General features: G+C 37.2%; 89 protein-coding genes, 1 riboswitch and 2 other annotated features (1 of these 92 only partly in view). Of the genes, 22 read left to right on the top strand and 67 right to left on the bottom strand.

Going from position 1 to position 87,279, the window contains the following annotated elements; translation table 11 throughout:
- Window positions 1-112: 112 nt before the first annotated feature.
- From KVT27_RS14870 to comGA, 28 genes are all read right to left on the bottom strand, one after another.
- Entirely contained in the window at window positions 113-1,642 is a 1,530-nt protein-coding gene (locus KVT27_RS14870; protein WP_217581515.1) for a contractile injection system protein, VgrG/Pvc8 family, read from the bottom strand.
- Window positions 1,643-1,675: 33 nt separating this feature from the next.
- On the bottom strand, window positions 1,676-2,083 hold the full coding sequence (locus KVT27_RS14865; protein WP_008180110.1) for a DUF4280 domain-containing protein: 408 nt from the start codon (window positions 2,081-2,083) through the stop codon (window positions 1,676-1,678).
- Between the two features lie 105 nt (window positions 2,084-2,188).
- Window positions 2,189-2,746: a hypothetical protein gene (locus KVT27_RS14860; RefSeq protein ID WP_036149035.1), complete on the bottom strand. Its 558-nt coding sequence runs from the start codon at window positions 2,744-2,746 to the stop codon at window positions 2,189-2,191.
- Between the two features lie 24 nt (window positions 2,747-2,770).
- Window positions 2,771-3,901 carry a pentapeptide repeat-containing protein gene (locus tag KVT27_RS14855; RefSeq protein WP_217581514.1) on the bottom strand — a complete coding sequence of 377 codons (1,131 nt, stop codon included), beginning with the start codon at window positions 3,899-3,901 and terminating at the stop codon, window positions 2,771-2,773.
- Between the two features lie 31 nt (window positions 3,902-3,932).
- Complete coding sequence (locus tag KVT27_RS14850) at window positions 3,933-5,357, bottom strand: hypothetical protein (RefSeq protein WP_217581513.1); 1,425 nt, start codon at window positions 5,355-5,357, stop codon at window positions 3,933-3,935.
- Window positions 5,354-6,031: a hypothetical protein gene (locus tag KVT27_RS14845; protein WP_254636151.1), complete on the bottom strand. Its 678-nt coding sequence runs from the start codon at window positions 6,029-6,031 to the stop codon at window positions 5,354-5,356. The genes KVT27_RS14850 and KVT27_RS14845 overlap by 4 nt, the downstream gene beginning before the upstream one ends.
- A gap of 49 nt (window positions 6,032-6,080) precedes the next feature.
- Window positions 6,081-6,866, bottom strand: coding sequence for a hypothetical protein (locus tag KVT27_RS14840; protein ID WP_036221542.1), 786 nt, complete (start codon window positions 6,864-6,866; stop codon window positions 6,081-6,083).
- Between the two features lie 38 nt (window positions 6,867-6,904).
- Window positions 6,905-9,493 carry an acetate and sugar kinases/Hsc70/actin family protein gene (locus KVT27_RS14835; RefSeq protein WP_217581532.1) on the bottom strand — a complete coding sequence of 863 codons (2,589 nt, stop codon included), beginning with the start codon at window positions 9,491-9,493 and terminating at the stop codon, window positions 6,905-6,907.
- An 82-nt stretch (window positions 9,494-9,575) separates the two neighbouring features.
- A complete protein-coding gene (locus KVT27_RS14830) occupies window positions 9,576-10,271 on the bottom strand; it encodes an iron-dependent peroxidase (protein WP_217581511.1) in 696 nt (231 codons plus the stop codon).
- Window positions 10,262-11,539: a normocyte-binding protein gene (locus KVT27_RS14825; RefSeq protein ID WP_254636150.1), complete on the bottom strand. Its 1,278-nt coding sequence runs from the start codon at window positions 11,537-11,539 to the stop codon at window positions 10,262-10,264. The genes KVT27_RS14830 and KVT27_RS14825 overlap by 10 nt, the downstream gene beginning before the upstream one ends.
- 37 nt (window positions 11,540-11,576) lie before the next feature.
- Window positions 11,577-13,187 carry a serine/threonine protein phosphatase gene (locus KVT27_RS14820; RefSeq protein ID WP_254636149.1) on the bottom strand — a complete coding sequence of 537 codons (1,611 nt, stop codon included), beginning with the start codon at window positions 13,185-13,187 and terminating at the stop codon, window positions 11,577-11,579.
- A gap of 26 nt (window positions 13,188-13,213) precedes the next feature.
- The gene (locus KVT27_RS14815; RefSeq protein ID WP_208705670.1) at window positions 13,214-14,053 is read right to left on the bottom strand and encodes a PP2C family protein-serine/threonine phosphatase; all 840 of its coding nucleotides are present in this window, start codon (window positions 14,051-14,053) and stop codon (window positions 13,214-13,216) included.
- 6 nt (window positions 14,054-14,059) lie between these two features.
- Window positions 14,060-14,587 carry an FHA domain-containing protein gene (locus KVT27_RS14810; RefSeq protein WP_036127052.1) on the bottom strand — a complete coding sequence of 176 codons (528 nt, stop codon included), beginning with the start codon at window positions 14,585-14,587 and terminating at the stop codon, window positions 14,060-14,062.
- A 35-nt stretch (window positions 14,588-14,622) separates the two neighbouring features.
- Window positions 14,623-15,198 (bottom strand): FHA domain-containing protein, encoded by a 576-nt coding sequence (locus tag KVT27_RS14805; protein WP_008181065.1) that lies wholly within the window; start codon window positions 15,196-15,198, stop codon window positions 14,623-14,625.
- A 32-nt stretch (window positions 15,199-15,230) separates the two neighbouring features.
- Window positions 15,231-15,665 carry a DnaJ domain-containing protein gene (locus KVT27_RS14800; protein ID WP_217581510.1) on the bottom strand — a complete coding sequence of 145 codons (435 nt, stop codon included), beginning with the start codon at window positions 15,663-15,665 and terminating at the stop codon, window positions 15,231-15,233.
- Between the two features lie 91 nt (window positions 15,666-15,756).
- Window positions 15,757-16,182 carry a hypothetical protein gene (locus tag KVT27_RS14795; RefSeq protein ID WP_008181062.1) on the bottom strand — a complete coding sequence of 142 codons (426 nt, stop codon included), beginning with the start codon at window positions 16,180-16,182 and terminating at the stop codon, window positions 15,757-15,759.
- Window positions 16,183-16,409: 227 nt separating this feature from the next.
- Window positions 16,410-18,578: a hypothetical protein gene (locus tag KVT27_RS14790; RefSeq protein ID WP_036127056.1), complete on the bottom strand. Its 2,169-nt coding sequence runs from the start codon at window positions 18,576-18,578 to the stop codon at window positions 16,410-16,412.
- Window positions 18,579-19,153: 575 nt separating this feature from the next.
- Window positions 19,154-20,077 (bottom strand): serine/threonine protein kinase, encoded by a 924-nt coding sequence (locus KVT27_RS14785; protein ID WP_217581509.1) that lies wholly within the window; start codon window positions 20,075-20,077, stop codon window positions 19,154-19,156.
- A gap of 93 nt (window positions 20,078-20,170) precedes the next feature.
- Window positions 20,171-21,634, bottom strand: coding sequence for an aminomethyl-transferring glycine dehydrogenase subunit GcvPB (gene gcvPB / locus KVT27_RS14780; RefSeq protein ID WP_036149047.1), 1,464 nt, complete (start codon window positions 21,632-21,634; stop codon window positions 20,171-20,173).
- Window positions 21,627-22,973, bottom strand: coding sequence for an aminomethyl-transferring glycine dehydrogenase subunit GcvPA (gcvPA, locus tag KVT27_RS14775; RefSeq protein ID WP_150907159.1), 1,347 nt, complete (start codon window positions 22,971-22,973; stop codon window positions 21,627-21,629). The genes gcvPB and gcvPA overlap by 8 nt, the downstream gene beginning before the upstream one ends.
- 25 nt (window positions 22,974-22,998) lie before the next feature.
- Window positions 22,999-24,102, bottom strand: a complete 1,104-nt coding sequence (gcvT, locus tag KVT27_RS14770) for a glycine cleavage system aminomethyltransferase GcvT (protein ID WP_217581508.1) — start codon at window positions 24,100-24,102, stop codon at window positions 22,999-23,001.
- 265 nt (window positions 24,103-24,367) lie between these two features.
- Window positions 24,368-24,461, bottom strand: a riboswitch (glycine riboswitch).
- A gap of 144 nt (window positions 24,462-24,605) precedes the next feature.
- Window positions 24,606-25,121 (bottom strand): shikimate kinase, encoded by a 516-nt coding sequence (locus KVT27_RS14765; protein WP_025116055.1) that lies wholly within the window; start codon window positions 25,119-25,121, stop codon window positions 24,606-24,608.
- A gap of 198 nt (window positions 25,122-25,319) precedes the next feature.
- On the bottom strand, window positions 25,320-25,748 hold the full coding sequence (gene comGF / locus KVT27_RS14760; RefSeq protein WP_150907158.1) for a competence type IV pilus minor pilin ComGF: 429 nt from the start codon (window positions 25,746-25,748) through the stop codon (window positions 25,320-25,322).
- Window positions 25,741-26,058 (bottom strand): hypothetical protein, encoded by a 318-nt coding sequence (locus KVT27_RS14755; RefSeq protein ID WP_036127066.1) that lies wholly within the window; start codon window positions 26,056-26,058, stop codon window positions 25,741-25,743. Before KVT27_RS14755 ends, comGF begins: the two co-directional genes overlap by 8 nt.
- Window positions 26,051-26,491, bottom strand: a complete 441-nt coding sequence (gene comGD, locus KVT27_RS14750; protein WP_036127068.1) for a competence type IV pilus minor pilin ComGD — start codon at window positions 26,489-26,491, stop codon at window positions 26,051-26,053. The genes KVT27_RS14755 and comGD overlap by 8 nt, the downstream gene beginning before the upstream one ends.
- Entirely contained in the window at window positions 26,491-26,823 is a 333-nt protein-coding gene (gene comGC / locus KVT27_RS14745; RefSeq protein ID WP_008181040.1) for a competence type IV pilus major pilin ComGC, read from the bottom strand. Before comGC ends, comGD begins: the two co-directional genes overlap by 1 nt.
- 1 nt (window position 26,824) lies before the next feature.
- Entirely contained in the window at window positions 26,825-27,907 is a 1,083-nt protein-coding gene (gene comGB / locus KVT27_RS14740) for a competence type IV pilus assembly protein ComGB (protein WP_036127072.1), read from the bottom strand.
- Window positions 27,882-28,901, bottom strand: coding sequence for a competence type IV pilus ATPase ComGA (gene comGA / locus KVT27_RS14735; RefSeq protein ID WP_036149075.1), 1,020 nt, complete (start codon window positions 28,899-28,901; stop codon window positions 27,882-27,884). The genes comGB and comGA overlap by 26 nt, the downstream gene beginning before the upstream one ends.
- A 324-nt stretch (window positions 28,902-29,225) precedes the next feature.
- Between comGA and KVT27_RS14730 the strand changes: the two genes are divergently transcribed.
- The gene (locus KVT27_RS14730; RefSeq protein WP_036127077.1) at window positions 29,226-29,936 is read left to right on the top strand and encodes a helix-turn-helix transcriptional regulator; all 711 of its coding nucleotides are present in this window, start codon (window positions 29,226-29,228) and stop codon (window positions 29,934-29,936) included.
- A 117-nt stretch (window positions 29,937-30,053) separates the two neighbouring features.
- A complete protein-coding gene (locus KVT27_RS14725; RefSeq protein WP_004231035.1) occupies window positions 30,054-30,296 on the top strand; it encodes a DUF2626 family protein in 243 nt (80 codons plus the stop codon).
- Window positions 30,297-30,342: 46 nt separating this feature from the next.
- On the opposite strand, the gene KVT27_RS14720 is transcribed toward KVT27_RS14725, so the two are convergent.
- On the bottom strand, window positions 30,343-30,987 hold the full coding sequence (locus tag KVT27_RS14720) for an MBL fold metallo-hydrolase (RefSeq protein WP_217581507.1): 645 nt from the start codon (window positions 30,985-30,987) through the stop codon (window positions 30,343-30,345).
- Between the two features lie 169 nt (window positions 30,988-31,156).
- On the opposite strand from KVT27_RS14720, the gene KVT27_RS14715 reads away from it, so the two are divergent.
- Window positions 31,157-31,336, top strand: coding sequence for a DUF2759 domain-containing protein (locus KVT27_RS14715; protein WP_008181026.1), 180 nt, complete (start codon window positions 31,157-31,159; stop codon window positions 31,334-31,336).
- A gap of 66 nt (window positions 31,337-31,402) precedes the next feature.
- Here KVT27_RS14715 and tyrS read toward each other — a convergent pair whose 3' ends face one another.
- From tyrS to rpmG, 5 genes are all read right to left on the bottom strand, one after another.
- Window positions 31,403-32,617, bottom strand: a complete 1,215-nt coding sequence (tyrS, locus tag KVT27_RS14710; RefSeq protein ID WP_217581506.1) for a tyrosine--tRNA ligase — start codon at window positions 32,615-32,617, stop codon at window positions 31,403-31,405.
- A 126-nt stretch (window positions 32,618-32,743) separates the two neighbouring features.
- Window positions 32,744-32,985 (bottom strand) — a binding site (T-box leader).
- Window positions 32,986-33,113: 128 nt separating this feature from the next.
- On the bottom strand, window positions 33,114-35,009 hold the full coding sequence (locus KVT27_RS14705; protein WP_036128121.1) for an LTA synthase family protein: 1,896 nt from the start codon (window positions 35,007-35,009) through the stop codon (window positions 33,114-33,116).
- A gap of 279 nt (window positions 35,010-35,288) precedes the next feature.
- Window positions 35,289-35,498: a YqgQ family protein gene (locus KVT27_RS14700; RefSeq protein ID WP_036127081.1), complete on the bottom strand. Its 210-nt coding sequence runs from the start codon at window positions 35,496-35,498 to the stop codon at window positions 35,289-35,291.
- Entirely contained in the window at window positions 35,491-36,084 is a 594-nt protein-coding gene (locus tag KVT27_RS14695) for a 5-formyltetrahydrofolate cyclo-ligase (protein WP_036127083.1), read from the bottom strand. The genes KVT27_RS14700 and KVT27_RS14695 overlap by 8 nt, the downstream gene beginning before the upstream one ends.
- Before the next feature lie 87 nt (window positions 36,085-36,171).
- Entirely contained in the window at window positions 36,172-36,321 is a 150-nt protein-coding gene (gene rpmG, locus KVT27_RS14690; RefSeq protein ID WP_008408521.1) for a 50S ribosomal protein L33, read from the bottom strand.
- Window positions 36,322-36,479: 158 nt separating this feature from the next.
- On the opposite strand from rpmG, the gene KVT27_RS14685 reads away from it, so the two are divergent.
- Window positions 36,480-36,923 (top strand): hypothetical protein, encoded by a 444-nt coding sequence (locus KVT27_RS14685; RefSeq protein WP_217581505.1) that lies wholly within the window; start codon window positions 36,480-36,482, stop codon window positions 36,921-36,923.
- Window positions 36,924-36,926: 3 nt separating this feature from the next.
- Window positions 36,927-37,403 (top strand): hypothetical protein, encoded by a 477-nt coding sequence (locus KVT27_RS14680; RefSeq protein ID WP_036149079.1) that lies wholly within the window; start codon window positions 36,927-36,929, stop codon window positions 37,401-37,403.
- Between the two features lie 47 nt (window positions 37,404-37,450).
- Here KVT27_RS14680 and KVT27_RS14675 read toward each other — a convergent pair whose 3' ends face one another.
- From KVT27_RS14675 to KVT27_RS14635, 9 genes are all read right to left on the bottom strand, one after another.
- On the bottom strand, window positions 37,451-38,023 hold the full coding sequence (locus KVT27_RS14675; RefSeq protein ID WP_036127089.1) for an anthranilate synthase component II: 573 nt from the start codon (window positions 38,021-38,023) through the stop codon (window positions 37,451-37,453).
- Entirely contained in the window at window positions 38,020-39,405 is a 1,386-nt protein-coding gene (trpE, locus tag KVT27_RS14670) for an anthranilate synthase component I (protein ID WP_036149081.1), read from the bottom strand. The genes KVT27_RS14675 and trpE overlap by 4 nt, the downstream gene beginning before the upstream one ends.
- Window positions 39,406-39,471: 66 nt before the next feature.
- Window positions 39,472-39,680: a binding site (T-box leader), on the bottom strand.
- A gap of 39 nt (window positions 39,681-39,719) precedes the next feature.
- Entirely contained in the window at window positions 39,720-40,790 is a 1,071-nt protein-coding gene (locus KVT27_RS14665; protein WP_036127092.1) for a mechanosensitive ion channel family protein, read from the bottom strand.
- A gap of 74 nt (window positions 40,791-40,864) precedes the next feature.
- Window positions 40,865-41,737, bottom strand: a complete 873-nt coding sequence (locus KVT27_RS14660; RefSeq protein WP_036149082.1) for a vWA domain-containing protein — start codon at window positions 41,735-41,737, stop codon at window positions 40,865-40,867.
- A gap of 173 nt (window positions 41,738-41,910) precedes the next feature.
- On the bottom strand, window positions 41,911-42,570 hold the full coding sequence (gene phoU, locus KVT27_RS14655; protein ID WP_036127094.1) for a phosphate signaling complex protein PhoU: 660 nt from the start codon (window positions 42,568-42,570) through the stop codon (window positions 41,911-41,913).
- A 13-nt stretch (window positions 42,571-42,583) separates the two neighbouring features.
- The gene (gene pstB, locus KVT27_RS14650) at window positions 42,584-43,417 is read right to left on the bottom strand and encodes a phosphate ABC transporter ATP-binding protein PstB (RefSeq protein WP_008178335.1); all 834 of its coding nucleotides are present in this window, start codon (window positions 43,415-43,417) and stop codon (window positions 42,584-42,586) included.
- A 12-nt stretch (window positions 43,418-43,429) separates the two neighbouring features.
- Entirely contained in the window at window positions 43,430-44,308 is an 879-nt protein-coding gene (pstA, locus tag KVT27_RS14645) for a phosphate ABC transporter permease PstA (protein WP_036127097.1), read from the bottom strand.
- On the bottom strand, window positions 44,309-45,256 hold the full coding sequence (gene pstC, locus KVT27_RS14640) for a phosphate ABC transporter permease subunit PstC (RefSeq protein ID WP_008178337.1): 948 nt from the start codon (window positions 45,254-45,256) through the stop codon (window positions 44,309-44,311).
- Window positions 45,257-45,320: 64 nt separating this feature from the next.
- Entirely contained in the window at window positions 45,321-46,295 is a 975-nt protein-coding gene (locus KVT27_RS14635; RefSeq protein WP_031416968.1) for a PstS family phosphate ABC transporter substrate-binding protein, read from the bottom strand.
- A 532-nt stretch (window positions 46,296-46,827) separates the two neighbouring features.
- On the opposite strand from KVT27_RS14635, the gene KVT27_RS14630 reads away from it, so the two are divergent.
- On the top strand, window positions 46,828-47,019 hold the full coding sequence (locus KVT27_RS14630) for a hypothetical protein (RefSeq protein ID WP_036127099.1): 192 nt from the start codon (window positions 46,828-46,830) through the stop codon (window positions 47,017-47,019).
- Between the two features lie 57 nt (window positions 47,020-47,076).
- On the opposite strand, the gene KVT27_RS14625 is transcribed toward KVT27_RS14630, so the two are convergent.
- The 4 genes from KVT27_RS14625 to KVT27_RS14610 form a co-directional block, all read right to left on the bottom strand.
- Complete coding sequence (locus KVT27_RS14625) at window positions 47,077-49,281, bottom strand: peptidoglycan D,D-transpeptidase FtsI family protein (protein WP_036149083.1); 2,205 nt, start codon at window positions 49,279-49,281, stop codon at window positions 47,077-47,079.
- A gap of 239 nt (window positions 49,282-49,520) precedes the next feature.
- A complete protein-coding gene (locus KVT27_RS14620) occupies window positions 49,521-50,126 on the bottom strand; it encodes a superoxide dismutase (protein ID WP_008178341.1) in 606 nt (201 codons plus the stop codon).
- Window positions 50,127-50,300: 174 nt separating this feature from the next.
- Entirely contained in the window at window positions 50,301-50,780 is a 480-nt protein-coding gene (locus KVT27_RS14615) for a DUF456 domain-containing protein (protein WP_217581504.1), read from the bottom strand.
- A 66-nt stretch (window positions 50,781-50,846) separates the two neighbouring features.
- Window positions 50,847-52,478 (bottom strand): Na/Pi cotransporter family protein, encoded by a 1,632-nt coding sequence (locus KVT27_RS14610; protein WP_036127105.1) that lies wholly within the window; start codon window positions 52,476-52,478, stop codon window positions 50,847-50,849.
- Between the two features lie 193 nt (window positions 52,479-52,671).
- On the opposite strand from KVT27_RS14610, the gene KVT27_RS14605 reads away from it, so the two are divergent.
- From KVT27_RS14605 to KVT27_RS14590, 4 genes are all read left to right on the top strand, one after another.
- On the top strand, window positions 52,672-53,190 hold the full coding sequence (locus tag KVT27_RS14605) for a DUF1189 family protein (RefSeq protein ID WP_008178344.1): 519 nt from the start codon (window positions 52,672-52,674) through the stop codon (window positions 53,188-53,190).
- A gap of 52 nt (window positions 53,191-53,242) precedes the next feature.
- Window positions 53,243-53,584, top strand: a complete 342-nt coding sequence (locus KVT27_RS14600) for a hypothetical protein (protein WP_036127107.1) — start codon at window positions 53,243-53,245, stop codon at window positions 53,582-53,584.
- 96 nt (window positions 53,585-53,680) lie between these two features.
- Complete coding sequence (gene ispG, locus KVT27_RS14595; RefSeq protein ID WP_008178346.1) at window positions 53,681-54,796, top strand: flavodoxin-dependent (E)-4-hydroxy-3-methylbut-2-enyl-diphosphate synthase; 1,116 nt, start codon at window positions 53,681-53,683, stop codon at window positions 54,794-54,796.
- A gap of 12 nt (window positions 54,797-54,808) precedes the next feature.
- The gene (locus KVT27_RS14590; protein ID WP_036149084.1) at window positions 54,809-55,381 is read left to right on the top strand and encodes a 5' nucleotidase, NT5C type; all 573 of its coding nucleotides are present in this window, start codon (window positions 54,809-54,811) and stop codon (window positions 55,379-55,381) included.
- 124 nt (window positions 55,382-55,505) lie between these two features.
- On the opposite strand, the gene KVT27_RS27085 is transcribed toward KVT27_RS14590, so the two are convergent.
- The gene (locus KVT27_RS27085; RefSeq protein WP_008178349.1) at window positions 55,506-55,634 is read right to left on the bottom strand and encodes a hypothetical protein; all 129 of its coding nucleotides are present in this window, start codon (window positions 55,632-55,634) and stop codon (window positions 55,506-55,508) included.
- Between the two features lie 197 nt (window positions 55,635-55,831).
- Between KVT27_RS27085 and KVT27_RS14585 the strand changes: the two genes are divergently transcribed.
- The 6 genes from KVT27_RS14585 to KVT27_RS14560 all read left to right on the top strand — a co-directional run bounded on the left by KVT27_RS14585 (window position 55,832) and on the right by KVT27_RS14560 (window position 60,327).
- Window positions 55,832-56,323 carry a hypothetical protein gene (locus KVT27_RS14585; RefSeq protein ID WP_233301485.1) on the top strand — a complete coding sequence of 164 codons (492 nt, stop codon included), beginning with the start codon at window positions 55,832-55,834 and terminating at the stop codon, window positions 56,321-56,323.
- A 141-nt stretch (window positions 56,324-56,464) separates the two neighbouring features.
- Window positions 56,465-56,869, top strand: coding sequence for a MerR family transcriptional regulator (locus tag KVT27_RS14580; RefSeq protein ID WP_225316177.1), 405 nt, complete (start codon window positions 56,465-56,467; stop codon window positions 56,867-56,869).
- Window positions 56,870-56,901: 32 nt separating this feature from the next.
- A complete protein-coding gene (locus KVT27_RS14575; protein ID WP_036127115.1) occupies window positions 56,902-58,242 on the top strand; it encodes a hemolysin family protein in 1,341 nt (446 codons plus the stop codon).
- Between the two features lie 96 nt (window positions 58,243-58,338).
- Window positions 58,339-58,743, top strand: coding sequence for a hypothetical protein (locus KVT27_RS14570; RefSeq protein ID WP_036127117.1), 405 nt, complete (start codon window positions 58,339-58,341; stop codon window positions 58,741-58,743).
- Between the two features lie 129 nt (window positions 58,744-58,872).
- The gene (locus KVT27_RS14565; RefSeq protein ID WP_025116018.1) at window positions 58,873-59,322 is read left to right on the top strand and encodes a helix-turn-helix transcriptional regulator; all 450 of its coding nucleotides are present in this window, start codon (window positions 58,873-58,875) and stop codon (window positions 59,320-59,322) included.
- A gap of 270 nt (window positions 59,323-59,592) precedes the next feature.
- Window positions 59,593-60,327, top strand: coding sequence for a metallophosphoesterase (locus tag KVT27_RS14560; RefSeq protein WP_036127119.1), 735 nt, complete (start codon window positions 59,593-59,595; stop codon window positions 60,325-60,327).
- A 16-nt stretch (window positions 60,328-60,343) separates the two neighbouring features.
- Here KVT27_RS14560 and cyoE read toward each other — a convergent pair whose 3' ends face one another.
- From cyoE to KVT27_RS14535, 5 genes are all read right to left on the bottom strand, one after another.
- Complete coding sequence (gene cyoE, locus KVT27_RS14555; protein ID WP_036127120.1) at window positions 60,344-61,294, bottom strand: heme o synthase; 951 nt, start codon at window positions 61,292-61,294, stop codon at window positions 60,344-60,346.
- A 278-nt stretch (window positions 61,295-61,572) separates the two neighbouring features.
- Entirely contained in the window at window positions 61,573-62,226 is a 654-nt protein-coding gene (locus KVT27_RS14550) for an alpha/beta hydrolase (RefSeq protein WP_036127121.1), read from the bottom strand.
- 39 nt (window positions 62,227-62,265) lie between these two features.
- Window positions 62,266-62,823, bottom strand: coding sequence for a hypothetical protein (locus tag KVT27_RS14545; protein WP_036127123.1), 558 nt, complete (start codon window positions 62,821-62,823; stop codon window positions 62,266-62,268).
- A 140-nt stretch (window positions 62,824-62,963) separates the two neighbouring features.
- Window positions 62,964-63,665, bottom strand: coding sequence for a tetratricopeptide repeat protein (locus KVT27_RS14540; protein WP_036149086.1), 702 nt, complete (start codon window positions 63,663-63,665; stop codon window positions 62,964-62,966).
- Between the two features lie 97 nt (window positions 63,666-63,762).
- The gene (locus tag KVT27_RS14535; RefSeq protein WP_025116012.1) at window positions 63,763-64,242 is read right to left on the bottom strand and encodes a thioredoxin family protein; all 480 of its coding nucleotides are present in this window, start codon (window positions 64,240-64,242) and stop codon (window positions 63,763-63,765) included.
- Window positions 64,243-64,435: 193 nt separating this feature from the next.
- Here KVT27_RS14535 and KVT27_RS14530 point away from each other — a divergent pair, with 193 nt between their 5' ends.
- The gene (locus KVT27_RS14530) at window positions 64,436-66,730 is read left to right on the top strand and encodes a YhgE/Pip domain-containing protein (RefSeq protein ID WP_208705639.1); all 2,295 of its coding nucleotides are present in this window, start codon (window positions 64,436-64,438) and stop codon (window positions 66,728-66,730) included.
- Between the two features lie 80 nt (window positions 66,731-66,810).
- Window positions 66,811-67,323, top strand: coding sequence for a PCYCGC domain-containing protein (locus KVT27_RS14525; RefSeq protein ID WP_217581503.1), 513 nt, complete (start codon window positions 66,811-66,813; stop codon window positions 67,321-67,323).
- Between the two features lie 177 nt (window positions 67,324-67,500).
- Here KVT27_RS14525 and KVT27_RS14520 read toward each other — a convergent pair whose 3' ends face one another.
- The 6 genes from KVT27_RS14520 to KVT27_RS14495 form a co-directional block, all read right to left on the bottom strand.
- Window positions 67,501-69,543 (bottom strand): cellulose biosynthesis cyclic di-GMP-binding regulatory protein BcsB, encoded by a 2,043-nt coding sequence (locus KVT27_RS14520; RefSeq protein ID WP_217581502.1) that lies wholly within the window; start codon window positions 69,541-69,543, stop codon window positions 67,501-67,503.
- Window positions 69,543-70,814: a glycosyltransferase family 2 protein gene (locus tag KVT27_RS14515; RefSeq protein ID WP_036127130.1), complete on the bottom strand. Its 1,272-nt coding sequence runs from the start codon at window positions 70,812-70,814 to the stop codon at window positions 69,543-69,545. Before KVT27_RS14515 ends, KVT27_RS14520 begins: the two co-directional genes overlap by 1 nt.
- Window positions 70,807-72,213 (bottom strand): polysaccharide deacetylase family protein, encoded by a 1,407-nt coding sequence (locus KVT27_RS14510; protein ID WP_036149608.1) that lies wholly within the window; start codon window positions 72,211-72,213, stop codon window positions 70,807-70,809. The genes KVT27_RS14515 and KVT27_RS14510 overlap by 8 nt, the downstream gene beginning before the upstream one ends.
- A gap of 25 nt (window positions 72,214-72,238) precedes the next feature.
- Window positions 72,239-73,096 carry a diguanylate cyclase domain-containing protein gene (locus KVT27_RS14505; protein ID WP_150907144.1) on the bottom strand — a complete coding sequence of 286 codons (858 nt, stop codon included), beginning with the start codon at window positions 73,094-73,096 and terminating at the stop codon, window positions 72,239-72,241.
- Window positions 73,077-74,138, bottom strand: coding sequence for a glycosyl hydrolase family 8 (locus KVT27_RS14500; RefSeq protein ID WP_225316133.1), 1,062 nt, complete (start codon window positions 74,136-74,138; stop codon window positions 73,077-73,079). Before KVT27_RS14500 ends, KVT27_RS14505 begins: the two co-directional genes overlap by 20 nt.
- A gap of 271 nt (window positions 74,139-74,409) precedes the next feature.
- Window positions 74,410-74,946 (bottom strand): isochorismatase family protein, encoded by a 537-nt coding sequence (locus KVT27_RS14495; RefSeq protein ID WP_217581501.1) that lies wholly within the window; start codon window positions 74,944-74,946, stop codon window positions 74,410-74,412.
- 522 nt (window positions 74,947-75,468) lie between these two features.
- On the opposite strand from KVT27_RS14495, the gene serC reads away from it, so the two are divergent.
- Both serC and KVT27_RS14485 read left to right on the top strand, forming a co-directional pair.
- A complete protein-coding gene (serC, locus tag KVT27_RS14490; RefSeq protein WP_217581500.1) occupies window positions 75,469-76,557 on the top strand; it encodes a 3-phosphoserine/phosphohydroxythreonine transaminase in 1,089 nt (362 codons plus the stop codon).
- Between the two features lie 266 nt (window positions 76,558-76,823).
- Window positions 76,824-77,183, top strand: a complete 360-nt coding sequence (locus KVT27_RS14485; protein WP_008178390.1) for a hypothetical protein — start codon at window positions 76,824-76,826, stop codon at window positions 77,181-77,183.
- 69 nt (window positions 77,184-77,252) lie between these two features.
- Here the strand turns inward: KVT27_RS14485 and KVT27_RS14480 are convergent, their stop codons facing one another.
- The 3 genes from KVT27_RS14480 to KVT27_RS14470 are packed head-to-tail and all read right to left on the bottom strand — an operon-like array spanning window position 77,253 to window position 79,302.
- Entirely contained in the window at window positions 77,253-77,681 is a 429-nt protein-coding gene (locus KVT27_RS14480) for a Fur family transcriptional regulator (protein WP_008178397.1), read from the bottom strand.
- Window positions 77,678-78,541 (bottom strand): metal ABC transporter permease, encoded by an 864-nt coding sequence (locus KVT27_RS14475; protein ID WP_025116000.1) that lies wholly within the window; start codon window positions 78,539-78,541, stop codon window positions 77,678-77,680. The genes KVT27_RS14480 and KVT27_RS14475 overlap by 4 nt, the downstream gene beginning before the upstream one ends.
- 14 nt (window positions 78,542-78,555) lie before the next feature.
- On the bottom strand, window positions 78,556-79,302 hold the full coding sequence (locus KVT27_RS14470) for a metal ABC transporter ATP-binding protein (RefSeq protein WP_012295214.1): 747 nt from the start codon (window positions 79,300-79,302) through the stop codon (window positions 78,556-78,558).
- 160 nt (window positions 79,303-79,462) lie between these two features.
- Between KVT27_RS14470 and KVT27_RS14465 the strand changes: the two genes are divergently transcribed.
- Window positions 79,463-79,699, top strand: a complete 237-nt coding sequence (locus KVT27_RS14465; RefSeq protein ID WP_012295215.1) for a Nif11 family protein — start codon at window positions 79,463-79,465, stop codon at window positions 79,697-79,699.
- Window positions 79,700-79,748: 49 nt separating this feature from the next.
- Here the strand turns inward: KVT27_RS14465 and KVT27_RS14460 are convergent, their stop codons facing one another.
- Together KVT27_RS14460 and KVT27_RS14455 are read right to left on the bottom strand one after the other, a co-directional pair.
- On the bottom strand, window positions 79,749-80,642 hold the full coding sequence (locus KVT27_RS14460; protein WP_031417006.1) for a deoxyribonuclease IV: 894 nt from the start codon (window positions 80,640-80,642) through the stop codon (window positions 79,749-79,751).
- A gap of 13 nt (window positions 80,643-80,655) precedes the next feature.
- Window positions 80,656-81,957 (bottom strand): DEAD/DEAH box helicase, encoded by a 1,302-nt coding sequence (locus tag KVT27_RS14455; RefSeq protein ID WP_036127139.1) that lies wholly within the window; start codon window positions 81,955-81,957, stop codon window positions 80,656-80,658.
- Window positions 81,958-82,250: 293 nt separating this feature from the next.
- On the opposite strand from KVT27_RS14455, the gene KVT27_RS14450 reads away from it, so the two are divergent.
- Entirely contained in the window at window positions 82,251-83,306 is a 1,056-nt protein-coding gene (locus tag KVT27_RS14450) for a 2,3-butanediol dehydrogenase (RefSeq protein WP_036149099.1), read from the top strand.
- Between the two features lie 39 nt (window positions 83,307-83,345).
- Here the strand turns inward: KVT27_RS14450 and kdpC are convergent, their stop codons facing one another.
- The 3 genes in view from kdpC to kdpA are tightly spaced (at most 15 nt apart) and all read right to left on the bottom strand, a layout consistent with a single transcriptional unit that may run on beyond the window.
- On the bottom strand, window positions 83,346-83,990 hold the full coding sequence (gene kdpC / locus KVT27_RS14445) for a K(+)-transporting ATPase subunit C (protein WP_036149100.1): 645 nt from the start codon (window positions 83,988-83,990) through the stop codon (window positions 83,346-83,348).
- A 12-nt stretch (window positions 83,991-84,002) separates the two neighbouring features.
- Window positions 84,003-86,066: a potassium-transporting ATPase subunit KdpB gene (kdpB, locus tag KVT27_RS14440; RefSeq protein WP_217581499.1), complete on the bottom strand. Its 2,064-nt coding sequence runs from the start codon at window positions 86,064-86,066 to the stop codon at window positions 84,003-84,005.
- Between the two features lie 15 nt (window positions 86,067-86,081).
- On the bottom strand, window positions 86,082-87,279 hold the 3' portion of the coding sequence (gene kdpA, locus KVT27_RS14435) for a potassium-transporting ATPase subunit KdpA (protein ID WP_217581498.1). 497 nt of this gene lie beyond the right edge of the window; 1,198 of the gene's 1,695 nt are visible here — the last part of the coding sequence; the start codon falls outside the window, past its right edge; its stop codon occupies window positions 86,082-86,084.

The raw sequence follows: 87,279 nt of genomic DNA, 5'->3' as shown, positions 1-87,279 counted from the left end.
TTTTTTGAGCTCTTCCCTTTCGATCCTCCGCTCTTGCCTTTTTTCGCTCCACTTGGGGAGCCTACTTTCGGAATCATTCCCAGTAAGCTTCCTGCTAATCCTAATAGACCCATTAGGCATCACCCCCACCAACAGGGATCATACCCATCATGTCTAGGGCGGAATCGAGGTCTGCTTCCTCTTCCTGTGAAGCGACTGACACAGGGGCTTTGATGGACCCTTCCATCGTGACCGCCTGTCCCTGGATATCCGTAATGCCGTCAAACACTATACTACTGGAGCCGCAGGTGAATCGCATGGATTCGGCTGCACTCATGGACACTCGCTTCCCTGCGAAGGTGATCGTATCATTCGCTTTGACTAGCAGGGAGGGCTTACTATGCACAGTGATGCCGCTGTCCTGATGAAGCTGAAGAAAAACAGCTCCCTCCTTGGCCGTAAATGTCACGGATTGTGGATCTAGCTTCATGTCCTTCCCTTTTGGCGTACCCCAGTAAGACGTTTTCGGATCAGCCGTTTTTGGGTTGGCCTCGCCACCTTTTCGTACACTGTGGCGAACAATCGCAGCTTCCTCTCGATGTGTCGGGAAGGCAAGATGAACATGATCGCCCTCCTCTGGCGGACTGTAAAAACCACTATGTCCTTCTGCTGTATATGGCGTAGCCAGTGGGAACCAGGTAGCTTCTTCCTTTTTTTGCGCCTCATCTATGCTGAGATGGAGTCGTAACTGATCCTTTTTGACCTCTAATACCTTTCCTTCAATCGCAGTACCTGGTAGGAACGGAATACTTCGTCTATCTTGACGTATGCCTTTTTTGAACAGCAAATGATACTCATAGGTAAGAATGCCTTGCTTCATGTGGGCGATGGATTTGGCTACCACCAGCTCCTTACCTTGGAGCTGCACACGATCACCTAGCTTCAAAGTCTTTTTAGACTCGATCACATAGGCGACGGTATCCCGCTCCTCTATTGGCTGATCGATGTCATTGTGCTTACTATGTAAAAACTTAGAGCGATCCTTTAAAATCTCATAATTTGCCACTGATAGCTTTTCCATTCGTCCTTCAGGTAGCCCAAACCAGAATTTCGGCTTATCCGCATCCACTGCAGGGATTAGCACTGTCCGAAAATGGGACGCCATACGTTGTAAAAATTGCCAATCCGTCTCTTTATATTGTAATATAAACTGCTTGAGAGGAGTAGCCTTCGACACGGTATCAATGACATCTGCACCTGCATAGTCTTTTAAAACCTTTTTTATCATTGCCTGATAAGTCATTTTATTATGCTGAAAGGAACGGTATTTTTGTTTACAGTCTAGGGTGAACGTAGATGATACAGCCTCTAGTTCAATTTGATATACTCCCCTCACCATACGTACAGCCATTTCTGTAACCTGACCTTTAAAAAGTGTGCGTATTCGTTGCCCTTTATTTTTTTGAAATAGCTCTATTCGATCTGACGTACTAGCATGTCGCATACAACTGTCTTTCTTTTCAGCAGGGATGAATCCCTTTATAGTTAACCTTGCGTGGTCATTCACTGTTTGGGTCAACATAAGATGATGCAACGTCTGGACTTCATAGGGGGATACGAGTTCAAGCTCACCGTATCCGATTACTTCCTCGTATGTGTTCACATGAATTCCCTTCTTTCCTCAAGGGACAATGGATTATTCTTGTCCATCATCTTCTACTTTTATCGTTCCACAATACATACACATATTAATAGATTGACTAATTAACGCTGGATGATTTTCAATTAATTGATCATTCTTGCCATTAATCCAGGGCATCGTGATGACAGGTGTACAGGGCATTGGCTTTAAAACACCATTATTGTCAGCAGTGGCTGCCGCAACTATTGGATTTGCTAATGTTTGGCATAAGCCAAATGGTTGAATATTGTCATGAGGCTTATAATCCATCGTATTCATCTGTGCCTTATTTTTCGTATAAACCCCATGGCTGACTGGCATTTTTAATATACTTGTTTGATCACCTTGTGAGCAGGATAATTTGGCACCAGCTACCACATAGCTCCGTTGGTCGCCGCCCTTTGTCTGTAATTCTTCTGACATCAAAAAACCATCCTTTCTATACGTAAGCTGTTGTAACTTTTACTAAACATAGTTGACGATGATTAGAAAATAATTATTTCCTTTTCGCTTCTTGCCCTTTTCAAACTATTTTCCTACTGCCAGAATATCGTTCCATCTTCCTTCGGTCTGTATTTTCCGTAATCGTATTCCCCTAAAATCTCTGCGCAGAATGCTCTCTGCTAATTCAATATTAACTACTATATAGTTTTCTTTAATTCCCTCAATTTGAAAGATGGGATAAAGGGCTGCTAAATGCTCGTCTATTACTAGCTTTTTTAATGTTCCATCCAGATGAAATTCAGTTTGAGCAGAGAGACAAGGAACTTTTGGAGGAATAACTAGCCAATATAATGTTTGCATTACTTTAGGCATATCCATGAGAACAACCGCTTTGAATGGCATTTGTGGTTCGTATTTTTCCACTAATTGTTTAACAGCATCAGAAAAGAGCATGATTGGCTTTTCAATCAAATCTGTATACACCATCTCGCCTTTCTCTAATACAGGAAATTGGCGTTCGAGCTCCTCTAATTCTTCCATTCTTTCAATTGTTAGTAGCTCTTTTTTTATTACTTGGGCTATACCAACAGGCTCGACAGCATTTGAGATGCGTTCATCCTGAGATAGAATAAAATAGTTCATTTCTCTTCTCCTTTTTCACCATGTCTACTTCCAAATGACACTTGCTGACTGGAATGGATCTAGCTTTAAATATGGCTGAGCCTCCTTAGAAAACATGGCCTTTTCTAAATTGGCCCCTGCAAAATTCGTATTCCTTACATTTGCTCCAATAAAGCTGGCCCCTCGTAAATTTGCTAGCTCAAAATTAGCGCCTTCTAAATTCGCATTTGTAAAACGAAGCGGTAAATAGCCTGGTGATGCCCATTTCTGGCGATCTAGCAAGCCACTCGCTCCCTGTACCTGTTGAAGATTGGCTCCCTGTAACTGACTATTGCTAAAATCCGCCTCATGAATGGCGCTGAAACTCAAATCTGTGTCCATTAGCTGACTTTCCCGAAAATTGGCGCCTATCAACAGACATTCACGCATTTGACAGTTGGTTAAATTGGTTTTCTGAAAAAAGGCATAGCGCATATCCAAGCCCTCATACGTTCCGTCAGCTAAGCGTAATTGATTAAATACCTCATATGGATATTCATCCTCTAGCTTTTCTTCTAGCCAAGCCTTTATTTCATCACTATCCTTCGATGAAAAGTCCTCGCTATAAACTACTTCGTTCATATCCATAAACTCACCAATACGTATTTCGACAGCTACATCCCGCTCCAGTGCTAAATACTCTGGGCATCTGATGATGTCTGGAAGCGCATATCTAGCAAGACTTATTAAATATTGATGAAAATGGCTGGCGTCCTGAAGTCTAATGCGCTCAATATCTGCTTGCGTAATTGCCCCCATAAATGTTTTACTATACAAACTTAGCTCTTGGATGTATTGCTCTAAATAATGATGCACCCAGCTAGCATCATAGGTAGTTAAAAGAGGTTGTAGGTCAAAGAACCATTCGTCATCCGTAGCCTCTACTAAATAGTGTGGATTTCTCTCCAATAGCTCTGTGCGTAGCATCGAAAATGTAATATGGGCAATTGGTCCTTTCTGGTGAAACGATTGCTGCTGGGCTAGTTGCTGACATACCTTTTGAAAGGACGACCTAAAATCCTCGGCTAGTTGATCTTTGAAGGCTTGGAAAAAATCCTCGAGCAGCAAAAGATAGTTCAACCTTCTTTTTTCTACTTCTGTGTCATAAAAATGCTGTAAAATTTCCTGTGCCTGCATTTGTGACTCCTTCTTTCTCTTTTGTTCATCTTTAATTGGCTTTTACTTCTTTTCCAAAAATTTGCACACTGCCATTCATAGTAATTTTACTTTCTTTGCATTGTAATGAAATTTCCTCTTCTGCAGACAAAAGAATTTTTTTGCTAGCATTCACTGTAATATCTGCTTCGGATATAAGCTTAATCTCTTTTTTGCTATAAATTTCAATACCGCTTGCTTCATTTAAACGAATAAAAATATCGCCATCCTGTGCGGTAATGAGAATTTCTGTTGGACTTAATTTAATCTCTTTACCAAAGGCTGTCCGGTAATATTTCGTCGAAGGATCGTCTAGCTTATTAGTGGCCGTTGTATCCAAGTTTTTTCGTACGGAGGTACTAGCAATCGCCTCTTCCTCACGGTGAGAAGGAAAATAGATGTGGACAAAATCATTGATTTCCGGCATACAATACCAGCCACTATGTCCCTCAGCTGTATAGCCTGTTGAGTAAAGGAACCAATGTGCCTTGCCCTTATCCTGCTTGTCATCAATGGCTAAATGTACCTTAATATGATCCTTGGCGACTTCTAACACTTTTCCTTCTAAGGACAAGCCGGAAATAGTAGTGTTAAATAGCTCACTTTTTCTCATGCCATTTTTCGTTGACAGTGTATAGTAATGCTTCAGCAAGCCATCCTTCATGGTCGTATTTGCTTCATATATATAGAGAGTTTGTTTATTAAATGTAACGTAATCTCCTATCTGAAGGACCTTGTCACTTTCCACCTCATAGTAAAGGAAATCATGCTCTCCCATACCTTCATTACCATTCTCTGTATATACAAGATAGTCTGCTAATTTTTTTCTGGTCGTGTAATGATAATCTTCTAGCTTTCCTTTAGCACTTCCAGCTGGAACACCAAAATGGAACTTTGGCTTGTCAAAGGTAGCGGCAGGAACGAGCCCTGTATTAAAACGAGAGGCCAGTCTTTTTAAAAATTCCCAATCAGTCTCGTAATATTGAAGGGTAAACTTTTCTAATTTAGCACCCTTTGTAGCTTCATCAATAATGTCTAGACCCGGGTAAAAAGGATTTAACAGTTTGAATAATGCCTTATAGGTCATTTCCTTATCCTGATAGGAGCGATTTTTCTTTTTAATATCTAGCTGATGGGTACTAGAAGCCGCTTCGACTTCGATATAATAGATGCCACGCACCGAGGTAACCTTCACATTTAAAATAACACCTTTAAATAATGGAGAAGGGACACCGAGGTGGTTAAGCTGGTTTACTTCAATGGCAGATCGTGCCTCGGTCATTTCGACATATGTATCTCTCGCCTCTTCAGGCACAATCCCAGTAAAACGTAACCTAGCATGTTCGTTCATTTTTTTTGTAAGGCTGAGCTCTTGAATGCTGACAAGCTCAAATGGCGATATTTTTATATGATGATAAGCCGTCACTGCCCCACTCATAGCAATGTCCCTCCTTTTTCTTCACTTGAAGCGAATTGTAAGGATTCCATCATGGCTCTCGCGATAGGGCGCCAAGTGTCAAGATCATCCTCCATACAATTGAAGGTGCCAATAAGTGCTCGCCCTTCGACAGAGGCAAAGAACATTAAATTAAAAATTTCTCCATCAATGGCAGGGGTAATGACCTCTAAAAAGCCTACTGTTTTTGCGTCGATCGTCAGAACCTCTGTATCTAGCCAATCTGCTGACGGCTGAGCTTGTTCAAGGATGTCCATCATATTTTCTTGAAATCCAGCGACTCCCTCCTCGTTTAATCGATGTGGTGTCAAATTGAAGGCAAGATTGATTGATGAGGATGTATCTGTAAAAATTAGGTTTGGTCTACGCTCAGATGGGTACTTTAAGGACGCTAGTTCAGCAGACATAATAGAAAAAAGCTTTGGCATTCGTATTTTCATTTTGCCATCCAATAATGATTGCTCCATCACTTGTACTTCTTCATCATCAATGGTGATAACATGTTGGTAAATATCGACTTCTTGTAGATCTTCCTGTTCGTCTTGTTCAGGCTCCTGTTCCACTTGTAATGCCGCTTGTTGCTGGGCTAACTCATGTCGTTCCTGATCTCTCATTTCATTTCTTAATGCAATAATCTTTTCATCTAAAAATTTCATCCCACTCACCTTCCGCTTCTTCAACGTATTTTCATCAACTACTTTTCAACTAATCAACGATCATTCGCTTTGGTCTACCTGGACTAGGCATTGGACTAGCCCCAGTTCCACGACCACCATTTTTGGCTTCACCTAATATACGGTTTAAATATTTGTGAATTTGACTATTGGAAAATGGTTGAAACTCTAGCTCTAACCGATTACTTATGTACATTTCAATGACATATCGCTGTACTCGTTCTTCATTTAAACACGCTAAGGCAAATGTAATGTCATAAGTATTGGTTGGACGATTTTTTAATAATTCCTTCGCAAAACACTGTAAAACCTTAGGATGATAGGTACTTTTTTGTACACCTGCATATTCACAGTGAAGATAGTTAACGGTATTGTATTCAGTGGTATAATCCGAAAAATCAATGGGCTCTGATCGCAGTTTTGCGCCTACTTTTAATTTAAAACGTACTATTTCCATTTCATTTGCGGCAAGATACATGGAGTTATCAAGAACAATGGTCGTTGTAAATTGCGTGAAATCTAAATGATTTACCTCTTCAGCAAAACGTACTTTTACTATCATTTCATTGCCCGTTGCTTCATAGGGAAGCTCATAGCTACTATGGAGCATATAGAGTCTTTTATTATGTTTCATGATGCCCTTGGTCAGAATAATGCTTGTATCTGTTACATGAATATGACAACCCGCTATAATGCCGTTTGAGTATTCCTCGAAATAGAGGTCTAAAAATTCCCTCGGGAAATCCCGCAGATTCTCTAGCATTTCCAGCTTTAAAATTCTTCCTTTTTGAAAATGTGGATATTGATTCGTAAACATCTGTTATTCTCCTCTTTTATTTTTTAGCAGATGCCTACTTACTTTAATCCATCAAAGAAATCTAACTCTGATAGATCTGTTTCAAAGGCAAAGAATTCCTTGCTGCCAATAAACAGCTGCTCCTCTTTCCTAGCCACTGGTACTACATGGAAGCCCCAATGATCCTCTCCTGCGAAGACGAAAAATTTCACTTCACCATTGGTAATTGAATCTGTCTCGTCCTGTGGAATTTTATTGGAATAGAACGACACAATACTCTCATAAAGCACTGGCACAAAATTTTCCTGCCTATTGAAATAGGTGTACTTTTGGGTTGCCTGATGATCACTTCCAGTTAGGAAAAATTCGACCTCTGTGACTCCCCATGGGCGTGAAATAGTTCCATGAATTTGATTCAATCGTTCTAAGCTACTGATAAGAAGTTTTTCTTGCCTGTTATGTGTAAATGCACTAACAGAATAAGGTACTATAGGAGCATTATTCGTAACGGTAGTTTCAATCATGCCAATTTTTTTCGCATTTAAGTAACGCAATGCTCCTCTTAAGCAGGCAAGCTTTAATTCTGGCACTTTCCCTACATTTTCAGCCTTTTGCCTAAACTCAATGCTACGGCCTGGCACAAATTCTTTTAAAGCCTCTCGAAAGGCATCAATTTTACAGGATTGTCCAGTCAGCTTAATAATGGAATATTCACCAAGCATGCCACTTTCATAAAACTCCTCTAAAAATTCGCGTACAATATCGTAAATATCTGCTTTTATAAGATGATTGATTTCTTTAATATTGAAAAAAACATTTGGATAATCGTAAACATCTTTAAATTGATGATGCTCTAATAGTGATAAGCACCAGCGATCTACTGTTGTGATATTCAAATCGCTATCCTGCTGTGTATCGCTTTCGGAATAAAAGCGGCTTCTCAAAATACCCGTTTTGCGGAAAAATTCCTTCTTCATTTCCTCTGCCATTTCCCATAAAAAATAATGATTATTGCGAACTCTTAGATACTCATCACGTGTCCGATTTTCATATTCCTTAAAGCGTGTAGGAATGATAGATTCAGCATCCTCAAATGCTTTTTCGAATTGCTGGTAGACGGCCTCTACGCCATAATCATCTACATATCGGTAAATATCCTTTCCGGGGATATCAATTAACGCATCAATGTCATATGCATTTTTCCCTCGGCTATAATAGTTCGCAAAAACAATTTTCATAAATTGGAAGATGCGATATGTAATATTATTCCCCCCAAAATTGGTATCACCATTTTCATAGGTTGTATGAATATCAATTTTGTAGGAAATGTGGCCGTCCTCTATGCGAAACTTACAGGAAGAGAGGTCTGTCGTTCCCCCACCACAATCAATAACAAGTGCTTTGTACTCCTTACTATCCATAAAGCTTTGATTCTCTATTTGATTGGCGATCGTGTTATATAAAACGGACATCCCTTCATCGAGAGCATGCTCTGTTTCAATTTGATATTCAGGTAATATGGCCTGAAACATATCTAAAAATTGAGTTTTCAGCTTGACAGGACTTGAAATATGCAAATGTTTAAATCGACACTTAAATTGGTGCTCAGCCATACGTATGATATAAAGTAAAAATTCTCTTATGATTTGACTACGCGGGACAAGTGCTGTATTGCCATTTGCATCCATCACTTCTTCTAATTTTGCATAATTACTAACCCAACGCTTGATTCCCTGAAATTTAGTAGCCAAGGAGGTATAACTATTTTTTTTCATCACTTTAAGCGCTTCATAGCCAAAATGGTAGCTTACATGCTCTGTGTTCGAGCAATCTGCTACTGAAAGCACTGTGGGCACTACTTCAATCCATTCGTTTTGATGAAGTGCGTCTGGGAATTGTACAAAATTAATGCTATTCAGTTCAATCCTCTTGTTTAAAAGGTCATGGCTACAAGGAGATGCGACATAATCACTATCCAAAAAAACACCAGCTGTTGTATTTGTTGTACCAAAATCAATTGCAAGGATAGCATTTGTAGTCTCTAATTGCTTCATCTCTAAATCTGGTATCGGTACTTTGTAGTAATGTAAATTAGTTGGTGGTAGCGGGATTTCCTGATAGTACGTTTTATACATATACTCGGAATCTTGCTTCCGTAAAAAGATAAAGCTATAGTTTTTATTTTTTGTCTCACGTATGCCAAGTGCTTGATCGGCAGTTAAATAATAACTTTGTGGTCTTTCATCATCCTTTACAATATTTAAAATTCCACATAACTCTAGCTGCTCATTCACAAGTAATACATTGGATTCCACTAGAAACCCACCTGTTTCAACTACATATTGATCGGGTTTATCTATTTTCATACCTTTATAGACATTCATTTTGGCGGGGATTTTAATATCCCCATTATCAGAAAGCGGCGTCTTTAAATATTTTTGCAAAGCCTCTTCTACTCTTTCAAAGCCCCCATCTTGGTTCTCTTTTATGAGAAGATGTTCCTCAGCTCCACGATATCTTACAATCTTTTCAATTAATTCGTCCCTTGTCAGCGTATTAATTAAACCTGTTATGAGCTTTTCCTTATAACAAATATTTCTAAGCTGAAAGGTTGTCATTTCCATTAGCTCTACACGTGTATAGGTCATATATTTTTTTTCTGAATAACGCTTATTCAAATTCAATTTATACGAGTATTTGGTCGTCACCTATAGCCCTCCCTTGCTCTCTTTAATAAAGAGCTATTCGATCTAGCATCATCGTCTCTTCTATCCCCATAATGCCAAAATGGTATTGCCAATAAACTTCTATATGGTAGCCAACTGGCAGAAAAATCTCTTGAATGAGCTCAACCTTTTTACTATTTTTTTCTGTCTTTTTTTGCTGAATGTAAAGAAGTAACTCATCTTTTTCCTCGGACTTAACATAAATGAAACAATTATTAAAAATATTTTTCAGCGTGTCTTTGATCAGGTATATTTCCTCGCCTGTTTGATAGAGTCTAAGCATGTTTAATGCCACAATTTCTTGTTCCTTTTTAGAAAAAAGCTTAATATGATCGCGAACCCGTTTTCCAAATACATTTGCCTGAATATCCCTCAGGATAAAACGAATATAAAATTCTTTTTTATTCATACCTTGCATACGATCAATCTCAGCTAAAAAGTGTAAGGTTATATCTAATAGGCAGTCTCTAAACTCTTGATCTGATGTATGATCAGGATGAAACAGGTCTTTAAAGATCTGAAAATAACGATAATAAGGATTTACTTCAACATGCTGCTCTACTACCTGTGAATTTAATAGCTGTGGACTAAGCTCCATATACGGTGAATAGATTTGAGCTAGGTGAAAGTAAATATCCTTTGTTTGAAAGCCTTCATCTTCTGTTTTAATTAGTAAATCCCAAATAAAATTCATAGCCATTTACCCACACATTTATATTCCATAAAATGTCTTTGTATTTCAGCAATCAGGAAGCTTAATACATCATTCGCAATAAAGTCTCTATCTTGCTTTGCTATGAATTGCAATAGCATTGTTTTTTTATAACTGTTGCCTTCTTGTCTATCCATTAAAAATGGTTGAACAAGGTTATGACTACCTGCTAATTCGTATTCCTCGAAAACATCAATTTTCACTAGTTCAAGCATATTTGCTGCCTCAAAGGAATTTATCAGTCGAATAATTTCACCTTTTGTAGAAACGTTTTGATTATTTTTATAAGAAAGCTTGTGCATAAAATAGTCATTACGTCTATTTGAAACTAGCGCAAAATTTAATTTGCCAATTTGTTCCTGCTCTACTTTAGCTATTTTTAATAATCGCCATTCTCCCGATTGCTCTAGTGGCGATACAATTGTCAGTTCATGGTCTGAACGTTTTACATACCTAACATTTTCCTCTTCCGTATCAATGACATAGCCATGTTGGTTACCCGTTTTTCGTAATGATAAGACATGCTCAAAATTGACTCTATCTATAGCCGGGAATGGAAAACCACTATTCTTCACCACATGGGGTTGAATATTCCAAAGGGGCACCATGTTCAATCGTTTGTATTGCTCATATTCCTCTAAATCAATCGTCACTTCTTCTATTTCCACATCTTCATGTAACGGCGGACAGTCTACAACGATGACATCCAGAAATTTATGAACAAATGGATGATTAATCGTTTTCCAAGGAAGGCCATTTATTTGAAAAATAGAGTACAGCTTTTCGATTTCCTTTACATAACGATTATTCTTTATCAAGCCAACTTGAATCTCAACCTGACCCTCAGACGTCTTTAAACTACCTCTAAATATTCTTGGCTGTACAAGTAAATGTTGAATCACATCCGAATTACACGCTAAAAATATAGTCATGAGCATCGCCGGTTCATGCTTTTTAATGGACCCAAGAAGCTTATCCGTGTATATTTTTTTCTCCTCTACATCTGTTGGACATATTGGAAATAAACAATCATGGATGGGATCGACATCCTCCCTAGGAAGCAATGTTGCATAGATATCGTATTTATTCTCTATATCATCCATCTCATTGAAAATACGCTCCTCAAGCTTGCGGTTCATATCCTCTTGATAGTCGATAAGATTTACAAAGACACCACTTACAATATCCTTTAGTAATTGACGTTGCTCTAAATCTTCTATTTTTCGTAAACGTTCGAACATAAGCTCTTTTAACAATTTACTTTCCTTCTTTCATAAGCCTAAAATTTGAATGCTAACTTGCATCTGGTGCTTCATCAATTGGTAAGTCTGCCTCGTTTGGGATACCATTTTCCGGTGCTTGTCCTTGTGGAATAGGATTCAATTTATCATTTACATTCATAATTTTTCTCTCTAGCCCTAAAACCTTTGCCAATAATTCTGTTTCCTGATAAATCTCTTGAGCAAGCGTATAGGATTCTATTGCTTTTGCGTATTCCTGACGGGCATAGCTCTGATCGCCATTCTTTTCTAATCCTTCTGCCTTTAATTCTTTTTGGGCCTTTTCTAATTCTTTTATTTTCTCCTCTGTGTCCTCTATTTTTGTTTTAATCTGTGGCTCGCCAGTAAATGAAATAGCTAGTGCTTTTTTTCTAGCCTTTTGGTAGATAGCTAAAGCACCATTATAATCCTCAGCCTCAAAGCGAAAATCAGCATCCTTGATGGCGTCAACAATCTCAACGATGGAATCCATATTTTCAATTCTTTGTATTACCTCTCCCTTGCCGAATCCATTAATGAGCTTTCCTTCTTTTTTTGCTTTTTCATAGTGTTCCAACGCCTCAGCAAATTTTCCAGTTTCCGCTGATTGATCCCCATTGATAATGAGTTGTGTCACTCTTAATTTTCTAGCTAGTAAATTTCTATGTATAGGATCTTTCAATTTCTTTGCCGCATTTCGGCCCTCACTATATGCAAGGAGTGCTTCATCATAATTTCCATCCTGAAAATATTGATTGCCGCTCTTTTCATGATCCTTCATTTCTACTGATAGCTCAGCAATTTTTTTAGCTTGTTTTGCTTGATAAAAAATGGTGCTACCACCTACAACCAACGCTACTACTAATGCAGCAGCAATCATTTTTATATACTTTTTCTTGTTTTTATTTGTTTCCTGATAAACTTTATTAACAAATACTGCAGCAACCGTATAGTTTTCTACCACTTTTCTTTGTCTACTTAACAAAATTTCTTCCAATAAATCGGTATATTGTTCTGAATCCTTTACACCTTCAAGTGCATCGGCCATCTCAATCTCACTAACATCCTCCCAGAATCCTGCCGTACAAAGTAATAAGGCATCCCCATCCATGAGCTTCATTTTCTTAGACACAAATGGTTGAAAATTATTTGGCTTCCCAAGATAATTTAGCAAATTCCCTCTCTCTTCATGCTGGCTAATATCTAAGGATCGATTTCGATTGTTGACAATTTCCTGTGCTAAACTTTGGTCTGTGCTTTTGTAGGTTAATGTGCCATTACGGAAATGATACAGTCGTGAATTTCCCGCTACTGCCACAATCATCTTTGAGTAATCTGAAACAACTATGACAACACTAGCCTTCAACCTTACACGTAAACTTTGAGCTTGAAGTATATTTTGTGCATGCTTGAGATATTTTTTGATACTTCTTCTCGACATAGTTGGTTTTTCCATAAAACGTTCCAAAATAGCCTTTACCGCAAGCTCGGCACTGCTAATTTCCTGATCCGCATCTAAGCCCTTTATGGCTACCCAACAAGCAACATCATCAAGTTCTGTATACGCAAAGTAGTCTTTATTTTGCAGAAAGGACCCGGCTTCAGATAGAAAACTAGTTTTAAAGTCACAATTTTCCTTTCTCATAAGTCTCCTCCTTCTCTATTCCACCGTCACCATATTTTTTCCAAAATCAAGATGGTCGCATTGTCTTGATTCTTTAGGCGTTTTTGTTCAACGGCTTTTATAATGTTTTGTGCTAAATCATAGGGTGGAGCTTGCTGAGAGAGGATTTTTTCCATTTCAACCTCTGTTAAAGCATCATAGATTCCATCACTAAATAGGCAAACCTTGTCTCCTTTATGTAGTTGAATAGGATTATTTCCGGTATCTAGATTTTTAAAGCCTGCATATCCCAAATAATTTATTAATCGCTTTTTCAACGGATTTTCCTGCACTTCAAGTTGCGAAATTTCACCCGCAATATAACGTTCAGTTAATACCGATTCAAAAATATGTTTTTGGTTAATCCCTAAAAATTCACCGTTTCTAAAAATCGTGATAACACTATCACCTACCGCACCCCAATGTAAGTAGCCATCATTATCAATAATGGCAGTGACTAATGTTGTTCCTCCATTGGAGCCATTCAAGTTTTCTACAATCATATGATTACTCGACATAGCTGCTTTCTTAAAAAAATCTTGTAGCTGATTGAGGCTACCAAGCTTTTTAAATTCTTCTATAAATGTGGTCACTGCGATCGTACTGGCCATGCGACCATTAGCTAACCCACTAATCCCATCTGCAAGCACCGCCATTGTGCCATGTGCCGTCTCAGCAGTTGAGAAATAATCATCCTGTTCATCCCGCCTTCCTATCGTTTGACCATTGCCGATGTAAATTTTCCCTTTTTCCATTTTTTGAGCAAGGATACCTCGTATGATAAGTAAAAAAATAAGTACAACAATAAAAATTAATGCAATTATGTAAGGTACTAGCTTATGGTCCATTCGTCATCATTCCTCACTTTGATTGTTTTCCCATTCAAAGTGGACGCCACAAAGTGGAATAAATAAAAACATACTTCTCCCTAACTGAATAACATCATAGGCTGCTAATTCAGTTGGTGTATAAACCGCTTCATTATTTAGATAGGCTAGTCCTGATGCATCTCCGGGTAGCAAGTAAAAATTCCGTTTTTTAGGATCATATACAATGACTGCATGATTACGTTTAGAGATGGAATTGTCTCCAGCAATTCGAATATGCATGTCTTCTGCCCTACCGATAAAATTCTTTTCCGATAAGATCCGATAATCTCTCCCCATTTGTGGTCCTTCAATACAAACCAACCATCCTGTAACAGGATCAATCCCATCCATTTCGCCTAAATAAGGTAATGTTTTATCATCTGCTTCAGCGACAGGTGTGGATGGACTATTTTGTCTTTGCTCCTGCTCCACCATGACATTACAGTACGGGCAAATATTACGATGTCTCCTTGAACTAAACATATGACCATTTGTACATCTAATTAAACTCATTCCAAAATCCCCCATCTATGTTGCGAATTTTTTCTCTATTTCACCAAAATTCGCGTATTTGCTATGTATATCGTATCTCCATTACCTAGTGGGTATGGAATCTCTTGTTTTAATCTATTTTTCACACGCTTATGCGCCTTTTTTAAACCTACCCCATTAACAGAATCAATATCCTCTACATACCAAATACCAGCTACACAGTTGAGGACCGCATGTTCATAATTAACAAGAGATTCATATTCTGTTCCACTTAAATCAATATCTGCCTTATATTCAGCTGAGCTTTTTCCTATAAGTAATGAAATTTGATCACCAAGCTCCCATTCATCCACTTCCATCCCACTTTCATTAAGGAGAACAAGCTTAGAAATGTCCTTGTTTGTCATAGTTTGAGTAATTGCTTTTGCCTCGTATTTGAGAGAACCATAAATAATAGCAAGAATGACCATTACTGTGCCAATAACAAATTTTAAAAGAACCTCCTGATTCATAACAAAAACATATAAAATGAAAAAGAAGGCAATTGTGACAATAATGATATCGATAATTTTTATAAGCATTTTTTTTCTTGCATTTTCACTGTAAGCTTCAGTTGGATATTGATCATACATGTAATCACACTTCCTCACTTTTTACCATTTGATTATTTATTAAAAAAGCGCTCAAATAAATCCGTTGTGTCCAGGGGATTTTTCTTCCCATTTTTATGTAGAGTTGAGGACATTTCTTTTGTTTTCGGATTGAAGCCAAAAAAGTGTTCAAAGTTTTTTTCAATATTATTTATATTAAAATCTGGTTTTTTGTCTGCAGATTGATGTCCATTAGAATGTCTTTCATCCGTTTGCTTTGATTGCCAGCCTGTACCTGGATCATCGAGACTAGCATCATAGGGCTCTCTCAATGCCGGATCTTTCAGTACTTTATAGGCTTCTGTAGCTTTCAAGAAAATTTCTTCTGATTCTTTGTTTCCCCCACTTACATCAGGATGGTGCTTTTTGGATAGCTTCCGATAAGCGAGCTTTATTTGATCTTGTGTGGCATTTCTACTAACACCTAAAATTTCATAATGTGTTTTCATCTTTTCAACCCCAATTTAGGATTATTAAAAATTATCTAAGGAACTAAATAAGTTCCTTAGATAATTAGAAGAGTTTTATCAAGCTACAACCTTAGACAGCGTAGCCACCCTCGATTTTTGCCAAGTCTGTTTTGTCTTTCTTTTGTTTAATGAATAAGTAGAATTCACCAATACCCTCTGTATCTCCATATCTTTCTGTGTAATCCACAACAAAAGCATTTGGGAAATGAATTTTTCTTACTACTTGATCCGCTGAGATAACCTCTAGTGTTACTTTACGGTAACAATCTGCCTTTTCAGCAGGTACTAATGACCATAATCCTAATTTCATCGTATCATCAGAATTATCCCCATCAGTAGCAGTTAGAATTTTACCTTTTACCTTTAAAGTTGCTCCAACATCTGTAGAGCGGGCATTAGAATCGTTTGGCGTATCTGTCTCATACTCGACAGTCATAATGCTTTCTAACCCTAATTCAATTGCTTCTGATCCTTCTACTTTTAATACAAAACCCATTTTTAGTTCCTCCTAATTTGTGTTGAATGACTCCCATCTTCTTTGATGAATTAAGTTTAAGCATAGCTATCTCATTTCACAGAGCAACGTGTTAAAACAAGCATTGTGAAATATGTAATTTTTCATCTGGATGATGTTAGTCGATTCATATTTATGTTAAAAGATTTATTATTTAATAAATCTTAAACATCCTACGTAAATTTGTAATGATTGAAATAAATAAATTGTTAGGCTTTAACAGCGCTTGTCCCTTTAGTAATCGTGACTTCAAGATTTTTGACATTCCCATTAAACACAAGATCAATTTGACATAGACTTGTTTTCTCATCAATGATGTAACCGATATCGTCTCCATCATGGATAATAGAGTTTACATGTCCTTTATCATTTAGCCACTTACTTTTTTGACTGCTTGGATTATTACTAAAGAAACGAACAATATTTTCATGCTTAAAGTCTCCTGATTGGAAACGAAGGATTCTTTCAATATACGTACTAACTTGAGTTTTGTAGATTGAATCAAACCCATCCTCTTCCATTGCTAGGCTTCTTGCTTTATAGACAGTTATACGTCTAATATCTTTATCCTGTAGTTGAGCATTTTCAGAAGAGAATACAAAACCAAAGCTTCTGCTATTGATAGCATCCTTAATATTATTCGTAAAACCAGAAATCTCTTTTGCCATAGTTGTTACTGCTCGTAGTGAATTATCTCCGGCTTCAATATCGAATCGAACTCCCGGATAATTTCGTTTTACATTTCTAAATGATTCTTTTAAATACTCTGGACATTGATAGGCCGATACGATACCTGCTGCAACATAGCTAGCATCCACATAAACGCCTTCAATCCATAGTTTTAAGATATCTTCTTTCTCTTTTGATAAACGTGCTCCATTTTCAGTAGTATGCATACGTGTATCAATCACGACTCCTGATTTATCTTTAGGAATAATCGTAAAGTTTGGTAAACATGGTATAGCAAACTCGCTATAATCCTTTCTAACTAGTACAGAGCATTTATCGATTAGACGATCAATACCAGCTGTTGCAATCCCATTGAAGGTTGTTTCTTCTTCAGCCATAAAGTTAAAGAAAATTTGCACCTTGTAATCTTTTATAGTGTCCAAGAGAATGGATAGTGATTCCATCGTATTACCCTCTTGCTTGGTCACTTTATCGTTTCCTTTGAATCTAGATCGACTTACTTTCATTTTTCCAGATGCTTCAAGTTCAAGGGCTGGTACAATTCCATACCATACCGTATCTGTAAAGTCGTTTTTCGAGTTCACAGTGTTTAAGTAAGTACGTAATCTCGGTAGGTTATTACTTTTTACCAGCATATCTAACTTCGTGTTAGTGACGATTAATGAAGGTTGCATACCTTTGTTTTTAGTTGCATATTGATCAAAATACATTTTGATCCCTAATAATTTTTCAACTAAAGGTTTAACCGTTTTGACAAATTCATCCTTTGCATCCTTATAGAATTCAAGATATGTATTGTAGTTTTGAACTTCTGTTTCTACATCAAATTCAGCTTTAATTGCTGGAAGCGGCGAGAATGTTCTGACGACTAAATCTTTCACATAAGAAGATGGTGATTCAGTTATCGCTTCGTAATCTTCCTCAAATACAGTACTTAAGCCATAATTACTATTTTCCTCAATGACCATTAATTCTGCACTATTTGTTTGTGGTGCCTCAATGATTTTTAATTCACCATTGTCACCAATTGAAAGAGTACCTATTTGTAACTTTTCAGATTCTCCTTCATCTTGACTAGCACCCAATAATAATCTTGTTTTAATATCCTCAATTGCTAACGGTAACATCGCCATCACATTGTTATAGTTTCTACTAGCTACTTCAAACATAAGATTAAGCTTGTCACCTGTATCTAATTTCTTAGGGTCGCCTTCATCTAGCTTGTCATATTCACCATACAGGTAATGAATCTCTTTACGTACTTGACGAATGTCATCCATGACTTTTTTAGGAGAAATCATATCAAGTAAATTTTCAAATTTAAAATCTACATTGGCAATTCCTTGACTTCTTTTTGTATCAATGAGCGTAAATAGCATTTTTAAAAAATCATTATTTTGGTCAATTGCTATTTCAGAAATACAATCATCTTGAATTCCTTCTGGCTTTTTTAAGGTATACATGACTTTTTGATTTGCGGCATTGTAAAATGAGTAAACCGTGGGAGAAAACTTATCTAAAAATTCATCGAAACTTTTTACAAGAAGACTTTGATTAATTTCTTTAATTTTTTCATCACTTAGACTATCAATTCCTTTGACATCTCCAACGAGCGTAATTAAATCCAATTTCTCAGGATTTATTTCTTCAAAGAGCATAGTTCGGTTTGTTTGATTAATAATCTCCATTCATTTGGCTGTATAATTCTACAGCCATCCCTCCTTTAAAACGAATTCGAGTTGTCATAAACATTAGTAAGTAAATGAAAGATAAGAGCAAAAGGATTACAGCGTTGGATATTGTACAACCACTTCAAATGCTATTGTTTTATGAATCTATTCTCACAGTCATTCACAAAGTAATATAGAACAATAAAACATAGTAGTAAAAATATACCAACAATAAACAAAGCTATGTAGTGAAATTGAAATTAATTTATAAGAATCGCTGTCCAACTTTATGCATCTTTCATACAAACTTAACGAATGATTAATGTATCACAAAGGTAACTATACAATATCTAAAATCAATGTCAATATTTTCTATAGAATATATTGTAATCAAAAACATTTATAAGGTTGTTTAGTAAAAATATTACATGGTAATAATTATGATATTTTATAGACAATTTATGGCTTTTATAATATTTTTTTATAAAAAAAACAGCTTATTGTCCTAAATACCTTAGGTCATAAGCTGTTTTTTAAAAGTTACAATATATAGTTAAAATGGATAAATAGTATGAAACGAATAGTAAATTTGGTCATTTAGAATCAAATAACTTAAAATAGTTCTTTTTACATTTGAACTTTATTTCAATAATAATCATGTATTTAATAAATTTTAGGGAAGAACATCTTTTTTTAGGCTCTATCCGCAATCCCCACATAATAGTAGATGACATAAAAATGCTCACTTTTTCATTATATTTTCTAACATTTTCAATTTTATCCTCAATTACCCTCTGTGAAATATCTAATGGTATTTCATTCGTTAAAGCATAGTATAAGGTTGCCATCAAGCTATAAATATCCGTATAAACATCTTGCTCTCCTTGCATGGAATACTGTTCAAGGGGAGAATAGCCTGGACTAGTAAATATCGGATATTTCATCCCTGTCTTATAATAAACGGCAGATCCAAAATCTAATAAATAGGGTTGTCCCTTAGCATCAATCATAATATTACTAGGTTTTATATCCCGATGTATGATTCCCTTTCCATGTAAATAAGTAATCGCTTCTATTAAGGGTAAAAATATATCTTGATAGAGAAGATGTCTCTCACTCAATGAAAATCGTTGTATATATTGCTCTAATAAAACCCCTTCATAATAATCTGTGACTATATATATGGAACCATTTTCAAAAAAATGATGTCGATATGTAACAATATGTTGATGGTTCAGACGCTGTAACATTAACGCCTCATTCAAAAACCTTGCTTTTAAATCCTCAAATTTCCCCTTTGTTGAGGGCAAACGATTGATGACAGACTTATTATCCAAATCTCGTAAAGCTATCTCTAATGGAAAAAACTCCTTTATGATAATTTCTTCTCCGGTGCTTATGTATTCAGCGATATAAACAAATGATAATTTACTCGTAGCAAGAAGTCGTTTGATGCTGTATGTATTATTTAATAGATTATTTGTTGGTAAACTCAATTCCGCTGATGTTGTTTGCATGTCAATCCCTCCTTCCACAATCCATCTAAGGGAAATTATAACAAAAAACTCATATAAAAACCGCCCACTAAAAAAGTGAGCGGTTTGTCAATTTTAAGCTTTTTGATAACGTAGTACAGGTGTACGAGCCGCACGTGTTTCGTCTAGGCGAGAAACAACTGTAGTATGTGGTGCTTCTTGAACGATGGATGGATTTTCCTCCGCTTCCTTCGCAATTTGAATCATCACATCGCAGAATGCGTCTAATGTTTCTTTAGATTCTGTTTCTGTTGGCTCAATCATTAACGCCTCTTCCACATTTAATGGGAAGTATGTTGTTGGTGGATGGTAGCCAAAGTCTAACAGACGTTTTGCGATATCTAGTGTACGAACGCCTAATTTCTTTTGGCGATGACCAGATAAAACAAATTCATGTTTACAGTGACGGTTATATGGAAGATCGTAGAATGGCTCTAAACGACGCATCATATAGTTGGCATTTAATACAGCATATTCTGTTACAGCTTTCAGGCCATCCGGACCCATTGTACGGATGTACGTATAGGCACGGACATTGATACCAAAGTTACCATAGTATGGTTTTACTCGTCCGATAGATTGTGGACGGTTGTAATCGAAATGGTATGCGCCTTCTTCTGTTCTTACAAGTACTGGTTTTGGTAGGTATGGAATTAAATCAGCTTTTACGCCTACTGGACCTGAACCTGGACCACCACCACCGTGTGGACCTGTAAATGTTTTATGCAGATTTAAATGTACACAGTCAAAGCCCATATCGCCAGGACGTGCTTTACTCATAACAGCATTTAAGTTGGCACCATCATAGTACACTTTACCGCCAACAGAGTGGATAAGCTCCGCCATTTCGATGATATTTTCCTCAAATAAACCAAGTGTATTCGGGTTTGTTAACATTAAGGCAGCCGTGTCAGGACCTACTACTTTGCGAAGGTCTTCAATATCAACTAAACCAGTTTCATCTGATTTAACTGTAATTGTTTCAAAGCCTGCTACTGTTGCTGAAGCTGGGTTAGTTCCGTGAGCAGAGTCAGGAACGATAACTTTGTTACGGTGACCTTCTCCATTTGCTTCATGGAAAGCGCGGATCATCATTAATGCTGTCCACTCTCCATGTGCCCCTGCTGCTGGCTGTAATGTCACTTCATCCATACCAGTAATTTCTACTAATGACGTTTGAAGATCATAAAGAAGCTCCATGGCACCTTGTGCTGTTGACTCATCTTGTAGTGGGTGCACATTGGCAAAGCCAGAAAGACGAGCTACCGCTTCATTAATTTTCGGATTATACTTCATCGTACAAGAGCCAAGTGGGTAGAAGCCAGAGTCTACACCATGATTTCTACGAGAAAGTGCTGTGTAGTGACGCATGATATCAAGCTCAGATACTTCAGGTAATTCTGCTGCCTCTGTACGTACTAAATTAGCAGGTAGTATATCTGCTAGATCTACTTCAGGTACATCAAGCGCTTCTAAACTATAGCCAACGCGACCTTCTTTTGAAATTTCAAAAATGAGTGTTTGATTTTCGTTATGCATGAAGAGCCCCCATTTCTGCAACTAGTGCATCAATTTCTTCTTTTGTGCGTAATTCAGTCACAGCAATTAGCACATGATTTTTAAGAGAGTCATAATTTTGACCTAAAGGATATCCACCAATAATACCTTTTTCAATTAAGCCTTTATTGATTTCCTTCACACATTTATTTGTTTTCACTACGATTTCATTAAAATGTGCACCTTGGAATGCTACTGTAAAGCCTGCTGCTTCAAAGGCATTTTTTGCATAACGTGTTTTCGCAATATTTTGTGTAGCCATTTCGCGAATACCTTGTTTCCCTAGAGCTGTCATCGCTACAGAAGCTGCAAGCGCAAGAAGTGCTTGGTTCGAACAAATATTAGAAGTGGCTTTATCGCGACGGATATGTTGTTCACGTGCTTGTAGTGTTAATACATAACCACGACGTCCTTCACCATCTACTGTTTCACCAACAAGACGACCTGGCACCTTACGCATTAATTTAGTTGTCACAGCAAAGAAACCACAGTGTGGACCACCAAATGCTTCAGAGATACCGAAAACTTGTGCATCACCTACACAAATATCAGCTCCTAGTTTACCTGGAGGAGTTAAAATACCTAGGGCAAGTGGGTTAGACGATACTACGAATAAGCTTTTTGCTTCATGCGCAATATCACCAATTACTTGAATATCCTCAACTTGACCAAAGAAGTTTGGATATTGAGCAATAACTGCTGCCGTATTGTCGTCAATTAGATCTTTTAAAGCTGCAATATCAGTCACACCATCTTTATGTGGAATTGTAACGATTTCTATAGATTGACCATAGGCATATGTAGCCACAACATCACGATATTCTGGGTGTACCGTTTCAGAGACTAAAATTTTCTTACGACGTGTATGTCCAGCTGCCAACATTCCTGCTTCAGCCAATGCTGTACCACCGTCATACATAGAAGAGTTAGCAAGATCCATACCCGTAAGCTCTGCAATCATTGTTTGGAATTCAAAAATAGCTTGAAGCTCACCTTGTGAAATTTCAGGTTGATAGGGTGTATAAGCTGTATAAAACTCTGAGCGAGAAATAACATGATCCACGATCACGGGCTTGTAGTGGTTATAAACGCCTGCACCTAAAAACGATGCATTCGCATTTGTGTCTTTGTTTTTACCAGCAAGTGCCGTTAACTCTTTTAATAAAGCAGATTCCGATTTTGCTGCCTTGATGTCATAAAGGCCTTTAAAACGTACTTTCTCTGGAATATCCTCGAATAATTCATCAACTGAGGATACACCGATTACGTCTAACATTTCTTTTTGATCTTGCTCCGTCATTGGTAAATAACGATGTTTCATAAATGTAGGTCCCTCTTTTCAGCTATTATTTTGAACGCTTGTAAAACGGTGTTTCAACTGTAATCACTTTTAGTTGCTTACCACGGATTTCAATTTCTAATTCATTTCCGATAGTTGCGAATTGACTGTCAATTAACGCGTGACCAACATTACGTTTTGAGGAAGGAAGCTGTGTTCCTGTTGTAACTTCACCAATTTCCTGACCATCTTTAAATACTTTATAGCCATGGCGTGGAATCCCTTTATCGATCATTTCAATGCCGACTAGTTTGCGTGGAAGACCATTTTCCTTCTGAGCTACTAATGCATCATGACCAATAAAATCTTCTTTATTTAATTTCACAGCAAAGCCAATACCTGCTTCAAGAGGAGAAATGGTTGCTGATAATTCTTGACCGTAAAGTGGCAGACCCGCTTCAAAACGTAGTGTATCTCGACATCCTAGACCTGCAGGAACAACACCTTTGTCTTGACCAGCATCCAAAATTTTACCCCATAGCGCTTTAATATCTTCTGGTGCTCCATATAATTCGAAGCCATCTTCTCCTGTGTATCCACTACGAGAAACTAACACTTTATGTCCTGCAACTTCTACATTCTCTTGGAATCGGAAAAATTTAATGGCACTTACATCAGTTGAAGTTATGGATTGAAGAACTTCCTCTGCTAAAGGTCCTTGTAGGGCAATTTGTGCATAGGCTTCCGATTGATTGTCAATCGTCACATCATATTGATGTTGATTTTCCAGCATCCAATCATAGTCTTTTTCGATATTTGCTGCATTCACGCATAATAAATAGTGTTGATCTGCTAGCTTATACGTTAGTAAATCATCGACAACACCGCCGTCCTCATAACACATTGCTGTGTATTGTGCCTGGCCAGTAGCTATTTTTGAAACATCATTGGATAAAAGATTTTGTAAAAAATCTAATGCATCGGGACCGGTTACTAAAATTTCACCCATATGGGATACATCAAATAATCCCGCACGATTACGTACTGCATCATGTTCATCTTTAATAGAGGAGAATTGAACTGGTAATTCCCATCCACCGAAGTCAACCGTCTTAGCACCGTATTTCGCATATTCTTCAAATAGAGGTGTACGTTTTAATTCATTCGTCATTCTTTTTTGCCCCCTTATTGTTAGTTACATTTTTACTGGTAGTAGTTCGTCTGCTTTTTGTATGGGTACAATCATGACTTAGCAAAGTAATAAGGTTCACGGCGTACCTAAAGACATAAAAAAAGACAGACGAACCCCTTTTCGGGATTCTCTGTCCTTGCACCTGAAAGTTACACCAGACTAACTCGCATGGTTGATACTGCCAATTAGTCGGCTTTCCCCTTTGGTGGCTGCTATTGTTATACTACAGCTCTCTCCAGAGTTGCGTCTTATACGAGTCCTTTTACCTGAGAGATTCATAGCCATTGCTACTTGCTCCTTCGGTGGCGTTTAATTACGCTCTCTCCCCGTATAATCATCCGCCCAAGATACATCTTGGTACTATTTAGTATTCAATGAACATTTAGTTACTTATTTGTCTATATCCTAACATTAAATGCATTGAAAAGGCAATCATTTTTTAAAAGATAATAAAATACGAACATTAATTGACTTTATATCCTTCATCGTTCGTTTTTAAGTCTTTTTACTTGGAACACCAAATACTCTAAAATTTGACGAATGGTTCTGCCCTCTGTCAGGACCTGAATATGCCCTGCATCACGATAAAACTTCCTTCTGTAATGATACAGACTTTCTAGCTCCTCTTTTGTCGAGCTTTGTACGATCGGTCTGTTAGGATCATGCTGAACTCGTTTATAAATATCCTCAAACGAAGCATCTAAAAAAAATACTAAGCCACTACGTCTCATAATTTTTCGATTTTCAGCATTCATCGCAACTCCACCGCCCGTAGAAATAATACAAGCCTCATCGCGGAAACTTTTCAAAAATTCTGTTTCTATTTTTCGAAAATGGGCCTCTCCGTACTTTTCAAAAATCTGCGGGATGGACATTCCTTGCTGTCTCACTATTTCATGATCCATATCATAATATGGCATCTTTAATAAAAAGCTTAAACGTCTTCCTAAAGCACTCTTTCCACTACCCATAAAACCAACTAAATATATTTTTCGCAATTCGAATCACCTTCTTATAACTACGATTCTACACTGTCTGACAAAATTTGTCCCAATAAATTTATCGTAGCTTGAACATTCAATTTTTCGAGCCCATCATATGTTTGAAATTGCATTTCATATGACATACAATACGCAAGAAGAAAAGTAGTTACAAGAAATAATAATGCAATTGCGATTAAAAAAATAGCCCCACTGTCATTTTTCAATAATTGGCACATAGAAGGTTCGCTCCTTTTGCATACCACTAGGCATTTCCACCGCTACCGTCAGCATATTTCCGCTATAAGTGAACTGACATTTATTGATGCCATTTAGCATGGGAACATGTCCTCCATTTACTTGTTCACGAATGGTATTACGATAGCAATCAATATAATGGACAGATTCTGTAGTCTGGAAAGTGATTCTTTTGTGATCATCCCGCACGGAGAACGTTAAAATATCCTTTAGCCCTTTATTTAAATCATACACAAACAGCTCCCATTTTGACTGCTCATCCGTTTGCATAGTTGAGGTCATTTCAGCATACCACAGCATAATTAGGACAAAAAGATGAGAAATAAGCACAAACACAATTAATTGAAACATTGCTTCTAGTAAGGTATAGCCCTTCTCATTATTCATGGACATTTCCTGTAAGGGAAATACATTTTTGGCGTGGCTTGAGTATGTTGTGAAAACGAACACAAATTTCTTCACCATTAAACACCCATTGATACTCAACCTGTTCAATAATTCTTGTGCCCTCAGTTTGTTGAACAGCTTGAAATAATTTCAGACCCTCATACGCTGTTTCAGCTGCAATCATTTCCATTTTTTTATTCATAAGATTCGTTTTCATCGTATAGGTAATAGGCAATAAGGAGCTGCAAAGTAACATCAAGATGCCCATTGCCAAAATCGTTTCAATAAAAGAATAGCCTGACTCATTCAATTCTCGCTCTCCCTCGCCCTAATGTAATGATTACTTTTTTCTTTCCCTGTTGCGTTTGAAACGCGATAGTACCAGCTGACCTGACATTGCCATTAACATTATAAACAATCGTATAAATAGAGCTCTCATCAGGCAAAAATTCGACTCCTTTAGGGAATGGTCGTTCATATAGATTGGAAAAAGCATCTTTTTGAATAACGTAGCGCCTTGTAGAGCTTTCAAATTTCATCGCGATATACTGTCGCTGGTTCATGCTATAGGTTTGAATATACTGAATGTCTAGTTGAACTTGAGTAAAAAAACGATCTAATTCCTTTGACTCCGCTAATTGTAAAGAGAATTTGCTAACAATGGCTGTTAAACTCATAACAAGAAATAAAACAATCAGCATTTCGAGGATCGTAAAGCCCCATTCATTTTGTCGTTCTCTCATTAACCATTCGTACCTGCACCGACATTTGCTAAACGCACCTCTCCCTTAGTCGTAATAACTATTTCTTCTTTATTAGGACAAGTTGTTTCATTTTCTTTCAAATAGCCTTCTTTCACTAAATCCTCTAAAGTTGGATATGCCATAAAATCCACTCTATAGGCTTCTACTTGCCCCTGTACCATATTAATATAGGCAGCACAGCCCTTCTCATCAATCGTAGCGAAGTGCTTCGTAACATTTGGAATTGTAATTAAAATAAGGATGGAAATGATTAACAAAACAATGAGCATTTCGATTAAAGTAAAACCATTTTGTTGTTTAATATGTTTCATCTTAGTCCTCCAAAACTAAATCAATCATATGATAAATTGGTAATAGTAAACTGACATAGGCCGCTAAAATACATATAGCAATTACAATAAAGAAGCTTGGTTGGATGAAGGCGAGCACCTTCTGCAATAGTTGTTCCTGTTTTTCCAGTAATAGTTCGCTGTATAATGTAAGTTCCTTCCCTAAGTAGCCACTCTGTTCTCCATGTTCTACGAAGGTAGCAAAATCCTTATGAAAAAAAGACATCATTTGTACGGCTTGAGTCAATGACTCTCCAAAGATTACCCTTTCTTTAATACGCAGAGACAGATGCTGTAGAAACGGTTGAAAGGATTGTTCTTCTAGAATTTGAAGGCTAGCCTGCAATGAAAACCCACTGTGCAGCAAACTTCCTAAATAGGCAGCAAATTGTCTTGTCCATGAGAGTCGAATATAGATTTTAAAAAGTGGGATTTTTAATAGTATTGATAGTCGTCGGGGAATGGGCTGGCGTTTGAGATAGAAGTGTAAAACCAATAAACTGACTATTACAATCGAAGCTGTTACCATCACCAAATCGGGGACATGCAGTAATAGTTTAGATAGCGCCACAATTGTCTTCTCACCTTCAATCGAGCGACTTGATACCATCTTTTCAATATTAGGTAAGAAAATCGTTCGAAATACAAAGAATAGCAACAATAAAAATAAAATTAGCATGACAGGATATACAAGCAATTTAATTAACTTTTTCTTTGTTTGCTCACCGACAATCATTTGCATTGCCACACCTTTTAATACTTCAAGCAAATGCCCATTGTTTTCTGCCACTTTGATCGCTACTAAATGATGTTTAGCCAACTGCAATGTTTCCAAAATGCTTGTTACACCTTCACCTTGCCTAAGTTTTTCATCAATTTGTTGCTGAATTTCCTCATGAACATCTATATGATGAGGGAGTAGCATTGAGATAGCCTGTGGAAATAAGTAGCCCTCCTGCATTAATACAGATAAACGTTGAATAAATTGCGCTTGCTCTTTTACACGCCATTTGGTAGCTCTGTTGTAATATAATTGAAATTTAGCGATGTATGTTTGTAACTGCATAATGGCTCTCCACAAATTCTTTTTGTCCCTTTAAGGTTAATTCGTATGGTAGCTGAAAATCCCCCTTATTTAAAATAGCGGAAATGGCCTGATTGAGATGAATATCCGATAAAATTTCGTACAACGCAAGACGATCATCTTGTAAGGCTGATGAATGAAAAAGGATTTGAGCAACAATACCAATGATCGTTTGCCGAAGCTCATCTATCGACACCCCTAAGTCCATTAAACGGTAAAGACAGCTAATCGAATCCTTCGCATGGATGGTTGAAACAACTAAATGGCCCGTCAAGCTTGCCTCGATGGCAATTTTTGCTGTTTCCTTATCTCGAATTTCCCCAATCATGATCACATCAGGTGAATGTCGCAAAATAGCTTTTAACCCCGTAGCGTATGTAACGCCTGCTCGTTCATTCACTTGAATTTGAAGTAAATTGGCTTGGTTATTCTCTACTGGGTCTTCCAAGGAAATTACATGCCTATTTAATTCGGTAGAACAATAATGGATTAAAGAATAAAGTGAAGTGGACTTACCAGATCCTGTCGCCCCTGTAAAAAACAAAAGGCCCTGACGATTCTGTACTAGTTCCATTAATTTGTGGGCGGAGCTTTTAAAAAAACATAAGGAAGTTAGTGGAAAAGAATGATTTTGGAGAAGTAAGCGGATAATGAGGCTTTCTTTTAAAAATACGGAAGGCAGTGTAGATACTCGAAAGGCATATGACTGTTGCTCCATCGCCTTTTGGAATGAGCCGCTTTGAGGTTTACGACGCTCACTTATATCTAATTGCGCCAGAAACTTATAATAGGATATCATCCGTTCCGCCAAATCGTTTGGAAGTTCACCCGCATGAAGAAGCTTGTCATACTTCCGAAAATAGATCCGATAATTTATATTGCTTGGCACCAATAATAAATCAGTTGCACCAAAATGATAGGCTTTTAGTAAAAGTTGCTCACATTTTTGTTCAACGACCATTTCAAAATTCTGCATATATGCACCCTCTTCTAGTTCATTCGAATATGACCGCGTATTCGTTATTTCCTAGTATAAATAGGATCTTCCTACGAAGAAAGCCCTTTTCTGAAAATAAAAATTTGTTATAAAATTTCCTATCATTCATGTTTTTTGCTATAAAAATGTGGATAAAGTGCAATTTCCCACTAAAACAGAAGATAAATACATGAAAAAATTAATATTTATGCTGAAATGAACTGTATCTTTTTCAATAATGGAATATAATAGAATGAACATGATTATTTTCCTAACACTTGGTAGACGAACATAATTTTATAAAAAACTAATGAGGTGAAGCATATGATCCATCCATTGAAAATTACCAGCACTTTAGCTGATGAAACAAGATACTCTATTTATGAGTACATATTGCAAGAGAAAAAAACAGTGACCGTCCAACATATTGCTGATCAGTTTGGCATCCATCCAAATGTTGCTCGACTTCATTTAACAAAGCTTTCAGAAATTAATATTATTTCCGCAGACTATGTGAAAACGGGTAAAGGTGGTCGACCTGGCCGCGTGTATAAGGCTTCAGAAAAAGGTGTATCATTAACTTTCCCAAGACGTGACGAAGATCGTTTGCTGAAATGGACGATTCAATTAGTGGAAGAGCTTGGACCATCTGTCTTAGAAAAATGTCAGGAAATTAGCTATCAAGACGGTTATCAGCAAATGAAACAAAATATAACCGCTGAATTGACAATCAATCATTCCCTTTCCTTCGACGAGAAGCTTCAACTATTAACTGACAATGCCGCATTAATTGGCTATGTTCCACAAATTCAACAAACAGAGCGTGGCAAAAAGGTGATATTCTCCATTTTTAATTGTCCATTCCAAGAGCAACTTACAACATATTCGGATATTGTCTGCTCATTACATGAATCCTATTTAAAAGGGCAGTTAGATGCGTTATTTTCAAGCAATGAATTTGTGCAAATTGAGAGTATGATACATAATTGCGATTTATGTAAATATGAAATTAACGTGACAGAAATCGATAGCTAGTTAAAAAATCCATTCGTTTGTCACAAAGACGGAGAAGTTCCAGTTTACAGACACCTTTCCTATCATTTATAATGAGTAAGAGATTATTGTGTCGTGGGCAAAAGGAGGGGAAATTTCATGGATAATATGTATAAAGTTATGGCATTCTGGACAGGTATTTTTGCCGTTATGTTCTACCTTGGTGGTATGAACGAGGTATCGCTATTATTCTTAGGTAATACAGGTTTATTCTTATTATTAGGCTTCTTAAACCTTTCAGAACGTATGTACATGTACATTTTCGGAGCATATTTAACTGTATTCTTCGCTGGCTTCACGTACTATACAACATTCATTCACGTACCTGGTGGCGGTCATTAATACACTAAAAAAGCGTATCTCATTAACGAGATACGCTTTTTTTATTTTAAAATCCATTTAAAAACGGGTTTGTTTCCATTTCTGCACTGACAGTTGTATAATTTCCATGACCCGGATAGATGATTGTATCCTCAGGTAATGTTAATAATTTGTCATGAATAGATGCTAATAATATTTTGGTGGACCCACCAATTAAATCCGTCCGTCCTACACCTTGTTCAAATAATGTGTCTCCCACAATCGCAAAGCCATCATTTTCAAATACATAGGAAATGCTACCAGGTGAATGTCCTGGTGTAAATACAGCTTGAAACACAAAGTTGCTCATTTCAAATTGTTGCTCTTTTTTAATAATCGTGTCTTGATCTGGTGCAGCTACCCTATAGTCTGGTAATGCAGCATATTTACTAGAGCCATTCTTTTCTGGATCTCCTAGCCAGCTAACCTCTTTTTCATGAATCCATACAGATATATTAAATGCTTCCCGTAAGGCATCCACTGCACCAATATGGTCAAAATGTGCATGCGTTAAAAAAATGGCTAACGGTTTTAAACCATTGCTACGGATTGTTTTAATAAGACGCTCCGCTTCTTCACCTGGATCAAATACGATACATTCTTTGTCTTTATTCGATACGATATAGCAATTCGTTTGGACTGGACCAAGAGAAAAACTACGTACGTTCATCATAGATATCACCTCATTTCTCTATTATACAGACTTTGCCACAATTTGACGATAAATGTTCATAGTTTGCACTATATTAGTTCTCGACAAAAACAGGTAGAACGATTACAATTAAGGAGGAATATTGTTTACGACATTCATTTTCTGATGTCGAAAGGAGTGTCTATTTTTAATGAACTTATTAATGGTTATTTTTGGTCTAGTTTCAATTTTTGCTGTATATGGTACATTCCAAGCAATTAAAGAAAAGAACCTTTTAAGCGTTGTTTTCAACTTATTAAGTGCTGTCGTGTTTGGATGGTTTGTCATCATGACAATCGTTCATGGCGGGTATCCACCAAAATTACACTAAAATTTAGACAGAAAAAAGAGCAGTCTCTATGTGAGATTGCTCTTTTTTCTTGGACATCATCCCATTTTACTTATTCAATTTCAGAAATCTCTTCTTACCAATTTGCAGGACATCCTCATTCATTAATACTTGAGATAGATCATCCACAGCAATTTTTTCTCCATTTAATGAAACCCCATTTTGTTTAATGAGCCTTATAAAATCACTTTTACTTTGAATAAATTGGATAGAAATTAATTGTGGAATGATATCCTCTATTCTTTCTTTATCAATTTCAAGTAGCAATACAGGAATGTTAGCAGGAATCGTCTTCTTCTGGAAAGCAGCTTCAAAATAAGATTTTGCATCCATCGTAGCTGCATGACCATGATATAAAGCTGTCACTATTTCTGCTAATTGTAGTTTTATATCACGTGGGTTCTCTCCGCTTTGTAGCCTTTCTTGAACTGCTTGCACTTGAAGTGGATGCTCATCTGTCGCTAATTCAAAATATTTGATAATGAGCGAATCTGGTAGTTCCATAATTTTTTTAAACATAACTTCAGGCGCTTCATTGACACCAATATAATTCCCCAAGCTTTTACTCATTTTTTCAATACCATCTAATCCTTCAAGTAATGGCATAAAAATAGCAATTTGTTTTTCTAGCCCTCGATGCCTTTGTAACGTGCGTCCCATGAGAATATTAAACGTTTGATCGGTTCCCCCTAATTCAATATCAGCCTTTAATTCTACAGAATCATACGCCTGCATGAGAGGGTAGAAAAATTCATGTAAGCCAATTGGTATTTGGTGATGGTACCGCTTTTGGAAGTCTTCACGCTCCAAAATACGGGCAACAGATGTAGTAGCAGCCAACTGGATGACTTCTTCAAACGTTAATTTTGCTAACCATTCACTATTGAAACGAACAGTCGTTTTTCCCTCGTCCAACACTTTAAAAATTTGCTCACAATACGTTTTGGCATTTTCCTTCACCAATTCGTCACTTAACGCTACACGTCCCTTAGATTTCCCGGTAGGATCGCCAATACGGCCCGTAAAATCACCAATGACAATGACTGCATGATGCCCTAGGTCCTGCAGCTGTTTAATTTTTCGCAATACGACTGCATGGCCTAAATGAATATCTGGTGCAGATGGATCGAGCCCCAATTTAATCGTTAAGGGCTTTTGCTCTTGAATTGAGTGCTCCAATTTTTTTAGTAGCTCGGGTTCATCAACAATTTTGTCAGTCCCCTTTTTAATAATGGCTAACTGCTCCTTTGGTGTTAAAAACATACAAAACATCTCCTTGTAATATTAAAAAGTTAATATTGCAAGATCTATAAGAGTTCTTGACAGGACTGCTGTCGTCCAATTTGGCACTAGACGTCCAGATGCAAAAAAACGCCCTTAGGAATAAATCCTAAGGACGTTAATGAACGTGGTACCACCTTTTTTCGAGAGCTACTCAAATAGCACTCCTCCATTAGTACAGCCGCAGCGATACTATTGCAATGATTACGGATGCAAACCCGTCGTAGCCTACTAAAATTTCGGTACGCAGCTCCAAGATGTATTCACTTTAATATCCCTTGCGCCTCTCAACGACCGACTACTCTCTGTCAGTTTTTATTAAAGTTACTTGTTCTTTTCCATGCCTTTAACTCTTATACTCCGAAATGTGAAAAACAAATCTTCGTTATGCAGATATTTACACTAATTATAATCACTTCAACAAATTTGTCAATTGTGCAATGTAAAAGAGAGATCTCATGGTGAGATCTCTCTTTGTTTACTTAACGGATTCTTGTTTTAAATTACCTGTCTTTTCATCATAGAAACGAAGAAGGTCTCCATTGATGATGGCGTCAGAATTTTCGAGCTCCATTGTTGCACGATCAGCGTATGGCTGACATGGCTCCCCATCTATTTCTTCGCCAGTTGATTTATCATAGCAAGCCTCTCCCGCATACACATATTTATCTGTGATAAAGCGTCCGTCACGGAACACTACAAAGTCTTCATGTTCTGGAGAGAATAAATCCGCACCCATTTGCATATCTTTTGACGTTTCAATGCCAAGTAGGTGTAAAATTGTTGGACGTAAATCCATTTGTCCTGCCATTTCGGTCATCTCTTTACCATCGTCAGACCCTGGGATATGGATGAATAAAGGTACTTCCTGTAGCAATGCATTATCAAACGGTGTAATTTGTTCTTTTCCTAAATATTGTGCCATCGCTTTATTATGGTTTTCTGAAATACCGTAGTGGTCACCATACATAACGATAATAGAATTATCATAAACACCTTGATCTTTCAATTGTTGGAAGAAATCTTTTAAAGCTTCATCCATATAGCGTACTGTTTGGAAGTAACGATTTAATGTACCTGAATTTGAATCATATTCAGGAATCATAATATCTTCCGGATCCAATGTAAATGGATAGTGATTCGTTAATGTAATAAGTCTTGAGTAGAATGGCTGTGGCATATCTTTCATTAATGCTGCAGATTGCTCTAAGAATGGCGTATCTTTCATTCCCCAGTTCACAGCTTGCCCTTCTTCTACTGTATACGAATCGATATCATAGAACTTATTGATTTTTAAAGATTGATACATGATGTCGCGGTTCCAGAATGATTTATTATTCGGGTGCATGACATTTGTAAAGTATCCATTTTCCCCAAGGCGTTCTGCCATTGAGTTATACGTATTTCCACCATGTGTGAAGAATACTGCTCCACGTCCTAAACCAAATAGTGAATTTTCTACGATAAACTCAGAGTCAGATGTTTTTCCTAGACCTGTTTGGTGATAGAAGTTACTGAAATAATACGTATCTTTATCTTTTGTTAAAGAGTTTAAGAATGGCGTAACCTCATGACCATTCATGTCATTGTTAATGACAAAGTTTTGTAAAGACTCCATAGACACAACAATTAAGTTACGGCCTTTATATTTCCCAAACATTTCTGGGTTGACTGCTGCCTGATTTGAGCGAACATAGTTGTTTACTTCAACTAATTCACTACCGTCCGCTAACGCACGTTGGGCAGAGGATTTTGTTTGAATATAAATATCATACAAATGGTAATTGTACGTACCAATGTTTTTTACAAGTAATTCGCGGTCAAAACTACGTGTTAATAATTGTGGACGCTCTGTTTCAGCTAAACCTAAGTTTAAGAATGACATAGCGATTGCCAGCACAAAAAATGCACGGCGGAATTCCACATTAACTTTAAACGAATTTTTCATTTTTGGTATAAATTTATTCGCTAAGATTAAAATAAGTACATCAACAAAATACAATACATCCCATGGCTCTATTATGGCAGCTACAGAAGTTCCTAAGTCACTAAAGTTACTTGTTTGGAATAATACAGGTAGTGTAATAAAGTCATTGTAGAAACGATAGAACGCTACATTTCCATAAAGGACTATTGATAAAATAATACTGACTGTAATTAAATAACGATTTCTAGCCTTTGGTGATTTAAAGAAAAGTGCTAAACCATACGTAAATAGCAAGAAACTTAATGGGTTAATAAACAAAATAAATTGTTGCATTGCATTTTCAATTTTCATCTCAAAGCTCGTGTGGTAAACAATGACCGTTTTGATCCAAGTTGCTATAATTGCTAGTATCATAAATGAATGTTTAGGCCACTTTATTGATCTCATTCCTAACATCCTCCCTACTTCCTTACAAAAAAATAATAATTTTTTACATTTTGTTACGGAAACAAAATATATCTTAATCCATTTTTTACAGATAATCAACACATATCTTTTGGAAATTTTACTCTCCTCGCTCGTATATGCACCAGATATCTATATATACGTTTTACATTGTAAAAAGTTTCGTAAAAACATAAAAACAGCGGAAATCCACTGTTTTTAAGAATATTACATACATGTTACATTAATTTTACAATACCCCAATACATTATATTTCAAACATTACTTTTTATTCTCTTTCATACGGAGTTTTGTTGTTTCTTGTCGAATTAGTAATAATGCCATTTGGTAATCTTTTATGTCTAGTACATTCGCTTTATAGAGCTCTTTTATTTCATCCTCCATTAACATCAAATCGCCAATAGGGTCCCGTGTATAAATAAAAGTACCATAAGTTTTCAAGAGTTCATAAATATCTAACATTTTATCCATTTTCGTTCGCTCCTCGATGTGCTAGACAGTCAATACGTTCTGTCGGTGTCACTATGATGTCTACAGGGCAATCATGTTCTTCAGTAGGAACACGATTAACGATCTGCTCGTCAAAAAGTAATGACATCAATTTACCCTTTTTATAGTTTAATACATAGCGATCATAATAACCACCGCCATACCCTATTCGATAGCCTAACCGATCAAAAACAACCCCTGGTACTAAGATGATGTCCATCTCATTTGCGTCAACTAACTCACATCGTTCGGGAATAGGCTCACGCAAATGCATATATACTGTTTCAAGCTGAGCAAATGATTCAATGGCGTAAAATGTCATTTCTCTTGTTTTGGGGTGGCACTTTGGCACAGCGACCTTTTTCCCAAGCTGCCATAGTTCTTCAATTAAATGAATGGTGTCGACTTCTGGCTGATTCGAAATGGTAATGCCGATCGTATTTGCTTCTATTATATATGGCTCCTGTAGCACCCTTTGCACTACAGCTTTAGATTGTCTGCGATAAACTTCTTCATTCATTATCGCAAGTGTTTCTCGTACCTTGTTCCGTAATGTTGTTTTATCCATGCAGGCTACCTCCTATATAGTAAAACCTCAATCATTCATAAAAATGTAGAAAGCCAAAACCACTTGTGGTTTTGGCTTAATGAGCGATTACTTAGTTTCACGGTGAAGAGTGTATTTCTTCTCGCGAGAGCAATATTTTTTAAGTTCAAGACGCTCTGGATTGTTACGCTTGTTCTTTTTAGAAATGTAGTTACGTTCGCCGCAATCTGTGCAAGCTAAAGTAATGTTTACGCGCATCATTAACCCTCCCACTCTATATCAAGAATTTAAATTTGAGCATGATTTATACGACTAACCTATTATAACACAAACTGAAAAAAAATCTACCTTCATTTCATATTAAGTTTGCATATGGTAAAATATCTTATAATTACATACTACACGAGGTGAAGCTATTGGATTTATCCATCATACTAATGAGTTTCGGGATTCTTTTGATTATAGTATCGTTCTTTTTCAAAAATAGCTCGAAAAAAGTCGAGAAGGATGTCGAAGAATTATCTATCTCCATATTCCAAGAAACGAATAATTTAAAGCGCCGTTTAAAAATTGTAGAGGAAGAGCTACTATTAGAACCAGAGTTTCAAGTAAAAACAAAATCAACACCTAGTCCTAGTATACAAAACCCTAAAGTTCAACAAGTTATGCAAGCTGTCCAACAAGCCGCACAAGCTTCAAAAGTAGCACCTAATCCATCACAAACAAAGCCGATTCATCAAATAATCGTAAGTCAGGTGCTGGAATTGAATAAACAAGGACTTTCTGTAGGAGATATTAGTATCCGTTCAAATTTAACAGAAGAACAAGTTCGTCAAGTGATTGCAAATGGGGGTCGTTAATTTATGAACAAGTCTTCCATCCGCTCATTTGGCGTAGCCATTTTCCTAGTCGGTGCCATACTTGCTCTTGCAAGCCGCTTCGATGTGAACATTGGGCTCCCTGAAAAAGATTCTTCCAATCAGCAGCAAGTTGAAGAATTGCAAAATAAGCTCAATCAGGCCAATCAAGAAATTGCTGCGTTAAAAAAACAAGTACATACTACTGAAGAAACTACTGCTACTAATTCTTCAGAACCGTCTGTTAAAGAAGATACCAATGCGGATGATACAACAATGACATTGCAAATATATAGTGGGATTACACCATATATTGTGGCCCAAAAGCTAGAGGATGGTGGCATTATTTCTAACAGCGTAGAAATGGAGTTACTACTCGCAAACGCAAAATATGCACGAAGCTTGCAAATTGGGTCCTACGAAGTCAATTCTTCCATGTCTTTAGAGGAAATTGCGAAGTTAATTACAGGTAAAAAACAATAAGAAAAGCTGTCGCCTCATCCAAATTAAGGAGGCGACAGCCTTTTTATTTAAGCAATACTTTCAAAGAAGGCTTGCATCATCCTACTTCCTTCTTTTGTGCCGATTGATTCAGGATGAAATTGCAGACCGTAAAGTGGATATTTTTTGTGTTGGATAGCCATAATCTCCTCGTCATCACTCGCTGTTGCGATAATGTTAAAATCACTGTGTAATGAAGGTTCTTCAATAACTAGGGAATGATACCGCATTACTTGAATAACTCCATCTAAATGTGCAAATAAACCTGTTGGTTCATATTGTAGAGGTGACAACTTGCCGTGCATGATCGTTTGTGCCTGCACGATGTTTGCTCCAAATGCGTACCCAATGGATTGATGTCCAAGACAAATCCCTAATATAGGAAAACTTTGATATAGCTCCTTAATAACATTAACCGTGATACCTGCTTCGGCTGGTGTTCCTGGTCCGGGTGATAAAACAATAGCTTCTGGTGCCATTTTTTGAATTTCTTCTATTGTAATAGCATCATTCCTCACGACTTTAACGTCTTTCCCAAGCATACTTATTTGTTGAAATAGATTGTAAGTAAAAGAATCATAATTATCAATTATTAAAATCATTTTTTCACCTCCAGTAGTGCTCGAGCTTTATTAAGTGTTTCTTCATATTCAGATAATGGGACCGAATCGTGAACAATACCTGCTCCTGCCTGTACATGAGCTTTCTCATCTTTAATGATCATGGTACGAATAGCAAGGGCTAAATCCATATCGCCTGTCGTCGAAATATATCCAACAGCTCCCGCATAGACGCCACGCTTTACAGGCTCTAATTCATTTATAAGCTGCATCGCACGAATCTTTGGTGCTCCTGACACTGTACCCGCAGGTAAGCAAGCACGAAGGACATCCAAAACATGGAGATCATCTCGGAGGTCCGCTAATACCTCAGACACAATATGCATGACATATTTATAGCGTTCAATATTCATGAATTTCTTCAGCTTTACAGAACCCACTTTTGCAATTCGGCCAAGATCATTGCGGCCTAAATCCACTAGCATACGATGTTCCGCCACTTCTTTTTCATCCTCCAATAGGGCATTTGCAATGGCTTCATCCTGCTCCATTGTCTCACCACGAGGCTTGGTGCCTGCGATTGGATTTGTCGTCACCTGCCGATTTTTAACCTTTACTAGGCTTTCTGGAGATGTTCCTAAAATAATATAGGATCCATAATCCATGTAGAACATATATGGAGAGGGATTGGATGTGCGTAATTGGCGATACAGCGCAAAAGGGGAGCCTGTAAACGAGGCTGAGAAGCGCTGTGATAGCACAATTTGGAAAATATCCCCTTTTAATATATGCTGCTTTGCACGCTCCACTAATGTGACAAATTGCTCCTTTGAAATCATTGGCTTAAAATCAAGACTATCTACCTTCACGGCATCAAATGTTGTCCCCATATAAAGCTGCTGCTCCATCATTGAAATAGCCGCTTCCATTTCCTCTAAGGAACGCCCTTCTTTAAATAAATCTATTGAAGCCAATGTAAGTTCCTGTGTCACATGATCAAATACAATAAATGTATCATAGAACAAAACATGAACATCCGGCATGGCTAATTCATCCTGTAAATATTCCCCTATTTTTTCTGTATAAAAAGCTGTTTCATATCCAAAGAAACCAATGGCGCCTCCAAAAAAGTGGAATGGATAAGTTTCTTCATGGAATGGCATCACTTGCTTTAAATAATTGAGCACATTCCCATTCGATTTTTCCTTTTCCTCCCCTTTAAGAAAGGTGTACGCATCATTATTTCCTTTTAATTCAGCCACTGGATCCACTGCAATAAAGGAGTAACGTCCACTTTCCTCATGCTTAGCTGACGATTCGAACAACATTTTATGCTGCCCTCTCAATGATTGATAGACAGAAATAGGGGTCATCATATCTCCCTGTAATACTTTCATGGCATACTTTCTAAGCTCAACTGTCATTCTCTTCTCTCCTTCTCTATGCTCTGCTCTTCTACACCAAATGCATATAAAAAGGCCTTTCCATCACAAAAGGACGGAAAAGCCGTGGTGCCACCTTCATTGGTCTACTAAGAAGACCCTCTCTAAGCCTTATAACGTAGGCATACGCTAATCCATACTGTTATTCAGGATTAGAGCTCCGAAGTCCATTCACCATTTATTTGTGCTAGTTTCCACCAACCACTAGCTCTCTATGACAAATACTAATAGCTACTACTCTTCATCAGCGCTGATTGCTAGATTATATTGTAATGCAAACTATCTTACAATTCAATTTATTTTTTCTTTCTTGGTTCCTCATCCTCATCTGGGGATGCTAAAGTAATGGATAGCTCCTCCACGATTTGGCGTATAGCAAAGAAGATTTCCTGGCGTACTCCTAGCATGACGGCTGTATCATTTGTAGCAACGAAGAAACGAATAAGCACACGATAACTATCATGATGAAATTCATCAATATAAACATGGATCATGTCTTTCTCTGTGTTAGCATGTAAATAAATTTCCTTATGAATAGCCGTTAAGGCACTGCGTAATATGTCTTCTTCATTTGTAGCAGCTACATATAAAAATTGTTCGCATTTACGCTTTTCTCGTCTCGATAAGTTGTAAATAGGACGATTAACCAAATAAGAGTTCGGCACATAGACAAGCCCTTTATCTCCTGTTTGAATTAACGTACTGCGAAGATTAATATCCTCAATGGTTCCTTCAATTTTTTGATCTTCGGTGGCAATCCAATCCCCAATTTGAAAGGGATTGTCAAGCGCCACGGACATACCGCCAAACACATGGGCTAATGTATCGCGAATCCCAAAAGCAATCGCTACTCCTGTTAAGCCAATCCCTGTTAAAAAGCCATTCAGATTAAAGTTCCAAAATGAGGCAATTGTAAACATGGCAAAAATCATAATGAGTACTTTACCAATTCGTAGGAAAAAAGGTAATAGTACATTTTGGTCCTCTTCACTTGTTAATTGAAGTGGCTGCTTTGTATAGAAATTTAAAACATCATATACGCCCTTAAAAGCAAAAAACACCATAATAGACAGTACAAAATTTTTCGTTGATTTATGCGTAAATAAAGGAACTTCTATTAAATAAGATAAGCTTAGCACAATGACTGCCGTCATAAATGCATAGCCAATGGCTTTACTAAATTGTGCAAGCACATTTGCTTGGAAATTTCGCTGACGATTTTTTAAAAAGATGACCAGACGATTAATTATTTTTTTTATGATGAATCGTTGAATCAGCCAGCCAACTATACAAATAATGATTGCTATTAAAACATCCATCCAAGTAGGGACTGTAAATTTAGGTAAAATCCAATGTAATGAATCCATGTATATCTCCTTTTAATACCTATGTATCTCCAATAAAAAGGAGCTGCCCTTCCGTAAAGGTTAGCCCCTTTCTGTTATTGTATTGCATCATCCGCAAAAAAAGCCTTATTGGCAAACCAAAATTGTTGTTTATTAAAATTATCTTCATGCATTGCAATGACAGAAAACTCAGCAAGGTATTTTCGCTTCATTTCCTCTAGCATCGCTTTTGCTTGCTTACTAACAAGATGCTGTCCATCTATAGGAGTGCCCTCTGTAAATATAATGACTTCCGCTTCAGAGCCAAGTTGATTTTCATGCAGTAATGATCTGACAAACTGTAGAACAGGTAAAAGCTCAGCTTCACCTTTAGCTTTATATTCAATAAAGCTCTTAAAATCCGCTAAATTTAAATGACCATTTTCAAAGCGATAGTGAACATCGATTTGCTGATCATAAGGGATAATATATAGATCGCGATTTTCACGATGGGCATTCATAAATAATGGTAATATCATGCTTTTACACAGCTCAGAATAAGCTTCCATCCCGGTCGTCTGCTCTAAACAAATAATCATGGGCCCAGGATCCTGTTTATAGTCATGAAAGGGTACATAAAAAATATTGCCACTCTTTGTTGTTTGCTGTTTGAGCTTTTGACGTCTCAGCTCTGACCATTTCCGTTCGTAATATAAACGCTGCTCCTTACCATTAGCCATTCTCTCAGCCTTCTCGATAGCAGGAATATTTTCACGAATTTCATGCAGAATGTCTGCCAATTCTAGTGCAAATGCTGCCATATTTCGTAATGGTTCACTCTTGAAAAAATAGTCGATAAAATAATGTTGTTCCCTATTACTTAATTCCTCAAGATGTAAGTTTTCGTAGAGAAAACGTAAATAATTACGTTGTTCTAGTGACAAATCTTGATCGAACTTTTCTATGAGCGATTTTATCGGGTCTTTCACGAAGCAGCACCTCCTAAGCACCACATTTTTTTGGATATTGTCTATAGTATAACCAAAAAATTTTTTTGACAATACAAAACACTCGCTATATAGACGCCACATAAAAACACAATGTTGCTGCTGCTAATCATTTTTTTCAAAAGAAAAGAAGAGCTAGCAAGTAGCTCTTCTGCCTAATTATTTAATTCATAATGCTTGCCTTTCACTAAGTAAAAAAGGTGTTCAGCGATATTAGTAGCATGATCGGCAGAACGCTCTAAATAGCGGCAAATAAATGTTAGATGGGTAATTTGAGAAATATGTGCGGGGTCTTCAACGCCTGCTCGTAGCAAGAGTGTAACCGTAGCTCCATATAAATCATCCACATAATCATCTAGTTCAGCAATTTCCTTAGCACGAACAGTATCTTCCTCTGTAAAGGCCTTCATGATGCTCTCTAGCATTTCTACAGTTTTATTGCACATTGTTTGTAGATTTGTCATAGGGAACACAATCGGTTCTTTTCCAATTCGAATCGCTTCTTTAGCGATATTCACCGCATAATCGCCCACTCTTTCCATATCTGCTGCAGCTTTTACCAGGACCATGAGACGACGTAAATCGGTTGCTACAGGTTGTTGCTTAGCAATCATAAGGATTACATGGTCATTTATTTCTTCTTCAAGCCGGTTTATGATTAAATCGTCTTCAAGTATTTTCAAAGCTTTTTCTAAATTCTGTTCCACTAACGCCTCAAAGGACGTTTTTAAGGCGAAAATACTGCTATTGGCAAGTGCTATAAATTGCCCCTGAACTTCTTTTAACTCCTGTTCAAAACGTTCACGTACTACCATCGATTGCTCCTCCTTAGCCGAAACGTCCTGAAATATAATCTTCCGTACGTTGATCTGATGGTGTTTGGAAGATGATATCTGTTTTATCGTATTCTACAACTTCTCCACTCAGGAAGAACGCTGTACGATCAGAGATACGAGCAGCTTGCTGCATATTATGGGTCACAATGATAATGGAATAGTCTTTTTTCAACTCTTGCACAAGCTCTTCCACTTTTAGTGTAGAAATAGGGTCTAATGCAGATGTTGGCTCATCCATTAAAATGACATCTGGTTCAATTGCTAAGCATCTTGCAATACAAATACGCTGTTGCTGACCACCAGATAAACCGTAGGCATTTTGATTTAAACGATCTTTGACCTCATCCCAAATGGCAGCCCCTCTCAGAGACTTTTCAACTATTTCATCTAAAATCTTTTTATTTTTAATGCCATGAATTCTTGGTCCGTACGCAATATTATCATAAATAGATTTTGGGAACGGATTGGGCTTTTGGAACACCATTCCTACGCGTGTTCTTAATTCCTCTACCGTATAGTTTTTATTTAAAATATTACGCTCACGGTATAAAATTTCCCCAGATGTACGAACGCTAGGAACAAGCTCTACCATTCTGTTTAATGTTTTTAAATACGTAGATTTACCACAGCCAGAAGGCCCGATAATTGCCGTTACTTCATTTTCATAAATACTTAAATTAATATCTTTTAGGCCTTGATGATCACCGTACCATAAATTCAAGTTACGTGTATCATAAACAATATTTTTCGCTATATCAGCGGAAGATTTCGTCGTCGCTTGATTCAATTTGACAATTGTTTTTTCCTCTTTAAAATCCAGTACCATAAGGTCACCTCATTAATAACGTTTTTGGAATTTATTTCGAATAAAGATGGCAATAGAGTTCATCAATAGAAGAACAGTCATAAGGACTAAAATACCAGCTGCGGCCACATACTGAAATGCTTCTTGCGGACGTTTTGCCCAATCATAGATTTGCATCGGTAGGGCAGTGAATTGGCTTAGTAAACCATTCGGTAAAAATTGTAGAATGACTGGAATTCCGATGACAACAAGTGGCGCTGTCTCCCCAATGGCACGGGACATAGCCAAAATACTTCCTGTCAAAATACCAGGAATAGCGGCTGGAAGAACCACTCGTAAAATCGTTTGCCATTTTGTTGCGCCCATCCCATATGAAGCTTCACGTTGTTCATTGGGTACTGCACGAATGGCCTCTTGTGCCGCTACAATAATGACAGGTAAAATTAATAAACTCATTGTTAAGCCAGCAGCTAAAACACTTTTGCCTAGTCCCATCATGCGTACAAAAATAGTTAAACCTAGTAATCCAAAAACGATGGAAGGTACACCTGCTAGATTTGAGATATTCATACGAATAAAGTCGTTGATTCTATTTTTCTTGGCATATTCCTCTAAATAGATTGCCGTACCTACACCTAAAATAATGGATACTGGCGCTACAACTGCCATTAACCAAAGGGAACCTATTAGGGCCGCTTTGACACCTGCTTTATCTGCAAAACGTGATGCAAAATTCATTAAGAAATCAATATTTAAATAATCAATTCCTTGTGTCACAATGCGGTAAAGCAAAATAGCTAAGGTAACAAGCGCAAACGTAGTAGCTAAGAAAAATAAGGTTTTCCAAACTTTATTGAATGTAATACGCTTTGTCATTCGTTTCATGACGACTGTGTCATCCATATAGCGCATCTAGTAAACCTCCCTGAAGCGTTTAGAAATATAGTGTGCAAGTAAATTCATTACTAGCGTAAAGATGAATAGTGTAAATCCAACAGAATAGATTGAGTAGTAAATAGTTGTTCCATAACCTGCATCACCTGTTGAAACTTGTACGATGTATGCTGTCATTGTTTGGATAGAATCCGTAACATTGAGATCAAATTTCGGTGTTGATCCGCCTGCAAGCGAAACAATCATCGTTTCTCCTATTGCCCGGGAAATAGCTAATACTATAGATGCGATAATGCCAGATAGTGCCGCAGGTAGTACTACTTTAATTGCTACCTCAAATTTTGTTGCACCTAGAGCTAAAGCCCCTTCGCGCATACTATTGGGTACCGATGACATGGCATCCTCAGATAGAGAAGTGATCATTGGTAAAATCATAATCCCTACAACAATCCCTGGGCTTAGTGCATTAAATAATTTAAGTCCAGGTACAATTTCTTGTAATAAAGGTGTGACAAACGTTAAAGCAAAGAATCCGTAAACAATCGTCGGTACACCCGCTAAAACCTCTAAAATAGGTTTCACGGTACGTCTTGTTTTTTCACTTGCATATTCACTTAAATAGATAGCTGAAGCAATTCCAAATGGTACGGCTACTACAACTGCAATAAGTGTCACTTTTAATGTACCAGCGATTAACGGCAAAATCCCAAACAACGGTTCATTCCCTGAAAACGGTAACCATTTCGTTCCAAACAGGAAATCCGTTATCGACACACGTTTAAAGAATTCAAACGTTTCAAAAATAAGGGTGAAAACAATGCCAAATGTCGTTAAAATAGAGATAATTGCTGCAGAAAATAATAGAGCTGGCATTGCTTTTTCCACTATTTTCTTAGTTTTATGATTGCGCGAATTTGCAATTAATTGCTGCACAGATGATGTCTTATTTTCCTTTTGAGAAACCATTGGGAGCTCCTTTCAAATAAGGGAGGGAAAGAGCATACATCTCTTTCCCTCTATGCATGTCTACTTATTTTAAGCCTTCTAAAGTTTTTAAGCCTTCAGTATATTTTTCTTCAGGTAAACGAACATAGCCAACAGCCTCAGCCATATCACCTGCATTTTCTAATGTAAATTTAATGAAATCATATGCCGCTTCATTATCTTTCATAGCACTATTTTTCACGTATGTGAATAGTGGGCGTGAAAGTGGCGTATATTCGCCTGCTTCAATTGTTTCATTATTTGGCTCTACACCATTTACTTTGACAATGTTTAATTTATCTTTATTTTCTAGATAGTAAGCATAACCGAAGAATCCGATAGCGTTTTTGTCACCTGATACACCTTGAACTAGCATATTATCATCCTCTGATAATGTTGCTGAGCTTACTAGATCCGCTCCATCTAAAATGATTTCATCAAAGTAATCGTATGTGCCTGAATCAGTACCTGGTGAATAGTAAACGATTTTCTCATCTGGCCAAGATGGATCAATGTCAGACCATTTCTTCTCTTTCCCATCTTCAATCCAAATTTTTTGTAACTGTTCTACTGTTAAATCTTTCGCCCAATCATTTTCTGGATTCACGACTACTGATAAACCATCATATGCTAGAGCTAGCTCTGTATAATCAATACCAGCTTCTCCTAGTTTCGCTTTCTCTTCATCTTTTATATTACGAGATGCATTTGAAAAGTCTGTTTCACCTGCGATGAATTTTTCAAAACCACCACCTGTACCAGAAACCCCCACTGATACTTTGACATCTGGTTGTGCGCCTGCATACTCTTCAACAACTGCCTCAATAATTGGTGCAACTGTTGATGAGCCATCTCCAGCTACAGAGCCTTGTAGCTTTTCATCAGCAGCTTCTTGTCCTGAACTAGCTGGTGCGTTCGTTTCAGTATTGTTTCCATTTTGTGCAGAATCGCTACCACATGCACCTAGCATTAATGCAGAACCCATTACTGCTGTCATCGTTAAGTACTTCCACTTTTTCATCTCATTTGCCTCCGTCATGAACTGTTTTATAGTTATTTGTCTTACAATCTTTACTATAATGACTGATTGTTGAAGTCGTATAAACGGTTCGTAAAAGAGATGTAAAGGAATGTAATGCTTTGTAAACGATTGTAAAGACGCATTTACAATTAATCTTCGCTTTGTCATAGCTGTGCCAACTTTTTGCATTTTTTCCTACTTACATCTGCACCATTACCTTCATTTGCAATAGGTGATTCCACATCCAATGAAAGCGATCAATCCATACTATTCTATGTTTGAGGGAAGCGACCTTCTAAGTGTAGAGAGGTTAGAATTTGATTCCTATTTGAAAGATGCTATAATAATCAATTGTGTCAGGAATTACTTTATCTTGATTCAGTAAAAGTTTTTGTACCAACATATAAGCTAGGTACACCCCCTTTCTACAGAAGGGAAAGATAAAGCCTTCAAAGGATGTCACAGATTTTCAACGAGAAGATATGGGCATTATATTGATAAGGCGTAATGAATGAGGAGTTTGACCTTTGTCATGAAACATGCAAACGTACAAAATGCCGATTATTTTAAAACCTATCTATCATTAATCATGGAACATCGAGAATTTACACTTCATGAGGCGATTGATTTTATGGTAGCTTCTTATTTCTATCATAATTTAGAGCTGTATGGCGTAAAGCCAAGAGAGCAATTTGAATTAGCCATCCGCCAATTATCTGCATGAAACTTATTTTCGTCCATAAAAAATAACCGCTAGGCATCCCAGTGCCTAGCGGTTTTCTTATTGTTGCTCATCCTCACCAATTTTTTCCTCTGTAGTAGCTGGTAAAATTGGCTGATTCACTTTACTATCTGTTACTTTTTCAGCTTCATATTTTGCTTTTAATTCGAAGTACTTATCTAGAGAACGTCTAGCAATAAGGTTGTTATTGACTAAATGTTGATTCATATTCGTTGTTGCCCAAGGAATAACCACTGCATAAGCAATTTCAGGGTTTTCATAAGGCGCAAAGCCAACATGTGTTAATGTAATCGTATTTGTACCAAAATGTTCTCGTAATGGACCATAGTAAACTACCTCTGCAGTTCCTGTTTTCCCTGCTGCTGTAAATGGAGCATTTGAGAATTGTCCACGAGCCGTCCCATATGATCCAGTATATACACGACGTAATCCTTGTTTTACATAGTCAATCTCTTCTTTAGGATTATCTAGTTGATTGAGGATAGTTGGTCCTATTTCAGTCACTAATTGCCCTAACTGCTTGCCATCCTGTGATGGATCTCGAACTTCTTTCACAACATGTGGCTGAATACGGTAGCCACCATTAGCAATGGTTGAAATATATTGTGCTAATTGTAGAGGTGTATAAGTGTCATACTGACCAATCGCTAAGTCTAATGTTTTACCACCCATTGTTGGACCTGATGGACCACGCACTCCACTAAATTCATTTGGTAAATCAATGCCTGTTTTCACACCTAGCCCAAATTGTGCAAAATTATTGCGCATTTTTGGGAATGTATCATCCTTTAAACGTAATGGCATCCCATAGCTGTAAGGTGTTTTATTGATTAATAGCGCAATTTTAAACATATAGGAGTTAGAAGAACGTTCCAGGGCCATTAAATCGTTCATTGGCACATAGCCGCTTCTGTTAAAAATGGAACTTTTAAAATCCGTACCTGCTAATTTAATCGGTTCATCACCCATAGAGGTGCCCATCGAGATAACGTCTTGATTGTACCCCGTAAGAACTGTTGCTCCCTTAATCGATGAACCTGCCTCATAAGCTGTCGTAAATGTTCCATATCCGTAATCAACAATTTCACTTTTCCCTGTTTCAGGATTCTTTTCTATTTTCTTACCAACCATAGATAGGACATCTCCTGTATTAGGGTCCATCATAATTAAAAAGGCACGATCTAATAAATACGATCCAGGAAGAGCTTTTAAATTAAGCAGTTCTTCTTCTACAATCTTCTCAGTTTCAGCCTGTAGCTCACTATCCAGTGATAAAACTAAATCTTTACCTGGCTCACCTTCATAAGTTGTAATAGTATCGACTACCTGCCCTTTTTTATTGGTAATATTTTTGACAACTGTTTTTTGACCTTGGAGTAGTTCTTCATACTGCGCCTCAATATAACTTTCCCCTACTCGATCATTTCGTGAATAATCACGGGCTAAATAATAATTCAGCTTCTCTTTTGGTATCCCTTTTGTTGGGACAGTTGTACGACCAAGAATCGATAGAGAAGATAATTTTACGCGTTTCCAATCTGTCGTTGTGTTAACTCCTGACAGTTCCGTTAAACGCTCGGAAACACGGGCAAATTCTTCTGCCGAGACATTTTCACTTTTTATAATTTGAGGTGATAAATTATAACCAGATGTCATCTCCCTAAAGATTGCTAATACTTCTATATCCTTCTCTGACAATTGCAAAAGCTCTTCATTCGTAATGCGTTCACGTACTAGTTTATCAATCTCTGCATTGATTTGACTTGTCGTAATATTTTCTTTTGCTCGAATTTTAGCTTCTTCTGCCTTTGTCACTTTTTCGTAGGCTGCGTCATGATTTTTGATAATCCAAAAATCTTGTTTATCACGCAATGTGACGCGTTTCGTTGGTTGTTCAATTAATTGTGCCAGCTTTTCAGCTATATTTAGCATTTCATCTGTTGTAGTCGTTTGCATTTTCGTATACGTAATCGCATTTTCCGGGTGATTATCTACTAAAATACGACCGTAACGATCATACATTCTCCCCCTAGGCACACTCGTATTGACAGCTACTTCCTCTTTACGTTCTAAATCGAGTACATACTCTTCCCCTTTCACGATTTGCATATAACCTAGTCTAAAAATCAACATTGAAAATACGATAAATATTGCAAAGAAAAGGATATTCATACGAAATGTTAAATTAGAGTGATGTTTTGCTTTAACACTCGCTGCGCGATTTTTCCCTGGTGCTTTGCGCATATGTATTCCCCTCCTTATATTTTTTTCCTTTCAATACACGATACTTAGTATACCATTCGTAGGTTTGACAGGAAAGCATGCACTTGACAATTATTACGGAAAACATCATTTATTTGACGGCATCTAAAGTGGAAAGGTTGCCCTATTTGTTCTATCCATTTCTTTTACACTTTTATCCAATAAAAAAAGGCTATGCCTTAGTGATTTCTCACCATAGCATAGCCATCTCTATTCAGTCATTATTTAGCAGCTTGGAATTTAGCTTCAACTACATCCCAGTTTACTACGTTCCAGAATCCGCCGATGTAATCTGGACGACGGTTTTGGTAGTTTAAGTAGTATGCGTGCTCCCAAACATCTAGGCCTAGAATTGGTTTTTTACCTTCCATTACTGGAGAGTCTTGGTTTGGAGTAGAAGTAACAGCAACTGAGTCACCATCCACGATTAACCATGCCCAACCTGAACCGAAGCGAGTTGTAGCAGCTTTTGCAAATTCTTCTTTGAACGCATCAAAAGATCCGAATTTCGCATCAATTGCTTTTGCAACTTCGCCAACTGGAGTATTAGAACCGCCTGGAGCGATTACTTCCCAGAATAGTGTATGGTTAGCATGTCCGCCACCGTTGTTGCGTACAGCAGTTTGTTTGTCAGCTGGAAGAGCGTCAAGGTTTGCGATTAAATCGTTAATGTCTTTTTCTGCAAATTCAGTACCTTCTACTGCTGCGTTTAAGTTTGTTACATAAGTATTGTGGTGTTTAGAATGGTGAATTTCCATTGTTTTTGCATCGATATGTGGTTCTAATGCGTCGTAAGCGTAAGTTAATTGTGGTAATTCGTAAGCCATTGTTAAGTTCCTCCCTAAAATAAGAAATATTTAGTACATCAATAGATTATCAAAATTGGTCAAACCATTCAATGAAAAATACTTCATTTAGAAGATTTCAGCCTTTTGACTGAAAAACCAATACGTTTACTATCTTACCCAGTTGTCCCATTCATTAAACCTCACGTGTAAACATTAAATCGCGATAAAAAATACCATGATCATCACGATTTGAATGACAGCCTTTGCAATAGTAGAAGTTAAAAAGCCTACTAATGAGCCAATACCACTTTTCACAGCCTCACTAAATGTTCGCTTCTCTACAATTAATTCAGCAATAACTGCCCCTAAAAATGGACCAAGTAAAATCCCAGCCACAGGGATGACAAATGGGCCGATTAATAATCCAATAGTACTTCCCCACATTCCGGCATTGGAGCCGCCAAACTTTTTAATGCCAAATGCATTGGCCAATGTGTCAGCACCAAATAACAGCACTACAAATAATAGTTCAATTACCCAGAACCACCAGCTTAACTCAGCGAAGGAGAAAAATAAGCCATATAGCAGGAATCCTCCGACTAAAAATAAGACACCTGGTATAATCGGATAGACTAAACCAACAAATGAAATAATAAAGCAGGCTATTACTAAAATCCAGCCAACAACTTCCATAAAGTTTCTCTCCTTTTTCGTACATTGACTTTCATACGGACAAACAAAGTGAAAGGTTTCACTTTGTTAATGGCGAATACCTAAAATTGAATCTGCAATATTAACCGCATGGTCACCAATACGTTCCAGATTACTTACGATGTCCATATAGACAATCCCTGCCGCTCCACTACATTCATTCGTATTCAAACGTGCAATATGTTTCTGACGAAGTTTATCCTCCATATCGTCTATCAAGCTTTCAAGCTCCGTCACCTCTTGAGCTAAACTTAAGCTCGCCGTATCCAAGGCCTCTATACTTTTACGGACAGCCTCTATAGCTAAACTAAACATGCCAATTAAATCTTGGCGTGCCGACTTACTTAAGCTCACTTCATGATGATCCTTGTATTGTAAAAGCTCTAATATATTCTCAAAGTGATCACCAATTCGTTCGAAGTCTCGCACATTTGTTAATAATGTATGATGTCTTACTGAGTCTGCACGAGATAAGGGCTGCTTAGACACCATTACTAAATAATCGGTAATTTCATTATCTAGATGATTAAGGCCGGCCTCTAATTGTAAAACTGTAGGAATATGTTCGGCTTCCCCTGATTTCATATATAGAAATGTTTCTTCTAAGCCTCGTAAAGCATGCTCTCCCATTCGTAATACTTCCTCTTTGGCTTGGCCAAGTGCTATCGCTGGAGAGGAATCAATAAAAGAAGGATCTAAATGCTTAGTTGTGACATTGATATGCCCATCATGTCCTGGTATCAATTTCGTAACTAATGCTGCCAATCCTGCAATAAAGGGGAGTTGAATCATCATATTAAATACATTAAATGAGCCGTGAGCAATTGCAATTTGCATACGAGGCTCTAAATGAAATAATCCACTGACCCATTGAACATATTGCATAAACGGGGTGAAAAAAATCATGAAAATAATCGTACCAATCACATTAAAAAGTACATGTGCAGCGGCTGCCCGTTTTGCATAAATAGAAGCGCCCAGTGACGCTAATACCGCAGTAATCGTCGTACCAATATTTTCACCAAATAAAATTGGCAAGGCATTGTTCAATCCGATCAAATGCTCAGCATATAAGCCCTGAAGCACACCAACTGTGGCCGTAGAGCTTTGTACAAGCAAGGTAAAAACGGTACCTAAAAATATACCTAAAATGGGTTGATTACTTAAATGAAGCGTTAGCGATGCGAAATCTGCCAGTTGATGTAGTGACTGCATACTTGCACTCATTAGCTCTAGCCCTAAAAATAAGCCACCAAAGCCAAATATAATTTGACCAATATGTTGATATGTTGCTTTTTTTAAGAAAAATAAACAGCCTGCCCCGATTGCTAATAAGGGATAAAAATAGATACCAATATTAATACCAATAATGAATGCTGTAATGGTTGTACCAATATTTGCTCCCATAATTACACCAATTGCTTGGCGTAACGTTAAAAATCCGGCACTCACTAACCCTACAGTAATGACTGTCGTTGCAGAGCTTGACTGAATGCAAATTGTTACAAATATGCCTACTAAAACTCCCATGATGGGGTTAGTTGTAAAGCGATTTAACCATTCGCGTAATCGATCATCCGCTGATTTTTGAAGCCCATCCCCCATAAATTTAATGGAAAATAAAAAGACTCCTAACCCACCTAAAAACTGAAAGAGTATGCTTTGCCAATCTATTGTCACTTGTTTTCGCTCCAATTCCTACGTCTCTACTACTCTATTTCTAATCTTTAATTGATTACAAACAAAAAGTAAAGAAATCCTTTAATTTCTTTACATAATGTTAACATTTTAACATCAAGTCCCCCTTCATCATACTTCTTTCATACCCTATGCTCTTTGAACATGTTAATATATTGTTTGGAGGAGATATAGTATGAAACACTCACAGCTATTTATCGATAGTCTCATTCATCCTAAAAAACTAGCAGCCTATCGTTTACTACCTATTGGAAAAGTTATTCAATATACTTTTCTGCTCATTACCCTTGTAACCGTATTCTCTTTAGGTAGATTTGCAGCGGGTATGTCTGTTGATACGATTGATATGAACAGTTTAAATGGTTTAACTGAATACATAGATGGCATTAAATGGCTCTTATATCCGTTTACGTTCTTAATGCTTTTTGTCTTTACAACCATGCTGATTTTTGCACAGATTGCTCTCTATGCCTTAGCCGGTTTATTTATCTTAAAAGTGATGAAACGTCGCGGTGAATACCGTCATATATGGCGGACAACAACGTTTGCCATTACGTGGGCGACATTATTGTCGATGCTAGCAGAATATTTACCGATTAACAGTACGATTATCTCTGTTTTTTCTTTATTATTGACGATCGTTCTATTAATTGTGGCCTTTACAAAATATCCAAAACAACCAATTTCAAAATAATGTGCATGAATCCCCCCTCTTCTAAATATAGTGTAGAAAAGGAGGGATTTTTTTGCGGGCATTCATCTTAACAGCTATCATAATTGTCATCGCTTTTGTCGTGAAAGTTGATTTAACCGAGGGATCGATCCCACTTGCTGCTTTACAAACAAAAAGTACTAACAGTCAATGTGAACAGCAACGTGAGCCAAATTATATCACCGTACAAACTATTGAAGGAGATACTATTCATAGTTTATTTGCCTTACACCCTGCAAAAGTTCCTATGACATTCCCAGAACGTTTACAATTATTTTACAACTTAAACCCACACTTACAATTACAGGAATTGATTCCCGGTGGAAATATTAAGCTTCCTCTTACGTTTGAATTCGAAAACAAATGCGGAAAATGAAAAGTTAGCGTTTCTTCCTTGTCCTTATTTTCTTACACTGCTAAAATAAATGACAGTGACGGCTGAAAATAGTGGCCCGAAAAGGAGAGAAAGTTAATGAGTGAAATTTGTCACCGTACAAATACACGTCCTGTACGTGTCGGTAACTTAACAATTGGTGGTAGTAATGAATTATTCATTCAAAGTATGTGTACAACAAAAACACATGATGTAGATGCAACAGTGGCAGAGATTCTTCGACTTGAAGAAGCAGGCTGTCAAATAGTTCGTGTTGCAGTTCCAGATGAGCGTGCTGCAGATGCAATTGCCGAAATCAAAAAACGTATCCATATTCCATTAGTAGCTGATATTCATTTTGACTATAGATTAGCATTAAAAGCCATTGAAAATGGTATCGATAAAGTACGTATTAACCCAGGTAATATTGGTCGTAAAGAAAAAGTGGAGGCTGTCGTGAATGCAGCTAAAGCAAAAGGTATTCCAATTCGTATTGGTGTAAATGCTGGTTCATTAGAGCGTCATATTTTAGAAAAATACGGTTATCCAACGGCTGATGGTATGGTTGAGTCTGCTCTTCACCATATTAAAATTTTAGAAGACTTGGACTTCCACGATATTATTGTATCGATGAAGGCATCTGACGTAAATCTTGCTATTGAAGCCTATGAAAAAGCAGCTAAGGCTTTTAATTATCCGCTACATTTAGGTATTACAGAATCAGGTACACTGTTTGCTGGTACTGTAAAATCAGCGGCTGGACTTGGAGCCATCCTATCAAAAGGAATTGGTAACACATTACGTATTTCACTTTCAGCAGACCCTGTTGAGGAAATAAAAGTAGCACGTGAACTATTAAAATCCTTTGGTCTAGCTTCTAATATGGCAACATTAATCTCTTGTCCAACATGTGGACGCATTGAAATTGATTTAATTTCCATTGCGAATGAAGTAGAAGAATATATTTCTAAATTGAAGGTACCTTTAAAAGTAGCAGTATTAGGCTGTGCGGTAAACGGTCCTGGTGAAGCACGTGAAGCAGATATAGGTATTGCTGGTGCACGTGGTGAGGGCTTGTTATTCATGAAGGGGAAAACTGTTCGTAAAGTCCCTGAAGAAACAATGGTTGAAGAGTTAAAAAAAGAAATTGATAAATTAGCGGCAGAGATGGAAGAAAAGCGCGCAGCAGAAGAAGCACAAAAAGCGAATGCCTAAGGAGGTACTAGCATGAAAAAGCCCCGCTTTGGTATTGATATTGATGGGACTGTAACATGTCCAAGTACACTCATCCCACATATTAATAAACAATACAACGTAAATATTACGCTTGATGATGTTTGTGAGTATGATTTTTTATCAGCCTTTCCACACCCTATTGATCGAAGTGCCTTTAACACATGGTTTAAAGAAAACGAGCCGTATATGTACGAAGTGTCGGAAGTGGCAAAAGATGCAAAAAGCATTCTAACTGCTTGGCAAAATTCTTATGAGCTCTACTATATTTCGGCACGAGGCGAAAATGTAGCAGACATTACAATGAATTGGTTTAAAACTCAGGCTATCCCTTATGATCATATCGAACTTTTAGGGAGCCATGATAAATTAGCAGTTGCTAAAAAGCATCATGTAGAAGCTTTCTTTGAGGATAAGCACGATAATGCGGTTATGCTGGCAGAGGAGCTAAAAATACCTGTCGTGTTATTTGATACGCCTTATAACCGTCTTGCTGTCCCTGACAATGTTGTAAGGGTATATAACTGGCAAGAAGCCAATCAATTTATCACAAATCATTTCAAATAATATACTGAAGAGTCGTGTTCAGATAAAGAACACGACTCTTTTATTTGCCATCAGCGGATGATAAGGCTTGGAGCAGAAGCCGTTCAAACAAATTCGTTTGACGATAGATCTGCTAATTTTTTCACTATACTTCCAGAATGCCTCGTATCCAACGCTCCACAAAGTTTTCAAAGGTAATGCCATAATTATCGTAGACGGCATGATAAACAAAATAAGTTCCTAATCGATCTAGAATTTCATCATTAATTTTCATCACAAACCGCTCCCTTTCTACTTGTTTTTCACCAAATTTTCATACTTCTATACTCCCAAATGACGAACAATCGAGTGGAGGTCGCATCGTTGCAAAACCGTCACAATCTACCGCTTTCATGCCCTTTCTTCGTATTTTTCTTTTCGATAAGATAGTAGTAACAACTTGCTAGACTGGAGGGACTACTTGTGAAATGGATGACAAAATTAGCTTGTATGACATGCATCTGCGTACTACTGACCGGCTGTGGTGATCGATTATCTGAAATTAAAGATGCAGCTTCTGGCATCAACACAGCGGCAAACTCCGCTGCTAGTGCAGTAAGTCGAGATGTACATGCTATACGCGCTATAGACATTAACTATAAAGATACATCTTTCACGGTTAATGACCTATTTAAAACTATTTTACGTGACATACGCTGGGATTATGACCCGGAAAAAAATGAGCTACATGTGAGAGGCACTTGGCAACCCCCACTATTTTCTGATCAGCCATGGGATGATCAGTTGAAAGAAAAGCTTGCTGAGTCAGGCATTGTGGACGTTACATGCAAAATAATTGATGATAAAATTGATAGCTCTCAAACTACAACGACCGTTATTTTTAATAATGAAAATCTCTTACAAAAAAATGGTGAAGAAGCACTCCATCACCTATATGATACCTATTTACTGTCAACACACTAAAAACGTTTCTGCCATGATAACTGGCAGAAACGTTTTTTATAATAAGTCTTACAATTTTGAAATATTAGGTGCTTTTATTTGAATAAAATAAAACCATCACGTTATAATCAAAGTACAACGTGATGGTTTGGAGGTGTTTGCATTGGGACAGAGAAATTAAAAATTGGCGAGCTTGCTGAAAAAACTGGCATTACAAAACGAACAATCGATTATTATACAAACATAGGCTTGTTGGTTGCAGAACGTTCTGCAACAAATTATCGCTACTATGATCCCTTCATGATTGAACGACTTCAATTCATTGAACAGCGCAAACAACAAGGGCTTTCACTCGTTGAAATCCAACATGAATTAAACATCACACCCTATGAAGAGATTGATGTACAAACGCTTCGTTTAAAAATGCAAGATTTAGAGCATGATGTAGCGTCTCTACTAGAACAAATGAACCAGCAAGATGATAAAAAAATTGAAACTATTAAAAAAAATGTTTCACCTGAAAGCATTGCATTAATGCAATCCTTACTTTTACTTATTCATAATTAGGAGGTGACGTTCTGTTTTTACAGAACGACTATTTGGATACCATAATAAACTTATCGATTTTTACCATATTATTAGCTTTAACAGGTTTTTTCGTGGCAACAGAGTTTGCAATTGTAAAGGTTCGTTCCTCAAGACTTGATCAGCTTATTGCAGAGGGAAATACAAAAGCCATTGCTGCCAAGCAAGTGGTCGATCATTTAGATGAATATTTATCTGCCTGTCAATTAGGGATTACAGTAACCGCTCTTGGTATCGGTATGGTTGGTGAAAAAACGTTTGAATTTATGCTTCACCCACTATTCGAAATGATCGGAATTTCAGATAAATATATGACGATCTTTACTATTGGTACAGCCTTTGCTATCGCTACATTCTTACATGTTGTTGTCGGCGAACTAGCCCCGAAAACAGCAGCTATTCAAAAAGCGGAAACAATTACTCTACTTTTCGCAAAGCCGATTATGTTCTTTTACAAAATCATGTACCCATTTATTTGGTTCTTGAACGGCTCTGCACGCGTTTTGATTGGTTTTTTCGGTATGAAGCCTGCAAGTGAGCATGAGCTTTCTCATACGGAGGAAGAACTGCGACTATTACTGTCTGAAAGCTTTAAAAGTGGTGAAATCAATAAAACAGAGCTTAAATATGTAAATAACGTCTTTGAGTTTGACGAACGTATTGCTCGTGAAATCATGGTTCCTCGAACAGAAATTGTTGGGATTGAACGAAATGACTCGTTTACAACTATCATCCATCATTTTGCCGCTGAAAAATATACGCGTTACCCTATTTATGATGGCGACCGCGATAATATTTTAGGGTTTATCAATGCAAAGGAATTGTTTACACACGGTTTACTTGAAAAGCTTACAGACGAGACATTAGTCATTGAAGATTTCATTAATCCAGTTATTCGTGTGATTGAAACTATCCCTGTTCAAGAATTACTTGTACGAATGCAAAAAGAACGTATTCATATGGCCATTTTAATGGATGAATATGGTGGGACATCAGGTCTCGTAACCGTTGAAGATATTTTAGAAGAAATTGTTGGTGAAATTCGTGATGAATTTGACGATGATGAAATTGCAGATATTCGAAAAATCACAGAAAACCATTATATATTAAATGCAAAGATGCTTGTTGAAGATGTAGAAAATTTACTAAATATAACATTAGAAGCCGAGGAAGTGGAAACATTAGGTGGTTGGTTCTTATCCGTGAATAATGGGATAAAAGCATCCGCAAATATTGAGCTTGACTCCTATGTCTTCAGTATTTATGAACAACAAGGACATCAGATACATTATATCGAGGTTCGACCTCTACGAATTAGTGCACCGGCGTCCTTCATTACAAAGGTACAGCCCTAACCTTATTATTTGAAACCATTTTCGTTATTCCATTATTAGCCATTTCAAGCTATAATGAGAGTAGGAATATGATTCTAGTTTCAGGGGGCTATACACATGACATTATTTAAACTATATCATTCAGATGGTATACACATTATTACCGACGTAAAAAAACATAAAACAAATATTGAATTAAAAACAATTACAGGCGAAGTATTATATATTATCGTCGTAACAGATGAAAACTACACAGTGTACGACGATCGTTTTGCAGGTGCCTCTAAGCAGTTAAATTCTGTAGAAGCATTTGATATAGATGGCAGCTTTCGTAGCCTAGATTTCGATAATATGCGCTCTTTATTTAAAGAAGCCTTTACAAAGTTATTACAGCAAATCGCTGAGTGCGTTCAAAGTAAAGAGGAGCTAGTCGATATTGACACACTCCGTCATAAAGTAAGTGCCCAAATAAAAGGCATCCATTTCCGTGTCATTTCTGATACGAAAAAATATGAAATTTAACCTCTCACAGACTGTTCATTTTGGACAGTCTGTTTTCTTTTCACCTCCCTTCCCAGCTGAAACAAAAACATGCTTCTTGACTTTCATGTATAATGGGACTTAATAATCTGAAAAAAAGGGGTGTTTAGAATGAATCGTGAACAATTAATCACACTCATTTCAGAAAAACTGAAATTAATCCGTACTGAAAAAGCTTTTACCCAGGATCAAATGAGTGATTTACTTGGACTATCTAAAAAAACACTTGTCCAAATTGAAAAGGGGCGTATTCTCGCGGGATGGACAACTACTGTTGCCGTCTGTACTTTGTGTCGTGACAGTACTATTTTGCAACACGAGCTAGGCGGTGAACCGTTAGAGGTTGTGGATTTGATTGCGAATAATGGAACATTGCAGCCTAAAGATAAAACAATGGGTGGATACATATGGTGGAAAAATATACATGAGCATGGAGGGTTCCGACTACAGCAAAATATCATTAGCCTTCATTTCCGCATTTTAGACAATAATAATTTTCGTCTAATCTCAACATTTGATGAACAAGTAGCTAAACAAGCATGGGAAAAGCTACAGATGTAACCCTCCTCCATCTAATAGACTCCTTCCTAATAGTAGAAGCAGTATTCCTGCTTCTACTGTTGTTAGTTGTTTGCCCTCCTTCTCCCACTTATATCGACACACTATAGACAAATATATAAAGAAAAGAAATTACCTGTCATAGGATAAAGAGAATGGATTCTGTGAAATTTCTATAAAGGATAGATAGTTGAAGCTAGGAAAGTCGAAATTTGCAGAAATATTTTCTATACTTAATAGTAACCGCTGTGATATTGGAAAGGATGCGCATAAATGAATCGAATTCTAGCAATAAGTGATATACACGGAGAATTAGCGCTTTTTGAGGAACTATTACTAAAAGCAAACTATAATCCAGATGAAGATCATCTTTTTTTACTCGGTGATTACATCGACAGAGGTCCAGCTTCTAGTGGCGTGTTAAATTTAGTGAGCGAATTACAAGGAAAAGGAGCACGAATTCTCCTAGGAAACCATGAAGCCATCATGCTCAATGCATGCCGTTCTGGTCTTGCTAAACCATGGAACCATTGGGTAGGACTTTGTGGGGGGGATGCAACATTAGCAAGCTATGGCTACCAGCTGAGCGATTTCGAGGATGCTATTGCTAGCCATACTTTGCCTAGCTTTATTAAAACGTTGCCAAAGCTAGAAGAGCATTTACAATTAATTGAAAACTTCGAAACATACATTGAATTAGAGGATGCTATATTTGTACATGGTGGAGTTGTACCAGGCGTTGCGATGTCAGAAACGGACCCCATGCAATTACTATGGATCCGAGAAGAATTTCATGCAGGCTATCAAGGAGATAAAACCGTTATCTTTGGACATACACCTACGTATAGACTTCACCATAACCCAACTGATTACAGTGTCTACTTTGGTGAAAACAATATTATCGGAATTGATGGTGGTGCTGTATTTGGTGGACAATTACACGCATTCGAATGGCCAAGTCGTCAAATATTCTCAGTCGAACATAAAAAACCAACAAGTAACGATTAACTTGTTGGTTTTTCCATTAATATAACTTGAAGATAACACCTACTAAAGAGTACACAATAACTGTTGTGAATAATATGGTCATATGGAATAGTGAGAACACAAACATTTTGGTAGCCCACTTCACTTGATCTTTATTACTATGATAGCCATATATACTCATTACTAGCCATGCAATACTTAATAGTAATGCGACGAGCATAATTCCCACACTTAAGGAACCAAATAAAAAGCTTGATAGAATTAATAAAATTAAATAGAAATTTGTTTGATAATACGTACGGCGCATACCTTTAACAACAGGAAGCATTGGCACACTTGCTGCTTCATAATCTACACGTTTGCGGATTGCAATGGCATAAAAATGCGGCATTTGCCAAATAACCATCACAAAAAATAAACCTAGGATCGCAGGGTGTGTTATATCTGTCGATACGGCAGACCAGCCAATTAATGGCGGTACTGCACCACTTATACTACCAATTTCTGTATTATAAATCGTTCGACGTTTTGTCCACATTGTGTAAGGGACTACATATAAAAATACTCCTAGTAAACCGAATGCCGCTGCTAATGGTGACGCAAGCGCCAAGACGGCTAATCCGATAATTAACATAGCTATCGCTAATGATAGAGTCGATTTTGCTGACATTTCCCCAGTGACGGTCGGTCTGCTTTGTGTACGAGGCATGATCGCATCTATATCACGGTCATATACATTATTAAAGGCCCCTGCTGCTCCAATGACAAGGGCAGAACCAACTGTTGAAAAAATCATTTCTGGTATATTGTCTATGAACGTCATTTTATTTTTGTACATGCCTAGCGTTAAACCAGCCCACATTGGTATTAAATTAGATTTGATAATTCCTGTTTTGACTGTTTGCGCTAAAATAGTAGAGCGAGACGATTTCCCTCGTGTTGTTCCGGAGGATTGCGGTTTATGCTCCGAGTTCAGATTTTGTTCCATTCATCTTAATTCCTTTTCTCCATAATTTCTGCACGCCACAATCGATAGAAAGCGACAAAATTTGCATCTAGCACATCAAATTATTATTTTACCCCTTTTAGTTCTGTTCTGTCTCTAAGTTCACATAAAGTACATGTTTTTATCTAGTAAAGTACGCTCATTCACAACATCTTCTATGATACCACCGACTGACATGAATTTGAACCTTCTTGCTCGATTCTTATCATTACTATTCAAGAAAAGTAAAAAGCCGAGGCAGAATTTTGCCTCGGCTCCTATTATTGAAGATCTCCCTGAAGTTGCTGGGCCAAAAATGCCACTAAATCACGCATATTATCTGGTGTTACCCCATGTCCATCTGGATATTGCTTAAATGTCACAGTAGCGCCAAATTGTTCAAAAACCTCTTTGCTTTCCATTCCCCATTGTGATGGAATAACATAATCATAATCACCATGAGAAATAAAGGCTTGTAAATGTTCAACAGAGCGAACAGAATATTCCTCTGTTACAAATTTAGGTGTATAGCCACTTAATGCGACAATGCCCGTCACTAAATTCCCCATTACAAAGGCCAGTGATTGTGCTAGTACGGCTCCCTGGCTAAAGCCTAATAAAAATACTTTATGAGGATCAACTTGATATTCGTCAATTGCCTCTAATATAAATCGTTGTAAAGCCACTAATACTTTATCGAAGATAGCACGATCCGGTTGCCCTACCTCTTGAATAGTGAAGAAAGCATAACCTGGTTTTTGTGTAATGGGTCCACGCAAACTAAATATATGACATTGTTCTTGAAAGTCCTGTACTAATTGTGGTAAGTCGTCTTCATTACTTCCCATACCATGCAATAAAAAAATAGCAGGGTATTTTTTTGTAGTGTCCATATTAGTAGGTGGTGTATGTTTAAAAGTAAATGGTGTATTCATGTCTTCAAATTCCTTTCAAAGTCAATCTTTGTAACAAAGCTATAGTAATTTTGTTTTATTGATTAATCCATCTGTATGGTAAGCAATATATCCATTGACAACACGAATGGTCTCTAGTGGATCTGCGTCAAAAAGTATTTGTGATTGCTCAGGTGTGGACACCAGAACCGTTAATAAATCCATACGCATAGAATGCCCCGCAGAGCTATATGCATAGTCGTAGATGATCGCTTCCTCTGTCATGCCTTCTGTCTCATATTGTTGATGGAATAATTCCTTTACAGTATCCATTTGCTCTGCTACCTGTTGTCGGATACGCATCTGATGCATCAATAATTCCTCTTCTAAAGCTGAGGGCTTTACCCAATTTTTAGCGTTTAGCATGTTCAGAAATTCTTGTTCCCACGCCTGTTCATTCTCAGTAAAGTAGAGCATATTAATCATTAGCATATCCCAGAAATCAACAGCCGTAGTTGCTGAATTTCGTTGTATTGCTATAGTTTCTTTAAAATGTTCTTCTACCTTAGTAATATTCATATTGCGAACTAAATGATTACATACGTTTTCAATAAACTTATTTGCCACTTCTTGTGCCATAAAAAATCCGTCCTTTATATCTACAAATCATTTTTTTCTATCTTATCATACCATGATTGTGAAATATGGCAACGAAGCCCTCTCTATAGACATTTCACAAAAGGATGTCTCCCTTTGTAAGGGAAGACATCCTGAATGAATTACGAGAAAACATAGCTATCCATAGTATCCAACGTATTTTGAATAGCATCTTTCAATGATCGTTGATGTTCACCACAGGAAGCTATTGCCTCTTCCAAAGCGATTGCAGCATTCGCCATAAACGGTGCCATTTGCAAATCCTTGGCTAATTGAATAAGAACTAATGCCTTATTCCATTTCCAACGAGGGTTAGTTGGATCTAAATTGATCGCCTGCTCCAAATAACCAAGCGCATCAAAAGGCATCCAGCCAAAGCGGTGCATAGTCTGGCCCGTAATTCCCCAATAGACGGCCTTATTTGGATTTTCCTTAACGGCTTGTTGAAAGCAATGTACACTTTCATTGTACTGATGTGCAAATAAAAACAGCTCTCCTTGCGTAAAGAAGGATTGGGCTTTTTCATTACCTGTTCCTGTCTTTGCTGCCTCTTCTAATTGCTTTATATTCATTGCAAATGCTTCTTCATCTTTAATTGCACGTATTGCTATAACCGCATCGGATTCTGGATAGCTTTCGTCCGCACGTTCTGCATGTTGTATTTCTCCATAAAGAGTGGGCTTTGGATAATAAGCGAAATCATACTCTTCTAATAAAATTATATATTTTTGCGCAAGGGCTTGTTCCTCTTCATTTGTCACCTTTTTTGCAGCTTCATAGCATTTCATTAGTTCGCCATTGTAAAAAAAATCATCCATTGACATTTAAAAATCCCTCCAGTGTATAACTATTCAGTCTTTTTAGTATACACTACAACATAAAAAGAGACTGATCAAAATTTTGATACAGTCTCCTTTAGTATTATTTTTTTAACACTACCGTATTTAAGAAGTTACGTAAGTCCTCTTCTTTTAGTGCCCCTACAAAACGGTTCACTTCTTTTCCATCTTCAAAACGGATAAACGTTGGTGTTGCTTCAATATGATATTTCTCCCATAAATCTTCATATTCATAGACATTCAATTGAGCAATATCGACACCCAGTTCATCTGCAATTGGCATTAATTCAGGAGTAAATGCTTGACAGTGTACACAAATCGGGCTGAAGAAATACGCATTCACAGGTTCACCAGCTTTAATCTTTGCCTCTAATTCGTCTGGTAACATAATGTTTTGATAGTTTTTGTCATCTAATTGATCAATTGTTTCTTGTTTCAGCTTTTTATCGCCATAAGGGTTGTTTGCGCTCTCTAGTTTACTTTTGTTTGAGACATTGGTAAGCACAATAATTGCTGCAAATAATACAACAATAACGGAACCAATAATTAATAATTTTTTCACTAGAATAGTGACCTCCTTTTTTACACTAAAATCCTAATTTTAGTGTATCCGGATTGATTATAAATTGTTTTGAAAACCTAGTAAACTAATTCGCCTTTTAAAAAAGATATTTCACATTTATAACATAATTTTAAGTATATTTGGGAACATACATATTGAGAGTTCATGCAAAATTTGAACGTGGGGTGATTATATGAAAAACTCGTTTCAGCATGTATTTCAAATTTATACGAAGGATATCCGGAACATTGTCACAAACTGGGTAGTAGCTATCATTGTGGGCGGATTGATTTTTCTTCCTTCACTTTACGCCTGGCTTAATATCTATGCCTCTATGGACCCATACGCCCACACATCCAATATGAAAATCGCGATTGTCAACGAGGATACAGGAACCACCGTTCGAAATGAAGCGATTAATGTTGGAAATGAAGTAATCGAGAATTTAAAAACGAATGAAAGCTTTACGTGGGAGCTTGAAAACGAAAAGCAAGCCATGGAGCATGTGAAAAATGGAGATTATTTTGCCATGATCGTTATTCCCAATGACTTTTCGCAAAAGCTCACCTCCATTCTGACAGAGCAACCAACTAAAGCGCATATTGATTATTATGTAAATGAAAAGAAGAATCCGATTGCCCCTAAAATAACAAGTAAAGGAGCAAGTGTCCTTACCCAGCAGGTTTCTAGTGAATTTGTATCAACGGTAAATGGGACGCTATTCTCCATTTTTAATACCATTGGACTTGAAATGGAACGTGAAATTCCTGACTTCCGAAAATTTGAAAACTATGTCTTTACTATAGAGCAGCATTTACCTGATATCAATTCATTTTTAGCACAAGCTTCTAGCCAAGGGAAGGATGCCGATCAATTACTTAATCGTGCGATCACACAAATTCCACAAGTAGAACAATTAACAACAAATGGTTTGACTACTATTCAAAAGGGTCTAACTCTTGTGAATGAAGCAGATGCTCTGTTTAATGAGCTATCTCCCCTTATTAAAAAGGATGTACAAACTGTCCAAAATATTGCGCAGCACTTCACAGATATTATGAATAAACTCAACAGCATTGATCTTGATTCAGCTTCTATCACCCAAACAAAAGAAGCATTAAAAAATCAATTGTCAACGTCCAAAGAGAACATAACGCATAGTATTCAAACACTTGAGGCGCTACAGAAGTTGATTCAAGCGGATACTTTAACGCGAAATCAGTTGCAGGATTCCTTAGATCGTATCATCGCATCTTTACAGCAAAGTAATGCCCAAGATAATGAACAAATTATTGAACAGCTTACAGCTATTCGTGATGCCCTGCAAAATAATCCGACCTTTACCGATTCAACTATAAACGCCCTAAAAGACTTGCAACAATTAAATACGTTACATGCAGATATCCTTACAAAAATTGAACAATTACAGCCCATTGATAAAAACATCATTCAACAAGACATTACAGCGATTCAAAACATCGCACAAAATGCGACGGCTAATTTACAAAAATTCTTGGTCTACTATAACGATAAATTGGAGCCACAAATTCGCTCAACATTGTCTAGTGCTAAAAGTACATTAACAAGTGCTTCTGCCATGTTGACGGATGTAAAACAATTCATACCTCAGGCAACAGATAAATTGACACAGGCAAAAAATACGTTAGGTACGGCTAATAATGCTCTCCAGAAAATACAAAGCGAGTTCCCTACTCTAAGTACAAAAATCAAGGATCTAGCGAATAAACTTCGAACTTTAGAAAATGAAGCGGATATTTCAGAGATTGTGCAATTATTAAAGAATGATGTCAATGCCGAGCGTGATTTCTTTGAAGAGCCCATTAAACTAAAGGAACATCGACTATTCCCTATCGCCAACTACGGAACAGCGATGACACCATTTTACACAGTGCTATCGATTTGGGTCGGTTGTTTATTATTAATTTCACTATTATCCGTAAATCTACATGAAAATTCACCTTATAGTATCCGTGAAATCTATTTTGGCCGCTTACTAACATTTGCAACTTTTTCTATTATACAAACTCTCATCATTACGATCGGTGATACTTTTTTAGTTGACGGTTCTATTCAGGCGCCCGCTTACTTTATCTTGTTTGGACTTTTGATTAGCATAGTATTTGTAACCGTTGTGTATACGTTAGTCTCGGTCTTTGGAAATGTTGGAAAAGCTTTAGCGATTGTGATGCTTGTTTTACAAATTGCGGGCTCTGGTGGGACATACCCTGTGGAATTATTGCCAAGGTTCTTCCAAATCATTAACCCATTTTTACCTTTTACGTATGCCATTGAAATGATGCGTGAGGCGGTTGGAGGCATTATCTGGTCAACTGTATGGGTAGATCTCCTCTTCTTAATTGGTTTCTGGTTTGTCTTTATCCTCTTCGGCTTTTTCTTAAAAAAGTTACTGAGCGAGAAAATAGAACATTTTATGAACAAAACACGCGGGTTAGATATATTTCATTGATTTTCAACTAGGCTCCATGTAAATGTTTATGACAACGATGGTATAATGGAAGTATTGTAAACATGTGGGAGGCGCTATTGTTGAAGAAAACGGTTTCTATTTTTATTGTTTTGGCGTTAATGTTATTAAGTGCGTGTGGGGAAAATAAGAAAAATGTTGAAAATGATCATGTAGCTACAGAAGGTGAAACTTCCCATGAAGGGGATAGTCATGCTTCAGGCGATATTCAGGAAGAAACAGCTTCAGCAAATGTTCTTCCAACGTTTTTAGAGGGTAAACAAGCAAATATTCGCTTGGTTTATCAAGTTGCTGGGCAATCTACAGAAATTCTTGAATGGATGCCATGTTATTGTGGATGTGGCGAATCTTCTGGTCATAAAAGTAATTTAAACTGCTTTATTCAGGAAAAACGTGAGGATGGATCCATCGTCTGGGATGATCACGGTACTCGTTGTTTAGTGTGCTTAGAAATTGCTGTACAATCGGCTAAAATGCATCAGGATGGCAAGAGTCTAAAAGAAATTCGCCAAGTCATTGATGAAACATATAAAGAAGGCTATGCAAAACCAACACCAACTGATATGCCGGCATAAAAAAGCAAAATCCATCGAGAAGTTCATTCTCGATGGATTTTGTCATTTTTCCTTCTCTTTCATTTTCAATATTTGGTAAACCGCTGTCAATCTCAATATAAGTTACCACCTTGTAAAAAAGACTGTAGACAAACTCAACATTCAATGAGTTTACCTACGCTTAACGCGACTTTGCTTTTATTGTTGCACTTGATTTTTCTTTCTTTTTCGAAGGATGACATATAGGATCACTGCAATGACAATTATTAATCCTATAAATTCGGCAATTAGGACCAATGATATTTCACCTTTTTTAACTGCTTTCACATCAGTATTATTAACGTTTTGATCTACTGCTACTACAAATTGCCCCTCTTTTGTTTCAATTGCAGCCCCTGCTTGTGAATCAGTCTCTTTCAAGTGTGTATAAAAGTCTCCTTTAATAGAGGCATTCTTAAACGATTGTATCCATAATAATGGCTGAGTGTTCTGCCAAAAGTTTTTAGTCATATAAGCATATTGACCAATTGCCTCAGGTAAAAAGCCTTGTTGAATTAGTTGTTCAGAAGAATTCGGAATTTGGTTAGCATTTTTGGATAGCCATTTATGCTGCTTCATGTCTCCCATAAAAATGACCGCATGCTTTTGTAAAGCTTCTTTGGTGACATCTTTGTCCTTCATAAGAGTGATATTGGCCATTTTGCCATTCATCATTAATGCCTTATACATAGATAGCATCTTTACATCATCCATGCTTTCATTATTAGGAATCACCATTAATGTATGATCATGAAAGGAATTCGGAAAATCACGTAAAGTAAAGGTTGGTTCAGTGGCATCTTTAGTGATCGATAAAGAACTAGCACTATCTATATATAACCAATAACGTTCATTCGTTGTTTCACATGGGTCCTCTAATTGAAAGCCTGTTACTTCAAATTGAATATCTGTCATAGATTGTTGATTCAGAACATTAGTTTGAATAGGTAGTAAAGCCTCATACATATCTGTAGTAGTTTGCTCTAGCTTTCGTAAATCTACTGAATGTGGGACATTATTGATATAGGCAATCAATTCAAGTTTTCGATCATCATCATCATGATTGTCTGGTATACTAGCTGACTTCTTTAACACTAATCGCATGACCGCTTCCTTATTGGCCTCTAATTGTGGCAAGGATACATAATAATGTGGGGTCATAGTTAATTGACTAGACAATGTTTGGTTTTCAAAGCCAAACTGCTGAAAGGAAATGGTTGAATCTGAAGTACTGTCTATTTTCGGTAAATCTTTAATGGCTAATGTATTTCCGATTAATTGCCCGGATAATCTAGATTCTGTTAAAAAGGATAATCGTTCCTCAATCGCTTTTCCGTTCGTTGAAGTCACAGCCAAAATAGGTACCCGTTGATTTGAATCTGTATTTAGTAATTCCTGCATAGATAATGTCATGGTGTCGTCACTAACATTGATTTTATCTAATACATTTTTGAATAAGCTTGTACTAAATTCCTTTTGTCCGCCTATGATAACAATAGGTCCAGACACTTGATTGACCGCATCTTCACGTTTAATCTGCACATTTGTATCACCATGCTCTGATAAATAAGCAGAGAGCTGGTATCCACTGTTTAAAGTTGCTTCAGAAGCTTGCTTTGGTAAAATAACTGTTGTTGCATATCCTTCATAACCCAAAAATGCAGTTGGATAACTAGTTAATGTCCATGCTTGGCTCTCCTCGCTAAAAGCTGACATGGAAGATAATATATCGATACGTAACCAATTACCTGCATTACCAGGTGGCACACAAATACCTTCTTTTAGAATCCCATAAAAACTTGCAGTAATCTTGTGAGTCCCTTTTAATAAAACCTCTTTTGGAAGATTAACGACAATCGTTTGCTTAAGTGAATCTGCTTTCAATGGCACCGTTTTGACCGCTACATCATCCACTTTCACGGTAAACGAGGATGGTGCTATAAGTAGCTCTGAATGTTGAATTTGAAAAGTAACTTGCTGGCCATTTTGTTTTACATCATCTACTAAATTATAATAAAAATCTCTTGATGAGGATGGCCCCTGTAATTCAATTGGCTGTGATAATAAAGGCTTGTTTTGCTTTTGATTGCCTTCTATCGCAATTGTTTGATCATCTACGGTAATGGTAGCCGCAACAGCGTCATTTGTAATACATAAAAAGCCTATAAAAAATAAAAGTATAGAGAAAAATTTGGCTCTCATTATTCCGCTCCTTTATCTGTTTGCTTTGAAAATCGTTCTGTTTTATACCATTGCACTTCTTGCCCAGTAAACATGCGCTTTATTTCTAAAAATAATGACCATACGACTAGTACAATCCACATTTGGGAATACGTAAAATACATAAGAATGACATATAAGAAATTCTTTTTATTCATTTCAGTTTTTTCAATACTTAAGGTAATCATTACTTCTCCTAGGAATAGTAAAAAGGCTAAAACCCATAAAACAAGGGCAATATCGCCAACGGTCAAACCAATGTCATAAAATAAATTAATAATAAATAAAGCATTAGATAAAATAACGCCAAAGAAAAATAAGAAATACGTAAAGAAGAAATAAAATAAATCAAACATAATACTTTTTCTTTTTAAGGTGAAAAATTGACTTAAAAACTTCAGAACTACATATTGATTGCCCCTTGCCCATCTTGTTCGTTGTTTCCACCAAACTTTCAATGTCTCGGGCTCCTGCTCCCAAGTAATAGCCTTTGGGAAAAACCGAATATGATAGCCTAAGTTATAAACACGAATAGTCAGCTCTGTGTCCTCTGCTAATGCTTTTACATCCCATCCACCTAACTGCTCTAAAACTGTACGGCGAATGGCAAAATTAGTACCAGGAATGGTTGCTACCTTAAACCATTTCCAACGGCCACCCTGAGCCATCCACTGGAAGCAAATTGTTTCTATATTAATAAACCTTGTCAACCAAGTTTCAGTCGCATTAATGACGCGAAACTTCCCTACAGTGGCCGCAGCTTTTGGGTCATTTATGAGACCCATTACTAAGTACCAAACTGCCATCTTTTCAGGTGTATTATCTGCATCATAGACCACTACAATGTCCCCTGTAGAATCAGCTAACGCAGAATTTAATGCCGAAGATTTACCCTTCCCTTTGTTTGGCTCCACGGTTTCAATTACTCGAATAAATGGAAATTTTTCCGCATATTGCTTGGCGATATCACCAGTTTCATCAGAGGAATTATCATTAATGACAATCACCTCTAATTTATCTTTAGGATAATATAAACGAGACATAGCCCGTAATGTCTGCTCAATTACGAGTGCTTCATTATGAGCTGGTATAAAAACACTGACAGAGGGTACATGAGTCATTTTTTTAGACCACTCATCGATTGGTTTTTCAAATGAACGGAAATGTAAATAGCCCCCCTCCATTAAAAACATGTGGTAGAGCAGCATAATCCAAATGAGGAAAAGTGAAATAAAAAATAATAGATTAGCCATTTGTCTTCCTCTCCTCAAACAATCTCTTACGCAATGTAATTCGTAATCGTAAGGTACTTATAAAAAATAATGTAACAAACAGGGATACAACAAAGACAAGGATCCATAAAATTAATTCGAATGGCCGTTCATCGAATGAAATTTTTAAACGCTCTTTTTTAGAAAAAGATAAATCAATGGTCTGTTCACCATCTTTATGTTGGACAATGGAAACATTCTCTGACTTTACCTGTTGGTTTGTTTGTCGGAAATTCATGAGTTCTATTTGTGGTTGCCTTTTTAGCACATCAACAAGTTCTTGAACAAAAGAAGAATTTACATAAGCAGGATATTGAATACCGATAATGGAACTAGGAACCTGTAATAAAAGGTCTATTTTTCGTTTGACAGTATATAAAGGATTGCTGTCTGTATCAGGGATGGTCCCTACTGTCATTGGATAGATGGTGCGGTTGTCCATTTGTGTGATATATAATGATGGACTTTCTTCCCGGATACTCCCTTTAAATAAGCTACTCTCATCACGGCTTATAGAAGGATAAATATTCCTCAATGCTAAATAATCCAGACTCTTTTCAGGTGAAATAGTAGAAGAGAGGATAAATGGATAACCTTCATTTTGTAGCTTTTGCAAATAACTTAATAATTTTTTATTATCATGTAAGTAATATATATTTTTTTCAGATTCATCCAATAATATAGGTGTTACTTCAAGTGCAATCGGCACCCTACTTTTGGTGAATGCCTTCACTACCTTTTCTAACTTTCCCACATCTGTTTTCATATTAATATCTGATACAACAATAAAAGCTGGATGTGACTGAGGCTTGGGTAATTGCAATAAATCGCCTATGAGGGTAGGCCATTGATATTGTAAGGTTCCTCTATTCACAAAATCTCCGATATACGACCAATTGTTCTTTTTAACAACAAAAGGATAGGATTCATTCATTGAGGAAGCTCTTTTCACGACTTCGAAATCAGCAGAAGGTAAAACACTTTTCCATCTTACAGGGTTGTCTAAACTTTCTTCCCCAATTGCTCGGAGCTCAATTATTTGACCTTGCTGCCATTTAGCAAATGGGCTGAATTGAAGAGCATTTTCACCAATCAAAATCGCAGAACCTTGAAAATGATTCACCGCAGCTAAAGCCTTCTCAGGAATAACTGTTGGATACGCGTTAAAAATAACAATCCGTTTATAACGTTGCAGCATCTGCTCTTCTATTTCTTCAATCGCTAAAACATCTACGGACGTATATACTTGAAGCATCTCTTGCAAGGCTATAACATCACGATTTGGTTGCTGAGTACTTGTGACAAAGATCAATGCTATGTCTTTGTCATCTTGTGCAGCAAATACTGTTTCACTTGTTACAAAAGTATAAAAACAAAGCATTCCAATGGCGAACCATAAGTTGTATTTAGAGCGCACTTGTTTTCATCTCTCTTTCCAGTTCTGTTAAAAGCTCATCAAATGTTGTTTCCATCAATGGTCGATAGGTCATAAAGCTTGTTTTATAATGGAGTGTGACCCATTTGCCATTGACCAATTGATGATTTTTCAATGCTTGATCTAGTTTGTCATAAATGACTTCCATATGCTGGTCTGTTGTATCAATTAACAACAACCCTATATAATTTTCACGAAACCGAAACTTTTTATCCGTTTGTCTGACCGTTTGTTGAATTCGTTGGGAAAGCTGCTGCCATAAATGCTGTACCTCTTTCGCACCATACAGCTTTTGGAATTTATCATAATTTTCAAGCTTTAAAACCATAAAAACAAAAGTATGTTTATGTCGGTCTGCCCTACGCATTTCTTCATTGACGCTTATACGCATTCTCGTTTCATTATCAAATCCTGTTTCCACATCAATGGCTACATAATTTCTAACATCCTCTTGCAGTTTTTTTAAATAGTTTCCCTGTTCACTCATTAATTCATGCACCTTTCCAGCACAAAGAATGAGGATCAAAAGTAGAATCCCGTAGGCGAAAAACATTTGCATGGAAAAAGTAGGATTTAGAAAAATTACAGCTCCTGCTATTCCTGTATATAGTAATGTCGAGCCTGTAATAAAAATAAAAACGAGGCTACTCACAAGACCAAATACTGTCCCTCTCCAAAGTGTTAGTACGATGAGAATCATTAAAAAGGTGTACAATAATAAGCCTTCAGCATTCTGACGGAGTAAAAAATAAGCTGGTAATTGTAACAATAAAATGAGTAATATTCCATAACCTAAAATAGCTTTATTTCTATTTATTGTGGTACGCATTTTCTACCTCCCTTTCTGCTAATAGTGGTAGTAAATTATCAAAACTATGCGTTGACTTTGTATGTTTATCGATATAGCCTGATGAAGGATCTTTTAAAGCTGTCATCTTTTCCATGAATTGCTGAGCTAATTGCTGTTCGTTTAATGCCAGCATATATCTTGCTGCCATGGCATAAACAGCTGGCGATTCAAAGTTAACGGTCGGTTGATTCGTTTGCGCACTGTAACGACCATAGAGTTTACCGTCTCTCTTCAAAAGGTTTACTAGCCAGTTTTTAAATGGCATTGTGTCCCCGTCCATCGAAGCAAGATGATAGGCTGTATATAATTGATCGATCATGTGCAATTCCTCGTCGAACACATAACTTTTAGTGGCAAGGTCAAAATATTTTGGGAAAAATCCTGCCTCAGCTATTGGGGTATTTTGTAAAATGTCCAACTGATGTTGAACTTGTTGCTGGGATAAAAGACCATGCTGCTCCATTTCATAAAAAGCAGATGGCATAATATAGCTCATGGTTAAAGCTGTTGCTTTATCATGGCTATTAACATCGACATAATCGACAAACAGTTCTTGATTCATCCCATACTGAATCAAATTATCTCCAATTTGTTTACCCAATTGTTCATAATCTGAATCATGCCATTTCTCACTGGCATCCAGTAAAACACGGATGATGCGTAAATCATCAATCAGTGCATTGACAGAAGCTTTTTTAGTACCATCTAATCGCCAAACAATAAAGTCGTTTGACAAAAAATACGATTTCAAGACATCGACTTGTTCATCAAAACGTGCTTGATCATCTTTTTCTACTAGATAGGCAAGCCATAAGCCAACCGATTCAGATAAAAACACATCCTTTTGGGTATCTAAATCTGTGCGTAATAAACCTTTTCCATTCATTAAATCTTCGATGACAAATTGTTCCGTCGGTGAAGTAGCAGGCTCTTTTTGTAACGCTACCTCTTTTTCTGTACAGCATATTAAAAGAAAAACAACACTAACTATTAACAAAAACCATTTAAAATTTTTTATCATCGTCATCTTCCTCATTAATTGTTATTTTTCTATAATGAAATCCCGATTTTATATTATAGTATACAATAATTAGAAAGGCTAAGCTTTTATATGAGAAGAGTCATACATTAAACATTTTTTATAAAAAAAGATGCCCCGAAAAGGTCTATAGACCCATCAGACATCCCGGATTTATTCTATAAAAGCTATATTTTTTGGTAATTTCCTATTTAAAGTAAAAATTGTTATGACTATTTTTTTGGACACGGACCAATGGGTTCAATTATGTCTATTACTTTACAAGCTGTAAAATTGTTTTAAATTGTTCATGGTCTGCTCGTTGCAAAAGCTCATATAAAATCATTTCCATACTAGTTGGATAAATACCAAGGGCACTCATCTTAGCTAATCCGACTTCCTTATTGGCTTTTGTTCGAGAGGAAACAGCATCTACCACTACCTCAACTTCAAATCCTTGTTCCTTTAGTTGTCTAGCTGTTTGGTAAACACAAATATGCGTTTCAATGCCAGTGACAATAAATTGAGAACGCCCACTTTCCTTCATCGCTTTCACAAATTCTTCTTCCTCACATGCACTAAAAGCCATTTTAGCAATTGCTTGTCCTTGAAGATGTTGTGCTATATCGAGTGCTGTACCGCCTAAACGACTCGGATTTTGTTCTAGCCATAAAATAGGTACTTCCAGTGCCAGCATCGCTTGTATCAACTTAGCAATGTTTGCAATCGTTGCTTCACTCTCATCAACAATTGTTGCTAGCTTTCCTTGCACGTCAACGACTACTAAACAAGCTTCTTCTACTGTAAACATCGTGAACACCCCTTTTCTATTCTTTATTTATTATACAAAAACTCACGTTAAAATGGGTTCATTTAAAATCTTATCGTACATATTGATTCATCATCTGCATAAATAAACGGTATATGTTATATTCTAGCCCTTCCCTATCTCCACGAGCATGCCCTTTTCCACCGCTGTTAAAATCCGAACATTAAACGGATTGTAACGGATGAAATTTATTTCAATTACGAAAATTCCAACTTTATTTCCGATAAAACTGTACTTTTCGTTCGTATTTGAATTAAAAACTCCTGTTAATTGTGTACATTTTGTTGCGAGGCTGTCGCTATTCTGCTCAAATATTAAGAATTTTATTTTTTCTCTTGAAAATTAAGTTATAATCCAGTAAAGTTCTGTTATCCCGCTTTAATGGTCCTATAGCTAATGATGTCTCTTAGACGATTAAAGCTCGATCAGGACAATGTATATTCAGCAGTTTATAGCCACTGGATAAAAATTTCACTTATTAACCAAACAAGGAGTGTACCCACTTTGACACAACGTGCATACAATTTCAACGCAGGTCCATCTGCACTGCCCCAAGAAGTATTAGAAAAAGCTCAACAACAATTAGTAGACTTCCGTGACTCAGGTATGTCGATTATGGAAATGAGCCATCGTAGTACCATTTTTGACGAAGTACATAACGAAGCGATCGCCTTATTGAAAAAGCTATATGCGATACCAGAAAATTACGAGGTCCTATTTTTACAAGGGGGGGCTAGCCTGCAATTTACAATGGTGCCAATGAACTTCCTATCAACTGATCAAAAAGCAAGTTATGTATTATCAGGCTCTTGGTCTGAGAAGGCATTCAAGGAAGCAAAGTTTTTCGGTACACCTGTGGAAGCTGCTAGCACAAAAGAGAACCAATACCGCCATATTCCTGCCCTAGCAGACATTCAATTTAATGAGGATGATGCCTATGTGCACATCACTTCTAATAATACTATTTACGGTACACAGTGGAAGGATTATCCAAATACAGGGAATGTACCTTTAGTGGCCGATATGTCTAGTGATATTCTTTCAAAACCAATTGATATTCAAAAATTCGGACTCATCTATGCAGGTGCTCAAAAAAACCTAGGTCCTTCAGGTGTAACAGTTGTCATTATTCGCAAAGATCTTCTTGAAAAAGCGAATAAAAATATTCCTACAATGCTTAAATATACAACACATGCTGATAGTAATTCTTTATATAATACACCACCTACATTTGGTATCTATATGCTAGGCGAAGTGTTGAAATGGGTAGAATCTAATGGTGGAGTCGCTGCAGTTGAGAAGCACAATGAATTAAAGGCTAAAGTTATTTATGATGCTATCGATAATAGCAATGGCTTCTATAAGGGTCATGCAACTCCAGAAAGTCGTTCCCTTATGAACATTACATTCCGCGTAACCGATGAGGAACTTGAAAAACTATTCCTAGCGGAAGCAAAAGCAGCTGGCTTTGTAGGGCTAAATGGCCATCGTTCTGTAGGCGGCTGTCGTGCTTCAACATATAATGCTGTGCCATTAGAGGCTTGTGAAGCTTTAAGAGACTTTATGGTCGATTTCCAACAAAAACATCAATAATCTTATAAAAATGACGATGATTTACGTTTCTGTAATGACTCGTCTTTTTTTGTTTGTCGATGATAATCTATCCCCATACAACTATCATTATAAAATTTTTATAGCAAATTTTTCTTTTAGGGCTTTGCACATAGCCTATTCTTTTGAGAAAAATATAGATTTTTAAGCGGACTATCGGACAGATTACCAGCCTCTATCTATTTACCAAACATAGATTATTACTGTAAGGATACCCTTACGAAAATAGAGGAAGGGAGGTCTGGACGATGGAAGATAGACGATATACAACACAGATGAACTGGCAAGGTTGTAAATGTCCAAAAAAAGAAGAGAAATGTTGTCCTCGTAAAGAAGAAAAATGCCCTTGTCAAAAAGAAGAAAAATGTACACCAAGAATGAGCAGTAACTGTAGAGGCTGTATTTGTCAGCAATTACGAAAATTAGAGCTTGCGACTAGACTAGATATCTTTTTATCTGGAGGTATTAGCTTCTTAGGTGTGACTTTCATTTCTTTCGATCCACGCAATTGCTGTGCTTACTTCCTTGAGGCAGGTGCGGCTGCTACTTCTCCTTTAATTGTAGACTGCAATCAAATTGTTGCGATTCGTAAAGTAGCAGTAGCTTAATAAAAATAGAGAGGGTACATCCTATTTGGAACTACCCTCTCTTTTACATAAAAAAACTCTGTCCATTTTTTAATGTGACAGAGTTTCATGCTTACAATCCGGGCATTTCCCATATATTTCAAACTTATGATTTTCAATTTCATAGTCGGGGAGCTTTTCTCCTAGCATTTCCATTGGACAAAGGTTGAGCTCTTTAACATTGCCACAATCCATACAAATAAAATGATGGTGATGATGTGCGGATTCACAGTGCATTCGGAAATTACGTTCTCCAGATAGCTCTGTTTCCTCTAAAATCCCTAGCTTCACAAATGTAGCAAGGTTACGATAAATGGTATCAAAGCTCATCCCCGGAAAATCTTTTTTTAAAACATCCAATAAATCACGGGCTGTTAGATATTTATCTGTTGCAGCAAACATATCTAATATTAACTCACGCTTATCCGTTTTTTTATAACCGTTTTCTTTTAAAATTTCCCACGCTCTTGAAACATTCATTGTGCTACCTCCCCTTGCTTCGCAGCCATTTTAAATGCTACTTTCTTTCCAAGGATCACAAGTAGCAATATTAAAATAGAAGTGACCACAATCGTACCTCCTGGCGCTAAATCTAAATAAAACGCACTAATCAGGCCGATTAATACTGCCGTTTCTCCAAATACAATAGCATAAAAGATAGTTTGCTTAAAGCCTTTTGCCAATCGCATTGCAGCTGCAACAGGTAACGTCATTAATGAAGATACAAGTAAAATACCTACAATGCGCATACTTGCAGCAATGACAAGAGCCGTCACAATCATAAACAATAGATGCACCCAACGTGCTGGGAGGCCACTTGCTTTTGCATATTCTTCATCAAAGGATAGAACGAATAATTCCTTAAAAAATAAAAACAAAAAGAGGATAACTACTGCAGCAATTCCAATCACCACCCATAGATCTTGGCGTGATACGGCAGATACTGAGCCAAACAGATAACTCATTAAATCTGTGCTAAAGCCACTGGCTAGCGATATAAAGATAGCGCTTATGCCTATGCCGCCTGACATAATGATCGGTATAGCTAGCTCCTCATAGTGCTTATATAAACGTCTTAGACGCTCAATTAATATCGAACCACTAACAGATGCTAAAATTCCTAGATAAATAGGGTTGAGCAAAGCGAAGGCTGTCACAGATTGGCTAATATATAAGCTCCCTGCTATTCCAGCAAGTGTGACATGTGACAAAGCATCCGCAATAAGCGATAACCTTCTTACTACAATAAACACGCCTAATAGAGGGGCAAGTATGCCTATTAATAATCCAGAGAAAAAGGCATTTTGTAAAAATTCATAATGTAAAATTGCTTCAATCATTGTGCCTTCTCCTTCTAATGAATCTTTCTCACAGAATGGCCATACCAAGCATCTAGCGCACCCTGGGAAATATTATCAAATTCATTTTTGTAGCCATGGAAGTGAATGGTTTGATTTAAACAAGCCACATGGCTAATGCGATTAGATACGGTATCGACATCATGTGTGACAAGAATCATTGTAATTCCCTGTTCCCGATTTAATTTCGCCAGCATATCATAAAATGACTGCACGTTCTCGTGATCAATCCCAACTGTCGGTTCATCTAAAATAAGTAATTTGGGATCACTGACTAAAGCTCTCGCAATAAAAACTCGTTGTTGTTGTCCACCTGATAATTCACCAATATTACGATGTTCAAATGCATCCATACCAACTGCCTTTAATGCTTCTTGAACCTTTCCTTTAGCTTCTCGTCCAGGTCTTTTAAAAAGCCCTAATTTTTTCGTTAATCCACTTTTCACGACCTCTTGCACGGTTGCTGGAAACCCTGAATTAAAGGCATTGGATTTTTGCGAAACATAACCGATCCATTCTCGATGTTTAAAAGTTGCACTTGGTTCACCAAAAAGCTTTATTTCTCCCGAAAGAGGCTTTAATAAACCTAAAAGGATTTTTAATAATGTTGATTTACCCGAACCGTTTGGGCCGAGTAGCGCTAAAAAATCGCCCTCTTCTACACGAAAGGAAATATTTTTTAAAACTTGTGTATAGTCATATTGAAATGACACATTTTCAATGTCAATTAATGTTGTTTTCATGCTTGATCGCTTCTTTCTAATTCAAAATCATTACGATTTACAAGTTGTAAGTATATAGGAAAGTGCAGTTTTTGTAAAGAAAAGAAGATAGCTTTTTTGAATGAGAAAATGGCGACCGTTTAAATCATTTAATCAACCATATTATAAAGGAGGATTGACTTTGAGTATTCAATTTTTACAGCAATTGGCACAAAGCACGGATAAGGAAATTGTCGCGATTGCTCGTGAAGAGGGCTTTGACATTACAACTTCTGAAGTAAAAAAACTTCGGCCTTATTTGGAGCAATTCTCATTCTCCTGGCTTTTTTTAGGCATTCCTAAAGATATTTTAGTTGAAGTGGAGGCTGTTTTAGGAAGAAAGCGCTCTCGTCAGCTAATCGCACTTTTTACAAAATAACGTAATAATGCCCAACATCAGCACTGTGTCTAGATGTTGGGCTTCTTTGTTAGCCTTTTAAAGCCTCGATAAGCTCAGGCTTAAATGTACTGCTTCGTAACATATCAATTTCAGCTTTGTATGGAGCTGATTTTGATTTGGCATCACTAGCAAGTGGTACGAATGGTGTTTCTAAAATTTTAGGGATCGCCATTAATTGTGGATGGTGGACCACGTAGTTTAAGGCATCAAAACCAATGTGACCAAAACCGATATTTTCGTGACGGTCTTTAGCAGCGCCTCGCACATTTTTTGAATCATTAATGTGCAGAACTTTGATGCGGTCAACACCTATTAATTTATCAAATTCGTTGAGAACACCATCGAAATCCTCGACAATGTTATAGCCAGCATCATGTGTATGGCAAGTATCAAAACATACAGAAAGACGTTCGTTATGAGTGACACCGTCTATGATTTTTGCTAACTCTTCGAAGGAACGGCCACATTCTGTTCCTTTCCCTGCCATTGTTTCTAATGCAATTTGGACGGGATAATCTTGCGACAATACTTCATTTAAGCCTTCAATAATTTTGGCAATCCCAGCATCTGCCCCAGCACCCACATGTGCACCAGGGTGCAAGACAATTTGTGTTGCCTCTAATGCTGCTGTACGTTCAATTTCCGACTGTAAAAAATCTACCCCAAGACGAAAAGTTTCTGGTTTTTCCGTATTGCCAATATTGATGATATAGGGAGCATGAACGACAATATTAGTCATGCCATGCTCTTTCATATGAAGGAGTCCATTCATAATGTTCAAATCGGCAATCGCTTTCCGACGTGTATTTTGCGGCGCTCCTGTATAGATCATAAATGTATTAGCTCCGTACGATAATGCCTCTTTACTAGAGCCAAGTAACATTTCCTTCCCACTCATCGAAACATGTGAGCCAAGTAGCATGTAAAAAGCCCCCCTATTTTTTTCCTCTCGCTTTTAAGCGACGTTCACGTTTTTTAATTTTTTCCATTTCCCATTTCATATTACGCTTATAGCCTGGTTTTACCTTTTTAGGTTTACGTACCAATGACTTCGCTTTCACATCTATTTCATTCTCTTGTTTAACACGATTTTTACGGGCATGACGCTCTTTTAACTCGGACCATTCTCCATCTTTAACGTCCATTTGCACAAATGGAATACCCATTTTTTCCACACGTACTACTGCATCCTCTTCGGATGGCTCAAATAATGTAATCGCTGTTCCTTTATTACCTGCACGAGCTGTACGTCCAACACGGTGAATAAAGAATTCTAAGTCCTCAGGAATTTCATAGTTAATGACATGAGAAATTCCTTGAATATCAATTCCACGTGCCGCCAAATCTGTCGCAACAATATACTGATATTCAAGATCACGAATCTGCTTCATCATTTTCTTACGGTCACGTGGGCTTAAATCACCATGGATTTGTCCACAACGGATACCATGCTCATTTAAATAACCAGCAACATGCTCAGCCGATTTACGCGTGTTTGTAAAAATAACAGCCAAAAATGGATTGATACCTTCGATAACTTCTAATAAACGTTTATTACGTGATTTAGAACGAACTGGTACAAGCATAAAATCAATGCCCTCTGCCACAGGTCGTTTATCATTCATGTGAACATGGACAGGTGCGTCCATATATTTTTTTAAGAAAGGCTGTAGCTTTTCTGGGATTGTTGCTGAAAATACGAACATTTCAAGTTTCTCTGGCATTTGGGAAGCAAATCCATCAATTTCCTCAATAAAGCCCATATCGAAAGCTAAATCTGCTTCATCAACAACTAGAATTGGTGCCGTATGCACAAATAACGCTTGTGCTGAAACAAGGTCACGAATACGGCCAGGTGTTCCAACAACAATTTGAGGTTGCGTTTTTAACTTATCAATAGAGCGTTGTTTGTCCGTACCCCCAATAAAAAGTTTTGCCTGTATGGCAGTTCCTTCTATTAATTGATTTAATGCATCATAAATTTGCTGTGCAAGCTCACGTGTAGGAGAAGTAATAACGGCCTGTACTTCCTGTTTCTCTACATCAATACGTTGAACTATCGGAATTAAAAAACTATGTGTTTTCCCTGTTCCTGTATGCGCCTGTCCAATGGCACTCTTCCCTTTTAATAATAATGGAATAATTTCTTTTTGAATTGGTGTCGGTTCTGTAAAGCCAAGTTCTGCAATGGCGTCCTGCAAAAATGGCTGAAAATTATAATCAGTATATTTTGACATCATTCGTTCCTCCTAACATCTTTTTTCATTGTACCATGATTCGAACTTTAAGGTATATTTACATCCTATTCTTACAAGCATAAACATAATTTTATCGTTTTATGATCACCGTAACAAAGCCCTTATCAAAGGTACTTGAAATATGGAGAATATGCAATCAAAAAAGCGCTGTATCAATACTCGAAAAAGCTGGGTATATGTAAATTTTATGTCAATTTATAGGGAGCTAATGATTAGCATTATTCCCACATGTTATGATGGGGCTGTAAGATATTATAGGAGGTTGATAGATCATGAAAGCAGCAAGATGGTATAAAGCAAAAGACATCCGTGTAGAAAATATTGAAGAACCAGTCATTGCACCTGGAAAAGTAAAAATTAAAGTACATTGGACAGGAATTTGTGGGAGTGATTTACATGAATACGCAGCTGGTCCAATCTTTATTCCTGTAGAGCAACCTCACTATGTAAGTAAAGATATCGCACCAATTGTAATGGGACATGAATTCTCAGGCGAAGTAGTTGAAATTGGGGATGCTGTAACATCCGTAAAAGTGGGAGATCCTGTCGTAGTTGAACCGATTCTATCTTGTGGCGAATGTGCTGCGTGTAAAAAAGGTAAGTATAATATTTGTAAGCATTTAGGTTTCCACGGTCTTTCAGGCGGTGGCGGAGGATTCTCTGAATATACAATGGTAGACGAAAAATTGGTTCACAAAATGCCAGAAGGACTTTCCTACGAGCAAGGCGCATTAGTCGAACCAGCAGCGGTAGCCCTTCATGCAGTACGCCAAAGCAAATTAAAAGCAGGCGATAAGGCAGCGGTCTTTGGAACAGGTCCAATCGGGCTCCTTGTCATTGAAGCGTTACGTGCAGCAGGCGCGTCCGAAATATATGCAGTAGAGCTTTCAGCAGAGCGTGCCGCTAAAGCATTAGAACTTGGTGCTACAGCAGTTATTAATCCTAAAGATGAGGATGCAGTAGCTCGTCTACATGAATTAACGAATGGTGGCGTTGATGTAGCATTTGAAGTAACAGGCGTTCCAGTTGTATTACAGCAAGCGATAGATTCCACAACATTTGAAGGTGAAACAATTATTGTTTCTATTTGGGAAACTGATGCCTCTATTCTGCCCAACAATATCGTATTAACAGAGCGTTCTGTTAAAGGTATTATTGCTTATCGCGATATTTTCCCAGCTGTGATGGAATTAATGAAGCAAGGCTACTTCCCAGCTGATAAACTAGTGACGAAACGTATTGCTCTTGAGGAAGTCGTAACAGAGGGCTTTGAGGCATTAATGAAAGAGAAAAACCATATTAAAATCCTTGTAAATTCACAAGCTTAATATATAGAGAGACAGGTAGAGAAGCCCTCTACCTGTTTTTTAATCTTTAGCTTTATCCATTTCCCCCCTAATTTCTAGATTCGCCATAAGGAAGTTCACCTTATCTTCTCCAAATACGCCTAATGTCCGTTTTTCTATATTGGCCTCTATAATTTTATTAATTTCCTCCTTTGAAAGCCCGCTTGCTTGGGCTATTCGATCCACTTGTATTTGTGCCGCCTTCACACTAATATGCGGGTCCAATCCTGAACCTGAGGCAGTCATTAAATCAGAAGGTATATCTTGTCGTTGTACGGATGGATTTGCAAGTAAAAACTTCTCGATATCCACTTCTATCCGTTTCTTCAATTCTGGATTGGTTGGTGCATAGTTAAATGTACCTGAGCTAACACCACTGTAGTTCACTTCACCATTGTCATCTGGTAGCATATCCTCTTTCGTATAAACATTATAGTTAACAGATGAAACACGCCCCCAGAAATATTCTGGAGCAGTAAAATTTTGCCCGATTAATTCAGAACCAACCGCTTGACCGTCCATTTCTAATAAACTGCCATTTGCTTGTTGATGAAACACCCCTTGGGCTAAAGCTGTCACGGCAAACGGGTATATTAAACCACATATAATGAACATGGCGATTGTTATAAGTAATGCCTGCTTAGAACTATCAAAAATTTTTCGCATATAGCTTCCTCCCTATAATCCAACTATACGAAATAATGGTCCTACTAGTAGATCAATGATTTTAATGCCAATAAACGGGGCTATTATTCCGCCAACACCGTACACAAGCAAATTTTTATTCAATAATTTCGCGGCACTCATTGGCTTATACTTAACGCCTCTCATAGCGATTGGAATTAGCAATGGAATAATAACAGCATTAAAAATTAAGGCAGAAATAATGGCACTAGTAGGTGAATTGAGATTCATAATATTTAATGCTTTCATCTCAGGTACCGCAACCATTAGCATAGCTGGAATAATAGCAAAATATTTTGCGATATCGTTTGCAATACTAAATGTAGTTAAAGCACCGCGAGTCATTAGCAACTGCTTGCCAATTTCGACAACTTCAATAATTTTAGTTGGATTTGAATCTAAATCAACCATATTCGCAGCTTCCTTTGCTGCATTGGTTCCTGAATTCATGGCAAGCCCTACATTCGCCTGTGCCAGTGCTGGCGCATCATTCGTACCATCTCCCGTCATCGCTACAACTTTACCTTGTGCCTGCTCGTCTTTAATCACTTGAATTTTATCTTCTGGCTTACTTTCTGCAATAAAGCTATCTACTCCCGCTTCCTTTGCGATTGCTGCTGCAGTAAGTGGATTATCACCCGTACACATAATCGTTTTAATGCCCATTGCACGAAGTTGATCAAAGCGTTCCTTCAGTCCAGCCTTTACGACATCCTTTAAATAAATGACCCCTAAAATCCTATCGTTTAACGCTACTAACAGTGGTGTCCCACCAACAGAAGACACTTGTTGAACCAATTGATCCAAATTGCTAGGAATGCTATGTCCTGCTTTCATACATTCTTTTTTTATCGTATCAGAGGCTCCCTTTCGAACTTTAGTGCCATCCACTGAATCTAAGCCACTCATTCGTGTCTGTGCGGTAAATGGAATATGCTCACTTGACTTAATAATTGTTTCTTCACCGTCCGTATTTACCCCTAATTCGCAGGCCAATGATAAAATAGATTTCCCCTCTGGTGTATCATCTGTTAGAGAACTAAGCCATGCAGCTCGAATTAAATCCTTAGTTTCCACCCCTTTTACTGGTAAAAACTCAGCCGCCATGCGATTTCCATACGTAATCGTGCCAGTTTTATCTAAGATTAATGTATCCACATCTCCACATGCCTCTACTGCTCTACCAGACATCGCTATAACATTAAATTGCGTTACTCTGTCCATTCCTGCAATACCGATCGCTGACAATAAACCACCAATCGTCGTTGGTATTAAACAAACTGTCAGGGCAATTAACGTAGCGATAGAAATCGGCACATGTAAATATATTGTCATTGGATAGAGTGACACTACAACTAATAGGAAAATAATCGTTAAACTTACGAGAAGCGTATTGAGTGCTATTTCATTTGGTGTTTTCTTTCGGCTAGCTCCTTCAATAAGCGTTATCATTTTATCTAGAAATGATTCACCAGGCATGGATGTAATTTCAATTGTCAGCCAATCACTTGTAACCGTCGTCCCTCCGGTAACTGACGAAAAATCTCCTCCCCGTTCCTTCACTACAGGAGCAGATTCACCTGTAATTGCGGATTCATCTACAGTAGCAATTCCGTCAAGGACTTCACCATCATTAGGAATGATCTCTCCCGCTTGAACTAACACAATATCGCCTTTTTTTAATTCATGTGCCAGTTTAAAAATTTCAGAGCCATCATTAAGCAAAACACGTGCCTGTGTCACTGTCTTTGTATTTTTTAAAGTTTGAACCTGTGCTTTCCCTCTTCCTTCCGCAATCGACTCTGCAAAATTTGCAAATAGAATCGTAACAAAGAGTATAATCGCTACAATCCCATTGTATAATCTTGCATGTTCTCCACCATCGTTACCAAACAGATTTGGAAAAAGAACTAATAGTAACACAAACAAAAATCCTACCTCTACGACAAACATAACAGGATTTTTCAGCATATATATGGGGCTAAATTTCTTAAAAGCATCTATTAACGCTCTTTTTAGTATGACACCAGTCATCAAACTATTGCTTGCTTTTTCCATATGTGTCTCTCCTCATTAAGAATAAAGTTGTAAATGCTCTGTAATTGGACCAAGTGCTAAAGCTGGTAAAAATGTCAGCGCACCAATCATCAACACGATAGCAACGAGTAAAAAAGTAAAGGTAGTCGTATCCGTTTTTAATGTTCCTAGTGAATCGTTATGCCTTACTTTATTAGCAAGCAAAGAGGCAATAGCTAATTGAATGATGATGGTTACATAACGACCAAAAAACATAGCCAGTCCTGTTGTTACATTCCAAAAAGTTGAATTATCCGCTAACCCTTCGAAGCCAGAGCCATTGTTAGCAGAGGCAGAGGCGAATTCATAGAGAACTTGTGATAATCCATGTGCCCCTGGATTCGTTATTCCAGCTATCCCAGATGGTGTTGCAACCGCAAGCGCTGAAAAGAGCAAAATAATAGCAGGATGAATTAGAATACAAAGAGCAATTAATTTCATTTCTTTTTCTTCAATTTTTTTACCTAAAAACTGTGGAGATCGACCAATCATTAAACAGGCAATGAAAATGGTCAGTAAAACATACATCATCATGTTCATAAGCCCAACGCCTTTACCTCCGAACACAACATTGAGCATCATATTAAACATAGGTACAAGACTACCAAGTGGCGTTAATGTATCATGCATATTGTTAATGGACCCAGTAGTAAATGCAGTCGTAACAGTCGTAAATAATGCTGATTGTGCTACCCCAAAGCGCATTTCTTTTCCTTCCATACTTCCAAGCTCCTGTGTAATGCCGAGTTCACTAATAAATGGATTACCTGTCTTCTCTGCTATGTACACAGTCACTAACCCTACGAGGAACAATATACTCATCGCTGAAAAAATAGCCAGCCCTTGTTTGCCCAAAATAGTGTTCTTTTTTCTGGAGGCAACCATTAGACTAAACGCGACGACACATGCCCCTGGCAATAGCATCATAGATAACATCTCTACTATATTGGAAAGAACGGTTGGATTTTCAAAGGGTGTTGTTGAATTCGCTCCGTTAAAACCGCCACCATTTGTCCCTATATGTTTAATAGATTCAAGAGAAGCAATCGGCCCAAGTGCAATATCTTGTAAATTCCCCTCAATTGTTTGTATGGTTTGATTGCCATTTAAGGTTTGTGGTGATCCTTGAGAAACTAAAATTAGAGCCACAACAATGGAAAAAGGCATTAAAATACGAGTAATAACACGAACAAAA

Origin of the sequence: Lysinibacillus sp. GbtcB16 (assembly GCF_019091145.1) — a bacterium.
In the GTDB taxonomy this organism is placed as follows: domain Bacteria; phylum Bacillota; class Bacilli; order Bacillales_A; family Planococcaceae; genus Lysinibacillus; species Lysinibacillus fusiformis.
Note: the sequence above shows the minus strand (reverse complement) of the source record. Positions and strands in the feature narration are given on the sequence as shown.

Bases quoted from the DNA above. Each gene is read 5' to 3' on its own strand.
- KVT27_RS14865 (WP_008180110.1), bottom strand. From the start codon at position 2,083: ATGTCAGAAGAATTACAGACAAAGGGCGGCGACCAACGGAGCTATGTG.
- KVT27_RS14860 (WP_036149035.1), bottom strand. From the start codon at position 2,746: ATGAACTATTTTATTCTATCTCAGGATGAACGCATCTCAAATGCTGTC.
- KVT27_RS14855 (WP_217581514.1), bottom strand. From the start codon at position 3,901: ATGCAGGCACAGGAAATTTTACAGCATTTTTATGACACAGAAGTAGAA.
- KVT27_RS14850 (WP_217581513.1), bottom strand. From the start codon at position 5,357: ATGAGTGGGGCAGTGACGGCTTATCATCATATAAAAATATCGCCATTT.
- KVT27_RS14845 (WP_254636151.1), bottom strand. From the start codon at position 6,031: ATGAAATTTTTAGATGAAAAGATTATTGCATTAAGAAATGAAATGAGA.
- KVT27_RS14840 (WP_036221542.1), bottom strand. From the start codon at position 6,866: ATGTTTACGAATCAATATCCACATTTTCAAAAAGGAAGAATTTTAAAG.
- KVT27_RS14835 (WP_217581532.1), bottom strand. From the start codon at position 9,493: ATGACCTATACACGTGTAGAGCTAATGGAAATGACAACCTTTCAGCTT.
- KVT27_RS14830 (WP_217581511.1), bottom strand. From the start codon at position 10,271: ATGGCTATGAATTTTATTTGGGATTTACTAATTAAAACAGAAGATGAA.
- KVT27_RS14820 (WP_254636149.1), bottom strand. From the start codon at position 13,187: ATGAGAAAGGAAAATTGTGACTTTAAAACTAGTTTTCTATCTGAAGCC.
- KVT27_RS14815 (WP_208705670.1), bottom strand. From the start codon at position 14,053: ATGGACCATAAGCTAGTACCTTACATAATTGCATTAATTTTTATTGTT.
- KVT27_RS14810 (WP_036127052.1), bottom strand. From the start codon at position 14,587: ATGAGTTTAATTAGATGTACAAATGGTCATATGTTTAGTTCAAGGAGA.
- KVT27_RS14805 (WP_008181065.1), bottom strand. From the start codon at position 15,198: ATGTATGATCAATATCCAACTGAAGCTTACAGTGAAAATGCAAGAAAA.
- KVT27_RS14800 (WP_217581510.1), bottom strand. From the start codon at position 15,665: ATGAAAACACATTATGAAATTTTAGGTGTTAGTAGAAATGCCACACAA.
- KVT27_RS14795 (WP_008181062.1), bottom strand. From the start codon at position 16,182: ATGGGTTTTGTATTAAAAGTAGAAGGATCAGAAGCAATTGAATTAGGG.
- KVT27_RS14790 (WP_036127056.1), bottom strand. From the start codon at position 18,578: ATGGAGATTATTAATCAAACAAACCGAACTATGCTCTTTGAAGAAATA.
- KVT27_RS14785 (WP_217581509.1), bottom strand. From the start codon at position 20,077: ATGCAAACAACATCAGCGGAATTGAGTTTACCAACAAATAATCTATTA.
- gcvPB (WP_036149047.1), bottom strand. From the start codon at position 21,634: ATGCATAACGAAAATCAAACACTCATTTTTGAAATTTCAAAAGAAGGT.
- gcvPA (WP_150907159.1), bottom strand. From the start codon at position 22,973: ATGAAACATCGTTATTTACCAATGACGGAGCAAGATCAAAAAGAAATG.
- gcvT (WP_217581508.1), bottom strand. From the start codon at position 24,102: ATGACGAATGAATTAAAACGTACACCTCTATTTGAAGAATATGCGAAA.
- comGF (WP_150907158.1), bottom strand. From the start codon at position 25,748: ATGAATAATGAGAAGGGCTATACCTTACTAGAAGCAATGTTTCAATTA.
- comGD (WP_036127068.1), bottom strand. From the start codon at position 26,491: ATGAGAGAACGACAAAATGAATGGGGCTTTACGATCCTCGAAATGCTG.
- comGC (WP_008181040.1), bottom strand. From the start codon at position 26,823: ATGAAACATATTAAACAACAAAATGGTTTTACTTTAATCGAAATGCTC.
- comGB (WP_036127072.1), bottom strand. From the start codon at position 27,907: ATGCAGTTACAAACATACATCGCTAAATTTCAATTATATTACAACAGA.
- comGA (WP_036149075.1), bottom strand. From the start codon at position 28,901: ATGCAGAATTTTGAAATGGTCGTTGAACAAAAATGTGAGCAACTTTTA.
- KVT27_RS14730 (WP_036127077.1), top strand. From the start codon at position 29,226: ATGATCCATCCATTGAAAATTACCAGCACTTTAGCTGATGAAACAAGA.
- KVT27_RS14725 (WP_004231035.1), top strand. From the start codon at position 30,054: ATGGATAATATGTATAAAGTTATGGCATTCTGGACAGGTATTTTTGCC.
- KVT27_RS14720 (WP_217581507.1), bottom strand. From the start codon at position 30,987: ATGATGAACGTACGTAGTTTTTCTCTTGGTCCAGTCCAAACGAATTGC.
- KVT27_RS14715 (WP_008181026.1), top strand. From the start codon at position 31,157: ATGAACTTATTAATGGTTATTTTTGGTCTAGTTTCAATTTTTGCTGTA.
- tyrS (WP_217581506.1), bottom strand. From the start codon at position 32,617: ATGTTTTTAACACCAAAGGAGCAGTTAGCCATTATTAAAAAGGGGACT.
- KVT27_RS14705 (WP_036128121.1), bottom strand. From the start codon at position 35,009: ATGAGATCAATAAAGTGGCCTAAACATTCATTTATGATACTAGCAATT.
- KVT27_RS14700 (WP_036127081.1), bottom strand. From the start codon at position 35,498: ATGGATAAAATGTTAGATATTTATGAACTCTTGAAAACTTATGGTACT.
- KVT27_RS14695 (WP_036127083.1), bottom strand. From the start codon at position 36,084: ATGGATAAAACAACATTACGGAACAAGGTACGAGAAACACTTGCGATA.
- rpmG (WP_008408521.1), bottom strand. From the start codon at position 36,321: ATGCGCGTAAACATTACTTTAGCTTGCACAGATTGCGGCGAACGTAAC.
- KVT27_RS14680 (WP_036149079.1), top strand. From the start codon at position 36,927: ATGAACAAGTCTTCCATCCGCTCATTTGGCGTAGCCATTTTCCTAGTC.
- KVT27_RS14675 (WP_036127089.1), bottom strand. From the start codon at position 38,023: ATGATTTTAATAATTGATAATTATGATTCTTTTACTTACAATCTATTT.
- trpE (WP_036149081.1), bottom strand. From the start codon at position 39,405: ATGACAGTTGAGCTTAGAAAGTATGCCATGAAAGTATTACAGGGAGAT.
- KVT27_RS14665 (WP_036127092.1), bottom strand. From the start codon at position 40,790: ATGGATTCATTACATTGGATTTTACCTAAATTTACAGTCCCTACTTGG.
- phoU (WP_036127094.1), bottom strand. From the start codon at position 42,570: ATGGTAGTACGTGAACGTTTTGAACAGGAGTTAAAAGAAGTTCAGGGG.
- pstB (WP_008178335.1), bottom strand. From the start codon at position 43,417: ATGGTACTGGATTTTAAAGAGGAAAAAACAATTGTCAAATTGAATCAA.
- pstA (WP_036127097.1), bottom strand. From the start codon at position 44,308: ATGCGCTATATGGATGACACAGTCGTCATGAAACGAATGACAAAGCGT.
- pstC (WP_008178337.1), bottom strand. From the start codon at position 45,256: ATGGTTTCTCAAAAGGAAAATAAGACATCATCTGTGCAGCAATTAATT.
- KVT27_RS14635 (WP_031416968.1), bottom strand. From the start codon at position 46,295: ATGAAAAAGTGGAAGTACTTAACGATGACAGCAGTAATGGGTTCTGCA.
- KVT27_RS14630 (WP_036127099.1), top strand. From the start codon at position 46,828: ATGAAACATGCAAACGTACAAAATGCCGATTATTTTAAAACCTATCTA.
- KVT27_RS14625 (WP_036149083.1), bottom strand. From the start codon at position 49,281: ATGCGCAAAGCACCAGGGAAAAATCGCGCAGCGAGTGTTAAAGCAAAA.
- KVT27_RS14620 (WP_008178341.1), bottom strand. From the start codon at position 50,126: ATGGCTTACGAATTACCACAATTAACTTACGCTTACGACGCATTAGAA.
- KVT27_RS14615 (WP_217581504.1), bottom strand. From the start codon at position 50,780: ATGGAAGTTGTTGGCTGGATTTTAGTAATAGCCTGCTTTATTATTTCA.
- KVT27_RS14605 (WP_008178344.1), top strand. From the start codon at position 52,672: ATGAAACACTCACAGCTATTTATCGATAGTCTCATTCATCCTAAAAAA.
- ispG (WP_008178346.1), top strand. From the start codon at position 53,681: ATGAGTGAAATTTGTCACCGTACAAATACACGTCCTGTACGTGTCGGT.
- KVT27_RS14590 (WP_036149084.1), top strand. From the start codon at position 54,809: ATGAAAAAGCCCCGCTTTGGTATTGATATTGATGGGACTGTAACATGT.
- KVT27_RS27085 (WP_008178349.1), bottom strand. From the start codon at position 55,634: ATGAAAATTAATGATGAAATTCTAGATCGATTAGGAACTTATTTTGTT.
- KVT27_RS14585 (WP_233301485.1), top strand. From the start codon at position 55,832: ATGACAAAATTAGCTTGTATGACATGCATCTGCGTACTACTGACCGGC.
- KVT27_RS14570 (WP_036127117.1), top strand. From the start codon at position 58,339: ATGACATTATTTAAACTATATCATTCAGATGGTATACACATTATTACC.
- KVT27_RS14565 (WP_025116018.1), top strand. From the start codon at position 58,873: ATGAATCGTGAACAATTAATCACACTCATTTCAGAAAAACTGAAATTA.
- KVT27_RS14560 (WP_036127119.1), top strand. From the start codon at position 59,593: ATGAATCGAATTCTAGCAATAAGTGATATACACGGAGAATTAGCGCTT.
- cyoE (WP_036127120.1), bottom strand. From the start codon at position 61,294: ATGGAACAAAATCTGAACTCGGAGCATAAACCGCAATCCTCCGGAACA.
- KVT27_RS14550 (WP_036127121.1), bottom strand. From the start codon at position 62,226: ATGAATACACCATTTACTTTTAAACATACACCACCTACTAATATGGAC.
- KVT27_RS14545 (WP_036127123.1), bottom strand. From the start codon at position 62,823: ATGGCACAAGAAGTGGCAAATAAGTTTATTGAAAACGTATGTAATCAT.
- KVT27_RS14540 (WP_036149086.1), bottom strand. From the start codon at position 63,665: ATGTCAATGGATGATTTTTTTTACAATGGCGAACTAATGAAATGCTAT.
- KVT27_RS14530 (WP_208705639.1), top strand. From the start codon at position 64,436: ATGAAAAACTCGTTTCAGCATGTATTTCAAATTTATACGAAGGATATC.
- KVT27_RS14520 (WP_217581502.1), bottom strand. From the start codon at position 69,543: ATGAGAGCCAAATTTTTCTCTATACTTTTATTTTTTATAGGCTTTTTA.
- KVT27_RS14515 (WP_036127130.1), bottom strand. From the start codon at position 70,814: ATGGCTAATCTATTATTTTTTATTTCACTTTTCCTCATTTGGATTATG.
- KVT27_RS14510 (WP_036149608.1), bottom strand. From the start codon at position 72,213: ATGCTTTGTTTTTATACTTTTGTAACAAGTGAAACAGTATTTGCTGCA.
- KVT27_RS14505 (WP_150907144.1), bottom strand. From the start codon at position 73,096: ATGCGTACCACAATAAATAGAAATAAAGCTATTTTAGGTTATGGAATA.
- KVT27_RS14500 (WP_225316133.1), bottom strand. From the start codon at position 74,138: ATGATAAAAAATTTTAAATGGTTTTTGTTAATAGTTAGTGTTGTTTTT.
- KVT27_RS14495 (WP_217581501.1), bottom strand. From the start codon at position 74,946: ATGTTTACAGTAGAAGAAGCTTGTTTAGTAGTCGTTGACGTGCAAGGA.
- KVT27_RS14485 (WP_008178390.1), top strand. From the start codon at position 76,824: ATGGAAGATAGACGATATACAACACAGATGAACTGGCAAGGTTGTAAA.
- KVT27_RS14480 (WP_008178397.1), bottom strand. From the start codon at position 77,681: ATGAATGTTTCAAGAGCGTGGGAAATTTTAAAAGAAAACGGTTATAAA.
- KVT27_RS14475 (WP_025116000.1), bottom strand. From the start codon at position 78,541: ATGATTGAAGCAATTTTACATTATGAATTTTTACAAAATGCCTTTTTC.
- KVT27_RS14470 (WP_012295214.1), bottom strand. From the start codon at position 79,302: ATGAAAACAACATTAATTGACATTGAAAATGTGTCATTTCAATATGAC.
- KVT27_RS14460 (WP_031417006.1), bottom strand. From the start codon at position 80,642: ATGCTACTTGGCTCACATGTTTCGATGAGTGGGAAGGAAATGTTACTT.
- KVT27_RS14455 (WP_036127139.1), bottom strand. From the start codon at position 81,957: ATGTCAAAATATACTGATTATAATTTTCAGCCATTTTTGCAGGACGCC.
- KVT27_RS14450 (WP_036149099.1), top strand. From the start codon at position 82,251: ATGAAAGCAGCAAGATGGTATAAAGCAAAAGACATCCGTGTAGAAAAT.
- kdpC (WP_036149100.1), bottom strand. From the start codon at position 83,990: ATGCGAAAAATTTTTGATAGTTCTAAGCAGGCATTACTTATAACAATC.
- kdpB (WP_217581499.1), bottom strand. From the start codon at position 86,066: ATGGAAAAAGCAAGCAATAGTTTGATGACTGGTGTCATACTAAAAAGA.